Origin of the sequence: Amycolatopsis sp. A133 (assembly GCF_031082405.1) — a bacterium.
Lineage (GTDB): Bacteria > Actinomycetota > Actinomycetes > Mycobacteriales > Pseudonocardiaceae > Amycolatopsis.
On sequence record NZ_JAVHJU010000009.1, the window covers coordinates 1 to 115343 of the forward strand.

Annotated in this window: 96 protein-coding genes (1 of these 96 running past the window's edge); 35 read left to right on the top strand and 61 right to left on the bottom strand. The window is 72.7% G+C overall.

What is annotated here, in order from left to right; all coding sequences use genetic code 11:
* Positions 1-194 precede the first annotated feature (194 nt).
* Positions 195-1232 (bottom strand): NADPH:quinone reductase, encoded by a 1038-nt coding sequence (locus Q5425_RS11875; RefSeq protein WP_308672223.1) that lies wholly within the window; start codon positions 1230-1232, stop codon positions 195-197.
* A gap of 177 nt (positions 1233-1409) precedes the next feature.
* Between Q5425_RS11875 and Q5425_RS11880 the strand changes: the two genes are divergently transcribed.
* Together Q5425_RS11880 and Q5425_RS11885 are read left to right on the top strand one after the other, a co-directional pair.
* Entirely contained in the window at positions 1410-1559 is a 150-nt protein-coding gene (locus Q5425_RS11880) for a hypothetical protein (RefSeq protein ID WP_308672224.1), read from the top strand.
* Between the two features lie 95 nt (positions 1560-1654).
* The gene (locus tag Q5425_RS11885) at positions 1655-1786 is read left to right on the top strand and encodes a hypothetical protein (RefSeq protein WP_308672225.1); all 132 of its coding nucleotides are present in this window, start codon (positions 1655-1657) and stop codon (positions 1784-1786) included.
* A 7-nt stretch (positions 1787-1793) separates the two neighbouring features.
* On the opposite strand, the gene glgC is transcribed toward Q5425_RS11885, so the two are convergent.
* The 4 genes from glgC to Q5425_RS11905 all read right to left on the bottom strand — a co-directional run bounded on the left by glgC (position 1794) and on the right by Q5425_RS11905 (position 6341).
* Positions 1794-3011, bottom strand: a complete 1218-nt coding sequence (gene glgC, locus Q5425_RS11890; RefSeq protein WP_308672226.1) for a glucose-1-phosphate adenylyltransferase — start codon at positions 3009-3011, stop codon at positions 1794-1796.
* Positions 3008-4162, bottom strand: a complete 1155-nt coding sequence (gene glgA / locus Q5425_RS11895) for a glycogen synthase (RefSeq protein ID WP_308672227.1) — start codon at positions 4160-4162, stop codon at positions 3008-3010. Before glgA ends, glgC begins: the two co-directional genes overlap by 4 nt.
* A 94-nt stretch (positions 4163-4256) precedes the next feature.
* Positions 4257-5786, bottom strand: a complete 1530-nt coding sequence (locus tag Q5425_RS11900) for a hypothetical protein (protein ID WP_308672228.1) — start codon at positions 5784-5786, stop codon at positions 4257-4259.
* A gap of 174 nt (positions 5787-5960) precedes the next feature.
* Entirely contained in the window at positions 5961-6341 is a 381-nt protein-coding gene (locus Q5425_RS11905; protein ID WP_308672229.1) for an STAS domain-containing protein, read from the bottom strand.
* A gap of 375 nt (positions 6342-6716) precedes the next feature.
* Between Q5425_RS11905 and Q5425_RS11910 the strand changes: the two genes are divergently transcribed.
* The 4 genes from Q5425_RS11910 to fusA all read left to right on the top strand — a co-directional run bounded on the left by Q5425_RS11910 (position 6717) and on the right by fusA (position 15563).
* A complete protein-coding gene (locus Q5425_RS11910) occupies positions 6717-7592 on the top strand; it encodes a MerR family transcriptional regulator (protein ID WP_308672230.1) in 876 nt (291 codons plus the stop codon).
* A 286-nt stretch (positions 7593-7878) separates the two neighbouring features.
* Positions 7879-11463 (top strand): discoidin domain-containing protein, encoded by a 3585-nt coding sequence (locus Q5425_RS11915; protein WP_308672232.1) that lies wholly within the window; start codon positions 7879-7881, stop codon positions 11461-11463.
* Between the two features lie 89 nt (positions 11464-11552).
* Positions 11553-13199 carry a helix-turn-helix domain-containing protein gene (locus tag Q5425_RS11920; RefSeq protein WP_308672233.1) on the top strand — a complete coding sequence of 549 codons (1647 nt, stop codon included), beginning with the start codon at positions 11553-11555 and terminating at the stop codon, positions 13197-13199.
* A gap of 417 nt (positions 13200-13616) precedes the next feature.
* Positions 13617-15563 (top strand): elongation factor G, encoded by a 1947-nt coding sequence (gene fusA, locus Q5425_RS11925; RefSeq protein WP_308672234.1) that lies wholly within the window; start codon positions 13617-13619, stop codon positions 15561-15563.
* A gap of 176 nt (positions 15564-15739) precedes the next feature.
* Here the strand turns inward: fusA and Q5425_RS11930 are convergent, their stop codons facing one another.
* Genes Q5425_RS11930 through Q5425_RS11940 form a run of 3 tightly spaced genes read right to left on the bottom strand, consistent with a single transcriptional unit; the run spans position 15740 to position 18385 of the window.
* Positions 15740-16939: a cysteine desulfurase-like protein gene (locus Q5425_RS11930; protein ID WP_308672235.1), complete on the bottom strand. Its 1200-nt coding sequence runs from the start codon at positions 16937-16939 to the stop codon at positions 15740-15742.
* A gap of 32 nt (positions 16940-16971) precedes the next feature.
* Complete coding sequence (locus Q5425_RS11935) at positions 16972-18105, bottom strand: acyltransferase (protein WP_308672236.1); 1134 nt, start codon at positions 18103-18105, stop codon at positions 16972-16974.
* 55 nt (positions 18106-18160) lie between these two features.
* Entirely contained in the window at positions 18161-18385 is a 225-nt protein-coding gene (locus tag Q5425_RS11940; RefSeq protein ID WP_308672237.1) for a hypothetical protein, read from the bottom strand.
* Between the two features lie 96 nt (positions 18386-18481).
* Here Q5425_RS11940 and Q5425_RS11945 point away from each other — a divergent pair, with 96 nt between their 5' ends.
* Entirely contained in the window at positions 18482-19732 is a 1251-nt protein-coding gene (locus Q5425_RS11945) for a glycosyltransferase 87 family protein (protein ID WP_308672238.1), read from the top strand.
* Here the strand turns inward: Q5425_RS11945 and Q5425_RS11950 are convergent.
* A complete protein-coding gene (locus Q5425_RS11950) occupies positions 19683-20117 on the bottom strand; it encodes a DUF4383 domain-containing protein (RefSeq protein WP_308672239.1) in 435 nt (144 codons plus the stop codon). The two genes, Q5425_RS11945 and Q5425_RS11950, sit on opposite strands and share 50 nt — an antisense overlap.
* 91 nt (positions 20118-20208) lie before the next feature.
* Here Q5425_RS11950 and Q5425_RS11955 point away from each other — a divergent pair, with 91 nt between their 5' ends.
* Complete coding sequence (locus Q5425_RS11955) at positions 20209-20670, top strand: SRPBCC family protein (protein ID WP_308672240.1); 462 nt, start codon at positions 20209-20211, stop codon at positions 20668-20670.
* On the opposite strand, the gene Q5425_RS11960 is transcribed toward Q5425_RS11955, so the two are convergent.
* Both Q5425_RS11960 and Q5425_RS11965 read right to left on the bottom strand, forming a co-directional pair.
* Complete coding sequence (locus tag Q5425_RS11960; protein ID WP_308672241.1) at positions 20640-21839, bottom strand: FAD-dependent oxidoreductase; 1200 nt, start codon at positions 21837-21839, stop codon at positions 20640-20642. The two genes, Q5425_RS11955 and Q5425_RS11960, sit on opposite strands and share 31 nt — an antisense overlap.
* On the bottom strand, positions 21836-22252 hold the full coding sequence (locus Q5425_RS11965) for a nitroreductase family deazaflavin-dependent oxidoreductase (protein ID WP_308672242.1): 417 nt from the start codon (positions 22250-22252) through the stop codon (positions 21836-21838). The genes Q5425_RS11960 and Q5425_RS11965 overlap by 4 nt, the downstream gene beginning before the upstream one ends.
* 81 nt (positions 22253-22333) lie before the next feature.
* Between Q5425_RS11965 and Q5425_RS11970 the strand changes: the two genes are divergently transcribed.
* Complete coding sequence (locus Q5425_RS11970; protein WP_308672243.1) at positions 22334-22798, top strand: MarR family winged helix-turn-helix transcriptional regulator; 465 nt, start codon at positions 22334-22336, stop codon at positions 22796-22798.
* Between the two features lie 110 nt (positions 22799-22908).
* Here the strand turns inward: Q5425_RS11970 and Q5425_RS11975 are convergent, their stop codons facing one another.
* The 4 genes from Q5425_RS11975 to Q5425_RS11990 are packed head-to-tail and all read right to left on the bottom strand — an operon-like array spanning position 22909 to position 31222.
* Positions 22909-24378: an MFS transporter gene (locus Q5425_RS11975; RefSeq protein WP_396135152.1), complete on the bottom strand. Its 1470-nt coding sequence runs from the start codon at positions 24376-24378 to the stop codon at positions 22909-22911.
* Positions 24369-28823: a beta-ketoacyl synthase N-terminal-like domain-containing protein gene (locus Q5425_RS11980; RefSeq protein ID WP_308672245.1), complete on the bottom strand. Its 4455-nt coding sequence runs from the start codon at positions 28821-28823 to the stop codon at positions 24369-24371. The genes Q5425_RS11975 and Q5425_RS11980 overlap by 10 nt, the downstream gene beginning before the upstream one ends.
* Complete coding sequence (locus tag Q5425_RS11985) at positions 28820-30529, bottom strand: fatty acyl-AMP ligase (RefSeq protein ID WP_308672246.1); 1710 nt, start codon at positions 30527-30529, stop codon at positions 28820-28822. The genes Q5425_RS11980 and Q5425_RS11985 overlap by 4 nt, the downstream gene beginning before the upstream one ends.
* Before the next feature lie 15 nt (positions 30530-30544).
* Positions 30545-31222, bottom strand: a complete 678-nt coding sequence (locus Q5425_RS11990; RefSeq protein ID WP_308672247.1) for a hypothetical protein — start codon at positions 31220-31222, stop codon at positions 30545-30547.
* Between the two features lie 389 nt (positions 31223-31611).
* Here Q5425_RS11990 and Q5425_RS11995 point away from each other — a divergent pair, with 389 nt between their 5' ends.
* From Q5425_RS11995 to Q5425_RS12005, 3 genes are all read left to right on the top strand, one after another.
* A complete protein-coding gene (locus tag Q5425_RS11995; RefSeq protein ID WP_396135153.1) occupies positions 31612-32616 on the top strand; it encodes an alpha/beta hydrolase in 1005 nt (334 codons plus the stop codon).
* Positions 32613-33443: an SDR family NAD(P)-dependent oxidoreductase gene (locus Q5425_RS12000; protein ID WP_308672248.1), complete on the top strand. Its 831-nt coding sequence runs from the start codon at positions 32613-32615 to the stop codon at positions 33441-33443. The genes Q5425_RS11995 and Q5425_RS12000 overlap by 4 nt, the downstream gene beginning before the upstream one ends.
* A gap of 67 nt (positions 33444-33510) precedes the next feature.
* Complete coding sequence (locus Q5425_RS12005) at positions 33511-34743, top strand: glycosyltransferase (protein ID WP_308672249.1); 1233 nt, start codon at positions 33511-33513, stop codon at positions 34741-34743.
* A gap of 7 nt (positions 34744-34750) precedes the next feature.
* Here the strand turns inward: Q5425_RS12005 and Q5425_RS12010 are convergent, their stop codons facing one another.
* A complete protein-coding gene (locus tag Q5425_RS12010; protein ID WP_308672250.1) occupies positions 34751-35740 on the bottom strand; it encodes a YdcF family protein in 990 nt (329 codons plus the stop codon).
* Positions 35741-35819: 79 nt separating this feature from the next.
* Here Q5425_RS12010 and Q5425_RS12015 point away from each other — a divergent pair, with 79 nt between their 5' ends.
* Positions 35820-36185: a DNA polymerase ligase N-terminal domain-containing protein gene (locus Q5425_RS12015; protein WP_308672251.1), complete on the top strand. Its 366-nt coding sequence runs from the start codon at positions 35820-35822 to the stop codon at positions 36183-36185.
* A gap of 10 nt (positions 36186-36195) precedes the next feature.
* Here the strand turns inward: Q5425_RS12015 and Q5425_RS12020 are convergent, their stop codons facing one another.
* The 6 genes from Q5425_RS12020 to Q5425_RS12045 form a co-directional block, all read right to left on the bottom strand.
* Positions 36196-36891 (bottom strand): DUF998 domain-containing protein, encoded by a 696-nt coding sequence (locus tag Q5425_RS12020; protein WP_308672252.1) that lies wholly within the window; start codon positions 36889-36891, stop codon positions 36196-36198.
* 109 nt (positions 36892-37000) lie between these two features.
* Positions 37001-37867, bottom strand: coding sequence for an NAD(+)/NADH kinase (locus Q5425_RS12025; RefSeq protein ID WP_308672253.1), 867 nt, complete (start codon positions 37865-37867; stop codon positions 37001-37003).
* Between the two features lie 33 nt (positions 37868-37900).
* Complete coding sequence (locus tag Q5425_RS12030; protein ID WP_308672254.1) at positions 37901-39376, bottom strand: NAD(P)/FAD-dependent oxidoreductase; 1476 nt, start codon at positions 39374-39376, stop codon at positions 37901-37903.
* Positions 39373-40221 carry an SDR family NAD(P)-dependent oxidoreductase gene (locus Q5425_RS12035; protein ID WP_308672255.1) on the bottom strand — a complete coding sequence of 283 codons (849 nt, stop codon included), beginning with the start codon at positions 40219-40221 and terminating at the stop codon, positions 39373-39375. The genes Q5425_RS12030 and Q5425_RS12035 overlap by 4 nt, the downstream gene beginning before the upstream one ends.
* Positions 40205-41095 (bottom strand): alpha/beta hydrolase, encoded by an 891-nt coding sequence (locus Q5425_RS12040; RefSeq protein ID WP_308672256.1) that lies wholly within the window; start codon positions 41093-41095, stop codon positions 40205-40207. Before Q5425_RS12040 ends, Q5425_RS12035 begins: the two co-directional genes overlap by 17 nt.
* Positions 41092-42372, bottom strand: a complete 1281-nt coding sequence (locus tag Q5425_RS12045) for a cytochrome P450 (protein ID WP_308672257.1) — start codon at positions 42370-42372, stop codon at positions 41092-41094. The genes Q5425_RS12040 and Q5425_RS12045 overlap by 4 nt, the downstream gene beginning before the upstream one ends.
* 108 nt (positions 42373-42480) lie before the next feature.
* On the opposite strand from Q5425_RS12045, the gene Q5425_RS12050 reads away from it, so the two are divergent.
* Complete coding sequence (locus Q5425_RS12050; protein WP_308672258.1) at positions 42481-43068, top strand: helix-turn-helix domain-containing protein; 588 nt, start codon at positions 42481-42483, stop codon at positions 43066-43068.
* A gap of 332 nt (positions 43069-43400) precedes the next feature.
* Here the strand turns inward: Q5425_RS12050 and Q5425_RS12055 are convergent, their stop codons facing one another.
* Complete coding sequence (locus Q5425_RS12055) at positions 43401-44372, bottom strand: SEFIR domain-containing protein (protein WP_308672260.1); 972 nt, start codon at positions 44370-44372, stop codon at positions 43401-43403.
* A 257-nt stretch (positions 44373-44629) separates the two neighbouring features.
* Between Q5425_RS12055 and Q5425_RS12060 the strand changes: the two genes are divergently transcribed.
* The 5 genes from Q5425_RS12060 (at position 44630) to Q5425_RS12080 (ending at position 51177) form a co-directional block, all read left to right on the top strand.
* Positions 44630-45214 (top strand): TIR domain-containing protein, encoded by a 585-nt coding sequence (locus tag Q5425_RS12060; RefSeq protein WP_308672261.1) that lies wholly within the window; start codon positions 44630-44632, stop codon positions 45212-45214.
* 2 nt (positions 45215-45216) lie between these two features.
* Complete coding sequence (locus Q5425_RS12065; RefSeq protein WP_308672262.1) at positions 45217-46851, top strand: KGGVGR-motif variant AAA ATPase; 1635 nt, start codon at positions 45217-45219, stop codon at positions 46849-46851.
* Positions 46848-47492, top strand: coding sequence for a hypothetical protein (locus tag Q5425_RS12070; protein ID WP_308672263.1), 645 nt, complete (start codon positions 46848-46850; stop codon positions 47490-47492). The genes Q5425_RS12065 and Q5425_RS12070 overlap by 4 nt, the downstream gene beginning before the upstream one ends.
* Complete coding sequence (locus tag Q5425_RS12075) at positions 47492-50560, top strand: helicase HerA domain-containing protein (protein ID WP_308672264.1); 3069 nt, start codon at positions 47492-47494, stop codon at positions 50558-50560. Before Q5425_RS12070 ends, Q5425_RS12075 begins: the two co-directional genes overlap by 1 nt.
* A 68-nt stretch (positions 50561-50628) precedes the next feature.
* A complete protein-coding gene (locus tag Q5425_RS12080; RefSeq protein WP_308672265.1) occupies positions 50629-51177 on the top strand; it encodes a dihydrofolate reductase family protein in 549 nt (182 codons plus the stop codon).
* Between the two features lie 400 nt (positions 51178-51577).
* Here Q5425_RS12080 and Q5425_RS12085 read toward each other — a convergent pair whose 3' ends face one another.
* The 4 genes from Q5425_RS12085 to Q5425_RS12100 form a co-directional block, all read right to left on the bottom strand.
* Positions 51578-52282 carry an Asp23/Gls24 family envelope stress response protein gene (locus tag Q5425_RS12085; protein ID WP_308672266.1) on the bottom strand — a complete coding sequence of 235 codons (705 nt, stop codon included), beginning with the start codon at positions 52280-52282 and terminating at the stop codon, positions 51578-51580.
* A gap of 231 nt (positions 52283-52513) precedes the next feature.
* On the bottom strand, positions 52514-53743 hold the full coding sequence (locus tag Q5425_RS12090; protein ID WP_308672267.1) for an SGNH/GDSL hydrolase family protein: 1230 nt from the start codon (positions 53741-53743) through the stop codon (positions 52514-52516).
* On the bottom strand, positions 53740-56040 hold the full coding sequence (locus Q5425_RS12095) for a glycoside hydrolase family 3 N-terminal domain-containing protein (protein WP_308672268.1): 2301 nt from the start codon (positions 56038-56040) through the stop codon (positions 53740-53742). Before Q5425_RS12095 ends, Q5425_RS12090 begins: the two co-directional genes overlap by 4 nt.
* A gap of 48 nt (positions 56041-56088) precedes the next feature.
* Positions 56089-57099, bottom strand: coding sequence for a LacI family DNA-binding transcriptional regulator (locus Q5425_RS12100; RefSeq protein ID WP_308672269.1), 1011 nt, complete (start codon positions 57097-57099; stop codon positions 56089-56091).
* Positions 57100-57232: 133 nt separating this feature from the next.
* Here Q5425_RS12100 and Q5425_RS12105 point away from each other — a divergent pair, with 133 nt between their 5' ends.
* From Q5425_RS12105 to Q5425_RS12120, 4 genes are read left to right on the top strand one after another with little or no spacing between them, the layout of a single operon-like run.
* Positions 57233-58537, top strand: a complete 1305-nt coding sequence (locus tag Q5425_RS12105) for an extracellular solute-binding protein (RefSeq protein WP_308672270.1) — start codon at positions 57233-57235, stop codon at positions 58535-58537.
* Complete coding sequence (locus Q5425_RS12110) at positions 58534-59505, top strand: sugar ABC transporter permease (RefSeq protein WP_308672271.1); 972 nt, start codon at positions 58534-58536, stop codon at positions 59503-59505. Before Q5425_RS12105 ends, Q5425_RS12110 begins: the two co-directional genes overlap by 4 nt.
* On the top strand, positions 59505-60329 hold the full coding sequence (locus tag Q5425_RS12115; protein WP_308672272.1) for a carbohydrate ABC transporter permease: 825 nt from the start codon (positions 59505-59507) through the stop codon (positions 60327-60329). The genes Q5425_RS12110 and Q5425_RS12115 overlap by 1 nt, the downstream gene beginning before the upstream one ends.
* Positions 60330-60344: 15 nt before the next feature.
* Entirely contained in the window at positions 60345-63407 is a 3063-nt protein-coding gene (locus tag Q5425_RS12120; protein WP_308672273.1) for a glycosyl hydrolase 115 family protein, read from the top strand.
* Positions 63408-63583: 176 nt separating this feature from the next.
* Here the strand turns inward: Q5425_RS12120 and Q5425_RS12125 are convergent, their stop codons facing one another.
* Positions 63584-64654, bottom strand: a complete 1071-nt coding sequence (locus Q5425_RS12125) for a LacI family DNA-binding transcriptional regulator (protein ID WP_308672274.1) — start codon at positions 64652-64654, stop codon at positions 63584-63586.
* A gap of 173 nt (positions 64655-64827) precedes the next feature.
* Here Q5425_RS12125 and Q5425_RS12130 point away from each other — a divergent pair, with 173 nt between their 5' ends.
* Positions 64828-65751 (top strand): endo-1,4-beta-xylanase, encoded by a 924-nt coding sequence (locus Q5425_RS12130; RefSeq protein WP_308672275.1) that lies wholly within the window; start codon positions 64828-64830, stop codon positions 65749-65751.
* Here the strand turns inward: Q5425_RS12130 and Q5425_RS12135 are convergent.
* The 7 genes from Q5425_RS12135 to Q5425_RS12165 form a co-directional block, all read right to left on the bottom strand.
* Entirely contained in the window at positions 65741-66283 is a 543-nt protein-coding gene (locus Q5425_RS12135) for a polysaccharide deacetylase family protein (RefSeq protein ID WP_308672276.1), read from the bottom strand. The genes Q5425_RS12130 and Q5425_RS12135 overlap by 11 nt on opposite strands.
* Positions 66284-66344: 61 nt before the next feature.
* Positions 66345-67277 (bottom strand): acyl-CoA desaturase, encoded by a 933-nt coding sequence (locus Q5425_RS12140; RefSeq protein WP_308672277.1) that lies wholly within the window; start codon positions 67275-67277, stop codon positions 66345-66347.
* A 321-nt stretch (positions 67278-67598) separates the two neighbouring features.
* Positions 67599-67802, bottom strand: a complete 204-nt coding sequence (locus Q5425_RS12145) for a cold-shock protein (protein ID WP_004558414.1) — start codon at positions 67800-67802, stop codon at positions 67599-67601.
* 100 nt (positions 67803-67902) lie between these two features.
* Entirely contained in the window at positions 67903-69198 is a 1296-nt protein-coding gene (locus Q5425_RS12150) for a class I SAM-dependent methyltransferase (protein WP_396135154.1), read from the bottom strand.
* The gene (locus tag Q5425_RS12155; protein WP_308672279.1) at positions 69180-70571 is read right to left on the bottom strand and encodes an FAD-binding oxidoreductase; all 1392 of its coding nucleotides are present in this window, start codon (positions 70569-70571) and stop codon (positions 69180-69182) included. The genes Q5425_RS12150 and Q5425_RS12155 overlap by 19 nt, the downstream gene beginning before the upstream one ends.
* Before the next feature lie 89 nt (positions 70572-70660).
* Entirely contained in the window at positions 70661-71209 is a 549-nt protein-coding gene (locus Q5425_RS12160; protein ID WP_308672280.1) for a hypothetical protein, read from the bottom strand.
* Positions 71206-71643: a DUF6292 family protein gene (locus tag Q5425_RS12165; protein WP_308672281.1), complete on the bottom strand. Its 438-nt coding sequence runs from the start codon at positions 71641-71643 to the stop codon at positions 71206-71208. Before Q5425_RS12165 ends, Q5425_RS12160 begins: the two co-directional genes overlap by 4 nt.
* A 190-nt stretch (positions 71644-71833) precedes the next feature.
* Between Q5425_RS12165 and Q5425_RS12170 the strand changes: the two genes are divergently transcribed.
* Complete coding sequence (locus tag Q5425_RS12170) at positions 71834-72262, top strand: DUF6292 family protein (protein WP_308672282.1); 429 nt, start codon at positions 71834-71836, stop codon at positions 72260-72262.
* Between the two features lie 24 nt (positions 72263-72286).
* Entirely contained in the window at positions 72287-74140 is a 1854-nt protein-coding gene (locus Q5425_RS12175; protein WP_308672283.1) for a prolyl oligopeptidase family serine peptidase, read from the top strand.
* Here the strand turns inward: Q5425_RS12175 and hpaD are convergent.
* The 6 genes from hpaD to Q5425_RS12205 all read right to left on the bottom strand — a co-directional run bounded on the left by hpaD (position 74123) and on the right by Q5425_RS12205 (position 81211).
* Complete coding sequence (gene hpaD, locus Q5425_RS12180) at positions 74123-75163, bottom strand: 3,4-dihydroxyphenylacetate 2,3-dioxygenase (RefSeq protein ID WP_308672284.1); 1041 nt, start codon at positions 75161-75163, stop codon at positions 74123-74125. The genes Q5425_RS12175 and hpaD overlap by 18 nt on opposite strands.
* Positions 75160-76668: a 5-carboxymethyl-2-hydroxymuconate semialdehyde dehydrogenase gene (gene hpaE / locus Q5425_RS12185; RefSeq protein ID WP_308672285.1), complete on the bottom strand. Its 1509-nt coding sequence runs from the start codon at positions 76666-76668 to the stop codon at positions 75160-75162. The genes hpaD and hpaE overlap by 4 nt, the downstream gene beginning before the upstream one ends.
* The gene (gene dapA / locus Q5425_RS12190) at positions 76665-77612 is read right to left on the bottom strand and encodes a 4-hydroxy-tetrahydrodipicolinate synthase (RefSeq protein WP_308672286.1); all 948 of its coding nucleotides are present in this window, start codon (positions 77610-77612) and stop codon (positions 76665-76667) included. Before dapA ends, hpaE begins: the two co-directional genes overlap by 4 nt.
* Before the next feature lie 16 nt (positions 77613-77628).
* Entirely contained in the window at positions 77629-78297 is a 669-nt protein-coding gene (locus tag Q5425_RS12195; protein WP_308672287.1) for a GntR family transcriptional regulator, read from the bottom strand.
* Positions 78279-79700: a fumarylacetoacetate hydrolase family protein gene (locus Q5425_RS12200; RefSeq protein ID WP_308672288.1), complete on the bottom strand. Its 1422-nt coding sequence runs from the start codon at positions 79698-79700 to the stop codon at positions 78279-78281. Before Q5425_RS12200 ends, Q5425_RS12195 begins: the two co-directional genes overlap by 19 nt.
* Positions 79701-79774: 74 nt before the next feature.
* Positions 79775-81211 (bottom strand): aldehyde dehydrogenase family protein, encoded by a 1437-nt coding sequence (locus tag Q5425_RS12205; protein WP_308672289.1) that lies wholly within the window; start codon positions 81209-81211, stop codon positions 79775-79777.
* Between the two features lie 138 nt (positions 81212-81349).
* Between Q5425_RS12205 and Q5425_RS12210 the strand changes: the two genes are divergently transcribed.
* Positions 81350-82783, top strand: coding sequence for a GMC family oxidoreductase (locus Q5425_RS12210; RefSeq protein WP_308672290.1), 1434 nt, complete (start codon positions 81350-81352; stop codon positions 82781-82783).
* Here Q5425_RS12210 and Q5425_RS12215 read toward each other — a convergent pair.
* Genes Q5425_RS12215 through Q5425_RS12225 form a run of 3 tightly spaced genes read right to left on the bottom strand, consistent with a single transcriptional unit; the run spans position 82770 to position 85693 of the window.
* A complete protein-coding gene (locus Q5425_RS12215) occupies positions 82770-83636 on the bottom strand; it encodes an alpha/beta hydrolase fold domain-containing protein (RefSeq protein WP_396135155.1) in 867 nt (288 codons plus the stop codon). The genes Q5425_RS12210 and Q5425_RS12215 overlap by 14 nt on opposite strands.
* A complete protein-coding gene (locus tag Q5425_RS12220; RefSeq protein ID WP_308672291.1) occupies positions 83633-84580 on the bottom strand; it encodes an aldo/keto reductase in 948 nt (315 codons plus the stop codon). The genes Q5425_RS12215 and Q5425_RS12220 overlap by 4 nt, the downstream gene beginning before the upstream one ends.
* Positions 84581-84589: 9 nt before the next feature.
* Positions 84590-85693, bottom strand: a complete 1104-nt coding sequence (locus Q5425_RS12225; protein WP_308672487.1) for a zinc-binding dehydrogenase — start codon at positions 85691-85693, stop codon at positions 84590-84592.
* Between the two features lie 55 nt (positions 85694-85748).
* Between Q5425_RS12225 and Q5425_RS12230 the strand changes: the two genes are divergently transcribed.
* On the top strand, positions 85749-87041 hold the full coding sequence (locus Q5425_RS12230) for an amidohydrolase family protein (RefSeq protein WP_308672292.1): 1293 nt from the start codon (positions 85749-85751) through the stop codon (positions 87039-87041).
* Here Q5425_RS12230 and Q5425_RS12235 read toward each other — a convergent pair whose 3' ends face one another.
* Positions 87042-87776, bottom strand: a complete 735-nt coding sequence (locus Q5425_RS12235) for an SDR family NAD(P)-dependent oxidoreductase (RefSeq protein ID WP_308672293.1) — start codon at positions 87774-87776, stop codon at positions 87042-87044. It abuts the gene before it with no gap.
* A gap of 45 nt (positions 87777-87821) precedes the next feature.
* On the opposite strand from Q5425_RS12235, the gene Q5425_RS12240 reads away from it, so the two are divergent.
* Positions 87822-88742, top strand: coding sequence for an aldo/keto reductase (locus Q5425_RS12240; protein WP_308672294.1), 921 nt, complete (start codon positions 87822-87824; stop codon positions 88740-88742).
* 72 nt (positions 88743-88814) lie between these two features.
* On the opposite strand, the gene Q5425_RS12245 is transcribed toward Q5425_RS12240, so the two are convergent.
* Genes Q5425_RS12245 through Q5425_RS12265 form a run of 5 tightly spaced genes read right to left on the bottom strand, consistent with a single transcriptional unit; the run spans position 88815 to position 94703 of the window.
* Positions 88815-89537: an alpha/beta fold hydrolase gene (locus Q5425_RS12245; RefSeq protein ID WP_308672295.1), complete on the bottom strand. Its 723-nt coding sequence runs from the start codon at positions 89535-89537 to the stop codon at positions 88815-88817.
* Positions 89538-89549: 12 nt separating this feature from the next.
* Positions 89550-90455, bottom strand: coding sequence for an ABC transporter permease (locus tag Q5425_RS12250; protein WP_308672296.1), 906 nt, complete (start codon positions 90453-90455; stop codon positions 89550-89552).
* A complete protein-coding gene (locus Q5425_RS12255) occupies positions 90452-91396 on the bottom strand; it encodes an ABC transporter permease (protein ID WP_308672297.1) in 945 nt (314 codons plus the stop codon). The genes Q5425_RS12250 and Q5425_RS12255 overlap by 4 nt, the downstream gene beginning before the upstream one ends.
* A complete protein-coding gene (locus Q5425_RS12260) occupies positions 91393-92970 on the bottom strand; it encodes an ABC transporter substrate-binding protein (protein ID WP_308672298.1) in 1578 nt (525 codons plus the stop codon). The genes Q5425_RS12255 and Q5425_RS12260 overlap by 4 nt, the downstream gene beginning before the upstream one ends.
* Entirely contained in the window at positions 92967-94703 is a 1737-nt protein-coding gene (locus tag Q5425_RS12265; RefSeq protein ID WP_308672299.1) for an ABC transporter ATP-binding protein, read from the bottom strand. The genes Q5425_RS12260 and Q5425_RS12265 overlap by 4 nt, the downstream gene beginning before the upstream one ends.
* A 229-nt stretch (positions 94704-94932) precedes the next feature.
* On the opposite strand from Q5425_RS12265, the gene Q5425_RS12270 reads away from it, so the two are divergent.
* The gene (locus Q5425_RS12270; RefSeq protein ID WP_308672300.1) at positions 94933-95907 is read left to right on the top strand and encodes a methyltransferase dimerization domain-containing protein; all 975 of its coding nucleotides are present in this window, start codon (positions 94933-94935) and stop codon (positions 95905-95907) included.
* Entirely contained in the window at positions 95904-96833 is a 930-nt protein-coding gene (locus Q5425_RS12275; RefSeq protein ID WP_308672301.1) for an alpha/beta hydrolase, read from the top strand. Before Q5425_RS12270 ends, Q5425_RS12275 begins: the two co-directional genes overlap by 4 nt.
* Positions 96834-97035: 202 nt before the next feature.
* Here the strand turns inward: Q5425_RS12275 and Q5425_RS12280 are convergent, their stop codons facing one another.
* The 4 genes from Q5425_RS12280 to Q5425_RS12295 all read right to left on the bottom strand — a co-directional run bounded on the left by Q5425_RS12280 (position 97036) and on the right by Q5425_RS12295 (position 101973).
* A complete protein-coding gene (locus tag Q5425_RS12280) occupies positions 97036-97623 on the bottom strand; it encodes a TetR/AcrR family transcriptional regulator (protein WP_308672302.1) in 588 nt (195 codons plus the stop codon).
* Positions 97624-97689: 66 nt separating this feature from the next.
* Positions 97690-99300 carry an amidohydrolase gene (locus Q5425_RS12285; RefSeq protein ID WP_308672303.1) on the bottom strand — a complete coding sequence of 537 codons (1611 nt, stop codon included), beginning with the start codon at positions 99298-99300 and terminating at the stop codon, positions 97690-97692.
* A gap of 3 nt (positions 99301-99303) precedes the next feature.
* A complete protein-coding gene (locus Q5425_RS12290) occupies positions 99304-100056 on the bottom strand; it encodes a MoaF C-terminal domain-containing protein (RefSeq protein ID WP_308672304.1) in 753 nt (250 codons plus the stop codon).
* A gap of 54 nt (positions 100057-100110) precedes the next feature.
* Positions 100111-101973 (bottom strand): primary-amine oxidase, encoded by a 1863-nt coding sequence (locus Q5425_RS12295; protein WP_308672305.1) that lies wholly within the window; start codon positions 101971-101973, stop codon positions 100111-100113.
* A gap of 113 nt (positions 101974-102086) precedes the next feature.
* On the opposite strand from Q5425_RS12295, the gene Q5425_RS12300 reads away from it, so the two are divergent.
* Together Q5425_RS12300 and Q5425_RS12305 are read left to right on the top strand one after the other, a co-directional pair.
* Positions 102087-102785, top strand: a complete 699-nt coding sequence (locus tag Q5425_RS12300) for an SDR family oxidoreductase (RefSeq protein WP_308672306.1) — start codon at positions 102087-102089, stop codon at positions 102783-102785.
* 21 nt (positions 102786-102806) lie between these two features.
* Positions 102807-103598, top strand: coding sequence for an SDR family oxidoreductase (locus tag Q5425_RS12305; RefSeq protein WP_308672488.1), 792 nt, complete (start codon positions 102807-102809; stop codon positions 103596-103598).
* Positions 103599-103616: 18 nt separating this feature from the next.
* Here the strand turns inward: Q5425_RS12305 and Q5425_RS12310 are convergent, their stop codons facing one another.
* From Q5425_RS12310 to Q5425_RS12340, 7 genes are all read right to left on the bottom strand, one after another.
* Complete coding sequence (locus Q5425_RS12310; RefSeq protein ID WP_308672307.1) at positions 103617-104309, bottom strand: ATP-binding cassette domain-containing protein; 693 nt, start codon at positions 104307-104309, stop codon at positions 103617-103619.
* Entirely contained in the window at positions 104306-106024 is a 1719-nt protein-coding gene (locus Q5425_RS12315; RefSeq protein WP_308672308.1) for an ABC transporter permease subunit, read from the bottom strand. The genes Q5425_RS12310 and Q5425_RS12315 overlap by 4 nt, the downstream gene beginning before the upstream one ends.
* Before the next feature lie 374 nt (positions 106025-106398).
* A complete protein-coding gene (locus Q5425_RS12320) occupies positions 106399-107259 on the bottom strand; it encodes a branched-chain amino acid ABC transporter permease (protein ID WP_308672309.1) in 861 nt (286 codons plus the stop codon).
* A 10-nt stretch (positions 107260-107269) separates the two neighbouring features.
* The gene (locus Q5425_RS12325) at positions 107270-108442 is read right to left on the bottom strand and encodes an ABC transporter substrate-binding protein (RefSeq protein WP_308672310.1); all 1173 of its coding nucleotides are present in this window, start codon (positions 108440-108442) and stop codon (positions 107270-107272) included.
* On the bottom strand, positions 108439-108834 hold the full coding sequence (locus Q5425_RS12330; protein ID WP_308672311.1) for a nuclear transport factor 2 family protein: 396 nt from the start codon (positions 108832-108834) through the stop codon (positions 108439-108441). Before Q5425_RS12330 ends, Q5425_RS12325 begins: the two co-directional genes overlap by 4 nt.
* An 11-nt stretch (positions 108835-108845) precedes the next feature.
* On the bottom strand, positions 108846-109613 hold the full coding sequence (locus Q5425_RS12335; RefSeq protein ID WP_308672312.1) for a MoaF C-terminal domain-containing protein: 768 nt from the start codon (positions 109611-109613) through the stop codon (positions 108846-108848).
* Positions 109614-109671: 58 nt separating this feature from the next.
* Positions 109672-110616: a helix-turn-helix domain-containing protein gene (locus tag Q5425_RS12340; RefSeq protein WP_308672313.1), complete on the bottom strand. Its 945-nt coding sequence runs from the start codon at positions 110614-110616 to the stop codon at positions 109672-109674.
* A 124-nt stretch (positions 110617-110740) separates the two neighbouring features.
* Between Q5425_RS12340 and Q5425_RS12345 the strand changes: the two genes are divergently transcribed.
* Both Q5425_RS12345 and Q5425_RS12350 read left to right on the top strand, forming a co-directional pair.
* Positions 110741-111712, top strand: coding sequence for a magnesium transporter CorA family protein (locus tag Q5425_RS12345; protein ID WP_308672314.1), 972 nt, complete (start codon positions 110741-110743; stop codon positions 111710-111712).
* A gap of 331 nt (positions 111713-112043) precedes the next feature.
* Positions 112044-115343 carry the 5' portion of a HAMP domain-containing protein gene (locus tag Q5425_RS12350; protein WP_308672489.1) on the top strand. The gene runs 1260 nt beyond the window's last position, so the window shows 3300 of its 4560 coding nt (coding positions 1-3300); its start codon is at positions 112044-112046; the stop codon falls past the right edge of the window.

Sequence of the window (115343 nt, forward strand, 5' to 3'; positions counted from 1 at the left end):
CTGGATCAGCCCTGCAAAGAAGCTCACAATGTTACTGTCCTAAATAGAGCATGTTGCGACGACCGCATGAATCCGCCTGGCGTTCGGTGCGTTCAACGCACCCAATGTGGCGTTCGGTGCTCCATCCTCAACGGAGGCGCTTCGCGCCGCAGCGCCGATTCAACGCACCGAACGCCACATGGGGGCGCCCCCCGTCAGTCCGCCGGGGTGACGTCGATCAGCACCTTCCCCGTGATCCCGTCCTCCGACGCAGCGTGCGCCTTCGCCGTCTCCTCCAGCGGGAACCGGTGGACCGGCACCCCGCGGCCCTCGCCGAGCCGCAGTGCGCCGTCGGCCAGTGCCGCCGTGATGTCTTCGGCGCCGGCGCGCAGCTTGTCCGCGCCCACCGTGTACAGCACCAGGAACTGGTAGCGGGCGTTGAGCATCAGGGCCGGCCCGAACTCCAGGGCGACCGTCCCCGTCCCCCGGTCGTCGCCGTAGGCCGCGACCGTGCCGCGGGGGCGCAGGACCTCCGTGTGCAGCTTGGCGTTGACCCCGGCCGCGACCTCGACGACCACGTCGACGCCGTCGGGTGCGACCTCGCGGATCCGGGCGCCGAGGTCCGGGTCGGGGTAGCGCAGCACGTGGTGGGCGCCCGCCGCGCGGGCGAGGGCCGCCTTCTCGTCGCTGCTGACCGTGGTGAGCACCGTCGCGCCGGCCCAGCGGCCGAGCTGGATCGCCGCGTTGCCGACCGCGCCCGCGCCGCCGCTGACCAGCACCGTGCGGCCGTCGAGCGCGCCGGGGGAGAGCCGGGACGGCCCGTCCTCGGCGACGGTGAGGGCCCGGTGCGCGGTCAGCGCCGGGATGCCGAGCCCGGCGCCTTCGTCGAAGCCGACGCCGTCGGGCAGCCGGACCAGCTTTTCGACGGGGAGCACCGTGTACTCCTGCGCGGTACCGGACGCGGGCCCGTACGCGCCGGCGATCACCAGCCACACGCGGTCGCCGGGGGCGAATCCGGTGACGTCCGGGCCGACCGCGTCGACGACGCCGGCCCCGTCCTGGTTGGGCACCGTCTCGGGGATCTCGGCCCCGGGTTCGGCGCGGAGGCCGCTGCGGGCCTTCCAGTCGGTCGGGTTGACCGCGGACACCACGATCCGGACGCGGACCTCGCCGGGTCCCGGATCCGCGACGGCCCGCTCCGACAGCGACAGCACCTCGGGTCCGCCGTGGCGGCGGTAGACGACAGCTTTCATGTCCGGTGCAATCCGCGGCCGGTCCGGGTTATTCCCGGCCCACGCGGAAATGCGTGCCGGGAAATCGCTTTTCCGACTTCGGAAAAGCAGAGAAATGCGCGTGCGGGTGATCCCCCGGGCGGGCGATTTTCCGGACCGGCGCCAGCGGAATCGCCGTCCGTCGCAGAAACTGGGCGCGTGGGAGAGGAAAAGCGCACGCCGGGGGACGAGCCGCCGAAGAGCGAAGACGGCGAGCCGACGCCGATCTTCGACGCCGTCTTCAGCGCGACGCGTGCGCAGGAGAATGCGCCGGAGCCGCGGCCCGAGCCCGGCAACACCGGGCAGTGAGCGGACGGCACGCCGACGTGTGGCACGTTGTTCGACTTCCGCGGCGAACATGTAGCATCCCGGGTGCACGTGCATCCGCGCAGGAGGAGTCGGCTTTGGCAGGGGTTGTCGACAGCATGATCGCCGCCGAGTACGCGGCGGGAGCGACGATCTCGGAGCTCGCCGAACGCTGGGGGATCGACCCGCGCCAGGTGGTCGAGCGGATCTCGGCGGCCGCCCGCTCCTGAACCGGGCTCAGATCGCGCGTTCCCCCTTGCCCAGCACGACGATGCCCCCCTCGCTGACGTGGTAGTGCCCGCGGTCGCGGGCCAGGTCGACGCCGATGTGCGCGCCGGGCGGGACCACGACGTTCTTGTCCAGGATCGCCCGCCGCACCACGGCGCCGCGGCCGACGCGGGCGCCGTCGAGCAGGACCGACCCCTGCACCACCGCGCCCTGTTCGACGATGACGCCGGGGGAGAGCACCGAGTCGACCACCTGGGCGCCGGAGATGATGCAGCCGTTGCTGACGATCGACTGGTTCGCCGAGCCGCCTTCGACGAACTTCGCCGCCGGGCGCTGGCCGGGGTGGGCGAGGATCGGCCACCGGCGGTTGTAGAGGTTGAAGATCGGGTGCGTCGAGATCAGGTCGGTGTGCGCGTCGTAGTAGCTGTCGATGGTCCCGACGTCGCGCCAGTAGCCGTGGTCGCGTTCGGTTTCGCCGGGCACGACGTTGGTGTTGAAATCGTAGACGGCCGCTTCACCCGAGTTGACCAGCGCGGGGATGATGTCGCGGCCCATGTCGTGGTGCGAGGCGGCGTTTTCGGCGTCGGCGTAAAGCGCTTCCAGCATCACCTTCGTGGTGAAGATGTAGTTCCCCATCGACACGTAGGCCTCTTCGGGGGAGTCCGGCAGGCCGGGCGGGTCCGCGGGCTTCTCCATGAAGGCGTCGATCATCAGCCCGTCGGTGGTCCGGATGACCCCGAACTCGGTCGCCTCCTTCCGCGGGACCCGGATGCCGGCGACGGTGACGCCCGCGCCGGAGGAGACGTGCGCCTCCAGCATCTGCCGCGGGTCCATCCGGTAGATGTTGTCCGCGCCGAACACCGCGATGTACTCGGGGTTTTCGTCGTGGACGAGGTTGAGGCTCTGATGGATCGCGTCCGCGCTGCCCTGGTACCAGCGCGGGCCCAGGCGCTGCTGCGCCGGCACCGGCGTGACGTACTCGCCGGTGAGCGCGGACAGGCGCCAGGTCGTCGAGATGTGCCGGTCGAGCGAGTGCGACTTGTACTGCGTCAGCACGCACAGCCGCCGGAACCCGCCGTGCACCAGGTTGGAAAGCACGAAGTCGATCAGCCGGTGCGTGCCGCCGAACGGCACCGCCGGTTTCGCCCGGTCCGCCGTGAGCGGCATCAGGCGCTTGCCCTCCCCGCCCGCGAGCACGATGCCCAGCACGTCGGCTCCAGTGTTCACAGCGACCTCCCGCACGCTTCGTAGAGCGCGACCGTCCGCTCGGCGATCGCCTTCCAGCCGAACTCGCCGACCGCGCGCTCGCGGCCGGCGGTGCCCATCGCGGCGGCCCGGTCTCCGGCGCCGACCACTTCGTTCAGCGAGGCGGCCAGGCCCGCCTCGAACCCCTGCGGGTCCTGTTCGTCGTAGTGCACCAGCAGGCCGGTGCGGCCGTCGTCGACGACTTCCGGGATGCCGCCGACGTCGCTGGCCACCACCGGGGTGCCGCACGCCATCGCCTCGAGGTTCACGATGCCGAGCGGCTCGTAGACCGAGGGGCAGGCGAACACCGCGGCGTGGGTGAGCAGCTGCACGACCTCGTTCCGCGGCAGCATCTCCGGGATCCACCGGACGCCGGTGCGGGTCTTCTCCAGCTCGGCGACCAGGCCGCGGAACTCCGCGTCCAGCTCCGGGGTGTCCGCGCCGCCCGCGCACAGCACGAGCTGCGTGCCGGGCTCGAGCGAAGCGGCCGCGCGGACGAGGTGCGGGACGCCCTTCTGGCGGGTGATCCGGCCGACGAACAGCACGTACGGCCGGTCCGGGTCGATGCCGTGCTTCGCCAGCACTTCGGTGCCCGGGTCGGGGCGGTAGAGCGAGGTGTCGATGCCGTTGTGGATCACGTGCACGCGCTCGGGCGGCACCGCCGGGTAGGCGGCGAGGACGTCCCGGCGCATCCCGCCGCTGACCGCGACGATCGCGTCCGCGGCTTCGTAGGCTTCACGCTCGATCCACGACGAGACGCGGTAGCCGCCGCCGAGCTGCTCGGCCTTCCACGGCCGCAGCGGCTCCAGCGAGTGCGCGGTGACGACGTGCGGGATGCCGTGGGTCATCTTCGCGAGGTGCCCGGCCAGGTTCGCGTACCAGGTGTGGCTGTGCGCGAGGTCGTGGCCTTCGAGGGCGTTCGCCATGGACACGGCGATGTCCATCGTGGTGAACGCGGGCTGGCGGTAACCGTGCGGATCGGTGTGCCCGGTGGCGTCCGGGCGGTCCGCGCCCCAGCAGTGCACGTCGAGATCGACCAGCGGTCGCAACTCCCGGGCGAGGAACTCCACGTGGACCCCGGCCCCGCCGTAGACCTCCGGCGGGTATTCGCGGGTGAGCAGACCGACCTTCATGGTCCGAACCCTATGGCCTTTCCCGGCCGCGGTGCAGCCTGGCGTGCAGGGGAATCTCGCGAGTTTTCCGTCACTGCCCCGGCGGGCGGGGCGATCACGGCCCGGGGGTGAGGGTGAAGTGCCCGTCGCCCTTCGCCGCGGACCGGACCGGCCAGCTGTCCGGTCCGGTCGCCGGGCCCGCGCCGTACTGCAGCCGGTAGTCCGCCCGGCGCGGCGCGATCGAGGTGTCCAGCCAGTGGTAGTTGACCCGCAGCGCCAGGCTCATCAGCGGGTTCGCCGTCGCGATCCGCTTCTCGATCAGCGCCACCGCCTGGCCGCGGTCGGAGAATTCGTCGAGGATCGCGCACTCGCAGAAGTAGGCGAGGGTGCCGATCTCGCCGGGGCTGGCGACGCTCGCCCCCCGCACCCGCTCGCCGAGTGCCGTCCCGACCCGCGCGTAGTCCCGGGCGCTCGCCCAGTTGCCGAAGACCACCGGCGACGGCCACGGCAGCCCCTGCGCGGCGTCGACCGCGGCGGCGCCCAGCGCGAGCACGCCGGTGAGCACGAGCGCCAGGACCGGCGGGCCGGTCCGCCACGCCGTCCGCGTGCGCGCCTGGGCGTACCAGACGCCGAACGCGGCGACGGCGAACGTGCTCGTCGCGGTCACCGGGGCCACGTAGTACCAGTGGAACGGGCCGACGCCGAGGAACGAATAAGCGACGTAGTAGAGGATCCCGCCGCCGGCGAGCGCGGCGACCGGGCCGAGAGCCGGGAACTCCGGCCACCGGACCGCGAACCGCGCCGCGGCCCAGCCGGCCAGCGCGAGCGCGCCGAGCAGGGCAGGCAGGAACGACACGAGCACGGTGACCGGCCAGCCGAGGTAGTACATCATCGGCCCGGTGCTGTAGCTCCACGGCGCGAACAGCCCCGCCTGGAGCTGCTTGATGACCAGCGTGTCGGGCACGAACGACCCGAAGGCGAGCCAGCTCACGAGGAACCACGGCGCGGCCGTCAGGGCGGTGAAGCCGGCGGCCGGCCGCCACCGGCGCCGGATCGCGGGCGTGCTCACCGCGATCAGCACCACGAACACGAGCAGGTCGAGCCGGGTGAGGACGGCGAGCCCGCCCGCGACGCCGAACCAGGCGGCCCGGCCTTCGAGCGCGCAGACGGTGAGCACCAGCAGCACGGCCGGGATCAGCAGCACCTCCAGCCCGATCGCCGACAGCACGAAGGGGTTGAGCAGCACCAGCGCGGCACCCAGCAGGCCGGCGGCGGCCGGGAGGGCCAGCACGCGGCCGATGCGCTGCCAGGCCCAGCCGAGCGCGGCCCCGCACAGGACGGCCTGGACGCCGAGCGCCACGACCGGGTGGGGGTCGCCGGCCACCCGCGTCACCAGGGTCAGCGCGGCGAGCAGCAGGACGTTCAGCGGGGACGTCGCGGAGTTGGCGGGCGAGCCGGGGATGATGCCCCATTCGCCGTGCACGGCGAGGTTCCTCGCGTACGCCAGGGTGATGTAACCGTCGTCGGTGAGACTGCCGCGGACCACGAGGAAGACGGCGGCGGCCAGCACCGCCCCGAAGGCGGCCGGCAACCACCGGTCCCGCACGATCGTCCGTTCCGGGTTCGCGTTCGTTACTGCCAGCAACCTGCCTACCTCGTCATACGGGACTTCACCCGATCGTGTCACGGCCCGGGTGGGTTCGCAGCACGGCGCGCTCCACTGTGGACGAGGAGGGGTGATCGGAGCCGGTGCGCGCGGGGTGTGCGGACGACCACAGTGGACGGAGCGGCACGACCGGACGGGGCTCGCTGCCGGCTGTCACACCTCGGCGGGCGCGACCGGGGGGCCCGCGACGGCCGCCTGTGCGGCGGCGAGACCGTCGTGGAGCGGCAGCAGCCGGTCCAGGCCGAGCAGCTGCAACGGCCGGGTCACCGCGGTCTCGCTCGCGGCGATGGCGTAGGGGACGTTCCGCGCGCCGGCGTCGAGGAAGACCTCGGCCAGCACGCTGAAGACGGTCGAGTCGCAGAACGTCGTCTCGGTGAGGTCCACGACGAGCCCGCGGGCGCCGGCACGAAGGGGACCCAGCAGCGCCTCCCGCAGCCAGGGCGTGCCGGACAGGTCGAGCTCGCCCGTGCAGCGGACGATCACGATGCCGGCGTCGGTGGTGGTCGTAAGGTCGGGCGCGGTGGGGTCGGTCATCGGTTCCCTCCTCCTGGGACGCCTTGAGGGTGATACCCACCGCGGCGCGAGATCACTCGTCCCGCGGCGGCGGGACCGCTGCGACATCCGAGGGAAGCCGATGCGCAAGCGTTGCGTGGCGGTATAGCTTGGTCCTGAAGGAACGGATTCCCGGTACTCACCGGCCGCGGCGGATGCCACACCACGCGGCCGGCCGGATCCGGCTGACGCGGGCCGGATCGACGGCGCCGGGCGGCGCCGGAGGGGACGCGGTCCGCCATCGCCCCGCGGCCGCGTCCCCCGCCGCCCGCCCTCCTCCGCCGTGTCGCCGCCGGTCGGCCGCCCTTCGCATCGCTAAGCTCCGGCCGTTCGAGGTCCGCGAGGTGAAGGGGCACGGTGGAACCCGAGAACGTCGACGCGCGACGCGGCGCAGGAGCGTGGGCGCCCGGCAAGGTGGCCGGGCTGCTCGGCGTGTCGCCGGTGACGCTGCGCAGCTGGAGCACGCGGTACGGGATCGGCCCGCCCGCCGGCGCCGGACGGCACCGCCGCTACACCGACGCGGACGTCCGCCGCCTGCAGCACATGCAGCGCCTGGTCGCGCGGGGGATGCCGGTGCGGGAGGCGGCCGCGGCGGCGTTCGGCGGCGCGGCCGCCGAGGTCGAGGTGCCGGCGTCCCGCCGCGTCCGCGAGCTCGAGGACGCCGCGGAGGAGCTCCGGTACGCCTCGGTCGCCGGGCTGCTGGACGAAACGCTGGGCACGCTGGGCCCGGCGGCGGCCTGGACCGACGTCTTCGCGCCGGTGCTGCGCGGCCTCGGCGACCGCTGGCAGCGCGGCGACGTGTGCTTCGCGGCGGAGTGGGCGCTGACGTCGGAGATTTCCCTGGCGTTCGAGCGGTTCAGCCGCCGCTTCCCGGCGGCGGTGCCGGGCCGCCCGGTGCTGCTGGCCTGCTGCCCCGCGGAACGGCACTCGCTGCCGATGGAGGCGCTGCGGGCGACGCTGGCCGAGGCGGCGGTCCCGGTGGCCTACCTGGGGCAGCTGGTGCCGGCGGAGACGGTGGCGGACTTGGCCGCCCGCCTCGACCCGGTCCTGGTCGTGCTGTGGTCCCTGGCCCCGCCGACGGCCGACGACCTGCTGGCGGCCCGCATCCGCGACCTCGGGTGCGCGGTGGGCACGGCGGGCCCGGGCTGGGCACACCTGCGCGACCGCGGCTTCCGCTGGGTGAACGATCTGACCTCGGCGGTGGACCTGGCGGTCGAGCACGCCCAGGCTTAGCGCCGGCGTGCGGTGCTGCGGGGAGCCCGGGGTCGGCGGCTGCCCGCCCGCGGCCCGCGGAATCGTTGCGCCGTCGCTGCGCGTCCGCCCCAGTACCGCTCAGCGGAGCGCCCTGAGCGCGCCGCAGACATCGATGTCATTAATCCTAATTCTTGTCCTCCTTGTCTTCTTGACGGTGTCGACGGCCGCGGCGGAAGCTTCCTGGCAACGTTGTCAGCCCGCGGCGCGACACCCCGCCAGGTCGCGCGCCGGACCCCGGGCTGCCGCTTCGAGAAACGGAGTTCACATGGCGGAGGAGAACGAGCGCGCGCAGGTGGCCGCGATGTCGCGACGGCACGTGCTGGCCGCCGGGAGCGGGCTGCTGGCCGGGTTCGGCCTCGCGGCCGTGCTCCCCGGGACCGCGTCGGCCGCGCCCGCCGCGCCGGAAAGCCGCCGGACCGACCTGGCCCTGTTCCGGCCGGTGCAGGTGTCCTCGACCGACTACGCCGCCACCCCGGCCGAATTCGCCGTCGACGGCCTGGCGCAGGTCGGCGTCCGCGGCTCCGGCTGGCGCGCCGCCCAGGGCGACGGCCAGTGGATCGTCGTCGACCTGCAGGCCCCGTGCGCCATCGACTCGGTCGTGCTCACCTTCGAAGCGCAGCCCGGCGACCCGGCCTTCGACGACGGTGCTTCCCGCAGCCACACCAGCGGCTTCGAGGTCCAGTCCAGCTACGCGACGGCGTTCGACCTCGACGTCTCCGGCGACGGCCGGGCCTGGCGCACCGTCCACCACACCGACGGCGGCGCCGGCGGCGTCGTCACCATCCCGCTCGCCGTCACCGCGCGCTGGGTCCGCTTCACCGCGAGCCGCCGCTCGACGACCAGCCCGCTGGGCCTCAATGGCTTCCAGGTGTTCGGCACCAGCCGCGAAACCCGGCCCGCGGTCCGCGGCTGGACGAGCTTCCCGGTGCGCCCGGACGACCACCCGCCCGCACTCGCCGTGGCGGCCGACGGCACCGTGCCGCTCGAATCCGGCTGGGTGCTGACCATGGACGACTGGGCGCCCGCCGGCGACGGCAAGGCGCTCTCCGCCGGCGCGGTGGACACCCGGGGCTGGCTGCCGGCGACCGTGCCGGGCACCGTGCTGGCCTCGCTCGTCGAGCAGGGGCAATTGCCCGATCCCGTGTCCGGGATGAACAACCTGCACGTCCCGGAAGCGCTCTCCCGCCACGCGTGGTGGTACCGCCGCCGCTTTGCCCTCCCTCGCGGCCTGGACACCTCGCCCGGCCGGCACGTCTGGCTGGAGTTCGACGGCGTCAACCACGAAGCGCAGATCTGGCTCAACGGCGCGGAAATCGGCACCCAGAGTCACCCGTTCGGCCGCGGCGTCCACGACGTCACTGCCGCGCTCCGCCGCACCGGCGAGCAGGTACTCGCCGTGAAGGTCTCGCCGATGCCGCGGCCCGGCAGCCCCGGCGACAAGGGGGCCGACGGCAGTTCCTGGGTCGACGCGGGCAGCACGATGTTCGACAACTCGCCGACCTACCTCGCGGTGTCGGGCTGGGACTGGATGCCCGCCGTGCGCGACCGCGCGTCCGGGCTGTGGGACCACATCCGCCTACGCTCGACCGGCGACGCCGTGCTCGGCGACGTCCGCGTCGACACGAAGGTGCCCGACGCGCACACCGCCGAAGTGACGCTGACCGTCCCCGTGCGCAACGCGGCCGCGACCGCCCAGCGCGTGAAGGTCACCGCCGCCTTCGGTCCGGTGACCGTGTCGAGCACGGTCACCGTCCCCGCCGGGCAGACCACCGACGTCGTGTTCCCGAAGCAGCGGGTCGAGAACGCGAAGCTGTGGTGGCCCAACGGCTACGGCGACCCGCACCTCTACGACCTCACGCTGACCGCGGCGATCGGGGCCGCCACGAGCGACCGCCGGACCGTCAAGATCGGGCTCCGCGAAATCGGCTACCGGTACGACCTGCCCGTGGTGATCTCCGGCGGCCGGGCGACCCAGACGGTCGACCTCGCCCCGCAGCACGCCCGGTTCGTCCGCATGCTGGGGCTCACGCGGGCCACCAGCTGGGGCTTCTCGCTCTGGACGATGGCGGTGGCCGACAGCGGGAACCCGGACACCGACCTGGCGCAGGGCAAACCCGCGGCGGCGCTGTCGGTGGCCGACGGCAACCCGCCCGAGCGGGCCTTCGACGGCGACCCGGACACGCGCTGGACCTCGGCCTACAGCGACAACCAGTGGCTGCAGGTCGACCTCGGCGCCGCGACCGCGTTCGACCGCGTCGTGCTGACCTGGGAAACCGCCTACGCGGCGACCTTCGCGATCCAGGTGTCGCAGGACGGCGACACCTGGACCGACGCCGCGTCCGTCGACAACCGCCCGAAGCCGCTGACCTTCCTCGTCAACGGGATCAAGATCTTCGCCCGCGGCGGCAGCTGGGGCTGGGACGAGCTGCTGCGCCGGATGCCCGCCGAGCGGACCGACGCCGTCGTCGCGATGCACCGCGACATGAACTTCACCCTGATCCGCAACTGGGTCGGCTCGTCGTACCGGCAAGAGCTGTTCGACGCCTGCGACAAGTACGGCATCCTGCTGTGGAACGAGTTCTGGGACGGCTGGTCGACCGACCCGGCCAACCACGACATCTTCCTCGCGCAGGCGCGGGACACCGTGCTGCGCTACCGCCACCACGCCTGCGCGACCGTCTGGTTCGGCTGCAACGAGGGCACCCCGCCCGCGGTGATCGACAACGCGCTGCGCGACATCGTGCACACGAACACCGACCTGCTCTACCAGGGCAACTCCGCGGGTGGGGTGATCACCGGCGACGGTCCCTACTCCTGGCAGGATCCGAAGCGGTACTTCACGGGTGAGGCGACCGGCGGCAAGGCCGGGTTCTGGAGCGAGATCGGGCTGCCGACGGTGCCGGTCGTGGAAAGCATGCGGAACCTGGTCGGCCCGGACGACCCGGGCTGGCCGATCGGCGCGCCCTGGTTCCTGCACGACTGGTCGACCAACGGGAACCAGTCGCCGCAGAGCTACCTGGCGGCGATCGACGCGCGGCTGGCGCCGTCGACGAGCCTGGCCGAGTTCTGCCGCAAGGCGCAGTTCGTCAACTACGAGAGCATGCGCGCGATCTTCGAGGCGTGGAACGCGAAGCTGTGGAACGACGCCACCGGCGTGCTGCTCTGGATGTCGCACCCCGCCTGGCACAGCACGGTCTGGCAGACCTACGACTACGACCTCGACGTCAACGGCAGCTACTACGGCGCGCGCAAGGGCTGCGAGGCCCGGCACGTCCAGGCCGACCTCACGACGTGGCAGGTCCGGGTGGTCAACCACACGCCGGGCGCGCTGACCGGGGTCACCGCCACCGCCCGGCTGTACGGCCTCGACGGCGCGGCGCTCGGGCCGGCTCAGCAGCAGAAGCTCGACGTGGCCCCGGTTTCGGCCGCGGCCGCCTTCGCGGTCCCGTTCGACGGCGGTCAGCCGGACCTGCACCTGCTCCGGCTGACCCTGACCGACGACCGCGGTGCCGTGCTGTCGGAGAACACGTACTGGCGCTACCGGACGGACACGGCGATGCGCGCGCTCAACCAGCTCCCGGGCGCGCGCCTCACCACGTCCCTGCGAGCGGACGGCGACGCGTACACCGCGACCGTTCGCAACGACGGCCGGACGGTCGCGGCGATGATCCGCCTGTCGCTGCGGGAACGCAACGGCACCGACCGCGTGCTGCCGACCCGCTACGGCGACAACTACTTCTGGCTGCTGCCGGGGGAGAGCCGCACGGTCCGCGTCGAGCCGCGGCGGCGGGTCCCGGGCGCGAGACTGCAGGTGGAGGCGTACAACGTGGCCGCGAAGCTGACGTCGTAGCGGACGGTTGGTGGCCGCGGACGAAGTCGGACGTCGATTTCGTCCGCGGCGACGAACTAGGCTGAGCGTGTCCCGCCTAGCTTCGGGAGGTGCTCGTTTCGGTGAACCTGCGCCCGCACGCCAGCCTCGGCCGCGTCCTCGACGACCTGGGCGGCACCCTCCTGGACCTGGTGCTCGGCGACGGCGAGCGCCCGGGCGGCATCGGCGGCGTCGCCATCCACGATCCGCTGGACGAGCCCGCGCTGCCGCAGCACGCCTTGGTGCTCGGCGTCGGCCTGGCCGACGACGGCGAGGTGGTGCAGCAGCTGCACAGCCTCGCCCGCCACGACGCGGCGGGCCTCGTGCTGCGCGCCCCGGTCACGGTGACCGCGGCGATCACCGCCGCCGTCGAGGAGACCGGCGTCGCCCTGCTGAGCCTCGCCCGGGGCGCGTCCTGGGCCCAGCTCGCCGCCATGCTGCGGTCCCTGCTGGCCGAGGGCGACGTCGGCGACGCCCAGCCGGAGACCTTGGCCGGGCTGCCCTCGGGCGACCTGTTCGCCGTGGCCAACGCGATCGCCGCGCTGATCGACGCACCGGTGACCATCGAGGACCGGCGGTCCCGCGTGCTGGCGTTCTCGGGACGGCAGGACGAAGCCGACCCCTCGCGCGTCGAGACGATCCTCGGGCGGCAGGTGCCCGAGCGGTTTTCCCGGATGCTCGCCGACCGCGGCGTGTTCCGGGAGCTCTACCGCAGCGAGCAGCCGGTCTACGTCGACCGGCCGGCGGAAAGCCCGGACGGGTTCATGATCCCCCGCGTCGCCGTCGCGGTGCGGGCGGGCGACGAGGTCCTCGGCTCGATCTGGGCCGCGGTGAGCGAGCCGCTGACGCCCGACCGCACGCAGGCCCTGTGTGACGCGGCCCGCCTGGTGGCGCTGCACCTGCTTCGCGTGCGGGCTGGCGCCGACGTCGAACGGCGGTTGCGTGCGGACCTGCTGAGCACGGCGCTGGAAGGCGGGGCCGCCGCGCGCGAGGCGCTGAGCCGGCTCGGCCTGGCCGACCAGCCGGTCGTGGTGCTGGCGCTGGCGGTGCTCGGCACCGGCACCGCCGACGCCGAGCTCGCCGCCGACCGGCAGCGGCTCAGCGACGGGCTGGCGATGCACCTGAGCGCGGTCCACCCGCGTTGCGCGGCGGCGCTGGTCGGCGACACCGCGTACGGACTGGTGCCGGTGACCCGCGACGCCGACGCCGACGGCGAGCGGCGGGCGCTGCGGATCGCCAAGGACTTCCTGGACCGGGTGGGCGAGCGCGTCCGGGCGGTGGTCGGCATCGGCCCGGTGGCGCGCAGCGCGGCCGAGCTGCCGGAAGCCCGCGGCAGCGCGGACCGGGCGTTGCGGGTACTGCGGTCGGGCAACGGAGCCGGCCGCCGCGTCGCGCTGCTGGCCGACGTGCACGTCGAGGCGCTGCTGCTGGAGCTGCAGGACCTGGTCGCCGCCCGCGGCGACCGCCCCACCGGCCCGGTCGCCCGGCTGCTCGACTACGACGCGCGTCACCACGCCCACCTCGTCGAGACGCTGCGGGCCTGGCTCGACGCCTTCGGCGACGTCATCGCGGCCTCCGCCGCGGTCCACGTCCACCCGAACACGTTCCGGTACCGCCTGCGCCGCCTCGCCGAAGTCGGCGGCTTCGACATGACCGACCCGGAAGCGAGGTTCGCGGCCATGCTCCAGCTCCGCGTGGTGGCCCCACCCACCACCTGACGTCACCCGTGTCCAAAGGGACACACGCGTGTCTGGAGGGGACACACGCGTGATTGGAAGGGCATCACGAGTGATGCCCCGCCAATCACGAATGATGCCCGCTCAATCACGGGTGATGCCCCGCCAATCACGCATGATGCCTTTCCGGACCCGGGTGGTTCCCCGCGAAATTGCGTTGGCGGTGGGGCGGGGCGTCGTTAGTCTTCCCCGGAACCTGTCCACCGCGTCGAACGAAGGGAGCCGGCCGTGCGTCACCGCATCGCTGTCGCTCCCCGGTCGCGGTTCGAGGTGATCCTGGTGTCTCCGCGTCCCCGGTGCCTGCCGCGCGGCTCGCACCGGACCCCGTGACGCGTTCGTGAACCCGGCGTCGCGGGAAATCGCGCCGTCCTGATCACTTCGTCCGCAAAGGACAATCTCGTGCGCACCCGCCAGCTCCGCAACCTGGGCATCCTCGCTCACGTCGACGCGGGCAAGACCACCGTCACCGAACGGATCCTGCACCGCACCGGCGCCACCCACAAGCAGGGCGAGGTCCACGACGGCACCACCGTCACCGACTTCGACCCGCAGGAACGCGACCGCGGCATCACCATCTTCGCCGCGGCCGTCAGCTGCACCTGGGACGGCCACCGGCTCACCCTCATCGACACCCCCGGCCACGTCGACTTCACCGACGAGGTCGAGCGGTCGCTGCGGGTGCTCGACGGCGCCGTCGCCGTGTTCGACGCCGTCGCCGGGGTCGAGCCGCAGAGCGAAACCGTGTGGCGTCAGGCCGACCGGCACGGCGTGCCGCGGATCGCGTTCGTCAACAAGCTCGACCGCGCGGGCGCCGACCTCGACGCCGCCGTCGCCTCGATCCGGGCGCGGCTGCACCCGGCACCGCTGGTCGTGCAGCTGCCGATCGGGCGCGAGGACGGCTTCACCGGCGTCGTCGACCTGCTGCGCCTGCGCGAGCAGGACGTGCCGGACGACCTCCGCGCCGAAGCCCGGCGGCGGCGCCGGACGCTGGAAGAGGCCGTCGCCGAGCTGCACCCGGTGGCCCTCGACGAGTTCTGCGCCACCGGCACGGTCTCGGCGGAGACGCTGGAGAAAGCCCTGCGGGAGCTGACCCTCAGCGGCGACGGGCTCGTTGTGCTGTGCGGCGCGGCCTACCGGGATCGCGGGATCGAGCCGCTGCTCGACGCCGTCGTGGCGTACCTGCCGTCGCCGGCGGACGTCCCGCCGGTGCGGGCCGGCCGGCCCGCGGACCCGGCCGCGCCGCTGGCCGCGCTGGTGTTCAAGGTCGTCTCGACGGCCACCGGACGGCTCACGTACCTGCGGGTGTACTCGGGAACGCTGCGGAAGGGGGACCAGGTGACGGCGGCGGGACGCACCGAGCGCATCGCGCGCGTGCTGCGCGTGCAGGCCGACCGTCAGTCCGAAGTGGACTGTGCGGTGGCCGGTGACATCGTCGCGGTGGCCGGGCCGAAGGCGGCGCGCGTCGGCGCGACCGTGTGCGCACCCGGCGACCCGGTGCTGCTGGAGCCGCCGGTGACGGCGGACCCGGTGGTGTCGGTGGCCGTCGAAACCCGGCGGGCCGGCGAGGGCGAGCGGCTGACGTCGGCGCTGGCGCGGCTGGCCGAGGAGGACCCGTCGCTGGTCGTACGGATCGATCCGGAGACCGGGCAGACGGTGCTGTCTGGGCTGGGCGAGCTGCACCTGGAGGTGGCGGTGGAGAAGCTGAGACGCGGCCGCGGCCTGGAAGTCGCCGTGGGCCGTCCCCAGGTGGCGCACCGCGAGACGGTCGTCAGCGGCGTGACGGGGCTGGTGTACCGCCACGTCAAGCAGGACGGCGGGGCGGGCCAGTTCGCCCACGTGGTCCTGGACGTCTCGCCGGCCGCGGAGGGCTTCGAGTTCACCTCCGCGGTCGTCGGCGGCCGGGTGCCGCGCGAGTACGTCCGCGCGGTCGAGGCCGGTTGCCGGGACGCGCTGGCCGAGGGGCCGCTGGGCGGGCACCCGGTGACGGGCCTGCGCGTGACGCTGACCGACGGGGCGACGCACCCGAAGGACTCGTCGGACCTGGCGTTCCGGACGGCGGGCCGGCTCGGGCTGCGGGAGGCGTTGCGCGCGTCGGTCCTGCGCCTGCTGGAGCCGGTGGCCGAGGTGGTGGTGACGGTCCCGGCCGACGCGGTCGGCGGTGTGCTCGGCGACCTCGCGGCCCGCCGGGGCCGGGTGGCCGGATCGGCGGTCCGCGCGGGCTCGGCGGTGGTGACGGCCACGGTGCCGGTGGCGGAGCTGTTCGGCTACGCGAACCGGCTGCGGAGCCGGACGCAGGGCCGGGGCACGTTCACGGCACGCCCGGCCGGGTTCGCGCCGGCGCCGTAGGGTCCCGGTCCACCTCAAGCGCCCCAATGTGGCGTTGGTTGCGTCCAACGCACCGAACGCCACATTGGGTGCGTTGAATCGGCACTGCGGCGCGGAGCGCCTCCGTTGAGGGTGGTGGCGGGGGCATGGGTGGAGCACCGAACGCCACATTGGGGCGTTTCGAGCCGGTCAGGCACTCAGGCGCGCGGCAGCGACTCGACCCCGGCCAGCAGCCGGTCCACGTCGTCCTCCGTCGTGTACGGCGCGATGCCCGCCCGCACCGCCCCGGTATCACCCAGGCCCAGGTGCCGCGAGCACTCGATCGCGTAGAAACTCCCCGCCGGGGCGTTGACCCCCTGCGCGCCGAGGTGTTCGTACACCGCCTGCGAGGCGATCCCGTCCACCGAAAACAGCACCGTCGGGGTCCGCCGGCGCTCCGGCGAGCCGTACCGCGTGACGCCCGGAACGACCGCCAGACCGGCGTCGAGCCGGGCCAGCAGGGCGTTCTCGTGCGACTCCAGCGCCGCCATCGACCCCAGCAGCCGCGTCCGGCGGGCGCCCGTCCCGGGCACCAGCCCCGCCAGGAAGCCGATCGCCGCGGTCGTGCCCGCGAGCAGTTCGTACGGCAGCGTGCCGAGCTCGAAACGTTCCGGGACCGCGTCGGTCGACGGCAGGAGCTTGTCCGGGTGCAGTGTCTCGAGCAGCGACGGTGCCGCCACCACCACCCCGAGGTGCGGACCGAGGAACTTGTACGGCGAGCACGCGTAGAAGTCCGCTCCGAGCGCCGTGACGTCGACCGCCGCGTGCGGGGTCAGGTGGACGCCGTCGACGTACAGCAGTGCTCCCGCGTCGTGCACCGCCGACGCGATCGCCGGGAGGTCGGGGCGGGTCCCCAGCAGGTTCGACGCCGCCGTGACCGCGACCAGGCGCGTCCGGCCCGAGAGCAGCGGGGCGACGGGCTCGAGTTCGCCCGTCTCCGGGGAGAACTCCGCCCAGCGGACGGTCGCACCGGCCGCCGCCGCGGCCTGGACCCACGGGCGGATGTTGGCGTCGTGGTCGAGCCGGGTGACGACGACTTCGTCCCCCGGACCCCACTTCTGGGCCAGCGTGCGGGAGAAGTCGTACGTCAGCTGGGTCATGCTGCGGCCGAAGACGACCCCGGCCGGGTCGGCGGCGAGCAGGTCGGCGACGGCTTGGCGGGCTTCGGTGACGACCGTGGCCGCCCGGCGCTCGGCGGCCGTGACAACGCCGCGGTTGGCGATCGCCGCGCAGAGCGTGGCGGCCACCGCCTGCCCGACGACGTCGGGGACCTGAGAGCCGCCGGGTCCGTCGAAGTGGGCGGCGCCGCCGTCGAGGGCGGGGAAGTGCTCGCGGATCTTCCGCACGTCGTAGGTCACCGCGCCAGCATGCCGAACGGGGTGCGCCGGTCTCAAGATCTCCGCAGCGGTGCGGCCGCGGTCGCGGGCAGCTGCGGCGGCGCGGCGACCGGCCGCCGGACCGGCGCCGGGGCACGCAGGTGCCGGCGGAGCCGCTGCGTCGGCTTTTCGACGTAGTTCCAGGACAGCTGCCCGACGACGTAGGAGGCGGGCACGGCCAGCAGGATCAGCAGCCACACCTGCCGGACCCCGCCGAGGATGAGCAGCTGCTGGATCGGGAAACCCCAGATGTAGGTGCCGTAGCTGCCGTAGACGTACGGGGCGGCGGCCTCCAGCCGCCGCGGCCAGTGCGTCGCGAGCGTGATCGCCCCGTACGCCGCGCTGAGCGCCAGCGCGTACCGGCTGACCGGCGTCTGGCTCAGCCCCAGGTACGCGGCGAAGAGCACGAGCGCCACCCACGGCTTCAGCGGGATCCGGTCGCGGTAGGCGTGCAGCACCACCCCGATGACGAAGGGCACCAGGAACGACACCGTCGACCCGATCGGGACGACCAGCAGCGAGCCGCCCGCGCCGTGGTACTCGAAGGTCGCCCGCAGCACGCTGTCGGTGTAGACCATGCCGCCGAGGACGAGGACCAGGAACCAGCGGGGGACGCCGATCAGCACGACCACGCCGGCCACCAGGACCAGGCCGTAGCCGAGCAGCTCCATCGGCAGCGTCCAGATCGCGCCGTTCACCGAGAACGGGTACGGGTTCGCGGCGAACACCCCGGGCAGGTCGTGCTGCATGTAGAACAGCACGGTCGTACCGACCAGGTAGCGCCACGTCTGGAGGTGCGTCCAGTAGTCGTGGGCCGGCCACGTCGTCACCAGCGGGCCGATGGCGAACACCGTCACCAGCAGCACCACGACCAGCGGCGGCATGATCCGCAGCAGCCGCCGGGCGGAGAACCGCCACCACGACGGGTCGCGCGCCCAGCTGTCCTGGATCTGGTAGCCGCTCATCGCGAAGAAGCCCATCAACGCGATGTACCCCGGCGACATGTGCCAGGACGCGGGGAAGATCGTCAGCCGCTGCGGGTGCAGCAGCGGCATGCTGTGGTCGACGATGACCGTGATCGCGCCGATCATCCTCAGCCACGCGAAACCGGTGTTGGGATTGGCGTGAATCTTCGGCGAGATCGACACGGGGGCAGATGGTAACCCATCCGGTCGCCGCGCTTGACCCGAACGGCCCAGAAGTTCAGCGTCCGCGGTTGCGCGGGTGTTCCCGCGCCCGGCGTTCGTTGCCGTGCTTGTAGTTGCCGGTCACGCGGGCCATCAGCAGCTGCTGGTCGTCACCCCGCGCCACCGCGGCGAGGAACCGCGCGGCGGCGGCCCCGCGCAGCGTCCCGGCGGGACGGCCGTGGTGGGTGATCGTCACGGTGCCCTGCTCGTCGTGGTAGGCGAAGCCCGCCGGAGTCCCCATGCGCCCAGGGTGGCACGGTCGGCAACCGGTTTTCCCGGGGTCGCTTCGGGGGTTTCCCGGATGGTGCCCGGGCGCGGACCCGACAGAATGCGGGAGGTGACCGAAGGGGGAGCAGGGGTGCGGGGGAAGCTGGGGAACAAGTACGTGCTGCTCGGGGCGCAGCTGCTCGTGCTGGTGGCGGTGCTGGTGTCCTACAACGGCGGCCGGTGGCGCTTCCCCGCTTACCGCGTCGACCTCGACGTCTACCGGCTCGGGTCGGCGGCGCTGCTGCACGGCCAAGCGCTGTACGGCACCCTGCCGCCCACCGGCGACGGCCAGTTCCTGCTCTTCACCTACCCGCCGTTCGCGGCGATCGTGCTGGCCCCGCTGGCGCTGCTGCCGTACTGGGCGGCCTGTCTCGCGCTCACCCTGCTCACCCTCGGGCTGCTGGCGGTGGTCCTGGTGACGGTGCTGCGCGCGCTCGGGGCGCGGTGCGACTGGCAGCGGGTGGCGGCCCTGCTGCTCGCGGCGGAGGTGCTGGAGCCGGTGCTGCGCACGCTGTACGCGGGCCAGATCGACCTGCTGCTGCTCGCGCTCGTCGTGCTGGACGTCCTGGTGGACACCCCGCGGTGGCCGCGCGGCCTGCTGATCGGCCTCGCGGCCGCGATCAAGCTGACCCCGGCGGTGTTCCTGCTGTACTTCCTGCTGCGCCGCGACACCCGGGCGGCGGTGACCGCGGTCGTGACGTTCCTGGCCGCGACGGCGCTGGGCTTCCTGCTCGCCGGCGCGGACTCGATGCGGTACTGGACGGGAGCGCTGTGGGACACCGGCCGCGTCGGCGAGCCGACCTACGCCGGCGACCAGTCGCTGCTCGGGCTGCTCGCCAGGGCCGGGGTGCCGCCGGAGGCGCGGACGGCGTGGTGGCTGCCGCTGGTGGCGGTCGTGCTCGTGCTGACGGCGCTGGGCGTGCGGCGCGCGCTGGCGGCGGGGGAGACGACCGTCGCGCTCGGCCTGAACGCGCTCGGAGGGCTGCTGGTCTCGCCGATCTCGTGGACCCACCACTGGGTCTGGGCCGTGGTCGTCCTGCTCGGCTGGGCGGAGCTGGCCCGCCGCACGCGGCGGCGCGGGCTCGCGGTACTGGCCGGCGCCGGTGCGCTGCTGTTCGTCGCGGGCCCGCAGTGGTGGTGGCCGCGCGGCGGCGAAGTGGAGCGGCAGTGGAACCTCGTCCAGCAGCTCACCGGCAACGGCTATGTCCTTTTCGGACTGGCGGTGCTGGTGACGGCCGTGCTGGTGCGGTTCCCGCGGCGGGACGACGTCGTCAGCGGCGGCGTTCCGGCCCACGCCGGAGCCAGCCCACGCCCAGGATGAGCATCGCCGTGCCGAGCGCGAGGTCGAGGCAGACCCCCGTGGTGTTCACCGGCAGTGCCTCGGTGACGACCCGGGGCAGCGGGAGCAGCCCGGCGAGGCCCACCACGGCGTAGCAGGCACCGGCGACGACCAGGAACCGGGCGGCCCAGCGCGAGGACCGCGTGCAGAACACCGCGGCGACGCCGGTCAGCAGGTGCACCAGCGTCCACAGCCCGGACACGGCGAGCGCGCCGAACAGCATCTGCGGGCCGCCGCTGCTCGGGACCCCCGCCATCAGCTCCAGCGCGGCGAGGACGAGGAACAGCAAGCCGATCAGCATGCCCATGCCCTGCACGGGGGCGGGGCCCCGCCGGGGCGCCCGGGTCTCGGGTTCGGTGGCCGTCATGCCTTCTGAGTTCCCCGTTCGGCCTCTTTTAATGCACCGCTTCAGGGGTATCCGGGGCCGAATCGGACCGCCGACCAGGAGTGAGACGACGATGACCGAGTACCGCCACACCGTGACCGCCGACATCCCCGCCGACGAGCTGTTCGCGTTCCTGAGCCACCCCGAGAACCTGCCGCGGTACTTCCCCGAGATGAAGGTCGCCGAGCCGAAGGGCGGGGACAGCGTCCACGTCGAGGCCGAGGTGCACGGCGAGCGCGTCGCCGGCGAGGCGTGGCTGCACACCGACCCGGCGACGCGGTCGCTGAAGTGGGGCGCGGAGGGACCCGACGACTACCACGGCGAGCTGAGCATCCGCGAGGACGGCCCGGCGTCCTCGGAGATCACCGTGACGCTGCACAGCGTCCGCCAAGCCGACGGCGGCGAGGTCCAGCAGGGACTCGAGCGCACGATCGCCGCGATGACGCACACCGCGTCCGCCGACGCCGACGTCGAGGCGGCCGAAGAGCAGGGCGGCTGGACCTCCTACGACGACAAGAAGGACTCGTCGAGCTGAGGCGGGAACGGCCCGTAGGCGTTGCCGCGGGCACCGCGGGTGCGCACCGCCGGAACGGCGAACAGGTACTTGAGCAGCTTCGGGGGTGCGGCGCCGCGGCCGCGGGCCCGTGCGGCCGCGGCCCGCCGCTCGACCCGCACCTGGTCCGCCTGCACCCGCTCGATCGCGCGGATCCGGTCGGCCTGGACCCCGGCGAGGTCGGCGGGGGTGACGCCGCCGCGGCGGAAGGCCGGGACCAGCCGGTTCGCCGCGGCGACGGCGTCCTGGACCGCCATCAGGATGCCGTTGCCGCCGACCGGGGAGATCACGTGCGCGGCGTCGCCGAGCAGCAGCAGGCCTGGGCGGTGCCAGCGGTCCACGCGCGAGATGTCCACCGAGAGCAGTGTGGTCTGCGAGAAGTCCGTGAGCAGGTGGGCCCGGCCGGCCAGCCACGGCACGTGCTCGCGCACGAACGCGCGGATCGGCTCGACCCCGCGCTCGCGCAACGCCGGGTAGGAGCCCTTGTCGATGCTGTAGCCGACCTGCCAGTCGCGGACGCCGCCGAGGACCCCGACGTAGGCGTCGCGCCCGAAGTAGAGGTCGAGGTCGGCGTCGGGTGGGTCGCCGGGACGGCGGGGGAGGCGGAACCAGAGCAGGTCGGTGGTGGCGCCGAGCGACCGCGCTTCGAGGCCGGCCAGGCGCCGCACGGTGGAGAACCGGCCGTCGGCGCCGACGACGACGGACGCGGTGAGCTCGCCGCCGCGGTGGCGGACGCCGGTGACCGTGCCGTCGTCGTCTTCGAGCAGCCCGGTGACCTTGGCGCCGGTCCGCAGTGTGAACGACGGGAGCGCGCTCGCCCGCTCGGCGAGGAAGTCGAGGAACCGCACCTGGGGCATCAGGGCGACGTAGCCGAACGGCGTGCGGAGGCGGTCGTAGTCGGCGGCGCGGTAGACGCCGTCCGGGGTGTGGAAGCGGAACGAGCGCGCCTTGAAGTGGTCGAGTTCGAGCAGGCCGGCGGCCAGGCCCAGCCGGTCGAGCAGTTCGAGGGTGTAGGGGTGCAGCGAGTCGCCGCGGAAGTCGCGGTCGAAGTCCGAGCGGGCCTCGAGCACGGTCACCTCGATCCCGGCGCGGGCCAGCAGGTAACCGAGCAGCAGCCCGCCGGGTCCGCCGCCCGCGATCGCGACGCTCATGATGCGTCCACAGTGGACAGGCGGAACACCGCCATGCCCGCCAGGTGCTCCAGGATCTCGTCGAGGCCGGCGTCCTGGGCGACCGGGAACGCGCGGATCGCCCACGGCACCGACATCGCGGCCAGGTAGGCGGCGACGACCGCGGCCGCCTCCTCGCCGCCGGCCGGCTCGGCCCGGCGTTCTTCGCGGCGGCCGCCGGACAGCAGCGCGCACTCCGGCGTGGTCAGGAGGTTTTCCACCCAGTCGCGGTCGCGGACGGGGGAGACGAGGTAGTGCCCGCCGTCGCGCGCGACCACGGCCAGCGGCACCCGCCGCGGTGCGCCGGTGCGGCGGCCGCGCGTCTCGACGACGCGCAGGGCGTACCCGCCGTCCGGTGGCACCTCGGCGGGGGCATCGATCAGCTTCGCGGTCATTTCGGCATTCATCGCTCGGACGTCCACCCGGACCACGGTAGCAAAACTAGCTAGATTGTCTAGCTAACTTAGAATGAGCCGGTGGAAGACAGTCCCGTCGCGCTCCGGGTGAACCTCGCCCTGCGGGAGCTGCTCGCGCTCGCCCACGACGTCCAGATCGCCTTGGCCCGCCGCCTCGGCCTCGGGGCGACCGACGTGCAGGCGCTGCAGCACCTGGCGGGCGGCGTGCCGATGGGCACCGTCGACCTCGCGCACGCGCTCAAGATCCGGTCCGCATCCGCCACCGTCCTGGTCGACCGCCTGGAGGCCGCGGGGCACGTCCGCCGCGACCCGCACCTCCGCGACGGGCGGCGCGTCACCCTCGTCGTCAGCGAAGCGGCGCGCACCGAGGTCCGGGCCGCGCTGGCCCCCCTGGTCGACGCCATCACCCGGTTGACGGACGGCTTGGCGCCGGAGCAGGCGGAGGTGGTGGCACAGTTCCTCGGCGACACCACAGAAATCCTCCGGACGTACGCTGCGCAGCCCCCGGAAGCAAGTCAGCGCTAGTCGTATAACACCCTATGCAGCGGCTGTTCCTTTCAGTCGCCTCCCGAGCTTTCACGTGAAAGCTATCCGGAGGCGGTAACTCCGGATCACTTTCACGTGAAAGTGCGGGGTTAGCCGGGGACTTTCCGACGGGTGAGCGTGGAGAGCAGCGCCGCGAGCGCGAACAGTCCGCAAGCGGCCGCCGCCGACACCTGGACGCCCGTGGTGCACGCCGCCCGGGTCGCCGCGAGCAGTTCGGGGGCCGCCGGCAGGCCTTGGGCAGCCGCTTCCGCCTGCGCCGGGCCGGCCGATGCCAGCCGCCTCGCCGTGTCCGGCACGCCGGGCGGTACCACCAGGTGGGCCGAGTAGACGGCGGCCGCCAGTGAGCCGAACGCCGTTGTCCCCAAGCCCGCGCCCAGTTCGTAGCCGGTCTTCTCGACCGCGGCCGCGCCGCCCGCGCGGTCGGCGGGCGCGGCCGACAGCAGCGTGTCCGTGCTCGACGTCAGTGCCAGCGCCATGCCCAGGCCCGAACCCGCCAGCGCGCCGCCGAGCCACCACGGCGACGGCAGCCCGCCCGCGGCCGGGATGGCGAGGGAAGCCGCCGCCACGGCGAACCCCGCCGTGCGGACCCGGGCGTTGCCGAAGCGCTCCAGCAGCGCCGGGGCCACCACGCTGCCCGCCGCCGACGCGCCGAGCACGAGCAGCAGCCGCGCCGCTGCGGCCGTCGGGGAGAGGCCGAGCACCACCTGGAGGTACTGGGCGAGCAGCAGGCCGAGCCCCACCAGCACGCTCATCACCAGCAGCACCCCGCCGGCCGCGCCCGGCACGCCCGGCCGCCGGAACAGGGCCAGGTCCAGCAGGGGAGCGGCCGCCCGCCGCTGGCGGCGCCCGAACAGCCCGAGGAGGGCGCACCCGGCCGCCCCCGACGCGAAGCCGCCCCCCGACGGCCCGATGGCGAAGGCGATCCCGAGCACACCCCCGGCCGCGAGCAGCGCGCTGAGCGCGTCCCACGGCTCCCGCGCGGGCGTGGTCCGCGGCAGCCACCGCAAAGCCGCCGCCACCGCGGCCAGGATCACCGGCGGGTTGACCAGGAACGTCGACCGCCAGCCCCACACCTCGACGAGCAGCCCGCCGAGGACCGGCCCGAACACCGAACCGGCCCCGGCGATGCCGCTGCACACCGCGATCGCCGTGCGCCGCCGCCGCTGGTCCGGGAACAGCTCCCGCAGCAGCGACATCGTCACCGGCATGATCATCGCGCCGCCGCAGCCGAGCGCCGCGCGGGCGGCGAGCAGGGCCGGGACGCCGGGAGCGAGCGCGCAGCCGAGCGACGCCAGCCCGAACACCGCGTAGCCGGCGACCAGCACCCGCCGCCGCCCGAAGCGGTCGCCGAGCGTGCCGCACGGCAGCAGCAGCGGCGCCGCGGTGAGCGGGTAGATCGCCACGATCCACACCTGGGCGGCCGCACCGGGCCGCAGCTGCCGGACGAGGTCGGGCAGCGCAACGTGCAGCACGGTGGCGTCGACCGCGACCAGGAACAGCCCGGCGCCGAGCACGGCCAGCAGCGGCCACGCCCGGACGCCCGCGTGCGTCACGGCCACAGCAGGCCGGCCAGGTGCCGCGCGACGACGTCGACGTGCGGCGGGTCGACCACCGACAGGTGGTGCGCGGCCACCGGCACGACCTCCAGCCGCGGGCACAGCCCGGACCAGCCGGCCGCGCGGTCGGTGCGGGAGTAGCGCGGTTCCATCGCGAGCCCGGCGGCGTACGGCTCGGTCGCCCGGTACAGCACCACGCGGCCGTCGTAGGGCCGCGGTGTCCCGCGTTCCGCGGCCAGCGTGTCCAGAAAGGACTGGTGCTGGTGCCGCAGCACGCCGGGGCTCAGCAACCCGGCTTCGGCGACCCGCCGCATGGTGAGCTCGATCTGCTCCTCTTCGGGGAGCGGGGCGAGCTCGTCGTGCCCGAGCCGGACGGCCCGGCCGTAGGTGCCTTCGACGTAGCCGGTGAAGCGCAGGAACCGCCGGGCCGACGACGCGCGCGCGTCGAGGTCCGGTTCCGGCAGGGGCAGCATGGTGTCGATCAGCGCGACGAGTTCGACCGGTTCGCCCTCGTCCGCGAGCCGGGTGGCGACGCCGTAGGCGAGGGCGCCGCCGAACGACCAGCCGGCGAGGCGGTAGGGCCCGTGGGGCCGGCGCGCCCGGACCAGCGGCAGCAGCCGTTCGACGCGTTCTTCGATGCCGGCGCCCGGCACGCGTTCGAAGCCGACGCACGGCACTCCGGCGGGCAGCCGGTCCAGCAGCGGGCGGTAGACGGTGCAGGTGCTGCCGCCGGGGTGGAACAGCAGCAGCGGCGCGGTCCCGGCGTCGCCCGCCTTGAGGAGGTGCACGGGCCCGCGTTCCTCACGCGTGTCGAGGAGGGCTCTCGCCACGTCGGCGACGGCGGCGAGGGAGTCGTGCCGCAGCAGCTCCGCCGGGTCGACGGGGCTCCCGAGCTCGGTGGTGAGCCCGTCGGCGAGCAGGCGGGCCAGGTGTTCCGGCCGTCCGGTGCCGGTCAGGCGGACGTGCGTGCCGCCCGCGTCGGTGCCGGTGTGCTGCCGCCAGAGCCGCAGGACGAGGCGGTCGGCTGCGTCCCACGCGCGGCCGCGGGCCGCCGGTTCGTCCCCGCGGGGCGCGAGGTCCCGGTTGAGGTCGGCGAGGGTCGCGCCCCGGAGGACGGCGGCCGCGTCGGGTTCGGTGCCGAGCTCCCGCCGGACGGCCTCGCGGATCCGGTTCGCCATGAGGGAGTCGAGGCCGAGGTCGACGAGGGGGACGTCGGGATCGAGACGATCGGGGGAGAGGCCCATGATCGCGGCGACGATCTCGGTGAGCCGATCGGCCCCGCCGGGTGCCGCGGTGGCTCGGGCCGGTGGTGCGGCGGTGGCGTCACCCGGGGCTGTCTCCGGTGCGGCGGTGCGCGTGGTTTCCCCGTCGCGAGCGGCGTCGGTGTACCAGTGCCGTTCGTGGCGCCAGGGCATCGGCGGGACGTCGGTGAGCCGCGCGCCGTCGTCCGGGGCGGACAGGGTGATCCGGGTTCCCGCGCAGTACAGCGCCGCCGCGGCCGCGCCGAACGCGCGGACCTCGTCCTGGCCGCGGCGCAGGGTGCCGGTCACCACCGCGTCGGTGATCCCGGCGGCTTCGAGCGTCCGGGCGAGCGAGCCCCGCAGGATCGGGTGCGGCGACACCTCGACGAACACGCGGTGCCCGTCCGCGGCCGCCGCGGCGACGGCCTGCCGGAACCGCACCGGGCGGCGCAGGTGCGCGGCCCAGTAACCGGCGTCGAAGTCCGGCAGTTCGCGCGGGTCGGTGAGCACGGTGTCGTACCAGGGCACCAGCGGCCGCCGTCCGCCCAGCTCGGCCAGCGCGTCGCGCAGGGCGCCGAGGACGGGCTCGACCCCGGCCGAATGCCCGGCGACCCCGACCGGCAGCCGCCGCGCGCCGCGCCCGGTGGCCGACAGCTGCGCGACGAGCCGGTCGAGCACGAGAGCGTCCCCGGCCACGGTGATCTGTCCCTGTGCCGCATCGACGGCGAGCTCGACCCCGGGGTGGGCGGCGAGTTCGTCCGGGGTCAGCTCCACCGCGGCCATCGCCCCGCCCGAGCGGAGGGTGCCGAGCAGCCGCGCCCGGGTGGCGACCAGGTGGACGGCCTCGTCGGCGGTCAGCACCCCGGCCACGACAGCGGCGGCCGCGGACCCGAGAGAGTGCCCGAGCACGGCGGCGGGCCGGACACCGAAAGCCTCCCACCGCGCGGCCAGCGCGACCTGCGTGCCGAAGATCGCCAGCTGCGTTTCCGCCAGCGTGGGCGCGGTGGCGCCGGTGAGGAGGGACCGCAGCGACCGTCCGGCGTGTTCGGTGAAGGGATCGCCGAGCTTGTCCACCTGAGCGGCGAACGCGGGTTCGGCGGCCAGCAGCCGCCGGCCCATCCCGGTCCACTGGGACCCGTGGCCGGAGAACACGAAGACGGGCCCGTCCCCGTTCCCGTCACCGGCACCGCCGTCTCTGGCGACGGCGGTGCCGGTGACGGCCCCGGCGGGCAGGAGGTCGACGCCGTCGCCCACGGCCCGCAGCAACGCGGCGAGCTCACCGTGGGTCGCGGCGACGAGGGCGGCCCGGTGCTTGCCGGCGTTGTCGCGCCGGAAGAGGGTGTGGGTGACGTCGGCGAGGGAACTCCGCTGCCCGGCGGGGGAGTCCAGCCAGTCCGCGAGCTGCGCGGCCCGTTCGGCGAGGCGGTCACGGGTCCGGGCGGAGAGCAGCCCGATCCGGATGCCGGGTGCCGGGAGTGCGGCCTGGCCACCACTGTGCTGCGGGGCACGGGTTCCGGCCGTGGTCGGCAGCGCGTGGCCGGGCTGCGCCGGGTCCCCGGTGGTCGCCCGGGGGCCGACGTGCGCCGGTGCCGTGGCACGACTTCCCGCCGGGGCCTGGGTCCCCCGGCGGCCGTGCTGCGCCGGAATCCGGCCATCAGTCCCCGCGCCCACCCGCCCGCCGTCGTCCGGTGCCGGGGCCGCCGCCTCCTCCTCCACCACCACGTGCGCGTTGGTCCCGCCGAACCCGAAGGCCGACACTCCCGCCACGGCCCGGCCGGTGTGCCGCGGCCACGGCGTCGGCTCCGTCACCACCCTCAGCCCCAGCGAGCCGAACGCGATGTGCGGGTTCGGTGCCGTGAAGTGCAGCTGCGGGGGCAGGGACCCGTGCTTCATGGCCAGGACCACCTTGATGAGCCCGGCAATCCCCGCCGCGGCCTCCGCGTGGGCGATGTTCGTCTTCACCGAGCCGATCAGCAGCGGCGCGCCCGCCTCGCGGCCCGCGCCCAGCACCGCGCCCAGCGCGCGGGCCTCGATCGGGTCGCCCAGCAGCGTGCCGGTTCCGTGCGCCTCCACGTAATCCACAGTGGACGGATCGAGCCCGCGGTAGGCGTCCCGCAGCATCGCCTGCTGTGCCGCCGGGTTCGGCGCCGCCAGGCCGTTCGACCGGCCGTCGGAGTTGACCACCGACGAGCGGATCACCGCGAGCACCCGGTCGCCGTCGCACTCGGCGTCCGCCAGCCGCTTCAGCACCACGACGCCGCAGCCCTCGGCGCGCGCGATGCCGTCGGCGCCCGCCGAGAACGTCTTGCACCGGCCGTCGCCGGCGAGCAGGCCCGCCGCCGCGAACGCCGCCGTCGGCCCCGGCAGCAGCATGAGGTTGACGCCCGCCGCCAGCGCCAGGTCCGCGTCGCCGTCGCGCAGCGCGCGCACCGCGTGGTGCACCGCGACCAGCGAAGACGAGCACGCCGTGTCCACCGCCATGCTCGGCCCGCGCAGGTCGTAGACGTACGACAGCCGGTTGGCCGCGATGCTGCCCGCCGCGCCCGTGGCCGTCCACAGGTCCGGCTCGCCGCCGATCATCGTGAGGTGGCCGTAGTCGTGGGTGGCGATCCCGGTGAACACGCCGGTCCGGCTGCCGCGCAGCGACGCCGGCGCGATCCCGGCGTCCTCCAGCGCCGCCCAGGTGACCTCCAGCAGCATCCGCTGCTGCGGGTCCATCGTGGCCGCCTCGCGCGGGGTGATGCCGAAGTGCTCGGCGTCGAACCCGGCGACGTCGTCGAGGAATCCGCCGAGCACCGGGGCGGCCTCGGGGCTCCAGCGGCCCGGCGGCGCGGTCCGGACGGCGTCGCGTCCTTCGCACAGCAGGTCCCAGAACTCGGCGGGACCGTCCGCGCCGGGGAGGCGGCAGCCGAGCCCGACCACGGCGACCGGGTCGGTCCGGCGGCGGTTCGTGGCCGGGCGCGCTTCGGGTTCGTCCGCACCGGTCAGGCTGCGGGCGAGGTGGTCGATGGTGGGGCTTTCCCACAGCAGCGTCGCGGGCAGCCGGCGGCCGAGCCGCTCCTCGAGGTCGGCGGTGATGCCGACGGCCTGGCGGGACGACAGGCCGTAGTCGCCGAGCGGGCGGTCGGGCTCGGCCGGGGCGCCGGTGTGTTCGGCGACGGTGTCCAGGAGCCAGCGGCGCAGGGTGTCGGTCGTCGGGTCGCTCATCGCGCCAGTGCCTTTCCGTAGTCGCCCGCGAGGTAGCGGTCGCGGCAGGCGCCGCGCGCGATCTTGCCGCTGGACGTGCGCGGGACCCGCCCGGGCGGCACGAGCAGCACGTCCCGCAGCGCGAGCCCGTGCGCGGCGGAGACCAGCCGCCGGATCGCCGCGGCCAGCGCGCGTTCGGCGGCTTCGGTCAGGTCCGCGTGGGCGCGGTGTTCGGCGACCACGACGACGGCCTCGGTGTCGTTGCCCGCGACGGCGAACGCGGCGACGCTGCCGGGGCGGATCGCCGGGTCGGCCGACGCGGCCGTCGCCTCGACGTCCTGCGGGTAGTGGTTGCGGCCGTCGACGATGATCAGGTCCTTGATCCGGCCCGCGATGTAGAGCTCGCCGTCGAGGCGGACCCCGAGGTCGCCGGTCCGCAGCCACGGCCCCTCGGGCAGCCCGCCCGCCAGCCGAGCGCCGAAGGTTTCGGTGCTGTCCAGGGGTTTCTGCCAGTACCCCTCGCCGACGTTCGGTCCGTGGACCCAGATTTCGCCGACCGAGCCGTCGGGCAGCACCACGGCGGTGTCCGGGTCGACGAGGGCGACGAGCTGCCCGGCCGGGGCACCGCAGGCGACGAGCCGGACGCCGTCCCCGGCCGGCCGCGCGGTGCCCGTGGCGAGGGCGGCGCGGTCGAACGTGGTGACGCGCGGGACGGCGGCCGGGCCGGTGGTGACGAAGACGGTGGCCTCGGCCAGGCCGTACGCCGGGCGGGTCATCTCCGGCCGGTACCCGGCGGCGGCGAAGGCGGTGTGGAAGCGGTCGAGGACGTCCGGGTTGATCGGCTCGGCACCGTTGACGATCGCGGCGACGCGGCCGAGCCGCAGCCGCGCGCGGTCGGCCTCGCGGATCCGGCTCGCGCAGTAGTGGAAGGCGAAGTTCGGGGCGGCGCTCCAGCTGCCCGCGTGGTCGCCGAGTAGTTCCAGCCAGCGGACCGGCCGCTCGACGAAGGCGAGCGGGTCCATCAGCACCGAGCGCAGGCCCAGCGCCAGGGGGGTGATCAGACCGAGGACGAGGCCCATGTCGTGGAAGAGCGGCAGCCACGAGACCGTGGTGGCCGCGGCCGGGTCGAGCCCGAGGCCGCGCACGACCTGGCCGACGTTGGCGAGCACGTTGGCGTGGGTCAGCACCACTCCGGCCGGGCTGCGGGTCGAACCGGACGTGTACTGCAGGTACGCGACGTCGTCCGTGGCCGCGGCGGGCGCCGGCCACGACCGCGCCGGCCCCGGGCGGTCCACCGCGACGACCGTGACGTCACCGCCGAGGAACTCCTCGACCCCCGGCCGGGCGGCGGTGGTGGTCACGACGGCCGTGGGCGCGCAGTCGGCGAGGACCGCGGCGAGCCGTCCCGCGTGACCCGGCAGGCCGGGGTCGAACAGCGGCACCGCGATCGCGCCCGCGGCGATCGCGGCGAGGAACCCGATCACGTAGTCCGGGCCCTGCGGGCAGAGCACGGCGACCCGGTCGCCCGGCGTCACCGGCAGCGCGCCCGCGGCAGCGTCGACGCGCTCGGCCAGCTGCCGCCAGGTGAGGGTGCGCCGCCGCCCGGCGGGGTCGGTGGCGAAGTCGGCGAAGGTCAGGGCGGGGGCGTCGGGGGTGGTCGCCGCCCAGTGGCGCAGGCACGCGGTCAGGGTGTCGCCGCCCACCGCCGGCAGGTTCTCCTGGGACATGGGTTCTCCTTGGTGCTAGCGGCCCAGCCGCGGGGCGGCGTGCTGCCACGCGGCGACGGCCAGGGTGTCGAGGTCGAGGTCGGTCGCTCCGGCGTCGCGGAGCAGGACCAGCACGCCGCCGGCGGCGATGGCGACGGTGCGCAGGCGCAGGCCGGGCAGCCCGGCCGGTTGGCCGGGCAGGGTCAGGACCTGCCGGTAGGAGAGGGTCTGCGCGCCGGGAACGGCCGGAGCGGTCTCGACGGTCGTGGTCGAGACCGTCGGGAGGCCTTGGTCGTCGACGGTGACGCGGGCGCAGCGGCGCGCTTGCCCGGCCCAGGCGGTGAGATCGGGCGGGTGCGGGGTGCGGGCGACAAGCTCGGACAGCTGCCCGCCGGGGACCGCCGTCTGGAAGCCCTGGCCGGTCACCGCCCCGGGGCGCAGCAGCCTGCCGTGCACGACGTCGGTGCACCCTTCGTCGTCCTTGCTGTCCGAAGTGGACAGTGCGGTGGCGACGTCGAACACGTCGCGGGCCGCGGGACGCCCGGGAATCGACTCGGCCGGCAGCAGCGCGGCCGGCGGCACCGCGGGGGGCGCGGAAACCGGGGCCACCGCCGCGCCGGTGGCCGGTTTTGCGGGCGAAATGGTGGCCGCGGCGGCCACCGCGATCAGGAGGACGGCCACGCGGGACGGCGGAAAGCGAATTCGGGCAGCCATGTACGGCCCTTCGGGGAGCATTTTCGGTACGGGTGCGGCTCCTGCGCTGGAACCCTTCGCCGGGGACGCGTCGACGGACGTGGCGATCCTGGCGGCACGGCGAAGGCTACGCGCGGAAATCGGTTACCGGAAGCACCTCAAGACGGCGTAAACATCTACGGGCACAGCGGGTGAGCTGCAGAATTGCAGGTTACCGACGAGTTCTGCCGACCGTTGTGGCACGGCCGTCCGAGACTGGTCACTCTGCGCGACAGGCGCCTCACCCGCGCGGGGGAGTTTGTTTTCCTCCCATTCACATTGTCCGCTCACATCGTGGACAGGACAATTGCGCTCGCCGACGCCATTCCTCTAGCTTGGCCGCACCTGCGAACGACCGGGAAAGGAATCGCATGCGCCATTTTGTGAGGTGGTTCACGGCGCTGACGGCCGTGGTGTGCGCGCTGCCCGGGACACCGGCGCCGGCCGCGGCGAGCGTGCCGGACGCCCGGGCCGACGACGGGTCGCACGTCGTCGCCGAGACCACTGTGGACGGTGATGCGCGGGTGCTCGACCTGACCGTGCGCTCGGCGGGCGTCGGCGCGTACGCCATGGTCCGGCTGATCCTCCCGCGGGCCTGGGCTGCGGAGCCGGACCGGCGGTGGGCGGCGCTCTACCTGCTTGCGGGCGAGACCCGGCTGCAGGACTACCGCGGCTGGAGCGCGAACACCGACGTGCGGCAGCTGGCCGACGACGCCGGCGTCCTGGTCGTCATGCCCGGCTCGGGATCCGCGGGCTTCTTCAGCGACTGGTGGAACTACGGCAAGGACGTCGCGCTCAACCAGTGGGAGACCTTCACCGCCGTCGAGCTGCCGCAGCTGATCGACCGCGGTTACCGCGGGAACGGCAGGCGCGCGGCCGCCGGGCTGTCCCTCGGCGGGTACGGCGCGATCGAGCTCGCCGCGCGGCGCCCGGGCGTGTTCCGCTACGCCGCCTCCTTCAGCGGCAACCTCAACCCGGCCGGCCCCACCGGGGAACTGCTGACCGGCGCCATCGTCGCGTCCGCCCACCTCGACCCCGAGGCCCTGTGGGGCGACCGGCGCCGGGAGGCCGCGCGCTGGGAGGCGCACGACCCGCTGGTGAACGCGGACCGCCTGCGCGGCACGGAGATCTACCTGTCGGCGGGCAACGGGCTGCCGGGCCCGCTCGACGCGAAGCTCCCGATCGACGTCCTGCCCGGCGCGATGCTCCTGGAGTTCCTCTGCGGTGCGCAGACCACCGCGATGGCCGGCCGGTTGCGCGGCCTCGGCGTCCCGGTGACGGCGGATCTGTACGGCCCCGGCACCCACCAGTGGGCGTACTGGCAGGAGCAGCTGCACAAGACGTGGCCGCGGATGCTGCAGGTGCTCGCGTCGTGAAGCCGTCCTATGTGGTCACCGGCGCGGCGGGCGGGATCGGCCGGGCCTGCGTGGCGGAGCTGGTCCGGCGGGGCGCCCACGTGTGGGCGAGCGTCCGCACGGACGGCGACGAAGCGGACCTCGAACGAGCGTACGGCGACGCGGTCACGGTGCTGCGCATGGACCTGCGCGACGCGGAGTCGATCGCCCGCTGCGGGGAGCGCGTCGCGGCGGCGGGACCGTTGCGGGGCCTGGTGAACAACGCCGGGCTGGCGCGGCCGGGGCCACTCGAGCACGTGCCGCTGGCGGCGTTCCGGGAGCAGCTGGAGGTGAACGTCACCGGCCAGCTGGCGGTCACGCGAGCGATGCTGCCGTCGTTGCGGCGCGCGGAATCCGCCCGGGTGGTGACGATCGGCTCGATCGGCGGCCGGATCGCGGGCCCGATGGTCGGGCCGTACCACACGTCGAAGTTCGCACTGGCCGGCTTGACCGACAGCCTGCGCGCGGAGCTGGCCCCGGAGGGCATCCACGTGGTGCTGGTCGAGCCGGGCGCGGTGGCCACGGCGATCTGGCCCCGCGCCCGCGCGGCGGCCGAGGAGGTCCGCGCGGCCCTCCCACCGGCGGCACTGGAGAGGTACGGAGAGCAACTGGCGGCAGCAGAGCGCAGCGCGGCCCGCTCGGCCCGGACCGGAGTGCCACCGAGGCGCGCGGCCGAGGTGGTGGTCCGGGCACTGACGGCCCGTCGCCCGGCGCCGAGGTATCTGGTCGGAAGGGACGCCCGGATGGCTGCGGTGCTGGCGAACCTGCCGTTCCGGCTGCGGTACCGGCTGACGGCGGCGAAGCGATGACCAGGTTGATCAGGAGGCCAGGTACGTCGGTCGTTCCGCTCTGCCCGGCCCATGCCGGGGCGAAGCGATGAGCCGCCAGGTGGTGATCATCGCGCCGGGCTCGCGCGGCGATGTCCAGCCCTGCGTCGCCCTCGGGCGGGGCCTCGCCGCCGGTGGTGACCGCGTGCGGGTGCTGGCCGCGCCCGGGTTCCGGGCGCTGATCGAAACCCACGGTCTCGGCTTCGCGCCCCTTTCGGCGGATCCCTCCGCCATCCTCGGCTCGGCGGCCGGGCAGGCGTGGACCGGCGGCCGCCGCCTCACCTTCCTCTCCGGGCTGCGCGAAGTCCTCCGCCCGGTGCTCGACCGGCTCCTCGCCGACGTCCACACCGGCGCCGCCGGCGCCGATCTCGTCCTCGCGCCGTCGCTCGGCTTCCTCGGCTCGCACCTGGGCTCGCACCTCGGCGTCCCCGACGCCGAGCTGCACTACCAGCCCAGCGTGCCGACGCGGGCCTTCGCGCACCCGCTCCTGCCCGGGGCCGCGCGGCTCGGACCCTGGGGACGGCACCTCAGCTTCGGCGCCGTCGACACCCTCGCCTGGCAGATGTTGCGCCCGGAGGTCGACCGCTGGCGCGTCGACACCCTCGGCCTGCCCCGGGCCGGGCGGCGCGGGCCGCGGCGCCGGTCGCCGGTGCTGTGCGGGTTCTCCGGTGCCGTTGTGCCGCGGCCACCCGACTGGCCCGCCCGCGTGCACGTCACCGGGTACTGGTTCCTCGACGCCGCCGCGCGCCCGGATCCGCGGCTGCGCGACTTCCTCGCCGCCGGACCGCCGCCGGTGTACGTCGGCTTCGGCAGCATGCAGCCCGCGGACGCCGAGCGGACCTTCGGTGTCGTCCGGGCGGCGTTGCGCCGGGCCGGGCTGCGGGGCGTCCTGAACTCCGGGGCCACCGGCGGCAGCTCCGGGGCCACCGGCGACGACCTGCTGATCGCCGGGGACGTCCCGCACGAGTGGCTGTTCCCGCGGACCGCCGCCGTGGTCCACCACGGCGGCGCCGGGACCACCGCGGCGGCCTTGCGCGCCGGCGTTCCGTCGCTCGTCTGCCCGGTGTTCTCCGACCAGCCCTACTGGGGCGAGCGGGTGGCCCGGCTCAGCGCGGGCCCGAAGCCGCTGCCGCTGCGGGAACTCACGGCCGGCGCGCTGACCGCCCGGCTCCGGGAACTGACGGAGAACCCGCTGTTCCGCCGCGGCGCGCAGTACGTCGGTGCGCGCCTGCGCGCCGAAGACGGCGTCGCCCGGGCCTGCTCGATCCTGCGTTCGGGCTAGGTGGCGGTCAGGCGAAGAGCGTCAGGACCAGGCCCGCGCCGGCGACCAGTACGCACGCGGCGATCGTCGTGCGGCGGTAGTGCAGGATCAGCGCCGCGAACTCGCGCAGCAGCGCGCTCGGCAGGAAGTACCGAGCCGTCGGCGAACCCGTCGCCTGGAACGGCAGGCCCAGCCGGCGGCACTCCACCGCCGCCCGGAACACGTGGTAGTTGCTGGTCACCGCGACCACGCGCCGGGCGTCGCCGGGGAGCAGCGCGGCCGAGAACCGGAGGTTCTCCTCGGTCGTGCGGGCCCGGTCTTCGCGCAGGATCCGATCGTCGGGCACGCCGCGGTCGCGGAGGTAGGCGTGCATCGCTTCGGCTTCGGTCACCGCTTCGCCGGGCCCCCGCCCGCCGGAGACGACCAGCAGCGGCGGCGTCGCCTCCCGGTCGTGGAGCCGGATCGCGCGCTCGAGTCGCCCGGCGAGCAGCGGCGGCACCCGTTCGCCGTTCAGTCCGCAGCCGAGCACGATGATCGCGTCGAATCCGCCGTGGCGGTCGAGCCTGCCGTACACGACGGAGTAGATCAGCAGCGACAGGAACAGGAACCCGAAGTAGCAGGCCAGCACGGCCGCGACGGCCACCAGCGCCGAACCCCACCGCCCGAGCGGCGCGAACGACAACGCCTCCAGCGCGATCAGCCCGGTGCCGAGGCCGAGCGACAGCAGGTTGCCGGCACTGCGCCCTTCCCGCCGCCACATCCCGACGCCGTTGACGATCAGCGCCGCCGGCAGCACCAGAGCCACGAGCACCACGACGACGCCGAGCAGCCCCAGCAGCACCGGGGTCAGCCACTCCAGGTGCAGCGCGGCACGCAGCAGCCACAACGCGGTCAGCAGCAGCGCGACACCGAGCCAGACGGCGTTGCCCAGCCGCCGCGGTTCGCGCGCCAGCCGCACGGCGAACACGACGAGGGCCGCCCCGGCGGCAACCGGCAGCACCCCACCGGCGACGTTCACCCGGCCTCCTTGGATTCCCCGTTCGGGGCTCCAACCTAGCCGGGCGGACACGAACGGGTGATCTGGCATGGTGAAGGACGTGACCGATCGGCGACCGGCGTTCGTGCTGCACGAGCACTGGCGCCCGCGGCACCACTTCGACCTGCGGCTCGAGGAGAACGGCGTGCTGCGGTCCTGGGCCGTGCCCCGGGGCCTCCCACCCGACGCGAGCGGCAACCGGCTAGCGGTCGCCGTGCCCGACCACGCGCTGGACCACCTCGCCTATGAGGACGAGACGAAGAAGATCGCCGACACGGGCTGGTGGGAGGAACACGACCGCACGGCCAAGCGGATCCTGTTCACCCTGCACGGCCGCACGGGCGCGGTGCGGTACGCGCTGATCCGCACGGCGCGCGACTGGCTGCTGCACCGCACCCGCGACCAGCCGGGCGACGAGGCCGGCTAGGCAGAGCCGGTCAGGCCGGAGCGACCCTCGCGCGGAACCGGACCCCGGTCGGCATCGCCCGGTGCGCCCAGTGGCCGAGTACACCCAGCAACGCGATCTCCAGGACCATCATCAGCCGTTCCACCAGCCCGGTCGCCACGGTCGGCAGGTGGCCGCCGAGGACCACGTTGACCGCGAACGGGACGATGAACGGCAGGTAGAACGGGATCGCCGCCAGCGCCAGCCGTCGTGACCACGTCGCGAACCGGCGCCAGCGCGGGTCGTCGCGGTGGCGGCGGCCCAGCGCCCAGCCGACGACCGGCAGGCTGAGGCACGTCACCGCCGACGCGTACAGGTGGATCTTCCCCGTCGCGGTGATCGCGCCGCCCTGCGGGTCCTTCGCGAAGATCGCGACCGCCAGCAGGCTGACGCACCACAGCGCCTTCGCCGCCACCAGTGCCGGGTTGGCCAGCAGGCCGCGGCGGTACAGCGCGACCAGCAGCAACGCCGACCCCGTGCTGGTGAGCAGCAGCGCGCCGTCCCACAGCAGGCGGCCCGGGCTCAGCGCGTAGTCGCTGAGCATCGTGCTCACCGGGTCGAGCGGCGCCAGCCGGCGGTCGAGGTGCAGGACCGCGAGCAGGGTGACGGCGCCGCCGAAGGCGACGAGGGCGCCGGGCACGAGCAGGCGGGCGCGCAGGCGGGGACGGACGGGTGCGGGACACAGCATGCAGGGGAACACTCCGGGACGGTTCGGCTGGTTCAGGGCCGCCGCGGACGCTACCCGTGACCTTTCCGTGACCATTGCCGATGCGCCGGTGCTGTGACGCACACCACCGTCAGTGGTCGCCGTCCTGGGGGATTTCCGCCGAATCGGTGAGCCGCAGCTTGCGCCGCGCCCGCTGGTAGAACGTCGTCATGCCGAGCCGGACCACCCGCGCCGCGCTCGGCCGGCCGCGCAGGTCCAGCCGGTCGCCGGGGGAGACGTACCCCTCGACCTGGCCGTCGACCTCCACCGCCAGCCTGCCGCTGGTGGGCAGCAGCTCCAAGGTGACTTCGTCGTGCACCGAGAGCACCACGCCCCGGCTGTACGCCGAGTGCGGCGCCGCCGGCGTCACCAGCAGGGCCTCCACCGCCGGGCTGGTGATCGGCCCGCCCGCCGAGAAGCTGTACGCCGTCGAGCCGGTCGGGGTCGCCACGACCACCGCGTCGGCCGAATAGCTCACGAACGGCTGGCCGCCGACGCGCACGGCGACCACCGCGCTGCCGTTGCCGGGCACGCGCACGACCGCGATGTCGTTGAACGCCGTGATCCGCCGTCCCTGCAGCACCGCGTCCACGGCCAGCCGCGGCTCCACCGTGAACTCGTGTTCGTCGATGGCCGAAAGGGCGCGCGGCAGGTCGGGGACGTCGACCTCGGCCAGGAAGCCGAGCTTGCCGAGGTTCACCCCGAGCACCGGCGCGCGCTGCCCGTCGGCCAGCCGCATGGCCCGCAGCATCGTGCCGTCGCCGCCCAGGCTGACCACCAGGTCGGACCGGCGCCCGAGCTCCTCGGGCGTCACCCCCACCGCGGCGCAGTTCAGCCGGACGATCTCGTCGGCGATGCCGAGGATCTCGATGTTCCGGTTGTCCGCCCAGCCGAGCACGGCTTCGACGGCGGCCGCGGAGTCGCGGCGGGGGTGCAGCACGAGTCCCGCGGAGTGCATGTCAGCGGCCCCGGACGGGGGAGGTACCGAGCGTCATGCGCTCAGTCTGCCCCCTCCCGCCGGGCGCCGCGAGAAGCGCAGGGCCCCGTCGTCGATCCGGCCGTGCCGGAGCTTGACGACGTCGTGCGCGTAGCTCATGCCCAGCTGCCACGGCGCCCGCGAACCGGCCTTCGGGAACTCGCCGATCGCCCGCTGGACGTACCCGGCGTCGAAGTCCAGCAGCGGCCGCTCGGTGACGGCCGGGTCGTCGTTGACCGGCACGCACTGGTCGTAGCCGTGCCGGTCGAGGTGGCGCAGCAGCCGGACGACGTACTCGCCGACCAGGTCGGCCTTGAGCGTCCACGACGCGTTCGTGTAGCCGATCGTGAACGCGAAGTTCGGCACGCCGCTGAGCATCATGCCCTTGTAGGCCATGGTTTCCGGCAGCTTCACCGGGTTGCCGTCCACGACGAGGTCGATGCCGCCGAAGGCCAGCAGCCGCAGCCCGGTGGCGGTGACGACGACGTCCGCCTCCAGCTCGGCACCGGACTCCAGGGCCAGCCCGTGCTCGGTGAAGGAGGCGATCCGGTCGGTGACGATGGAGGCGTCGCCGCGGCGGATCGACCGGAACAGGTCGCCGTCCGGGACCAGGCAGAGCCGCTGGTCCCACGGGTCGTACCGCGGCTTGAAGTGGGTGTCCACGGCGTACCCGGGCGGCAGCTGCTTCGCCGTGGCCTTGCGGATCAGCGCCTTCACGACACCCGGGCGGCGCCGGCTGAGCTGGTAGATCAGCGTGCTCACCGCGACGTTCTTCCAGCGCGCGATCGGGTAGGCCAGCCGCGCGCCGAGCAGCCCGCGCAGCCGGTTGGCCAGCGCGTCCTCCGACGGCAGCGAAAGGATGTAGGTGGGGGAGCGCTGCAGCATCGTCACGTGCGCGGCGCGGTCGGTCATCGCGGGCACGAGCGTCACCGCGGTGGCGCCGCTGCCGATCACGACGACCTTCTTGCCGGTGTAGTCGAGGTCTTCCGGCCACTGCTGCGGGTGGACGACGGTGCCGCCGAACCGCTCCAGGCCGGGGAACTCCGGCGTGTGCCCGCCCGCGTAGTCGTAGTAGCCGCTGCACAGGTACAGGAACTTCGCGGTGAACTGCACCGGCTTGCCGTCGTGCGTGGCTTCGACCGTCCACAGGGCGTCCTCTGTGGACCATGCGGCCCGGATCACCCGGTGCCCGAACCGGATGTGGCGGTCGATGCCGGCGTCGGCCGCGGTGTCCCGGACGTACTGCAGGATCGACGGGCCGTCCGCGATGGCCTTCGCGTCGGTCCAGGGCCGGAACCGGTACCCGAGGGTCTGCATGTCCGAGTCCGACCGCACGCCGGGGTAGCGGAACAGGTCCCACGTGCCGCCGATCGTGTCACGGGCTTCGAGGATCGTGTACTTCTTGCGCGGGAACGCCGTCCGCAGGTGGTGGGCCGCGCCGACGCCGGACAGCCCGGCGCCGACGATCAGCACGTCGAGGTGTTCGGTCATGGCAGTGCGGCCTCCGTCCGCCGTGAGCGCTGGATCACGCGCGTCAGCACGGCGTTGTAGTGGGTGGGGGTGATGCGGGCGAGCGCGTCGAACAGGTAGGCGTCCGGGCCGACCAGGATGCGGGCCTTCCCGCGGTCCACGCCGGCGTGGATGACCGCCGCCGCCTTCTCCGGCGACGTCATCGTCATCGCCTCGAACTGCGCGGCCAGCTGCTCGTGGGTGCGGCCCCGGCCCTCGGGGTCCCGGCGCACCCGGGCGTTGCGGGCGATGTTCGTGGTGATCCCGCCCGGGTGGACGGTCACCGCGCGCAGGCCGGTGCCGCGCAGTTCCTGCCGCAGCGACTCGGTGAAACCGCGGACGGCGAACTTCGCCGCGCAGTACGCGCTCTGGTACGGCATCCCGAGCAGGCCGAACACGCTGGAGGTGTTCACGATCGCGCCTTCGCCCTGCTCGGCGAGGATCGGCAGGAACGCCCGCGTCCCGTGCACCACCCCGCGGAAGTTGATGTCGTGCAGCCAATCGTCGTCTTCGGGCACCGCGTCGAGCACGGTCGAGGTCACCGCGACGCCGGCGTTGTTGAACACCGCGGCCAGGGGCGCCGGGAGCCACTCCCGGACCTCGGCGGCGAACCGCAGCTGGTCCTCCGCGTCCCGGACGTCGAGGACGCGGGTCAACACCGGGCCGGGCAGGGCGGCCGCGGTGGCCTTCAGGCCGTCTTCGTCGACGTCCGCGAGGGCGACCGGCGAGCCGAGCCGCGAGAGCCGGGTGGCCAGCGCGCGGCCGATGCCGGACGCCGCGCCGGTGATCACCACCGGGCGGCCGGTGAGACTAGGGGGCCGGGACATCGCTGCTCCTCGCGTGCTGGTCGATGAGGTCGAGGACGGTGGGCCACGCGCCTTCGGGCAGGTCGTGCCCCATGCCGCGGACGGTTTCCAGGCGGGCGCCCCGGATGGCCCGCGCGGTGGCGGCCCCGCCGGTCGGGTGCACCATCCGGTCGCGGTCGCCGTGGATCACCAGCGTCGGCGCGGTGATCTTCCGCAGCAGCGGGGTCCGGTTGCCGGACTTCATGATCGCGGCGAGCTGACGGCCCACGCCCCCGGCCGTCGGGTCGCGGTCCCAGCCCGTTCCGGCCAGCTCGCGCACGAAAGCCTCGTCGAACGGGAAGCCGTGCGAGCCGATGTGGCGGAACATCCGGACCGCGCTTTCGACCGCCTCTTCGCGGGATTTCGGCGGCTTCGCGCCCATCATGCGCAACGTCGAGAGCGCGGGGCGGCCGAGCAGGCGCGACCCGGTCGTCGACATGATCGACGTCAGGGTGCGGATCCGGTCCGGGTGGAGCGCGGCGGTGGTCTGGGAGATCATGCCGCCCATGGAGACGCCCGCGATGTGGGCGGTCTCCAGGTCCAGCGCGTCGAACAGGCCGATGGTGTCGGCGGCCATGTCCGTCAGGTCGTACTGCTGGGGCGGGAACCGGCCCGCGAGCATGCCGAGCAGGCTCGGCGGCCGGAAACGCGGGTGCGTCGAGCGCCCGGTGTCGCGGTTGTCGAACCGGATGACTTCGTACCCGCGCTCGGCGAGCTTCGTGCAGAAGGCGTCCGGCCAGCTGTGCAGCTGCTGGCCCAGCCCGGCGACGAAGACCAGCGGCTCGGCGCCGGCGTCCCCGATCCGTTCGTAGGCCAGGGAAATCCCCCGGCCGGCGTCGGCGATCTGTTCGGTCACGAATCTCCTCCGGTGTTCCGGCGGCGCACGATGGCGCGGCCGCCCTTGGCGGGGGCGTAGGCGACCCCCCGCGAATGCCAGCGTTCGCCGGGCTCGTCGGTCGGTACCAGCGTGAAGTCCCGCAGCAGGGTCCGCAGCACGACGGTCATCTCCATGGTCGCGAACGCGGCGCCGAGGCAGCGGCGGGTGCCGCCGCCGAACGGGATCCACTGGTAGAGGTCCGGGCGCGCGCCTTCGAAGCGGTGCGGGTCGAAGGTCGCCGCGCGCGGGAACACGGCGTCGTCGTCGTGGATCAGCGCGATGCTGACGAGCACCGCGTACCCCTTCGGCAGCGTCCACCGGCCCAGCCGGAAGCCGTCCTGCTTGACCTGCCGCGCGGTGAGGTCGATGACCGGGCGGGTGCGCTGGACCTCGAGGATGGTGGCGTCGAGGAGCTTGGGGTCGCCCTCTTCCAGTTCCGCCAGCAGCGCGGGGTGCCGGCGGAGGCGTTCGACGGCCCAGGCCAGGGTGGTCGCCGTGGTTTCGTGCCCGGCGGTGAGCAGGGTGAGCAGCTGGTCGGAGATCTCTTCGCGGCTCAGCCCGGTCCCGTCGTCGTACCGGGTCTGCAGCATCATCGAGAGGACGTCGTCGCGGTCCTCCTCGCCGGCGCGGGCCTTCGCGATCAGCCGGTCGACGATCGCGTCGTACTCGCGGCGCATCCGTTCGAAGCGGCGCCACGGGTTGAAGCGGCCGCGTTTCGGGATCGGCAGCACGGCCAGCCGGGAGCCCAGGGTGACGAACGGCGGGAGCAGCTCGCGCAGCTCGGCGAACTCGGCCCCTTCGGCGCCGAAGACCGCGCGCAGGATGGCGTTGAGCGTGATCCGCATCATCGACGGCAGCGTGGCGAACGCCCGGCCTTCGGGCCAGCTCGCCAGCTCGCGGGCGGTTTCTTCTTCGACGATCTTTTCGTACGCCGCCAGCCGCCGTCCGTGGAACGGCGGCACCAGGAGCTTGCGCTGCCTTTTGTGCTCCTCGCCGGACAACGCGAACATCGAGCGGGACCCGAGTACCCGCCCGAGGTTGACCTCGAGGTTGTCGGCGAATTCGGGTCCGGAGGTGAACAGCTGCTTGATCTCGGCGGCGCCGCTGATCACCACGGCGTTGCCGAAGATCGGCACGTTGACCGTGAAGGCGTCGCCGTAGCGCTCTTTGAGCCGCCGCATCCCGCGCAGGGGCTGGGTGAGGGCGTAGGCGCCCTGCACGGCGCGGGGCGCGGTGGGCCCCGGCGGCAACGTCACGGATGGTCCTGTCACGGTCGTCATCGACCCTCCCGGAAGGTGGTACGCGAGCGTACCGTCGGTACGGTACGCCGGTGTACCATCTCGTTTCAAGAGGAGGGGTATAGCGTGACTTCTGTGGACGTCGACACCCGCCCGCACCGGCAGCGCCTCCTGGACGGGCTGGCCGCGTCGATCACCGAGGACGGCTTCCGCGACACGACGGTGGCCGGCATCGTCCGCCGCGCCCGCACTTCGCGCCGGACGTTCTACGAGCACTTCTCCAGCCGCGAAGAGTGCTTGATCGCCTTGCTGGCCGAGGCGAACCGGTCGATGATCCGGCAGATTTCGGACGCGGTGGACCCGCGCGCGCCCTGGGCGCGGCAGGTCCGCCAGGCGATCGAAGCGTGGATCGCCTGCGCGGAGTCCGAGCCGGCTATCACGCTGAGCTGGATCCGCGACGTGCCGGCCCTCGGCGCCCCGGCCCGCGACCTCCAGCGCGACGCGATGGAGGGGTTCATCGCGATGACCCAGCGGCTGACGGACACCGCCGAGATGCGCGCGGAGGGGATCAACCCGCCGTCCCGCCAGCTGTCGATCATGCTCCTCGGCGGATTGCGCGAACTGATCGCGACGACCGTCGAGGACGGCGGCCGGGCCGGTGACGTCACCGAGCTCGCGGTGCGGGCGTCGATCGCGCTGCTCGGCCCGGCCTGAGATCCGGCCCGGTCAGGGTGCGGGCTCGAGCACCTCGCGGAAGCAGGTCCGGAAGCCGGTCGCCGGCTGATCGCCGCGCGTTCGGGGCCGGGTACGCGTCGAGGTCCTGGGCGATCAGCTCGGCCAGGGCGTCGACGCACTCCCGGGCCGCGGCTGCGGGCGGCGCGGAAGCGCACCTGTTCGAGCGCGATCACCGAACCCGCCGCGACCGCGGTGCCGGCGACCAGCGCCACCAGGAACAGCGGCGGGTTGCCGATCAGGGAGAGCACGAAGATCCCGCCGTGCGGGGCACGCAGGGTCGCGGCGGACCCGTCGCCGGCCCCGGGGTCTACCTAGGTCACGGCCGGGTCGCCGAGGGCGAGCTCGGGCGGTCGTCCCCGCCGGGTGACGATGACGGCCGCGGACCCGAAGGGTGACGCCGTGCCGGCCGGCCGCGACATCTCGAGCCGCAGCAGGCGGGCGCCCGTGACGTCGAGGTCGATCTTCGCCGGCTTCCCGGCCGCGACCTCGTGTTCGGACCGCGGCGTCCCGTCGAGCACCACGCGGAAGTGCCCGACCTGGAAGGGATCCCGGGCGTCGTCGAGCACCCCGGCGACGGTGGTGAACCGCTGGTAGTGGCCGCCCAGGTCCAGTTCGATGAACCCCGGCCCGGTGGCGGACGGCGTGCGCGGCCGCAGGACGATGCTGTTCTCGTAGTGCAGGCCGTCGATCCACGCCGTCCCCCGTCGCACGCCCGGGCTGGTGCACGCCCACGGCAGTTCGCCGGCGAGCACCCGCTGCGGTTCCCGTGCGCCGCCGCGCCAGACCCCGCGGCGGGGCTTGGGGTGCTGTCCCCGACCCGTGATCGCGGCCAGCAGATCGGCGACCCCGGCGTCGGTGAAGTCGGGGATTTCGTAGCGCGTCATGGAGTAGGGGTTGAGGAACTCGGGGATGTCGTCGATCGACCGGCCGGGCAAGACGACCGGGAGGACCCGGCGGGTCCCGTCTTCGAGGTCCTTGGTCAGCTTGTTGCGGATGATGGCGGTTTCGAACTGGGCGCCGCGGCCCTCGTCCGGCGGCGCCTCGCCGTCGGCCCGAGCCCGGTACAGCGGAGACGCCACGACGATGATGAAGTCGGCCGCCTTGAGGTTGCGGGTGGCCCACAACGACCAGTCGATGCGGACGTTGTCGTGCCACTGGTCGAGGATGACCTCGAGGCCGATGCGGCTGTGCAGGAGGGTCGCGAACCGGCGGACCTGCGCCTTGTGCTCCTCGCTGTCGTGCGAGTAGCTGATGAACACCCACGGTGCCTCGTGCTCGGGCATCGGCTTCCCCTCGGGATCGGTCGGTGATTCACCGATCCGGGAGATCGGTATTCCGGAAACGAATCGTGTTTTCGTTCCTGTGTTCGCCTGTCATATATCCACAGCCGGACGAGTTGTCAAGAGCGCGTTTTTCGGACGATTTCCGGCTTGGCCAGTTATTGTCCTGGATCTGTCCGGTTTCCCGTCTTCTTCGCCGGCGCGCAACGGATCTAGGATCGGATCCGCCTGGTGGAAGCGGCGAAGGGGCGGCGGCACGCGTGTACGAGTACGACGTGTTCATCAGCTACCTGCGCACCGCGAACGACATATCGGCGTGGATTCGCCACCATTTTCACCCCCGTCTGCTCGAAGTGCTCGACAACAACCGGTACGAGGACGTCCGGATTTTCTTCGACGACCAGGTCCGCGTCGGAGCCGCCTGGCCCGCGGAACTGAACTCGGCGTTGCAGCGTTCCCGGGTGCTGGTCCCGGTCTGTTCCCCGAAGTACTTCCGGGACGAGTGGTGCCTGGCCGAGTGGGCCTCGATGGAGGAGCGGGAGGCGCTGACCGCCGCCGCGCCGGGGGAGCGCCGGCGGCCCCTGATCTACCCGGTGATCTTCTGCGACTCCCGGCACTTCCCCGACTGGGCCCACGCGCGGCGTCCCCGTGACCTGCAGCAGTGGAACCACCCCTTCGAGCACTTCCAGACCGCGCCGGCCTACCTCGACTTCAACCAGCAGATCAAGCAGATCGCCGCGGAGCTGGAGGAGCTCATCGAACGGGCGCCGGAGTGGCGGGGCGACTGGCCGGTGCGCACGCCGCCCCCGGAACCGCCGAAACCGGCGCGGATGCCGAGGTTCTGACGATGCCGGGGTCGGTGTTCACCTTCTACTCCTACAAGGGCGGCGTCGGCCGCAGCTTCACGCTGGCCAACATCGCCGTGCTGCTCGCCCGGTGGGGACACCGGGTGCTCTGCCTGGACTGGGACCTCGAGGCACCCGGCCTCGGCGACTACTTCCGGCCGCAGCTGCCCGCGGCGCCGAGCGGGGGTGTGGTCGACATGGTCGACGACTTCCGGCGCGGCCGGTTCGCGCCGGAGACGTACGTCCAGCGGCTGACGGACGCCGGAGTGCTCGACTTCGTCGCGGCCGGCCGCGACGAGCCCGGCTACATCACGCAGGTCCAGGGGATCGACTGGGACGGCTTGTACGACGACGGGTTCGGCGAATACCTCGAGAAGTGCCGCGAACAGTGGGTCGCGCGCTACGACTTCGTCCTCATCGACAGCCGCACCGGGATCTCCGACATCGGCGGGATCTGCACGGCGCACCTGCCCGACCACCTCGTCCTGCTGTTCACCGCGAACCGGCAGAGCATCCTCGGCGCGGTGGAGGCGGCCCGGCGCGCCGACGCGGCACGCAACCTCCTGCCGTTCGACCGCTCGCGGCTGACCGTCCTGCCGGTGCTGTCGCGGTTCGACAACCGGGAGGAGTACGACCGGTCGGAGACCTGGCGCCGCATCGTCGTCGACGAGACGGCCGAGCTGTACCGGACCTGGCTCGACCAGACGGTCGAGCCGGCGACGATGGCCCGTCACCTGACCCTGCCGTACGTGTCCTACTGGAGTTTCGGCGAGCAGCTGCCGGTGCTGTCGGAACAGACGCCGAGCGCCGACCAGATCGGCTTCGCGCTCGAGACGGTCGCGGCCGTGATCGCCTGCCGCCTCGACCGGACCGATCTGCTGGCCGAGAACCGTGACGCCTACGTCGCCGGGGTGCGCGCGAGCCGACGCGAGTTCAAGCACGACTTGCGGGTCAGCAGCCCTCGCACGACCGTCGGCACAGCGAACGAGCTGGTCGAAGAGCTCGGGAAGCGGGACATCCGCGCGGTGAGGTCGTTCTCGGGCGACCGTTCGCTGCTGGCACGAGCAGAGGACGACGCCCGGCACCTGTGCCTGATCGTCGACGGCAAGGTGAGCCGCTGGCAGTCGGCGGAGGTCGAGCTGTTCCTGCACCGCACCCTCGGCCAGGACCGCCGGGTGATCCCGATCCTGACCGCGGGCACCGACGCCTCGTCGCTGCCGGGTTACGTCGGCAATCTCCGCTATCTGCGCCTGAGCGGCTCGCGCGGCCCCGCCGAGGTGGCCCGCGACCTGGTCGGCCAGCTGAAGGGCTTCACCCCGCTGGTCGACGCCGACGACGACCTCGACCTCCCCGCACTGCTCGGCCAAGCCCGCGGATCCCGGCTGCGCCCGTCCCGGTGGGACCTCGTCGACGAGCTGGTCACGGCCCTCCAGGCAGCCGTCGGCGCGGGCGACAGCGGACGGACCCGCGATCTCGCGACGGACCTCGCAGTGACGGTGAAGCCCCGCTCCCCGAACGGCGACGACCACCACGCGGCACCGCCGAGGGTCCGCCGGTCGATCGACTGGCTCCTGCTGACCCTCGAAACCCGCGCCCGCACCACGACGAAGCCGAACGACCGGAAGGATCTCGGATGACCGACCGCTTGGGACACAAGCAGACCGCGGCGATGTTCACGCTGATGGTGCTGGGCCGGGAGGTGCCCAACCCGGAACTGAAGGAGCTGGTCGGGTTCACGCTCACCGGCAAGGAACGCACGCAGCTGAAGGACGCCGGGTACATCACCAGCGAGAAGGTGGGCCGAGCGTTCGCCCACCAGCTGACCGACGGCGGATGGGCCTGGTGCGAGGGCGAAATCGCGGCGAAGACGCCTCCGCCGCCTCGGCCGCAGAGCATCCTGTGCTCCTCGCTCTACGTCGTGCTCGGCGGGTTCGACGAGTTTCTCCGCCGGAAGAAGCTGCGGTTGGCTGATGTCTTCAATCCGACGACCGGCGCCGTGGTCGAAGCCGAACCGGAGGGCGACCTCGAAACCCGCATCCGCGTCGCCTACCGCGAGCTGGTGAAGGAACCCCGCGGCTGGGTCGGGCTGGTGGACCTGCGCCCCAAGCTCGGCGCGCCCGCGGCGGAGGTCGATGCCGTGCTCAAGAGGCTGAGCAGTGCGGGCCAGGTCCACCTCGTCCCGGAGGACAACCGGAAGGCGCTCACGCCCGCCGACCACGAGGCGGCGATCCGCATCGGCGGTGAGGACAACCACCTGCTCTCGATCGAGGCCCTGTGATGGACGAGCTCAAGGCACTGGCGACCCTGAGCTTCGACTGGGCCGACACGCCGAATCACGTCTGGCGGGACTCGCCCTACCACGTCGACGGCTTGCACGCCGACGCGCTCGCCGCAATCGACACGGGCATCCGGGACGCCGTGACCAGCGACGGACCCAGCCCGATCGGGCTCGTGCTGCGCGGGCTGAAGGGCGTCGGCAAGACCCACCTGCTGGGCCTCGTCCGGCGGCAGGTCCACCGCGCGCGGGGGTACTTCTTCCTCGATGACGTCACCGCAGCGGAGGCGTTCTGGGAGAACACGGCCGAGGCACTGCGCCGGGGGCTGACCCGGCCGGACGATTCGGGCGAGTCGCAGCTCAAGCGGTTCTTGCTGCGCGTGTGCCTGCGAGCTCAAGTCGATGCCGGCGTCGAGGCGAGGATCCGGCGCGGACGGGGCCTCACACTGGACGATGTCGAAGCGTTCATCGAGGGTGTGGAGTCCCTCGACGAGACGGTCGCGGACGAATGCGGGGACACCGCGCGAGCTCTCGTGCTCATCGCCAGCAAGGACCGCGGTGCCAAGTACATCGGCGAAGACTTCCTCGACGGGGACGAGCAGCTCACGCCGGAAGCCCGGGAGTGGAACATCTACTCCCGGCCGAAGCCCGCCCGTGTTCTCGTGCAGGAGATCACCCGGTTGCTGGCGCTCACGGGGCCGGTCGTGATCGCCGTGGACCAGCTCGACACCCTTGTCGCCCGGTCTGCCCAGCGCACACAGGATATCGGGGACAGCGCCGAGGAAAACTTGCTCGTGGCCCAGATCGCCGATGGGCTCATGGGGCTGCGCGAAGTCACGCACAAGACCCTCACCGTGCTGACCTGCCTGCCCAGCACCTGGGACCAGATCAAGAACAAGGCGGCCGGGACCGTGCCCGACCGGTTCCGCGAATCGGTCACCCTCGGCCGGATCCTCGACGCGGAGGTCGGCCGCGCTCTGGTGGCGAAGCGGCTGGGAGTGGCCTATGAGGCCATGGAGTTCACCCCGCCGCACCCGACCTGGCCCGTCGCGTCCGTGGCGTTCGCGGATCCCTGGGAGCAGTGGACTCCGCGGCAGTTGCTGAAGCGCATCGGCGCGCACATCGAACTGTGCCTGCGCGCCGGTCAGGTCCAGGAGCTCACCTCCTTCGACGAAAAGGCCGCGGTGCCGGTCGCCCCGGTGCGCACCGCGGTCGAGCAAGACCGGTTCGCCGAGCTCGACGCCGAGTTCGAGAAGCTGCAGGCCGAGGCGGACCCGGGCTCGCTGCTCGCCGAGAAGACCGTGGACAAGGCCATGCCGGACCTCCTCTCCGCGGCGCTGCGCTGCTGGGTCACCGAAGTCGGGGACGACGAACTGGAGTGGTCGTGCGAGCGCCAGAACGGGCGCAGCGAAGTGCACGCCTGGCTGTCCCGGACCCTCGACGAGGCCGCGGACCTGCAGGAGCACTGGGCGTTCCGGGCCATCGCGGCCCGTGATCCGCGTGCCGCGCTGAGCCGGTTCCGCAAGGCGCGGTCCGCGGCGGGCCAGTTGCACGGGGCGGACAACCGGCACCTCGTCATCCTCCGGGACACCTGGGGGCGCGGGGCCAAGACCCGGGAGGAAGTGGAAAAGTTCACCGCCGCGGGCGGCAGGACGATCCCGCCGAGCGTGGCCGACGTGAAGACCTTCTGGGCGTTGCAGAAGATGCTCGGCAACGGCGGCCGCGAGCTGCACGAGTGGCTGATCGACCGCCGGCCCGCGAGCCGGTCCGAACTGTTGTCCGCCGTCCTTCCCGACAAACCCTCGGGGCAGCCCGCCAATGGGACCCATCCGCCGCCCGGCGACGGGGAAATCACGCTCGGGACCGTTGTCGGGTCGGGGGAGCCCGTGCGGGTCGAGCTCTCCGCTCTGCGCAAGCACGCCGCCGTTTTTGCCGGGTCCGGGTCGGGGAAGACCGTGCTGCTGCGGCGGATCGTCGAAGAGTGTGCCCTGCTGGGGGTCTCCGCGATCGTCCTGGATCCGAACAACGACCTCGCGCGGCTCGGGGATGCCTGGCCCGAGCCACCCGAGGGCTGGGGGCCCGACGACGCCCAGCTGGCCAAGCGGTACCTCGCCGAAACCGACGTTGTCGTCTGGACACCCGGGCGGGCGACCGGGCGGCCGCTGGCCTTCCAGCCCTTGCCCGACTTCGCCGGCGTCCGGGACGACTCCGACGAGTTCGCCGCGGCCGTCGAGGTGGCCGTGGCGACGCTGGCGCCGCAGGCGCGGCTGACCGGCAGCACCGCGAAGGCGAACATCGGGCTCGCGGTGCTCCGGCAGGCGGTGATCCACCACGCGCGCACGGGGTCGCGGAGCCTGCCGGGCCTGATCGAGCTGCTTACCGAGCTGCCGGAAGACGTCAGCAACCTCAACGACGCCCAGCGCATCGCGGCCGGCTTGGCCGAAATCCTGAAGGCGGCGATGGTCAACGATCCGCTCTTCGCCGGCGGTGGCGAACCGGTGGACCCCGGCGCGTTGCTGACCCCGGCGCCCGGCAAGCGGGCGCGGGTGTCGGTGATCAGCTTCGTCGGCCTGCAGGCGGAGGGGCAGCGGCAGAACTTCGTCAACCAGCTGCAGATGGAGCTGTTTGCGTGGATCAAACGCCACCCGGCGGGCGATCGGCCGCTGGGTGCGCTGTTCGTGATGGACGAGGCTCAGACGCTGGCGTCCTCGGGGAGCCTGACGGCGAGCACGCGCAGCACGATCGTCCTCGCTTCCCAGGCCCGCAAGTACGGCCTCGGGCTGCTGTTCGCCACGCAGGCCCCGAAGGGACTGCACAACCAGGTGGTCGGCAACGCGATGACGCAGTTCTTCGGCCGCCTCAACAGCCCGGCCCAGATCGCGGCGGCCAACGAACTGGCCCGCGCGAAAGGGAGCCCGGTCGCGGACATCTCACGGCTGGAAAGAGCGCAGTTCTACGTGGCAGGGGAGGCTTTCGGGTTCCGGCAGGTGGCCACGCCGCTGTGCCTGTCCCACCACCCGGCCAGCCCGCTTCGGCTGGAAGAGGTGATCGCGCGGGCGAAGGAAAACTGAGCGCTGTCGATCCGGGCGGGGTTCGTTCGACGCGGTGGTGAAGCGAACCCGGCCCGAGGAGTACCCCGATGATCCGCCTCTACATGACGATGTCCCTCGACGGCTTCGTGGCCGGGCCCGACGACCGCCCCGGTCAGGAACTGGGCCGCGGTGGGGGCCGGCTCTTCGACTGGCTGGACCACCGCCACGGGGACGGCCCCAGCGGGCAGGTCTTCCGCGAGGCGCTGGCGACCGGCGCGGTGATCGCGGGCCGCCGCACGTTCGAGCTGGCGGGACGGTGGGGCGGCGACCACCACGACGGCGTGCCGATCCACGTGCTCACCCACCACGTCGATCCCGCCGACACCCCGCCCGGGAGCGCGCGGTTCTTCACCGAAGTCGCGGCGGCCGCGCAAGAAGCCCGCGCCGCAGCCGGCGATCGCGCGGTCATGGTGCACGGCGCCGGGGCCGCGCAGGCGCTGCTGGCCGCCGGTTTGCTGGACGAGCTCGAAGTCCACGTCGTCCCGGTCCTCCTCGGCGAAGGGCGGCGCCTGTTCGGTGGTGTGAAGGCGGAACTCGAGCTCGTCCGGCGGCTGGAGGACCACGACGTGCTTCACCTGCGCTACCGGGTGCGGTGAGCGGAGGTCGCACGGCAGGCCGAGCAGGATGCGGCGGGCCGCTTCCGCGCACAGCGCGCCGCCGGGGGTGCCGCCGGAAGCCGCCGGCTCCGCGCCGGCTCGGCGAACAGCGACCGCTCGACGCGCCGGTGCGGACCAGCCGGAACTCCTCGGGAGGCAACACGTGAGGAAGTCCCGGAACCGCCACCGCGGGCCGGAGTCCGGTGTGGACAGCCGGGTGTAGGCCAGCGGCGGGCCGCCGGGACTGCGGCGGGCGATGAAGTGCCAGGCACGGGCGTCGAGCGCCGGGTGGCGGTCTTCGCCGGGCCGGGGTGGTCCAGGGAGGTCGAGAGGCGCCTTTTCTCCGGGCGGGAACAGAACGATGCCCGGCCCCGGAAACCGGGACCGGGCATCGAAAGGGTCAGTCCGCTTCGGGGAAGTGGATGTCGGTGACGTGGACGTCGACGACCTCGACGTCGAGGCCCAGGTACTGCTCGACGGCCTCGATCACCGCGGTGCGGATCTGCTCGCCCAGCGCCTTGACCGGGTGGCCGAAGCCGATCACCACGGGGATGGTGATCCAGGCGACCTCGTCGGCGAGCTCGACCGTGATGCCGTCCTCGGCGACGCTGTGCACGCCCTCGGTCTGCGCGGCGATCCGCACGACGATCTTCCCGACCACCCCGTCGGCGATCGTGGTGCTGCCGCGGCTGCCCGCTGCGGGGCGGGCCGCGGGCGTAGCGGTTTCGACGACCGGCGCGGTCTCCGTGACCGGTGCCGCTTCGGCGACGACCGGCGCGGTCTCCGCGATGGGCTCGGCAACCGGCGAGTCCGCGTCTTCGACGGCGTTCGGGTCCGTGTCATCTTCGGAAACTTCGGAGACTTCGGCGTCGTCGGTGTCCTCGGTGACCGCCTCCTCGTCGGTCCCGGTGACGTCCTCGTCGCTCGTCTCGGGGGCTTCGGCGGTTTCCGCGGCGCTCTCCGCCTCGGGTGCGGATTCCGCCTCGGCGGTTTCGGGAGCCGGGGCCTCGGGGACCGCGGGCTCGACCGCGCCGTAGGCGTATCCGCCGGCGTCGGGGTTTTCGTTCCTGGGGCGGCCGAAGATGCTGTTCATGACGTCGGACATGGTTTCCCTTTCCGGGAGCGACGACTACCTGTGGGGAGAGCAGACGGCGACATGTTAGGGGACGGCCCGTGACGTGCGTCACGGGCCCCCGCCTTCGAGACTCGCTTGTGTCCCAACAGATATCCGGCGCTCACCGGGCTGATCACCGTCCGTCAGATCGGGTTCGGCGATCAGTGACTACCGGCGGAAATCACGTCCGGGAATTGTCATCTTTTCGGCTCGTGGCCATTTCTAACCGCCGTTCCGGAAAAGCCCGGCCGGAACGCTCGAACCGAGCGCCTGGTATCCCGCCGGGTTGAGGTGCAGGTGGTCGCCCACGTCGTACGCCGGCAGCAGCCGGGACGGCGCCGCCGGGTCCCGGGCCACCTTGTCGAAGTCCAGCAGCGCGTCGAAGTGGCCCGGCTGGCGGATCCAAGCGTTGACCCGCTGGCGCGCGTCCTCGCGCTCCGGGGCGTCGTAGCCGGTGTTGCCGCCGAACGGCGTGATCGTCGCGCCGTACACGCGGATGTCCTGGGCGTGCGCGCGGACCAGGATCTGGTCGTACGCGTCGATCAGCTGCGCCGCCACGTTCGCCGCGTCGGCCGGGGCGGCCGTGCCGATGTCGTTCACACCCTCGAACACGATGGCCCACGAAACCCCGCTCGTGGACAGCAGATCGCGGTCCAGGCGGGCCAGCACGTTGGGGCCGAGGCCGTCCTGCAGCACGCGGTTGCCGCCCGCCGCCTGGTTCACCACGGACACGCCGTGCAAGCGTGCAGCCAGCACGTTCGGCCAGCGGTCGTTCCCGTTCGTCGTCGAGCCGCGGCCGTCGGAGATGGAGTCGCCGATCACCGCCACCGCGTTCGCCGGCGAAAGCACCTCGACGCCGCTGAGGAAGTACCAGTGGTCCACCGGGGTCGCGCCTGGCAGTTCGGCGTCGGAAACGTGGTTGCCCGCCAGCAGGTACGACGTCGTGCGCGAACCCGGGTGCGAGGTGATCGACGTGGAAGCCTGACCATGGGCCAGGTACGCCGTCACCGCGATGTTCTCCATGGCCCGCACCGGGAACGGCAGCGGGTCCGACACCACCTGCGCGCCCTGCGGGACCGTCGTCGACGGCTTGCCGTGGAACGTCACCGGCACGACACTGCCCGGCACCACGGAGGAGACCCCGGCCGCGCCGGAAACCGGACGGGCGACCGACACCGCGGTCAGCGGCAGCGGCGCACCGCCGAAGGCGTTGGAAAACCGCAGCCGGATCCGCGGGCCGCCCACCGTCACCTGCGCCGTCTCGCGCAGGGACGCGTTGTCGAGCACCCGGTCGGCGCCGGTGAAGGGCGCCGGCGGCAGGTTGCCCGGTTCCGTCAGCTGGGGCATCGACGTCCACGTCGCCACCCAGTGCGAAGGCGCCGGGCGGGCGGACGCCCCCACGAAGAGAACGGTCAGCACGGCCAGGACGAAGAGCACCAGAGGACGTTTCACGACGAAAACTCCGGGGTCAGGACCCGGTCGAAGCCGACGAGGCGGCGCGGCCCGGTCAGGGTGCAGTGCAGTGTCGCGAAGATCTGCTCGCTCGACGTCCCCACCCGCAGCTCGACGTCGCCGGGATCGACCTGGCGGTGGCCCGCGCGGCCGGTGTAGGAGGTCAGGTCCGCGTGCAGGCCGATCTCCAGGACGCGGGTTTCGCCGGGGGCCAGTGTCACCCGGCGGGCCCCGATGAGCTGGCGCTCCGGCCGCGCCACCTCGGCCACCGGGTCGTGCAGGTAGACCTGGACGACTTCGGACGCCTCACGCCGGTGGTCGTTGCGCAGGGTCACCCGGACGCGGCACACGCCGTCGGTCGGCCAGAGCGAGCCCGTCGCGCTGACGTCCAGCCAGGTCGCCGGGGCGTAGGAGAGCCCGTGCCCGAAGGGGAACAGGGGCGAAGGATCCACTGTGGACACCTCGCTGCGCCGGCCGAGCGGCGCGGCCAGATACGTCGAGGGCTGGCTTGCCCCGGCCGCCGGGAAGCTCACCGGCAGCCGGCCGGCCGGGTTGATCCGGCCGCTGAGGACGTCCGCCAGCGCACCGGCCCCTTCTTCGCCGGGGTAGAACCCGCAGACCACCGCGGCCAGCCGGGGCAGCTGCCGGGACAGCTCGTACGGCCGCCCCGAGAGCAGGACGAGCACCACCGGCTTGCCCGTGTCCAGCAGGGCGTCGAGCAGTTCCTCCTGACGGCCCGGCAGGCGCAGGTCGGCCGCGTCGCAGCCTTCGCCGGACGTCCCGCCGCCGAACAGCCCGGCCCGGTCGCCCAGCACGGCCACGCACACCGACGACTCCGCGCACGCGGCCACCGCTTGCGCGATCCCTTCGTCGTCCCCGCCCGTGACCGGGCAGCCCAGCGCGTAGAAGACGTCGTCGTAGGAGGCACGCAGCGCCTCGAGCAGGGTCGGCACCGAGACGCCGAACGGGACGTCGGGGTGGTGGACGCCGACGTGCAGCGGGAACGAGTAGCAGCCGAGCATCGCGCCGGGCGTGTCCGCGCGCGGCCCCACCACGGCCACCCGGGCGGCGGGGGCGAGGGGCAGCGTGCCGTCGTTGTGCAGCAGCACGATCGAGCGCTCGGCCACCTCGCGGGCCAGCGCCCGCGATTCGGCGTCGTCGAGGTCGATCTCCTCGGGGACCTCCGGGGCCCAGCCGGCGTCGAGCAGGCCCAGCTCGCACTTCTGCCGCAGCACGCGCTCGAGAGCGCGGTCGACGACGGCGGCGTCGACCGCACCCTCTTCCACCGCGGCGAGCAGCGGCTCGCCGTAGCAGTCCATGGTCGGCAGTTCGACGTCGATGCCGGCGGTGATCGCCTGCCGGGCCGCGTCGGCCCGGTCGGCCGCGACGCCGTGCAGGCGGTGCAGGAACGCCACCGAGAAGTAGTCGGCGACCACCGTGCCGTCGAAACCGTAGGTGTCGCGCAGCAGGTCCGTCAGCAGGGCCGGGTCGGCGGCCCCCGGAACGCCGTCGACGTCGGTGTAGGTGTTCATCACCGACCGGGCGCCGGCGCGCAGCGCGTGCTCGAACGGCGGGAGCAGGACGTCGGCGATTTCGCGCGGTCCCGCCGAAACCGGCGCCAGGTTCCGCCCGGCGCGCGAGGCGGAGTAGCCGACGAAGTGCTTGAGCGTGGCGACCACACCGGCCGACTCCAGGCCGGCGACGTACGCGCTGCCGATCGTCCCGACGAGGTGGGGGTCTTCGCCGATGGTTTCCTCGACCCGGCCCCACCGCAGGTCGCGCGCCACGTCGAGAACCGGCGCGAGGCCCTGGTGCACGCCGAGCTCGCGCATGGTCCGCCCGATCCGCTCGGCCATCCGGCGCACCAGGTCCGGGTCGAAGGTCGCGCCCCACGACAGCGGTGCCGGGTAGATCGTCGCCTGCCACGCGGCCAGGCCGGTCAGGCACTCTTCGTGCACCACCGCGGGAATGCCGAAGCGGCTGCTGGCGACGATCTGCCGCTGGGTGCGCGCGAGGCTGTGCGCCCCGACGACCGGGTCGACGGGCCGGGTGCCGAAGGCGCGGGTCAGCTGCCCGATGCCGTGGCGGACCAGGTCGTCGAGGTCGACCGCCGCGTCGACGAAGTCGTGCTGGTGCGGCGCCATCTCGCCGCCGGAGTCGATCCCGACCCAGACCCCGTAGAGCTGGGCGATCTTCTCGCGCAGGGTCATCCGGGCCATCAGGGCCCGGACGCGTTCGCCCGGGTCGGCCGCGGGGTCGCGCCACGGCTCTCCGGCCGTGGTGGGCTGCGTGGTCAAGGCTTTCCGCCCTTCGTCTGGGGGGAGGAGTGCTGAGGAGGGGACGGCTCAGGGGATGGCGCGGGTCGAGTGCCGCACCACCAGGCCGGTGTCGAGCGTGACGTGGGTCCGCCCGACTTCGTCGCCGTTGATGAGCGCGATGAGCATCCGGATCGCCCGGTGCCCCATTTCGCGGATCGGCTGGTCCACAGTGGTCAGTGGCGGGCGGCAGAGCGCGGATTCGGGCACGTTGTCGAAGCCCACCACGGAAAGGTCGTCCGGTACGGACAGGCCGAGCTCGCGGGCCGCGCCGACGGTCGCGATGGCCGAGATGTCGTTCGCGGCGAACACCGCGGTCGGCCGGTCCGGGCCCGTCAGCAGGGCGCGGGCCGAGGCCGCGGAGATCTCCGGGTCGTAGGCACCGATCCGGATCAGCTCTTCGTCGGGTTCGATGCCCGCGGCCGTCAACGCCCGCAGGTACCCGGTTTTGCGCAGCTCGGCCGACTGCAGGTCGGGCCGGCCGGAGAGGAACGCGATCCGCCGGTGCCCCAGCTCCAGCAGGTGCTCGGTGGCCAGCTGCGCACCGCGCAGGTTGTCGGAATCGATCGTCGGCAGGTGCGACGGCCCGGTGTGCGGGTCGACCGCGACGACCGGCGTGCCGGGCACCGCCTCCAGCGAGACGGCCGGCGTGACCAGCACGGCGCCGTCGACGAGGGTGCCGCTCAGCCGGGAGAGGTAGCGCTTCTCCCAGCCCACCGGGTCGCCGGTGCGCCCGCCGGCGGAGTAGACGACGAGTTCGAAACCGCTGCCGCGGATGGCGTCCGCGGCTCCCTTGAGCAGCTCGGTCGAGAACGGTTCGAGGTCGGCGACCAGGATGCCGATGACGTTCGTCCGGTGGTTTCTCAGGCTCTGCGCCACCAGGCTCGCTTCGTAACCGAGCTCTTCGATCACGGCGCGGACTCGCGCGAGCGTTGTGGCGGAGACGCCGTAGCGCTCGTTGATCACCTTCGAAACCGTGGCCACCGAGACGCCGGCCCGGGCGGCGACGTCACGGATGGTCACCCTGGAACTGGGCTGCATCGGCTCAGACTAGCCATAGAAAACGTTATCGACAACGATTGACACGGCATTTGTCCGGGAGCAGACTCTTCGCCAACCCGGGCGCCGAGCCGCCCCGTCCTACTCGGCCGAAGTCGTCAGGAGTGGACCCACGATGTTTGTGAAACGCCGGATCACCGTTCTCGCCGCCTTGGCGGCCGTAGTCCCGCTCGCGCTCGCCGCGTGCAGCGGGGGCGGCGATACCCCCGCGCAGCAGCAACAGCCGAGCGGCCCGGTCACCTTGACCTGGTGGCACAACGGCACCACCGATCCGATCAAGTCGGTCTGGGCGCAGGTCGTCGCCGACTACCAGAAGGCGCACCCCGAAGTCACGATCAAGGCGCAGCCGCTGCAGAACGAGGACTTCAACACGAAGGTCCCGCTCGCCCTGCAGTCGGCCGAGCCGCCGGACATCTACCAGTCCTGGGGCGCGGGCGACCTGTCCGGGCAGATCACCTCGGGCAAGGTCGCCGACATCACCGACGACACCAAGTCGTGGATCGAACCGGCCACCGGCAAGTTCGGCGAGAAGTGGCAGGTCGACGGCAAGCAGTACGGCGTGCCGTTCACGCAGCACTTCGTCGGCTTCTGGTACCGCAAGGACCTGTTCCAGCAAGCGGGCATCACCACCCCGCCGAAGACCATGGACGAGCTGAACGCCGCCGTCACGGCGCTGAAGGCCAAGAACGTCGCGCCGATCTCGGTCGGCGGCAAGGACCGCTGGCCGGATGCCTTCTACTTCAACTACTTCGCCATCCGGGAATGCTCGACCGCGGTGCTCCAGCAGTCGGTGAAGGCGGTCAAGCTTGAGGACCCGTGCTGGATGAAGGCCGGGCAGGACCTCAAGAACTTCCTGGCCACCGAACCGTTCCAGACCGGGTTCGCCGGCACGCCCGCCCAGCAGGGCGCGGGCAGCTCCGCCGGTCTCGTCGCCAACGGCAAGGCCGCGATGGAGCTGCAAGGCGACTGGGAGCCCGGCACGATGTCGTCGCTGACCGAGGACAAGGACCTGGACTCGAAGATCGGCTGGTTCCCGTTCCCGACCGTGGCGGGCGGGCAGGGCGACCCGGCGGCCGCGCTCGGCGGCGGTGACGGTTTCGCCTGCACCACCCGGGCCTCCAAGGCCTGCACGGCCTTCCTGCAGTACCTGGTCAGCGAGCCGGTGCAGACCGAGCTCGCCGCGAAGGGGACCGGCCTGCCCGTGAACGCCGCGGCCGCGAAGTCGCTGAAGACCGACACGCTCCGGCAGGTCAACGACTACGGCACGAAGGCGCCGTACGTGCAGATGTACTTCGACCGGGCGTTCCCGACGGCGGTCGGTGCCGCGCTGAACGACGCGGTGGCCAACATGTTCGCCGGCCAGGGCACCCCCGAAGGCATCGTCACGGCCGTCAACCAGGCCGCGGCGGGCAACAAGTGACCACGGCGACGACCCCGGTGCGGACGGCGGCGCGGCCGTCCGCACCGGCGGTCACCGCCCGGAAGCACCGGCCCGGCCTGCGCAAGCGGCTCGAGCTGACGCTGCTGCTCGGGCCCGCCCTGCTGCTGTTCACCGGGTTCGTCCTGGTGCCGATCGGGATCGCGGCTTTCTACAGCCTGTTCAAGTGGAACGGCTTCGGTCCGCTGGACGAGTTCATCGGCTTCGACAACTACGCCGATGCCTTCGCCGGCAAGGTGTTCCAGGGCGCCATCGGGCACAACCTGATCATCGCCGTCCTGTCGATCGTGGTGCAGCTGCCGCTGTCGATCGGCCTGGCGCTGCTGCTCAACCGGAAGCTGCGGGGGCGCGCGGTGCTGCGCGCCCTGGTGTTCGCTCCGTACGTGCTCTCCGAGGCGATCACCGCGGTGATCTGGGCGCTCATGCTGCAGCCCAGCGGGTTCGCCGACCAGGTGCTCCGGGGCGCCGGGCTCGGGGGGCTGGTCCACAACTGGCTGGCCGACCCGGGCATCGTGCTCTACACGCTGTTCGCGGTGATCACCTGGAAGTACATCGGCTTCGGCATCATCCTGCTGCTCGCCGGCCTGCAGGGCGTGCCCGCCGAGCTGCGCGAAGCCGCGGCGCTCGACGGCGCTTCGGCGTGGCAGACCACGCGCCACGTGGTGCTGCCGCTGCTCGGGCCGACCATCCGGATCTGGATCTTCCTCTCGGTGATCGGCTCGCTCCAGCTGTTCGACGTCGTCTGGATCATGACACAGGGCGGCCCGGCGAACGCGTCGACGACGATGGCGACCTACCTGATCGACCACGGCTTCAAGCGCTACGAGTTCGGGTTCGGCTCCGCGGTCGCGGTGATCCTGTTCGTCATCTGCTTCGCGTTCGCCCTGCTGTACCAGCGGTTCGCGCTCCGCCGTGACACGCAGGGGGCCCTGACGAGGATGGTGGGCTGATGCGCTCGGGCAAGTTCGGGCTGTCGATGGGTTACCTCGCGGCCATCGTGGTGGTCGGCGTGACCGTCGTCCCGCTGCTGTTCGTGGCGCTCGGCGGGTTTCGCACCAACGCGCAGCTCAACACCGACCCGGCCGGGCTGCCGGGGCCGTGGGTGTTCGACAACTACGCCTCGGTGCTCGGCTCGGGCGCGTTCTGGACGTTCCTCGGCAACAGCGCGCTGATCGCCGTGATCGCGACCGTGCTCGCCGTCGGGCTCGGCTCGATGGCCGGGTACGCGCTTTCGCGTTACCAGTTCAAGGGCCGGGAGGCGTTCTACACGCTGTTCACGCTCGGCCTGCTGTTCCCGATCGGCGTCGCGACGCTGCCGCTGTACCTGTGGCTGCGGCAGCTGGGCCTGCTCGAGAGCTTCTGGGGCGTGGCGATCCCGGAGGCGGCGTTCTCGCTGCCGGTGACGATCGTGATCCTGCGCCCGTTCATGCACGCGATCCCCGGCGAGATCGAGGACGCGGCCGTGCTCGACGGCACCACCAGGCTCGGGTTCTTCTGGCGGATCCTGCTGCCGCTCTCGACGCCGGCGCTGACCACGGTCGCCGTGCTGGCCTTCGTCACCAGCTGGAACGCCTACCTGCTGCCACTGCTGGTGTTCAACGACTCCGGGAACTTCACGCTCCCGCTCGGCGTCGCGATGTTCCAGTCCCAGTTCTCCCAGGACACCGCCCGGGTGCTCGCGTTCACCGCCTTGTCGGCGATCCCGGCGCTCGCGTTCTTCGTGCTCGCCGAACGGCGCATCGTCGGCGGGCTGACCGGATCCGTGAAGGGCTGACTCAGGAGGTCTCCCGTGCCGTCCGAGGTACACCGCCGTGCCTTCCTGCAACTACTCGCCCTGGCCGGGGCGGCGGGATCCGTCGCCGTGCCGGGCCTCGCCGAAGCCGGGACCGGCTTCCCGTTGGCGTCGCGGGGGAAGGCCGCGACGATCGTGGTCGGCTCGGGCGACTTCCCCGGGGTGCGGCGGGTCGCCGCCGACCTGGCCGCCGACGTCGAACGGGTCACGGGCGTGCGGCCCGCGGTGTCGTTCGACGTGGTCCCCGCGCACGGCCCGGTCGTCGTGGTCGGCACGCTCGGCCACAGCCCGCTGGTCGACGGCCTGGTCGCGGCCGGCAAGCTCGACGTCACCGGCATCGCCGGGAAGTGGGAGACGTCGCTGAGCCAGGTCGTCGACGGACGGCTCGTCCTCACCGGCAGTGACCAGCGCGGTGTGATCTACGGCGTCTACGAGGTTTCCCGGCGCATCGGCGTCTCGCCCTGGTACTGGTGGGCGGACGTGCCGCCGCGACAGCAGGCCGAGCTGCACCTGCCGCGCGAGCGGTTCAGCCTCGGCACCCCGCACGTGAAGTACCGCGGCTTCTTCATCAACGACGAGAACCCGGCGCTCGGCACCTGGGCCCCGGCCTACTTCGGGCCGGGCAAGGCGCCCGGGTTCCCCAACGGCTTCAACCACCTCTTCTTCGCCAAGGTCTTCGAGACCATGCTCCGGCTGCGGGCGAACTACCTGTGGCCGGCGGTGTGGGGGCGGGCGTTCGCCGAGGACGACCCGCTCAACCACGCCACCGCCAAGGAGTACGGCATCGTGATGGGCACCTCCCACGAGGCGCCGATGATGCGCGGGATCGAGGAGTGGAACCGGCACGCGGTGCCCGCGGTCCGCGACGCGGCCGGGAACATCACCACCCCCGGGCACGACCCGTACGGCGGCACGGGGGAGTGGAGCTTCCGCCGCAACGGCGAGGCGATCAAGGCCTATTGGACCGACGGGATCCGCCGGATGGTCCGCGAGGACTTCGAAGGCGTCGTCACGCTCGGCATGCGCGGCAACGGCGACGTCGGCCTCCCCGACGGCGACGGCATCGAGCTGATGCGCGAGATCATCGCGACCGAACGGGAGATCCTCGCCCGCGAAACCGGCCGTGACCTGACCACCGTGCCGCAGGTCTGGACGCTCTACAAGGAAGTGCAGCGGTACTGGGCGAAGGGCCTGCGCCCGCCGGACGACGTCATCGTGGTGTTCACCGACGACAACTGGGGCAACATCCGCAAGATGCCCGACCTGTCCCTGCCGCCGCACCCCGGCGGCTACGGGCTCTACTACCACTTCGACTACGTCGGCGGCGGCCGCAACTACAAATGGGTCGACACCGCGCTGCTCGCCAACACGTGGGAGCAGCTGCACCAGGCGTACGCCTACGGCAACGACCGCCTGTGGGTGGCCAACGTCGGGGACATGAAGGGCAACGAGCTGCCGCTGCAGTTCTTCCTCGACTACGCCTGGGCTCCCGCGGCCCTGCCGGTCGAGCGGCTGTCCACGTGGGAGCGTTCGTTCGCCTCGGAGAACTTCGGCGCGTCGCTGGCTTCCGGCATCGCCGGAGTGCTGCACGACTACGGGCGGCTGCAGTCCCGCCGCAAGCCGGAGCTGCTCAACCGGCGGATCACCGTCGACCCGGCGAAGGACCCGGCCACCGCCGCGGCGATCTCCTACGACGACCGGATGACGCCGTTCAGCCTGGTCAACTACCGCGAGCTGGACACGGTCACCCAGGAGTGGCAGGACCTGGCGGCGCGCACCGCGAAGATCGCGGCGCGGATCCCGGCGGCGTACCGGGACGCCTTCTACGAACTCGTGCAGTACGAAGTCCAGGCGACGGCGAACCTGTACGCGCTGCGGCGCGCCGAGTTCACCAACCTGCTCCACGCGGCCCAGGGCCGGGCTTCGGCCAACACGCTGGCCGCCGTTACCGAGGCCCGGTTCGCCGACGACCTGGCGCTGGCGGAGAAGTACAACACCGGCATCGCGGGCGGGAAGTGGAAGGGCTTCCAGACCCAGCCGCACATCGACTACGGCGACGTCGAGCGCTACGGCCCGAACGCGCCCTGGCAGCAGCCGGAGAAGGACAACGTCGCCCTGCCGGACGTCATCTTCCCGGCGGTGAAACGGATCGAGCTGCCCGCCGCGGCTTCGCTGGGTGTCGCCGTCGACGGGTCGGAACAGTGGTGGCCGGCGGCGCCGGGACGTCCGGTGCTGCCGGAGTTCAGTCCCCACCAGAGTGCGCCGCCGCAGTACATCGACGTCTTCAACCGCGGGCGGGCCCCGTTCCGCTGCACCGTCTCGACGGGTGCGCCGTGGGTGCTGGTCGAGCCGCGCGGCGGCCGGGTCACCGAGGAGCTGCGGATGACCGTGCGGATCGACTGGGCCAGGGCGCCGAAGGGCACCACGACGGTCCCGATCACGGTGTCGGGCGCGGGCGGTTCGGTGGTGGTGGACGCCGTCGTCCGCCAACCGGACCTGCCCCCGTCGTGGCGGCGCGGGTTCGTCGAGGCCGGCGGGTACGTGTCGATGGAGGCCGAGCACTGCTCCGCCAACGTCGGCGCGGGCGAGGTGGCGTGGCGCCGGATCCCGGACATCGGCCGGACCGGGGCGGGCATGACCCCGTTCCCGGTGACGGCGGCGAGCAGGCAGCCGGGCGCGGGACCCCGCCTGGAGTACCGGATGACGCTGTTCACAACGGGTCCGGTGACGGTGTGGGCGTTCTTGTCCCCGCGCAGCAACGTGCTGACGGGTGAGGGACTGCGCTACGCGGTGTCGTTCGACGACGCGGAGCCGCAGGTCGTGAACATCACGACGGCGACGGGCGCGGACGACACGTCCATGAACCGCCAGTGGGAGCGGACCACTTCGGACAACGTGAACCTGACGTCGACGCGGCACGTGATCGCCGGCGCGGGCCCGCACGTGCTGAAGTTCTGGATGGTCGACCCGGCGGTGATCGTGCAGAAGCTGGTGGTCGACACCGGGGGACTGCGGGCGAGTTACCTGGGCCCGCCGGAGAGCATGCGGTGGCCGTGGTGAGCGGCGGTCCGGGCTGCCTGCCGGTCGGGAATCGACAACGGCGGTCTACAGCCGAACCATCGAGGGCCACCGGAGCGGACACAGTGGTCGTGGTCGAACGTCAGGGGCTTTCCGCGGGGCGAGCCCGCTGGCCGGCGCCGCGCCCGCCGGCCGGGGTTCGGCCCCGATCTTCGGCCTTACCTCGCTCCGCCGGTGAGGACCCGGTAGCCCTGGTGGGCCGGGGCCGCCGTGCTGTGGCGGACCACCAAGCTCGTGGCCAGCTCGAGGCGGTGGCTCTCCGGGTCCACGCCGCGGGCCAGGGAAATCGCCAGCCGGGCGCCGGCCGCCGCCATCTCCTGCAGGGGCTGGCGGACCGTGGTCAGCTCCGGGGTGAGCCAGCGGGCGATCGGCAGGTCGTCGAAGCCCACCACGCTCAGGTCGTCCGGGATGCGCAGACCCGCGTCGCGCGCCGCCTCGTAAACGCCGAGCGCCTGCAGGTCGCTGCCGGCGAACACCGCCGTCGGCCGGTCCGGGAGGGTGAGCAGTGAAGCCAGTTCACGGTAGCCGGCCCGGACGTGGAAGTCGCCGCGGCGCACCAGTGCCGGATCGAAGGCCAGCCCGGCCGTCTCCAGCGCCGTGCGGTAACCGTCGATCCGGGCCCGGCTGCACAGCACCCCCTCCGGCCCGCCGATCATCGCGATCCGGCGGTGGCCCAGCTCCACGAGGTGCCGGGTGGCCGTCAGCCCGCCCTGCCAGTTCGTGGCCCCGATCGAGGGCGTCTCCGGCCCGGGCGCACCGGCCGGGTCGACCACGACCAGCGGGATGTCGCGGGCCCGGAGCTTCGCCAGCTGCCCGCCGGTGAAGTCCGAGCACACCGAAACGATGCCGACCGGCCGCCGGGCGAGCACACTCTCCAGCCAGCTCTGCCCGGGCGTGTGCCGGCCGGAAGATTCCGCGAGCACGACAGCCATTCCGTTTTCGCGGGCGACGTACTCGACGCCGCGGATGATTTCAAGGGCCCAGGTGCTTTCGAGTTCGTGGAACATCAGCTCCAGCAGCCGGGAACGGCGGGAACGTTCGTCGGCACGTCGTCTGTACCCATATTTCCCGATGACCGCTTCGACGCGGGCTCGGGTGGTTTCGGCGACGTCGGGACGACCGTTCAGCACTTTCGAAACTGTCGGGACGGAGACACCGGTCTCGGCGGCGATCCGGGCGATGGTCACCCGGGACTCGGACGGCTCGAGCTCGTCAGACTTCGTTGTCATGACGGAGATTCTAGGTCATCGAAACCTGATTTGAAACGGTTGGAAACTTTCGGAGCACCATTGTCTCGCGGAGGGTGAACATGTCGGGAAGAATTCCTAAGAAACGCGCCCTGATGGCGGTTGCGGCCGTCATGGGGATTGCCGTGTGGCAGGCGCCTGCGGCTTCTGCGTCGGTGCCGCTGCAATACACCACGAACCGTTACGTCGGCAGCGCGGTCGCTGCGCAGTACCTGGCTTCGGAAACCGATTACCGGGCGGTGCTCACCCGGGAATTCGACAACGTGACGCCCGAAAACGAGATGAAGTGGGCCACGGTCGAAGCCGTGCGCGGCCAGTACGACTGGTCGGGCGCGGACGCGATCGTCCGGTACGCGCAGACGCACCACAAGACCGTCCGCGGCCACACGCTGGTCTGGCACTCGCAGCTGCCGGACTGGGTCGCCGCGCTGCCCGCCGACGAGCTCCGGCGGGTCCTGCGTGACCACATCATGACGGAAGTGAAGCGGTACAAGGGGAAGATCCGCGCCTGGGACGTCGTCAACGAGATCTTCAACGAGGACGGCACCCGGCGTGACACGGTCTTCCACCAGAAGCTCGGGGACGGCTTCGTGGCCGACGTCTTCCGCTGGGCGCACGCGGCCGACCCGGCGGCGAAGCTGTACATCAACGACTACAACATCGAAGGGATCAACCCGAAGAGCGACGCGGTGTACGACCTGGTGAAGACGCTGCGGCGGCAGGGCGTGCCGATCAGCGGCGTCGGCATCCAGGGGCACCTGTCGATCCAATACGGCTTCCCCGGCCAGTACCGCGAAAACCTGGCCCGCTTCGCCAGGCTCGGTGTGGAGACCGCGGTCACCGAGGCCGACGTCCGGATCCCGACCCCGCCGGACGCGGCCAAGCTCGCCACCCAGGCCGACTACTTCGGCCGGCTGTGGGACGGCTGCCACGCCGTCCGCAAGTGCGTCGAGTTCACGACCTGGGGCTTCACGGACCGGCACTCGTGGGTCCCGGACGTCTTCCCGGGCGAAGGGGCAGCCTGCCTCTTCGACGAGAACCTGCGGCCGAAGCCGGCCTACTTCCGCCTCAACCCCTGACCGGACCGGGACGCAGCCCGCGGGCGGTGAGCGCGGCGAGGATGCGGGGGACCGCGTCGAGCGTGGCCGGGCGGCCTTCGTGCATCAGCACGGTGCCGCCCGGCTGTGCCTGCCCGGCCGCGGCGACGATCTCGTCCGCGGAACAGCCCGCCCAGTCGCGCGTGTCGACGCTCCACAGCACCTCGGTGAGCCCGTGCGCCGCCAGCGTCCGGGCGACCGAGGGGTCCGTGTCCCCGTAGGGCGGCCGGAACAGGGCCGGCCGGATGCCGGTCAGCCGGGTCAGGAGGTCCTGCGTGCGCCGGACCTCCTGGTCGATGCCGGCCACCGTCAGCGTGGTCAGCTGCGGGTGGGTCCACGTGTGGTTCCCGATCGTGTGGCCCGCCGCGGCGATCGCCCGGACCAGGTCCGGGTGCGCCGCGGCGTGCTCGCCCCACAGGAAGAACGTCGCCCGCGTGGTACCGAGCGCGGCCAGCAGCGCCGGGGTCGTCTCGGGGTACGGGCCGTCGTCGAACGTCAGTGCGACCGTGTCCATCGGTCCAAGATCACCCGGCGCTACCGCGAGGGCAAGGACTTTCGGGCTCTTTCGCCAGCGGTCAGCGCGCCAGCGCGGCCAGCCGCTTCGCCGTCGGCCAGCGCACGTTCCACGCCCAGCCCAGCTTCTCGAACACCCAGATCACCCGGGCGGAGATGTCGAGCTGGCCGCGCAGCACGCCGTGGCGGGCCGACGTCGGGTCCGCGTGGTGGGTGTTGTGCCAGGACTCGCCCATCGACAGGATGGCCAGCGGCCAGAAGTTGGCCGAGCGGTCGCGGCTGGCGAACGGGCGCTCGCCGATCATGTGGCAGATCGAGTTCACCGACCACGTCACGTGGTGCTGGAAGGAGATCCGGGCCAGGCCCGCCCACAGGAACGCGGTCAGCGCACCCCACCACGACATGGTGATCAAGCCGCCGAGCAGCGGCGGGAGCAGCAGGCTCACCACCACCCACAGCGGGAAGAGCCGGTCGACGACGCGCAGGTCGCGGTCGGCGGCCAGGTCGGGGGCGAACCGGTCGACGTTGGTCTTGTCGCGGCCGAAGAGCCAGCCCATGTGGGCGTGCCAGAAGCCACGGGCCAGTGCCACCGGGGAGGTGCCGAACAGCCACGGCGAGTGCGGGTCGCCGTCCCGGTCGGAGAAGGCGTGGTGCCGGCGGTGGTCGGCGACCCAGCCGATCACCGGCCCCTGCGCCGCGAGGCCGCCGGCGATGGCCAGCGCGATCCGCAGGGCCCGCTTCGCGCGGAACGCGCCGTGGGTGAAGTAGCGGTGGTACCCCACGGTGACCCCGAGCGTCGACACCACGAAGAACGCGCCGCCGATCGCGAGGTCGAGCCAGCTGACGCCCCACCCCCAGAACACCGGGACGGCGGCGGCGAGGGCGAGGAAGGGGAGGAGCAGGAACGTGCGGATGGTGATGAGCTCGGGGATCGTCTGCTTGCCCGAGAGCACGGGCTTCGGAGCCGGAGGGGCTGCCTTCACGGAGGCGGTCATGCACTTCTCGATTCGAGGTCTACGCCGCGCCGGGCCGAGCCGGGCGCGGGAGGCCGGGGGCGGGAACACCCGGCGAGTCTGCGGTCTGGAGGTGGCCGGGCGGGTCGCCGCTCCTGCCGGCGATCGGCCTCGGGGCCACGGTGCGAGAGTGAGACCGGCCGGACGCCGGCATACGGGGGGGTGCTCTCGCTCCTGTCCGGTTCCACGTTACCGGACTGTTGTGAATCCGCAGTGTGGATGTGAAGCGGGGTGACGTGAAGCGGCGAACGAGTAAGGCCCCCGCCCCCCGGGAGGGGCGAGGGCCTTAGGGTGCCTCGTGGCTCAGATGACGCTGACGCGCTGGGCCTGCGGGCCCTTCTGGCCCTGGCCGATTTCGAACTCCACACGCTGACCCTCGTCGAGCGACTTGAAGCCGCTGCCCTGGATCTCGGAGTAGTGGACGAACACGTCCGGGCCCCCGCCGTCCTGCGCGATGAAGCCGAAGCCCTTTTCGCCGTTGAACCACTTGACACTGCCCTGAGCCATGCTAATACCTACTCTTTGTTAGTGAGCCTGGATGCCCCGTTCGGACGTCCGGTCTCAAGACCATTATCCCATCACCGGGCCGAAGAGGCCACCCCGGCGGTCAAACTCCCCAATCGGGCCGCAGCGGCATGCCCATCCCGCCCTCGCTGTCGGTCCGGACGCCCAGGATGTGGTGCAGTTCGATCTCGCGCCGTTCGAAGGCGAGCCGGCAGGCCGCCAGGTAGAGGGCCCACACCCGGCTGCGCCCGGCACCGGCCTCGGCGACCGCCTCGTCCCAGTGTTCGTCCAGGTTGGCGCACCACCCGGCCAGCGTCTTCGCGTAGTGCTCGCGGAAGTTCTCCGAGTGACGCACCTCCAGCCCGGCGTCGTGCATGGCGGTCATCAGCTCACCGGGTGCCTCGAGTTCGCCGTCCGGGAAGACGTAGCGGTCGATGAACCCGCGCGAGCGGTGCGCGACGCTCGTGTCCGGGTTGGTGATGCAGTGGTTGAGCAGCCGTCCGTGCGCCTTGAGCTTGCCGGCCAGGAAGCGGAAGTAGCCGGGGACGTTGCGGGCCCCGATGTGCTCGGTCAGGCCGATCGAGGAGATCGCGTCGAACCCGGTCTCGGTGACGTCCCGGTAGTCTTGGTGGCGGATTTCGGCGCGGTCGGCGATCCCCAGCGCGACGATGTTCTTCTGCCCCCACTGGGCCTGCTCGCGGGAGAGGGTGACACCGATGGCCTCGACGCCGTAGTGCCGGACGGCGTGGGCGACCATCCCGCCCCAGCCGCAGCCGACGTCGAGCAGCCGCATGCCCGGCTTGAGGCCGAGCTTCTTGCAGACCAGGTCGAACTTGTGCGCCTGCGCCTCCTCCAGCGTGGCCCCCTCGTGCGGGAACACCGCGCAGGTGTAGGCCATCGACGGGCCGAGGACCAGCTCGTAGAACCGGTTGGACACGTCGTAGTGGCTGGCGATGGCCTCGCTGTCCCGCGCCTTCGAATGCCGCAGCGCGGTCATCCCGCGCCGGAACCGGCTCGGGTGCTCCTCGGCCGGCGGCTTGACCACCCGCAGGTGGCGCGGGCCGAGCTTGCGCAGCAGCCACAGCCGGTCGGCCGGGGTGAGCTGGTCGACCTGGGTCGACAGGGCGTGCAACGCCGTGTAGAGGTCGCCGGTGACGTCGAGTGCGCCGGCGACGTACGCGCGGGCGAGGCCGAGGTCGCCGGGGGAGGACATCAGGTAGTCCAGCGCCAGCGGTGAGCGCACTTCGATGGCCACCGGCGCGTCGGCCGGGCCGCTGCGGCTGCCGTCGTAGGCGGTGATGGACACCTCGGCACGGGGGCCGAGCAACCGCTCGAAGACGGTGCCGACGGTGATGCTTTCCTGGGTCACGTTCGTTCCTTTCACCGGCGGCGGACGCATTTTTCGTAGAGGCCGAGCAGCCGCTCGCGCGGGTCGTAGGTCCGCTTGAGCTCCTGGTAGGCGTCGCCGTTGTAGAGCCGCCAGAACTCTTCCTCGGTGTAGAAGCTGTCGGAGTAGAGCGACTTGTGGCCGCCGAGCCGGGTGACCTCCGCCTCGATCATCCGGTTGTGCACGCCGTCGCGCTCGCCGGGGTCGAGTGGGACGGACGACCAGAACCCGAAGTTGACGTACAGCTCTTCGGGGTCCAGCTCGTAGAGCGGCCAGCGGACGCCACCGGGCCGCTGCCGCAGCGGGCAGATCCAGACCGGGCTGATCGGGATCTCCCGCTCGAAGAACTCGAGGAACTCCGCCGCCCGGGCGAGCGGGACCTCGATGTCCTGCACGATCGTCTCCTCCGGCGGCAGGCGCCGGAGCTTCAGCAGCCGCTCGGCGATCCGGAACCGGCGGTCGAGCGCGACGGCCTTCCAGTAGACCGAGGACCGCAGGAACCGGCGGCCGAGCAGCAGCCGGGGCAGCCGGTGCTGGACGCCGAACGCGCGGGAGCACCAGAACCAGTCGGTGTCCCAGCGCCAGAGGTAGTCGCGGACGGTCAGGTGGTCGGTTTCGCGCCGCTGGATGGAGCGGTAGTAGATGTCCAGCCAGGTGTAGTCGCTCGTCGCCGGCGCGGTGTCGGTGAACGCCGCGAGCGTCAGGTACAGCTCGTCCGGGCCGAAGACCGTGCCGTCGACGAAGTCGTGTTCGCCGCTCTCGCAGGCTTCGCGCAGGGCGCCGAAGTAGGTGTCCCGGTCGTGGAAGCGGACGTGCCGGAGCTCGACGAACGGTTTGACCGGTTCCAGCAGGATCTTCAGCCGCAGTGCGTAGCCGAGGGTCCCGTAGGAGTTGGGGAAGCCGTGGAACAGGTCGCGGTGCTCGTTGTCCGGTGTCGCGACGACGATCCGGCCGTCCCCGGTGAGCACCTCGAGCTCCAGCACCGACTCGTGCGGCATTCCGTTGCGGAAGGACGAGGACTCGATGCCGAGCCCGGTCACCGCGCCGCCGAGCGTGATGGTCTTCAGCTGCGGCACGACCAGCGGCATCAGCCCGTGCGGCAGCGTGGCGTCGACGAGCTGCTCGTAGGTCACCATCCCTTCGACGTCGGCGGTGCGGGCCCCGGGGTCGACGTGCAGCACGTGGGTGAAGCCGGAGACGTCCAGCCCGGGGTGCTTCGCGGCGGCCCGGGACCGGAAGAGGTTGGAGGTGCGCTTCGCGAGCCGGACGGTCGCTTCGCCGGCGATCGCGGTGAGCTGCCGCCTCAGGGCGTCGACGCGGGTTTCGTGCTCGGGGAAAGCCGGGCCCGGACGGGCTTCGGGCACCCCGGCCTGATCGATGGTCACGCCCTGATCCTGCCTCACCGGAGCCGCTCGTGGCTCGCCGGACGTCGTGAAATGACTCATTCACGTAAGTGTTCCGGCGCCGTGGCGGCTCAGGCGACCGCGCGCAGCGGGGTTTGCCCGTCCAGGAGCCCTTCGGCGTCGGCGAGGAAGGCGTCGATCCGCCGCAGCCGGTCGGCGGTGCGCCGCTCGATCGCGGCCAGCCGGTCCGCGCGGCGCCGGGCGTCGTCCACGATCCGGTGGGCCTGCGCGCGGGCGTCGGCGGTGCGCCGGTCCGCGGCCTCTGCGGCCTCCTGGGCGTCCCGGACGATCGCGGCGGCGCGTTCCCGGGCGGTCGTGACGATGTCGTCCGCTTGGGCGTGCGCCAGTTCGAGCAGGTGGCGGACCCGGTCGCTCACGGCGGCCGGGTCGGCGGGGGTGCGGCACAGCCGGTCGAGGCGGGCGGTCAGCCCGGCCTGGCCGGCGCGGGCCCGTTCGAGCTGCCGCGCGAGGTGCTCGGCCTCGTCGACGGCCGCGTCGCGGTCGGCCGTGAGCAGGCGGATCTCGTCGAGCAGCTCGTCGATCCGCTGGTCGACCTGCTCCCGGTCGTAACCGCGCAACGTGAGCGCGAAGCTTTCCGGCAGGGGCAGCGGAGCCGTCATCGGGCCACGGCCGTCCGGCGCAGCAGCGCGGCGAGCGCGGCGGCGTCGCCGGCGGTGCGGAGTTCGACGGGATCGGGCCGTCCCACGGTGTGGTCGTCTTCGTGCAGGGCGGTGACGAACCGCCCGACCCGGCGCGGCGACGGCGCGACGGTGGGGCCGCCGAGGTAGCGCAGGACGATCAGGTCCTCGCCGGAGTGCGTCTCGATGGCCGCGGCCCAGCCGCGGACTTCGTCCCACAGCAGGGCCACGTCGCGGTCGGGGTAGTGCGGCAGCCGGGTGTCGAGGGCGACGTAGGCCGATACCGGGGTGTCGTGGTCGACGGTGCACGACTCGAGGCCGATCCCGAGTTCGGCGGTGACGTCGCGGAGGTAGCCGAGGAGCGCGGGGACGGCGGGATGCTGGTAACCGGTCGGGAGTTCGATCGATGCGGTCACGGGGTCCGGGAGCCTTTCTCTCTTTCGGGTGGTTCCGTTCTAACATGTCATCGAAATGATGACAAGCGGGATGTCGCCGGATCGACGACGCCCGGCGTCCGGTTCGCCGGGATTGAGCAGCGTGCCACCGGGGTACCCGTTCGGGGGACCGCGGAGGATCCCGCGGCAGGACGCGGAAAGCGAGGCGGCGTTGAGCATTCTGATCGACTTCGGGCGCGACACGGAGTTCTCGTTCGAGCGGCGGTTGCGCGGCTACCTGGGGGCGGTGGCGAGGGCCGTGGGAGTGGGACTGGAGTCCTGCACGCTCGACGCGGGCACGCCCGCAGCCGCCTACATCGCACTGGACTGGCGCTTGTCCCGCTTCCCCGGCCACGACCTGGCCCTGGTCTGGGACGAAGTCCACGGCTGGGCGGCGGCGATCGAAGACGTCACCGGCGAGGCGGCCACGGCACTGGCCTACGTCGGCGGCGAGGTCCTCCCCGACCCCCGCGCGGTGGTCCGCTTCCTGGCGGCGGTCCGCGCGGACGACCCGGACGCGGGCGTGCTGGAAGCCCCGGTCCTGCGCCAGGCGGGGGACCACGAGCAGCTGCTGGCGATGGTTCCTGCGAGCCGGAGCTGATCCACTTGCGGCACACTCGGGTCCATGGGGAAGCTGACGGCGGAGGCCGTGGTCGACCGGAACGTGCCGCGGACACCGCGCTTGTCACCGGACGGCCGGTGGGTGGTGTTCGTCAGCTCACCGGTGGGGCGGGCCGGGGAACACCCGGTGAGCGGGCTGTGGATCGGTCCTTCGGACGGGAGTGAGCCGCCCCGGGAACTCGCGGCCGGTGCCGCCGAGGACCGGGAGCCGCGGTGGTCGGCGGATTCCGCATGGGTCTACTACCTGTCCGACCGGGCTGATCGCGGGACGGCGCAGCTGTACCGCGTCGGCCGGGACGGCGGCGAGCCGGAGCAGCTGACGGACCGGGACCCCGGGGTCGGTGACTACGTGCTGATGCCGGACAGCGGTGCGGTGGTTCTCGTCGCCCCGGAGGAAAAGGACGCGCCGGCCGACCCCCGGGTGCGGGTGGTGCGGCCCGGTGCTGCCGAAGCACCCACTTGGGACACCGTCGCCCGGCCGGATCGGCTCTGGCTGCTCGACCCGCCGACCGGCGCCGTCCGCCCGCTCGGCGACTTCGGCCCGCGGCACGTCGTCGAAGCCGCCGCGCGGCCGGATGGCCGCACCCTCGCCGTGCTCACCTGGTCCGTCGCCGACCGGGAGCCGGGGCGCTTCGACCCCGGCCTGCACCTCGTCGACCCCGCCACCGGTGCCCGGCAGGACCTCGGCGTCCCGGCGCACGAGGCCGAGTCGCTCACCTGGTGGCGCGACGAAGCCGGCTGGCACCTGGCCTACCTCGGAATCACCCCGCCCGGCCTGATCGGCGGCAAGGCGATCTTCGAGGCCGGCGACCACCGGAACCTCACCGCCGGGATGAGTGCCTGCCCCATCGACCTGGCCGAGTCCGGCGACGGCCGGCTGCTGGCGCTCGTCGCCGAAGGCCTCGACACCACGATCCGGTGCCTCGATCCCGCCGGCGGCACCTTCACCGAGCTCCGCCGCGCGACCGGCAGCCTGCAGGACCTGAGCGCGGGCGGAGGCCGGATCGCCGTCGTCGGGAGCACCGCCACCGAGCCGGACGCCGTCCACTGCGGACCACCCGGCGGCCCGCTCTCCCGGCTCGGCGAACCGCAGTTGCGCGGGATCCACTGGGGCACTCAGGAACGCCTGTCCTACCGGGCCGAAGACGGCCTGGAACTCGACGGCCTCCTGATCCTCCCACCCGGCCGCACCCGCGCCGACGGCCCGTTCCCGCTCGTCACCCTCGTCCACGGCGGCCCGTACGACCGCTGGGCCGACCGGTTGCAGCTCGGCTGGTTCCGCTGCGGCCAGTGGCTGGCCGCGGCCGGGTTCGCGGTGTTCCTGCCGAACATGCGCGGCGGCCTGGGCCACGGCCACGCCTTCGCGGCGAGTGTCGCGGGCGACGTCGGGGGCGCGGAGTTCACGGACCTGCTCACCGGAATCGACCTCCTCGTCGAGGCCGGTGTCGCCGACGAAGAACGGCTCGGCATCGGCGGCGGCAGCCACGGCGGGTTCGTGGCCGCCTGGGCCGTCACACAGACGGATCGCTTCAAGGCGGCCCTCGTCAACGCGGGCGTCATCGACTGGCCGCTGCTCGCGGCGACCGGCGAGCACGGCCGGTTCGACCTCGCCCTCGGTGGCCGGGAAAACAGCCCGATCATCCACGCGGACCGGATCGCCACCCCCGTCCTCATCGTGCACGGCGAGGACGACACGAACGTCCCGCTCTCGCAGGCCGAACTCCTGCACCACGCCCTCGGCGACCGCGAGCACGAGTTCGTGATCTACCCGCGGGAGGGCCACTCGCTCCGCGAACGCGGCCACCAGCTCGACTTCCTGCACCGGACCCGCGCCTGGTTCTCAGACCTGCTCGCCTAGCTTGTACTCCGCCCCGCCGGTGAACGAGAAGCCGTCCGCGCCGACGGTGACGTCGGCTTCGCGCGGTTCGGCCCGTTCGGCGACCGGCTGGACCGCGCCGTCGAGGTCGAGCACGACCGACGCGTCGGTGTACCAGCTCGGCACCACCGGGTTGCCCCACCAGTCGCGGCGCTGGTTGTCGTGGACGTCCCAGGTGAGCACCGGGTTGTCCGGGTCGCCGGTGTAGTAGTCGTGCGTGTAGATCTCGATGCGGTGCCCGTCGGGGTCGCGGACGTAGAGGTAGAACGCGTTCGACACGCCGTGGCGGCCCGGCCCGCGCTCGATCGCCCCGGGCTTCCGCAGCGCGCCCAGGTGGTCGCAGATGTGCAGGATCTGGTGCCGCTCGTGCGAGGCGAACGCGATGTGGTGCAGCCGCGGCCCGTCGCCGCCGGTGAGCGCGACGTCGTGGACGGTCGGCTTGCGGAACATCCACGCCGCGTACACCGTGCCTTCGGCGTCCTGGATGTCCTCCGAGACGCGGAAGCCCAGATCCTCGTAGTACTTCCGGGCCGCCGGGACGTCCGGGGTGTCCAGGTTGAAGTGGTCCAGCCGCGACAGCGCCCCGGCGCCGTGGACGTCGTAGCGCTGGGTGAACCGCTCGACGTGCTCGGCCTCGTGGAAGAACTCCACCGGGAAGCCCAGCGGGTCGAGGACCCGCACCGCCTCGCCGATCCCGCGCGTGGCGCCCGCCGCCCGCCGCTCGATCCGGCAGCCGAGCGCGCGGTAGTACGCCTCGGCCAGGTCGAGGTCGGCGGCGCCGCGCACCCGGTAGGCCAGCACACCCAGGGCGGCCGTCGGCCCCTTCCGGAGCACGAGCGAATGGTGCAGGTACTCCTCGAACGCCCGCAGGTACAGCGCCGAGGAGTCTTCGTGGGTGACGACGAGCCCGAGCACGTCGACGTAGAACGCCCGCGACGCGGCCAGGTCGGTGACGACGAGCTCGGCGTACGCGCAGCGGAGGACGTCCGGCGGGGCGGCGGTCATGACTGTCCTTTCCGGACGCTGCCGAACCGGGTCGCGTGCACCGGCCCGAGGGAGACGTGGATGGCCTGCTCGTCGGTGTAGAAGCCGAGGGAGCGGTAGCCGCCTTCGTGGCCGAGGCCGGACGCCTTGACCCCGCCGAACGGTGTGCGCAGGTCCCGGACGTTGTGCGAGTTGAGCCAGACCATCCCGGCCTCGACCGACTGCGCGAAGGTGTGCGCCCGCTGCAGGTCCGACGTCCACAGGTAGGCGGCCAGGCCGTACTTGACGCCGTTGGCCAGTGACCGGGCTTCGGCTTCGGTGTCGAACGGCGTCAGCGCGACGACCGGCCCGAAGATCTCCTCCTGGAAGATCCGGGCGGTCGGCGGGACGTCGGCGAACACCGTCGGCGCCACGTAGTTGCCGCTGTCCAGCCCGGCCGGACGGCCGCCGCCGGCGAGCAGGCGGCCTTCGGTCTTGCCCAGCTCGACGTACCGCATGACCTTGTCGTGGTGCTCGGGGTGCACCAGCGCGCCGACCTCGGTGGCGGGGTCGTGCGGGTCTCCGACGACGATGTTCGCCGCGCGCGCGGCGAACCGCGCGCAGAACTCGTCGTAGATCGGGCGCTCGACGAGGATCCGGCTGCCCGCCGTGCAGCGTTCGCCGTTGAGGGAGAACACGCCGAAGAGCGTCGAATCGATCGCGGCGTCGAGGTCGGCGTCGGCGAAGACGATCGCCGGGGACTTGCCGCCCAGTTCCATCGACATGCCCTTGAGGTGGGTCGCGCAGTTGCGGTAGATCGTCTGCCCGGTCGTGGTCTCGCCGGTGAAGGAGATCAGCGGGACGTCCGGGTGCTTGACCAGCGCGTCGCCCGCTTCCTCACCGAAGCCGTTGACCAGGTTGAAGACCCCCGGCGGCAGCCCGGCTTCGGCGAAGATGCCCGCCCACAGGCTCGCCGACAGCGGCGTGAACTCGGCCGGCTTGAGCACCACCGTGCACCCCGAAGCCAGCGCGGGGGCGAGCTTCCAGCTTTCCAGCATGAACGGCGTGTTCCACGGCGTGATCAGCCCGGCGACCCCGACCGGCTTGCGGTGCACGTAGTTCACCTGCCGCCCCGGCACCTGGTACGTGTCGTCGGCCTGCGCGACGACGAGGTCGGCGAAGAACCGGAAGTTCTCGGCCGCGCGCTGGGCCTGCCCGAGCGCCTGGGTGATCGGCAGCCCGGTGTCGAACGTCTCCAGCTCGGCCAGCCGCTCGTCCTGGGCCTCGACGGCGTCGGCGATCTTGTTCAGCACGCGCGCCCGTGCCCGCGGCAGCATCCGCGGCCACGGCCCTTCGGTGAACGCCGTGCGCGCCGCGGCGACGGCCCGGTCGACGTCTTCGGCCTGACCCGCGGCCGCCGTGACGTACGGGGTGTTCGAGACCGGGTCGAGGACGTCGAACGTCCGGCCCGAGACGCTGCCGGCGAACTCGCCGCCGATGTAGTGCTCGAGCTCGCCCGGCAGCCCTTCCGGGACGTGGTGGGTCATCGCTTTCCTCCCACGGTGAAGCCGTCGGCCGGCGACAGGTACTCCGCGCCTTCGGCCATCAGTTCGGTGATCCGGGCGACGCCGGACCCGGTCGGCGGGATCAGCGGCGGCCGCACGTGCCCGGACGCGATCAGGCCGCGCTGCTGCAGCACCCACTTCCCGGGCGCCGGATTGGTCTCGACGAACAGCAGATCGACGAGGGGGTGCAGGCCGTAGTGGATCTCCCGCGCCCGTTCGTGGTCGCCGGCCTGCCACGCGGTGTACATCTCCGCGCAGGCGGCCGGGGCGATGTTGGCCGTCGCGCTGACGAACCCGGCGCCGCCGAGGGCGAGCAGCGGCAGGCAGAGCAGCTCGATCCCGGACCACACCAGCAGTTCCCGGCCGCACAGGTGCAGTACGCGGGAGAAGTGCTCGAAGTCCTTCGTCGTCTCCTTGATGCCGACGAAGTTCTCGCACGAGCGGTACAGCCGCGCGACGGTCTCCGGGGCGAGGTCGACCGCGGTCCGGCTCGGCACGTTGTAGGCGACGATCGGCAGGTCCGGGAACTCGCGGCAGACGGTGCGGTACCAGACGAACAGCGCGTCCTGCGTGGGCCGCGCGTAGTACGGCGTGATGACCAGGGCCGCGTCGATTCCGGCGTCCTGGGCGAGCGCCGTCAGCTCCAGGGTCTCGTCGAGCTTCGCCGAGCCGGTGCCCGGGACGAAGGGGACGCGGTCGCCGACCGCCGCGGCCACCGTCCGGATCGCCTCGGCGCGCTCGGCGACCGTCTGCGAACCGGGTTCGCCGGTGGAACCGCCGATCGAGATGCCGTGCGTGCCGGAGGCGAGCTGCCAGCGCACGAGGTTCTGCAATCCCTCGTGGTCGACGGCGCCTTCGGCGGTGAACGGCGTCATCAGCGGCGCGATCGACCCGCGGATGGTCCGGGGGTCGGAGCGGAAGCGCATGGTTTCCCTTCCTGCGTCAGTGGTGGCGGTGGGCGAGGAACGCGTCCAGGGTGGCCAGCCGGTGGGCGCGGACGGCCTGTTCGACCTCGGCGGCGGGGGCGCCGCGCTCGAGCAGGCCCAGGATGGTTTTGTGCTCGGCCACCGACTGGCGCGCGCGGCCGGGCACGAAGCTGAACGTCGAGGTGCGCAGGCCGCTGAGCCGGTCCCAGCCGCGCCGGACCAGGTCGAGGACCTGGGGGTTGGGGCAGGCTTCGAACAGCACGGCGTGGAAGTCGCGGTTGAGCGCGGTGAACCGGGCCGGCTCGAAGTGCCCGAGGCAGCCGGCCAGCTCGGTGTTCAGCGCCCGGGCCCGGGCGAGGGCACCGGGCGGGAGGACGGGGCCGGCGAGCGCGGCGGCGTACCCCTCGACCAGGGCGAGGGTCTGCATCGTGTGCTGGTACTCGCGTTCGTCGACCATCGCGACCTGCGCACCGACGTTGCGCTCGAAGGTCACCAGGCCTTCGGCTTCCAGCAGCCGGATCGCTTCGCGGACCGGGACGACGCTGACGCCGAGCTCCTGGGCGAGCTGGCCGAGGACGAGGCGGTAACCGGGGGAGAAGGTGCCGTCGGCGATCCGGGCCTTGATCCACGCGTAGGCGGTCCGCGACTTGCTCATCGCGGTGCCGGTCACCGTTTCGCGCGCCATGCGGCGTACCTCCCGCGCCAGTGCTCGTCCATCGGGTACAGGCCTTCGACGCGTTCGCCCGCGGCGACCTGCTCGGCGATGAACGTTTCCTGCCGCTCCTGCTCGATGGCCGCGTCGACGACCTCCTCGACCAGGTCCGGCGGGATGACCAGGACGCCGTCCCCGTCGCCGACGATGACGTCGCCGGGACACACCGCCGCCCCGCCGCAGGCGATCGCGACGTCGACGTCCCACGGCACGTGCCGTCGGCCGAGCACCGCGGGGTGCGGCCCGGCGTGGTAGGCCGGGATGGCCAGCGCGGACACCGCGGCCAGGTCGCGGACCCCGCCGTCGGTGACGATCCCGGCGGCACCGCGCACCTGCGCCCGCAGGGCGAGGATGTCCCCGACCGTGCCGGTGCCCCGTTCGCCGCGGGCCTCCATGACGAGGACGTCACCGGGGCCGAGGCTGTCGATCGCGCGCTTCTGCGCGTTGTAGCCGCCGCCGTGTTCCCGGAACAGGTCTTCGCGGTACGGCAGGTACCGCAGGGTCCGGGCGCGGCCGGTCAGCCGGGTGCCCGGCCGGGTCGAGGTGAGCCCGTCGATCGACACCGCGTTGCAGCCGCGCTTGCGCAGCTGGGCGGACAGCGTCGCGGTGCCGACGGATTCGAGCTTCTCCCGCAGCTCGGGCGTCAGCTCGAACCCCGCCTCGGTGGTCCCGTACGCGTCCGCGCGCTGCTTTTCGTCCGCGCGGGGGAGCGCGCCGAACGGCCCGAACGGGACGGTCCCTTCGGCGATCGGGGTGACCAGCTTCCCGGTCGTGCGCCCGGGGGTGTCGACCTCGACCTCGACGACGTCGCCGGGGACGGCGACCGACGCGCCCGCGGGCGTGCCGGTCAGGACGACGTCGCCGGGTTCGAGGGTGATCAGCTGCGAGAGGTCGGCGACCAGCCGCCCGAAGCCGAAGAGCAGGCCGGCGGTGGTGTCCTCCTGGACCAGCTCGCCGTTGAGCCACGTCCGCAGCCGCAGCGCGCTCGGGTCGACGTCCGCGGCGGGCAGGACCGCCGGGCCGAGCGGCGTGAAGCCGTCCCCGCCCTTGGACCGCAGGTTGCTGCCCTTGTCGGCGTACCGGAGGTCGTAGACGCCGAAGTCGTTGGCCGCGGTGACGCCGGAGACGTACGACCAGGCTTCTTCGGGCGTGACGCGGCGGGCGGTGCGGCCGATGACCAGCGCGATCTCGCCTTCGAAGCCCAGCAGCTCGGTGCCCGCTGGGCGTTCGAGGACGGCTCCGCTCGCCGCCACGGACGTCGGCGGCTTGAGGAAGTACGACGGCTGCTCCGGCAGCCGGCCGCGCTGGGCGGCGCGGGAGCGGTAGCCGATGTGCAGCGCGATGATCTTGCCGGGCCGTTGCGGAAGAGACGTCATCCGTGGTCCTGCCTGCCGGTTCCGAAGAAGGTATCTCAAAAAATATACGATTTGCCGGTCGGGGAAACCCCCGTTCAGGTCCCGTAGTGCAGCCAGACGGACTTGGTTTCGGTGTACGCGTCCAGGGCCCAGGGGCCCATTTCGCGACCCCAGCCGGAAGCCTTGTAGCCGCCCCACGGCGCCGCCATGTCCGGGATCGGCGGCATGTTGACGAAGACCGCGCCGGCCCGGATGCCGTTCGCGTAGCGCTGGGCCGTGCGCAGGTCGCGGGTCCACACCGTGGCGGCCAGGCCGTATTCGGTGTTGTTGGCCCGGTCGAGGGGTTCGTCGCCGTCGTCGTAGGCGGTGACCGCCAGGACCGGGCCGAAGATCTCTTCGCGCATGATCGCCATGTCGTCGCGGACGCCGGCGAACAGCGTCGGGGCGTAGAAGTAGCCGTCGCCGTCGGCCGGGGCGCCGCCGGTCACCAGATCGGCGCCCTGGTCGCAGCCGGTGCTGACGAGGAAGTCGACGTGTTCGCGGTGCTTTTCCGAGACCAGCGGTCCGAGCTGCGTGGTCTCTTCGGTGCCGGGCCCGAGGCGCAGCCCCTCGAGGCCGCGCGCCAGCTTGTCCACGAACTCCTGCTCGCGCCGGCGGTCGACGTAGAAGCGCGTGTAGGCCGCGCAGACCTGGCCGGTGTTGAGCGTCGCCCCGGCGAGGTTGCCGGCGACGGCGGCGTCGATGTCGGCGTCGGCCGCGATGATGCTCGGGGCCTTCCCGCCCAGTTCGAGGGTGAGCCGCTTGAGGTTGGACGCCGCGCTGGCCGCGGTGATCAGCTTCCCGACCGCCGTGGATCCGGTGTAGGAGACGTGGTCCACGTCCGGGTGCCCGGTCAGCAGGGCGCCGACCGCGCCGTCGCCGGTGACGAGGTTGACCACGCCGGCCGGGATCCCGGCCTCGTGGACCAGCTCGACCAGCCGGATGCTGGTCAGCGGCGTCACCTCGCTCGGCTTGATCACCACCGTGTTGCCGGTGGCCAGCGCCGGGGCGAGCTTCCAGGCGAGGATCATCAGCGGGAAGTTCCACGGCGTGATCAGTGCGTTCACCCCGACCGGCTCGCGGCGGGTGTAGTGCAGGGTGTCCGGGAAGGACACCGGGTTCGTGGTGCCCTGCAGCTTCGTCACCCAGCCCGCGAAGTAGCGGAAGTGCTCCGCCGCGCCGGTCACGCTCACCTGCCGGGACACGCCGATCGGCTGCCCCTGGTCGAGGGTCTCCAGCCGGGCGAGCTCCTCGTGGTGCTGCTCGACGAGGCCGGCCAGGCGGAACAGCAGCGCGGCGCGCCGGACCGGCAGCAGCCCGGCCCACTCCGGCGCGGACAGCGCGCGCCGGGCGGCCGCGACAGCGGCGTCGACGTCGGCCCGTGACGCCGTGCCGACCTCTTCGAGGACGCGCCCGGTGGCGGGGTCGCGAGTCGGGAGCGTGCCGCCGCCGGCCTCGGTCCACTGTCCGTCGATGCAGAGGCGTGTCGCCATCCCGGTGTCCTCCTCGGCCTGGGGTGAGCCGAGTATCGGGCGGCGGGCCGCCGCGGGTCTTGTCCGCTCCCGCACGCCCGTTGACCGACCGCGAAGGAATGCCGTGCGGCTTCCGGGGCGCACGTCAGGCTGGGGCGCATGGACGTGATCGTGGTGGGGGCCGGCTCGGCCGGTTCGGTGGTCGCGCGGCGGCTGGTGGACGCGGGCGCGGCGGTGACGCTGCTCGAAGCGGGTGGTCCCGACGGGAACCCCGCCATCCACGACCCTTCGCGGGCCGGGGAACTGTGGCACGGTCCCGAGGACTGGGACCTCTACACGGTCCCGCAGCTCCATGCGGCCGGCCGGCGGCTCCACCTGCCCCGCGGCAAGGTCCTCGGCGGGTCGCACGCGCTCAACGCGATGATCTGGGTCCGCGGCGCCCCGGCCGACTACGACGGCTGGGGCCTGCCCGGCTGGTCCTGGGCCGACGTCGAGCCGGTGTTCGCGCGGATCGAGCAGGACCTCCTGGAGGTCGTCCCGAACGAGCCGCTGCACCCGGTCCAGCGGTCCATAGTGGACGCGTGTCTCGAGACCGGGCTGCCGCTCAACCCCGACTACAACAGCGGGACCCTGGACGGCGTCTCCGTCGAGCGGATCACCGTGCGCGGCGGACGGCGGCTGACCACCTGGCACGCCTACGGCCTTCCGGTGGCCTCCCGGCTGACCGTCCACACGGGAGCGTTGGTGCACCGGCTGGTCTTCGCGGGCGCCCGGGTGACCGGCGTGGTGGTTTCGATCGGGGGTGCGGTGCGGGAGCTGCGGGCGGACCTGGTGGTGCTCGCCGCGGGTGCGCTGGCTTCGCCCGCGATCCTGCTCCGCAGCGGCGTCGGCCCGGCGGACGAGCTGCGCGCGCTCGGCATCGACGTCGTCGCGGATCTGCCCGGCGTGGGGCGCAACCTGCACGATCACCTGCTCTCGCCGGTGATCTTCGCGACGGACCGCGAGGTCGCGCCGCCGGTGCCGGGTCGTTCGGTGACGCAGGTGCACTGGTTCTGGCGCAGCCGGGACGGGCTCGCGGTGCCGGACACGCAGCCGATCTGCTTCAGCGTGCCGATGTACGAGCCGTGGATGTCCGGGCCGCCGACGGGGTTCTCCCTGATGGCGGGCATGGTGTCCCCGGAAAGCCGGGGGAGCCTGCGGCTGGCGCCGGACGGCTCGCCGCTGATCGACCTCGCCGCCCTGTCGGCGCCGGCGGACTTCGAAAGCCTGGTGGCGTCGGTGGAGCAGTGCCTCGCGGTCGGCCGGGCCCCGGCGCTGGCGCAGGAGTGGGGCGCGCGGCCGCGGTACCCGGCCCCGGGCGACGACCTGCGCGAGTACGTCCGCCGTACGGCCATCACCTACCACCACCAGGTGGGGACCTGCCGGATGGGCACCGGCGACGACGCGGTGGTGAGCCCGGAACTGGCGGTGCACGGCCTCGACGGGCTGGTCGTCGCGGACGCGTCGGTGCTGCCCCGGGTGCCGACGGGCAACACCAACGCGCCGGCGGTGCTGGTGGGCGAGCAGGCCGCGCGGTACCTCATCGGGGGCTGAGCAGGCGGCGCAGCCACGAGGACCGGGCGGCGAGGGCGGCGCGGGTCACCTCCGCCTCCGGGGCGAAGCGGTCGAAGCCGTGGTGAGCACCCGCCCAGACGTGCAGTTCCGTCGGGACGCCCGCCTGCGCCAGCCGCTGCGCGTACGTCACGTCCTCGTCGCGGAACAGCTCCGCCCCGCCGACTTCCACGAAGGCCGGGGGCAAGCCGCTCAAGTCCGCCATCCGCGCCGGCGCCGCGTACGGCGAAGTCTGCCCGGCCAGGAGGCTGCGCCAGCCGAAGTCGTTGGCCTCGCGGGTCCACACCAGGTCCTCCAGGTCCGCCAAGTCCTCCAAGTCCTCCGGAAACGCCGACGTCCGGTCGTCGAGCATCGGGCACAGCAACAGCTGCCCGGCCAGCGCGGGGCCACCGCGATCGCGCGCCAGCAGCGCCACTCCCGCGCTCAGCCCGCCGCCCGCACTGCCGCCGCCCACGACCAGCTGCGCGAAGCCGAAGGTCTCCGCGAACCACCCGAGACCCGCGTAGCAGTCTTCGAGCGGTATCGGGTGCGGGTGCTCGGGCGCCAGCCGGTACTCGACCGTCGCGCAGACGAACCCGAACTCCTCGATGAGCGCCACCAGCCGCGGCAGGTCGGCGAACCGGTCGTCCATCACCATCCCGCCACCGTGGATGCTGTACAGCCCGGGTGCGTCCGGCCGCGCGAGCCGGGGCCGCAGGACGGTGACGGCCACGCCTCCGTCGAGGACGTGCTCCGACCGGACGATGTCCCGGCCGCCGATCACCTCCTCCGGAGCCGGGTTGCGCAGCGACGCGCGGATCGCGGGCAGCGTTTCGGCGGACAGTTCCGGAGTCACGGCCCCTCCGGATCCACGACATCACGATCGGCCCAGAACGGTTCCACGAGCGAGCGCAGTTCGGCCGCCCCGACCCGCTCGACGAGCGCGACCGCAGCCAGGTTGTCCTCGAGCTGCCGGACACCGGTGGCGCCGAACAACGTCGTCGTGTTCGCCGGGTGCGTGAGGGTGAACGCCAGGCAGAGCTGGGCCGGCGTCGCCCCGACGCTTTCGGCCGCCTTCGCGAGGTCCGCGGCGGAGCCGGCGATCCGCTGCCGGACGTCACCGGGATCGCGGCCGACCGGGCGCCCGCCCTTGCCGAGCAGCACGCCGCCTTCGAAGACATCGGACGCCTGGAGCGAGACACCCAGGGAGAACACGGAGGCGAACGGAGCACCGTCCGGAATGGACCGCCGGGCGACGCTGTACTTCAGCTGGGCGATGGCCGGACCGGGCACGCCGTCGGCGGTGGCGAAGCCGTGGACCGCCTTGATCGCCGAAGCCGGCCAGTTGTTGACGCCCCACTGCCCGATCAGCCCCGCCGAACGCAGCCCGGCGAGGTCGGTGACGAGGGCGCGCAGGTCGGTGTCGTCGCGGCGCAGGTCGCCGAGGATCACCAGGTCGGCATGCGAGACGCCGGCGCGGAACAACGCGTTCTCCAGCTGCGCGCGCAGGCTGTGCTCCGGATAGCCCTCCAGCCACAGCTTCGCCGACAGCAGGTAGTCCTCCCGGCGCAGGCCCGCGGCCCGGACCATCGCCGAGAACAGCACGTCGGTGCCGGCCGGCGGACTGCCGGGCAGGCCGTACACACCGACGTCGAAGAGGCTGATCCCGGCGTCGACGGCCGTCTGCAGCAGGGCCACGGCTTCGCGGAAGTCCATCCGGTCGTAGGTGTGCCACGAGCCGAGGGACAGGACGCCGGTGAGCGGGCCGTCGCGGCCGATGCGGCGTTGGGGGATGGGCACGGGAACCTCCTAGGGCAGCCGGGGGTCGATGACGGCTTTGAGTTCGCCGAGCCGGGCCATCGACTCGACGGCGGCGGACGCGCCGGCCAGCCCGACCGGTGGGCTGAACAGCTCGTTCCAGGGCATCCGGCCGGCGAAGGCCCGGAAGAACCCGATCGCGCGGTGGTAGTCGGCGATGTCGCCGTTGAGCGAGCCGACGATGGTGAGCTCCTTGCCCATCACCGTGCCCAGCGGCACCGGGGCGGGCACCGGCCCGGTGGAGCCGACGACGGCGATCGTCCCGCGCTGGGCGGCGAAGGCGACGGCCTCCTCGCCGATCGTCGGGCCGCCCGCGAAGTCGAAGACGTGGTCGGCGCCGCGGCCGCCGGTCAGCTCGCGCACCCGCTCGATGCGTTCCTCCGGCGTGGAGCCGACCGGAACGGTCGCGGTCGCACCGAACCGCCCGGCCACCTCGAGGCGGCCGGCCGGGCCGCCGACGGTGATCACCACCCCGGCACCGCAGAGCCGCGCGACCGCCGTGGCGAACACCCCGAGCGCGCCGGCGCCCTGCACCAGGACCGTCGCATTCGGACGGATGCCCCCGGACCGGGCGACCGCGCGCAGCACGGTCTTGCCCGCGCAGCCGGACATCGACGCCCAGGTGTCCTCGACGTCGTCCGGCAGCAGCAGCTTCGCCGCACCGGGTGTGACGTAGCAGTGGCGGGCCAGGCCGCCGGTGGCGTACGGGAAGCGGTCGGCGCGCTGGAGGAAGCCGTAGCCGCGGCGTTCGCAGGCGACGGGTTCGCGCAGGATGGTGCAGCCGTGGCACTTCCCGCACGTCGACTCGGACCAGCCGATGCGGTCGCCGGCGCGGATTTCGCGGCCGAGCGCGTCGGTGGTGCCGGAGCCGGTGGCGACGACTTCGCCGACCATTTCGTGACCCAGCACCATCGGGAGCATGCCGGGCAGGCTCATGTGCCCGGTCCAGAGGTGGACGTCGGTGCCGCACAAGGTGGTGCAGGTGAGCCGGACGAGGGCGGCGCCGGGTTCCGGGTCGGCCGGCAGGGGGAGTTCGCGCAGTTCGAGCGGGGCGCCGTGGCCGGTGAGGACGGCGGCCTCCGTGTGGGTGGGCAGAGCCATCGTTTTAGTCTACAGTCGTGGAAGAAAAAGTCCAGGCCGGGAGGAAACCATGACGGCGCAACGGATCCAGCCGGCGGACCTGGTGGTGCACGGCGGTGCGGTGCACACCCTCGGACCCGCGGGCACGGTGCCCGGCGGCCTCGCCGTCCGGAACGGCCGGATCGCGGCGGTGGGCGAGTACCTCACCGCCCACATCGGACCGGACACCGAAGTGCTGGACCTCGCCGGGCGCGTGGTCCTGCCCGGCATCAACGACACGCACCTGCACGCGACCTGGCTCGGCGCCCGCTGGCCGCACCCCCTGCTCGGCGCGCCCCACGAGGAAGCCCCGGTGGTCACCGCCGAAGACCGCCGGGCGGCGATCCTGCGCGCCGGGGACGTCTGCGCGGCGCTCGGCATCACCAGCTACACCGAACCCGGGCTCGGCCCCGGCGAAACCGGCTGCTTCTCGGCGGAAGTCCTCGGCGAATACGCGGCCCTGCAGCGCGAAGGCCGCCTGCGCGCCCGGGTCACCGTGCTGCGCTTGTTCGGCCTCCTGGACGGCCCCAGCGCGCTGCCGGACTTCGCCCGCGGCCTCGCGACCCCGGTCCCGGCGGCGGATCCGGCGTGGCTGGCCGTCACCGGCGTCAAGATCTTCGCCGACGGGATCCCCCCGATGCGCACGGCCTGGACCCACCACTGCTACGCCGACGGCACGCACGGCACCCTGCTCGTCGACGGCCCCGACGACGACGCACGCGCGGCCAACCTGGCGGCGATGATCTCCCTGGCGCACGAAGCCGGTCTCGTCGTCGGCGTCCACGCGACCGGCGAGCGCAGCATCGAAGCGGCCCTCGCGCACCTGCGCGAGGGTGACCACCTGGTGCACGGCGACCTCGTCACCCCGGCCCAGCTGCGGCGCATGGCCGAGCACGGTGTCGGGCTGACCACGCAACCCGCCATCGCCACCGCGATGCGGCCGATGGTCGCCGGCGCGCTCGGCGCCGACGTCGCCGCGAAGGCGTGGCCCCTGCGGGAGGTCCTGGACCTCGGAGTGCGGCTGACGCTGAGCAGTGACGCGCCGGTCGTGACGCCCGACTGGCGGGTCCACCTCGCGGCCGCGGGGGAGCTGCTGGGTGCGCGGGGCGTGACGCCGGACCTGACCGCGCGGCTGCTCCGCTGCTACACGACCGCTGCCGCCGCGCAGGACGGGTCCGCGGCCTGGAAGGGGTCCCTGGAGCCGGGCATGGCCGCGGACTTCTGCGTGCTCGCGGCCGATCCCCTGGCGGTGGCGCCGGCCGACCTGCCGTCGGTCGCCGTCGAGCTGACCGTGACCGGCGGCCGGATCGTCCACAAGGGATAGTCAGGTGAGCAGCTGCCCGCCGTCCACCGCCAGGCTGACCCCGGTGATGTGCCCGGCGCCGGGCGAGGCCAGGAACACCACCGACGGAACGACGTCTTCGACGGCGGCGATGCGGCCCAGCGGGATCCGGGATTCCCAGGCCGCGCGGGCGGCGGCGTCCCCGGCGAACCCCGCCGTCATCGGTGTCAGGACGGGGCCGGGCGCGACAGCGTTGACCCGGATCCCGTGCGGTGCCAGCTCCAAAGCGGCGGACCGGGTCAGCGCGTCGACCGCCGCCTTCGTCGCTTCGTAGTGCCCGAGCCCGGGCGTCGGCTGCCGCGCGCCGATCGACGAAACGTTCACGATCGATCCGCGGACCCCCGCCGCGACCATCTGCGCCCCCACCGCGCGGGTCATCAGGAACGTGCCGCGGAAGTTGACCCGTACGCACCGGTCGAACACTTCGGCGTCGAGGCCGGTCAACGGCCCGCCCCCACCGGCCAGCCCGGCGTTGTTGACCAGCACGTCCACCGGCCCGAACCGCTCCGCGACCAGGGCAACCGCCGCGTCGACCGACGCCGGGTCCGCGATGTCCAGCTCGACGGCCTCGGCACCGATTTCGCGGCCGGCGGTTTGCGCCGCCGCCGCGTCCACGTCGGCGACGACCACCCGGTCGCCGGCGGCCAGAAACGCTGCGGCGATACCCCGGCCGATTCCGCTCGCGCCGCCGGTGACCACCACGATCCGGGTTTTCATTCTACAATCGTAGACGAAACATGGGCTGCGACGAAAGGGAAACCCGTGCTCGGAAGATCGGCCTTCGGCCTCGGCTCGTGGAACACCTGGGACCGGATGGCGTTCGGTGACGCCGTCCGGCTGCTCAGGACGGCCGTCGACGCCGGCGTCACGTTGTTCGACGTCGCCCACTACGACTTCGGCCCGCACGCGGAGAACTCGCGCACCGACCTGATCTTCGGCGAGGCCGTCCGGACGGCCGGGATCGCGCGCGAGGAGTACGTGCTGTGCGGCAAACTGTGGCTCTGGGACTACCCGCGCCGCGGCTTCGCCGAACAGCTCGAGACGTCGCTGGGCCGGATCGGCACGGAGCACGCCGACCTCGTCGTCGTGGGGGACTACCGGGACCGCCCGGACATCCCGCGGGTCGTCACCGAGGTCGCCGAGCAGGTCCGGGCCGGGCGGATCGGCGGCTGGGGCGTCAACAACTGGCTCGCCGCCGACCTGGACCTCGCGCTGGACTTCGCCGGCCGGGAAGGTCTGCCGGGTCCGGAGTTCGCGCAGCTGAAGTACTCGATCGCCCGCCGGGCGATGGCCGAAGGCGAGCCCTACCGGAAGCACTTCGCGAGCGGACGCCTGGCGTTGCAGGCTTCGGACGTGTTCGAAGGCGGGGTCCTGCTCGGCAACCCGGCGCCGTCGCGGAAGATCGGGGCGGACGTCGGCGGCATCCGGGAGTCCATCGTGGCCGCTTCCCCCGAACTCGCCTCGATCGCGGCGGACTTCGGCGCCACTCGCGCCCAGCTGGCGCTGGCGTTCTGCCTGGCGTACGAACCGGTGGCGAACGTCCTGTTCGGAGTGAGCCGCCTGGAACAGCTGACCGACAACCTGGGCGCGCTCCTCCTGGTCCGCCAGCACGGCAAGGAGATCCGCGCAGCCCTCGCCCACCTGTGCCTCGACTGCAACACCACCCCCACCAGCCCCCGCTAGACGTCACTTTCCCTACGAAAGCTCCGCCTCGGGCGGCGCACTTTCCCTACGAAAGTGACGCCTGGTGGGGGTTCAGGGGGTGGTGAGGAACGTGAGGGTGGTGGTGCGGAACGGGGTGCCGCGCAGGGTGGCGCCGTGGTCGCCTGGCACGCGGAGCAGGTCGCTGCCGGGTACCAGGGGCACCAGGGTCTCGATGCCCTGGCTGATCGGGTCGTCCTGGCCCGCGATGAACCGCGTCGGCACGGTGATCGTGCCGGCGTGCGGGGTGAACGGTTCGCGGCGCAGGCCCTCGATGCAGTGGGCGAGGGCGCTCGGGTTGCGGCCGGGTGCGGTGATCATCCGGGCGATCACCGCCGTCAGCGGGTCCGCGGGCAGCCGGCCGCCGCGGGCGAAGGCGAGTGCGGCCTCGACGTCGACCGCGCCGAACGGCTCGTGCGGGCTGAGCCCGCCCAGCACCAGTCGCCGGACCGGCAGCAACGGGGGCAGCTCCCACGCCAGCCGGGCGCCGAGCGAATAGCCGACGACGTCCACTTCGGACAGTTCGCCGACCGCGCGGGCGAGTTCCGCCACCACCGCCTTCGGGGCGGAGTCCGCGAGCGGGGGGCTGGAACCGTGGCCGGGCAGGTCGGGCACCACCACCGCGCGGCCCGCCGCGGTCAGCGCCGACGGCCAGCCGGTGCTGACCCAGTCGGTGGGCCCGTCGGAGGCGAAGCCGTGCAGGAGCAGCACCGGCGGGCCGGACGCCGGACCGTCGGGAGCGAACCGGCGCACGGCCGGGGAAGCGAGGAGCGTCAAGGAGATCCTTTCTCAGGACGAACGGCGCAGGCGCTGCAGCTCGCCGAGCGTGCGGGCCCGGGCGTCGACGGCGATCCGCAGCGCCGAGCCGATGAGGTTGAGCAGGAGCACGCAGACCATGATCGTCACGCCGGGCACCACGACCAGCCACGGCGCGACGACCAGGTACGACCGGCCCTCGGCGATCATGTTGCCCCAGGTCGGGGTGGGCGGGGCGATGCCGAGGCCGAGGAAGCTCATGGCCCCGTCGACCAGCATCGCGGCCGCGGCGAGGATGACGACCTGGACCAGGGCCAGCGGCAGCACGTTGGGGAACACGTGCACCAGCAGGATCTTGGCGCGGCTCATCCCGGACACACGCGCGGCGCCGATGTACTGGCGCCCGGCGATGCCGAGCACCCGGCTGCGGATCACGCGGGCGGTGAACGGCGTGAAGATCACCGTCAGCGCGATCAGCTCGGTCCAGATGCTGGCGCCGAGCGCGATGGCCAGCGCCATCGCGAGGATGATCGCCGGGAAGGACATCCACGCGTCCATCAACCGCATCAGCACCGCGTCTGCGACCCGGTAGAAGCCGCTGACCAGGCCGATCACCATGCCGGAGAACGCCGCGCACAGCGTGATCAGCGCCGAGAGCCCGAGTGACGCGCGGCCGCCGGACACCAGCCGGGCGAAGACGTCCCGGCCGAAGGAGTCGGTGCCGAGCGGGTGCGCGGCCGACGGCGGGAGCAGCCGGTGCACCGGGTCGGTTGCGCTGACGCTGGGCAGGAAGAACGGCAGCACGACCACGGCGACCACGAGGAGGCCGAGGACGGCCGAACCCACCACGAGGGTCCGGTTGCGGCGGAACAGCCGGGCCGCCCGCCGGGGCGGGGGCGCGTCCACCGCGGGAGCCGGCTCGGCGACGGCGAGGCTCATGCGACACGCACCTTCGGGTCGAGCAGCGCGTAGGAGAGGTCGACCAGCAGGTTGACCACGACGAACAGCACCGCGACGAACAACGTCACGCCCTGGATGAGGGGGAAGTCCCGGGTGGACACCGCGCCCATCAGCAGGTGACCCAGCCCGGGCACGACGAAGATCGATTCGATGATCACGATCCCGCCGACGAGCATGGCGAAGTTGCTGCCCAACTGCGTCACCAGCGGCATCAGCGCGTTCGGCAGGACGTGCGCCAGCACGACCCGCCGTTCGGGCAGCCCCTTGACCCGCGCGGTCCGCAGGTAGGCCTGCGGCAGTTCGCCGAGCACGCTCTCGCGCAGGGTGAGCACGAACAGCGCCGTCTGCCCGATGACGAGCACGGTCACCGGCAGCACCAGGGCCGGCACCGCGGCCACCGGGTCGGTGACCAGGTCGTGGTAGCCGCCGGAGGGGAACCAGCGCAGCGTCACCGAGAACACCAGGACCAGGACCAGCGAGATCCAGAAATCCGGCATCGCCATGCCGAGCGAGGACAGCCGGTCGAGCGTGCGGGCCACCGGGTTGCGCGGCGACACCGCCTGCCACGACGTGATCGCCACCGACAGGACGAAGCTGATCACCGTGGACAGCACGGCCAGGGTCAGCGTCGGCACGATGTGCGCGGCCACCACGCCCAGGACCGGCCGGTGGTAGGTGATCGACGTCCCGAAGTCGCCGCGGACCACGTGCCCGGCCCAGCTCAGGTACTGCCGCCAGAGCGAGCCGTCGAGGCCCATGCTCGTCCGCAGCGCGGCGACGTCGGCCGGACGCGCGGTGGGACCGAGGATGGCCTGGGCCGGGTCGCCGGGGATCAGCCGGATGACGAAGAACATCATCGTGCCGACGATGACCAGGATGATCAGCAGGTCGCGCAGCCGGCGCAGCAGCACCCCGGTCATGCGGCCGGCCAGGAGTTCCAGAAGATCCGGTAGAAGTCGCCGTAGCCCTTGAGCCGCGGGCTGTAGGCCGCGTAGAGCCTCGATTGGCTGAGCGTGATCACCGAGAGCTGCTTCCAGGTGAACGCCTGGAGCTTGTCGATGACGGTTTTCGCCTGCTCGGGCGTGGTCGAGGCGGTGAACTCGGCCATCAGCGCGTCGAGTTCCGGCGAAGACGAGCCGTTGAGCGTGCCGAGGGTGAGCGCGGGCATCTGGGCGGGTGAGGTCAGGGACGAGTCGAAGAACAGCGTCGTGATGTCCCAGCCGCCCGGGTCCTTGGTCAGGGTGCCGAGCATGGTGGCGAAGTCGAAGGTGTTGATCTCGGCGCGCAGGCCGATCTTCCCGAGCGCGTCCTGGATGAGCACGGCCCACTTGCCGAATTCGGGGTAGGAGTTCGTGGTGACGATGCGGATCGTCGTCCCGGCGGTGACGCCGGCTTCGGCGAGCAGCTGCTTCGCGCGCGCCGGGTCGTGCTGCCGGTAGACGGACTCGCCGGCGGTCGAATAGGACGCCTTGTTGTCCGGCGAGGCGAACGCGCCGGTGTCGATGGTGAGGTCCGTGCTGCCGCCGGTGGCCGCGTTGATGGCGGGCTTGTCCAGCAGCAGGTTCAGCGCCTGGCGCGCCCGCGGGTCGGCGAACTTCGAGCCCGGGTGGAAGTTGGGGATGACGACGTTTTCGTTGCCCCCGGGCAGGTTGTGCACCACGAGGTTCGGGTTGGCCTTGAGCTGCTCGTACTGGTCGTTGGCCGGCATCGCGTGGTCCCACTGGCCGGTCTGCAGGCCGTTGATCAGCGCATCCTGGTCGCCGACGACCTGGTAGGTGACGGTGTCGAGGTAGGCGTGCTTGGCGCCGGCCTGGCCGCCCCAGTCCTCTTCGGAGCGCGACTGGTAGCCGTCGTGGCGTTCGAGCACCAGCTGCCGGCCGATGTCCCAGCTCTTCAGCTTGTACGGGCCGGTGCCGATCGCCTTGTCCTGGCCGAACCCGGTGGCGGGCAGGCCGGCGAGGTTCTTCGCTTCGTAGATTTCGGTGCCGGCGCCGGCCAGCTCGTCGATCAGCGGGTAGCGCGGCCGCTTGAGCTTGACGGTCACCGTCGCCGGGTCCGCCGCGGTGATCGCGTCGATGTCCGGGGTGACGAGCTGACCGGTGCGGTGGTTCTGCTGCCAGCGCCGGAGGCTCGCGACGACGTCCTCCGCGGTCAGCGGGTTGCCGTCCTGGAAGGTGACGCCCTGGCGCAGCTTGAAGGTGTAGGCGAGCCGGTCCGGGCTGGTGGTGTAGCTGTCGACGAGCATCGGCCGGGCGACGAAGTGCCGGTCGACCTCGAACAGCTTCTCGTACATCATGTTGCCGATCTGGGCGGTCACCTGGCCGGGGTTGGCGACCATGTCGAGCGACTGCGGATCGGTGGGGACGGCGACGGTCAGGTTGCCGCCGCGGACCGGGGGCCCGCCGGCGGCGGTCGTGGTGCCGGCGCTGCCCGTGCAGCCGGCCAGCAGTGTGGCCACGGCGGCGAGGGCGGCGAGCAATGGAGTTCTCTTCATGGGCGCGTCGATCCTGTGTGGGGGAGGGCGGGCAGGTCGGGGTTGGCGGCGAGCAGGCGCCGGGTGTAGCCGTGCCGCGGCGCGAGGCGGATCTCGTCGGGCGTTCCGGTTTCGATCAGCTCGCCGCGGTACATCACGCCGACGCGGTCGGCCACCGACAGCACCAGGCTGAGGTTGTGGGTGATGAACAGCAGGCTCACCGTGCGGGTGCGGCGCAGGTCCAGCAGCAGGTTCAGCACCTGGCCCTGCACCGAGACGTCGAGCGCCGACGTCGGCTCGTCGGCGACGATCAGCTCGGGTTCGGCGGCGATCGCGCGGGCGATGGAGACGCGCTGGCGCTGCCCGCCGGACAGCTGCGACGGCAGCTTGCCCGCGGTGTCCGCCGGCAAGCCCACCTCGCCGATGAGGCCGGCCACCCGGCGGTCCAGTTCGGCGCCGCGCAGCGGGGTCAGTTCCTTCAGGGGCTCGGCGATGATCCGCGCCGCGGTGTGGCGGGGGTCGAGGGAACTCTGCGGGTCCTGGAAGATGAGCTGGACGCGGCGGCGGAACGCGCGCTCGGCACCGGTCAGCCCGGCGGGGGTGATCCCGTGCGGGCCGAAGACGATCGTGCCCGAAGTCGGTGGTTCCAGCGCGCTCACCAGCCGGCCGAGGGTGGACTTGCCGGAGCCGGATTCCCCGACCAGGCCGAAGAACTCGCCCGGCGCGAGTTCGAGGGAGACGTCGCGGACGGCGGCCACCCGACGTCCTCTCCGGCCGTACACTTTGGACACCGCGGTGATGGTGAGCGGAGTGCCGTCGTGGTTCGCGGGCGGCCGCGGCTTCAGCGGCGGGGTTTCGACGGCTTCGGTCGCCTCGCCCGCCATGGCCGATTCGAGCAGGGCGGGGGAGATGGTCGGGAAGCCGTCGCGGCGGTCGACGCCGAGCTGCGGCACGCAGCCGAGCAGCGCCCGGGTGTACGGGTGCTTCGGCCGGGTCAGCACCTCGTCGCGCGAGCCCACCTCGACCAGCCGGCCGCGGTACATCACCGCGATCCGGTCGGCGACCTGCGCGGCGACGCCCATGTCGTGGGTGATGAACACGCAGGCCGTGCCGTGGTCGCGGCGGACGCGGTCGAAGAGCGTGAGGATCTCCGCCTGGGTGGTGACGTCCAGCGCGGTGGTCGGCTCGTCGGCGATCAGCAGGTCGGGGTCGGCCATCAAGGCGAGCGCGATCATCACGCGCTGCTGCATGCCGCCGGACATCTGGTGCGGGTACAGCCGCAGGATCCGGTCGGTGTCGGTGAGCCCGACCTCGGTCAGCAGCCGCCGCGCCTTGGCTTCGGCCCGCTTGCGCAGCGGGCTGCCACGGCGGGCCGCCTGCCCGGGCCGCGACCCGGGTTCGCGGTGGGCCTCGGCGAGCTGGGCACCGACGCGGCGGCTCGGGTTGAGGGAGTCGAGGGCTTCCTGGAAGATCATGCCGATCCGCGGGCCGCGGTAGGCGCGCATCGCGTCGGCGGGCAGCTTCGTCACGTCCACGCCGTCGACCGCGATCTCGCCGCGGGTGCGGACGGGGGCGACGAACTCGAGCAGGCGGATGATCGACAGGGCGGTCACGGTCTTGCCGCTGCCGGACTCGCCGACCACGCAGAGCGTCCGCCCCCGCCCGAGATCGAGGGAGAGCTCCCGCACGAGTTCGCGCTCGCTGTCGTCGGTGACGACGCCGACGGTGAGCTCCCGGATTTCGAGCAGCGTCATGGATTCCCCTTCCTCGCGCCCGCCGCGAAGGGGCGGGCCGGACTGCCGGGCTCCGGCAGGGGTAGTTCTACGCATGTTGACACCGGCGCCATGCGGTGTCAATGGTTTTATTCTACGAACGTAGGAAGTTGAAACCTCACGGCTTTTTGTTGCTGTGCGAGGGAAATTCGTCCCTGGACTCTTTTATCTACGCATGTAGAGTGTCCGCGTCGAACAGAAGGAGGACGACGTGACACCCACCCCTGCCACGCCCGAGCCGATCGTGGAGACCGCCGTCGGCTACATGCGGTCCCAGCAGCTCTTCGCCGCCAACCGGATCGGCCTGTTCCCTGCTCTGGCGGCCGGCCCGCTCGGCGCGGGCGAACTGGCCGATCGCACGGGCAAACCGGAGCAGACCGTCCGCATCCTCGCGGACACCCTCGCCGCGCTCGGCCTGCTGTCCCGTGTGGACGGTCGATACGCGCTCACCCCCGACATCGCGGAGTACCTCGGCGGGGGAGGTCTGGACCTGGCGCCGTTCCTGACCTTCCTCGAGACCATCAGCTACCCGCACTGGCTGCAGTTCGCGCACACCACCGACACCGGCGAACCCGGCGACCTCGACCTCGACGGCGACCGCTGGGACCGGTTCCTCGGCGGCGTCATGGTGTATAACGCCCTACACGCCCGGATGCTGGCGCGAATTTTCGACTTCGGCGGCTTCAAAAACCTCTTGGACCTGGGTGGTCTTTCGGCCGAGTTCGCGGTGCAGGCCCTGCACGCCAACGACGTCCTGCGGGCGACGTTCGTCTACGACCCGCGGTCGGTGGAGCCGGTGACGGCGGCGGTCGCGGAGTTCGCGGACCGGGCGACCGTGGTCGGTGCGCCGACCCCGGACGCCGAGCCGGCGGGCGAGTTCGACCTGGTCATGGTCAACCACGTCGTGCACCGGTTCTCCGTCGACGAGAACCGTGCGATCCTGCGGCACGCGCGGGCCGCGGCGGCCCCGGGCGCGCGGCTGCTGCTGCTCGACTTCTTCCTGGACGACGACGCTTCGCCGCGGGCGCTCGACGCGCTGCACGCAGGGGAGTACCTGGTCATCGACGGCACGGTCGTGCACCCAGAACGGGACGTCCGCGGCTGGCTGGCCGACGCCGGGTGGCGCCCGGTGGACCGGCTGACGCTGCCTGGCTCGCCGCGGGTCCTCGTCGCGGAGGCGGTGTGAGCATGGGTCTCGACCCCGCGGTGCGCGCATTGCTGGCCCGCAGCCCTGACGCACCGGCCCGGCCGTTGACGGCCGCCGAGTTGCGGGCCGAGTTCGCGCGGTCGCGCCCGGAACCGGGCCCCGCGGCGCCGGTGGCGTCGGTGACCGACCACCGGGTGCCCGGCCCGGGCGGCGACCTGCGCGTCCGGCTGTACCTCCCGGACGCGCCGGGTCCGGTCCCGGTGTTCGGGTGGATCCACGGCGGTGGCTGGACGATCGGCTCGATCGAGGAGAACGAGGTCTCTTCGCGGGCGGTGTGCGCGGCGGCGTCGGTCGCGGTCGCGGCCGTCGAGTACCGCCTGGCGCCCGAGGACCCCTACCCGGCGGCACCCGCGGACTGCTACGCGGTGCTGGAGTGGCTGGCCGGCGGCGGCGCCGGGGCGGCGGTGGACCCGGCGCGCATCGCGGTGGGCGGGGAAAGCGCCGGCGGCAACCTGTCCACCGTGGTCTCGCTGATGTCCCGCGACCGCGGTGGCCCGGCGATCGCGGCGCAGGTGCTGATCTGCCCGGTGTCCGGCCACCCGGACGACGGCCACGCGTCCTATGTGGACTTCGCGACCGGCTACGGCATGACGGCCGGCGCGATGCGGTTCTTCTTCGCCCAGTACGTCCCGGACCGGGAGGCCCTCGACGACCCGTACCTGCTGCCGTCCCGGGCGCGCGACCTGTCGGGCCTGCCGCCGGCGTTGGTGCTGACGGCGGAGTACGACGTCCTGCGCGACGAAGGGGAGGCCTTCGCGCGGCGGCTGTCGGACGCCGGCGTGGCCGTGGACCTGCACCGGTACGCGGGGCAGATCCACGGGTTCTACGGGCTGTACACGGACCTGCCCGCGTCCGCGCGGTCGCACGCCGAGGTGGCCGCCTACCTGCGGGGGATCTTCGCCTGAGAGCCGTGTGTCAAGCGGTCTGTTGGTGGAGGGTGTCGGCAACCGCGGTGGCCGGCTGATGAGTGCGGCGCGGAGTTGCTTGTCGCAGCCGCGGCGGTAGGCGACGGTGAGGTGTTTGCCGGATTGGCGGGTCGAGGGGGCGACGCCGGCGGGTGCAGACAAGGCGCATCCGCCTGTCTCCACCCCACGTCCACCAGTGAGGTCAGGGGCGGGTGAGGCGGTCCAGCAGGGACTCCAGGTGCCGGTGCTGGAGGTCGACCGTGGAGAACTCGCCCGCCACCAGGCTCATCACGTTGGCGCCGGCGTTGAGCAGCACGATCTCGTCGACGATCTGCTCGTCCGGGGTGCCGGTGACGATGTCGCCGTCTTCGCGGCCCTCGGTCAGGAAGCGGTGCAGGAGGCCGCGCCACTCGCGGACGTGCTCGAGGTACTTGTCGTGCATCCGGCGGTTCGACAGCGACATCTGCCAGAAGATCAGCAGCACCCGCCCGGCGGTGATGCGCTCTTCGTCGATCGGCATGGACGACACGCACATCTCGCGCAGTGCGGGGAGCCCGCGCAGGCCGTCGAGCTCGATGTACCGGCGCATCATGGCCAGCGCCCGCTCGTAGGTGGCCGCGATGATGTCTTCCTTACCGGGGAAGTACAGCTTGAGCGCGCCGTTGGCGAACCCGGCGGCGGCGGCGATTTCCCGCATCGTGGCGGCTTCGATCCCGCCCCGCACGATCAGGTCCCACGTCACGTCGACGATGTCGCTGCGCCGCTGGTCGTGGTCGATGATCTTGGGCACCCGGCCACCTCCCGCACTGGTTTCTCTACCAGTGTAGGAGAAACTGCCCGCCAGGTCAGCGCCGGGTCAGCGCGCGAAGACCCGCCGCCCCGCGAACCACGTCTCGACGACCCGGGTCGCCGCCACCTCGGCCGTCCGGAAGGGATCGCGGTCCAGGACCACGAAGTCCGCCGACCGGCCCGGCGTCAACGCGCCCGTCACGTCGTCCAGCCCGCACGCGCGCGCCCCGCCGAGGGTGAACGCCTCGATCGCCTCGGCCAGGGTGATCGCCTGCTCCGGCCAGAGCGCTCCCGGGCGGCGGCCGGCCGGGTCTTCACGGGTGACCAGGCCCGCGATGCCTTCCCAGGCGTTCGGGGACTCGCTCACCGGCCAGTCCGATCCGCCCGCGACCAGCGCGCCCAGATCGAGCAGCGTCCGGTTCGGCTGCATCCGGGAAGCGCGCGAAGCCGGCAGCACCTGGGCGATCGCCGACGGGATGACCCCCGGCACCCACAGGAACGGCGAGATGTCCGCGGCCACCCCCAACGCGGCGAAGCGCGGCAGGTCGTCGGGGTGCACGAACTGCCCGTGGGCCACCTGGAACCGGGTGCCGGTGAACCCCGCGGCGCGCACCTGCTCGACCGCGTCCAGGAACTGCCGCACCGAGGCGTCGCCCGTGCAGTGGACCTTCGCCGAAAGGCCCGCCCCGGCCGCGGTCAGCAGCCACTCGGTCAGCTCGGCCGGGGACATCGTCGTCGCGCCGTGGAAGCAGGCGCCGTGGGTTTCGTCGGGCAGGTACGGCTCCAGGAACGCCGCCGTGCGGGTCGGGGGGACGCCGTCGAGGAAGATCTTCACGAAGTCCGGGCGGTGGTGCGGGCTGCGGTAGGACTCCGCGACCGCCAGCAGCGGCGCCCCGACCGGGTCGAACCCGAAGATCGGGTCGTTGACCAGCAGCGACGACACCACCCACGCGTCGAGCTTGCCCGCGAGGTCCAGCGACCGGAGCGCGCCCAGGATGTCGGTCGAGACCCCGGCGTCCTGGAACGCCGTGACGCCGAAGCCGTGCAGGATCTCGATCGCCCGCTGGGACGCGCGACGGTGCTGCTCCGGGGTCAGGCCGCCGGCCACCCGCTCGACGAGCACCCCGGCCGCCTCCAGCAGGAGCCCGCTGGGCGAACCGCCGTCCCGGACGATCACCCCGCCGGGCGGGTCCGGGGTCGCCGCCGCGATGCCCGCCAGCTCCAGGGCACGGCTGCTCACCCAGCGGTTGTGCCTGCTGTCGTCCGACAGCGACACGGGCCGTCCGCCGGCGGCCTCGTCCAGCGCGCGCCGGGCCGTCGACGACGACAGCTCCGCGACCATAGTGGACGCCCAGGCGCCCCCGGTCAGCCATTCGTCCGGGCTCAGCGACGCGGCCCGCGCGCGGACGGCGGCGAGGATGTCCTCGACGCCCGCGTCCGCGCCGAAGGTGAGCTCGAACAGCTCGGCGCGGCCGGCCATCGCGTGGTGGTTGTGCACGTCGACGAGCCCCGGCATGACGAACGCGCCGCCGAGGTCGAGCACCTCGGTCTTCGGGCCGCGCTCGACGTCTTCGAGCGCGAGGATCTTCCCGTCGGCGACGGCCAGCGACGACGCCCACGGCCGCGCGGCGTCCACTGAGTACACGACGGCGTTGGTCAGCACCAGGTCGGCGGGCACGGCTCAGCCTTCCGCGGGGTCGAACCCGGCCGGGTGGACGGTGGTGCCCAGCAGCCGTCCGTACGCGCCGAAGGTGAAGTGCGCCGGGTGCTCCCCGGTGGCGTCGAGTCCGAAGAGGACACCGTGGGAGCGCAGGTGGCGGGCGTCGCGGTGATCGGCGACCGTCACCGACGCGCACGGGATGACCTTCTCCCGCCAGGTGAAGACGTGGATGCCCGGCCGGATCCGGTAGACGGTGTTCTCGTCGGTGTCGGCCAGGCCGCGCTCGGGCCCGGCGAGGCACTGCCAGGTGTACCAGTGCGGGCTGAGGTAGACGTGCTCGTAGGCGTGTTCGGGGCTGTACACCCACAGCACGCGGCGGCCGATGAGCGCGGTGCTCGGCGCCATCGGCTCACCGCGGACGGCGTGGCCGTCGATGGTCGCGGGCCGGAACTCCTGGGTGACGCGCGGGGTGCCGTGCTCGCCGATCGTCGTGGTGACGACCAGCGCGCGCCCGGCCCGCAGGTCCAGGAAGAGCGACACCGCTTCCCGCGAGTCCGCCGACGGGTGGCGCTGGACGTAGTAGAGGTCGTCGTCGACGAGGAACGTCTCGCCGGCCGCGACGTCGGTGCCGGTGACCCGGTCGGGGCCGCCCTCGTCGTCGTGCAGCACGAAGGACCGGCCCTGCAGGTCGTCGACCGTCGGCGCCTTGTTGGCGTCGAAGCCGGGGGCCAGGCCGTCGAGCGGCAGCCACGTGGAAGTGTCGGAGAGAGTCATCGCGTCCTCAAAACGTCGTCCGGGGGTCCGGGTGGCGGATCCCCGGCGGATGTTTCAGTGGTCACAGTGGTCGCCGGACGGGAGGTCGAGCGCGGGGTTGCGGTCGAGGAACCCGGACGGCCGGAACAGGAACCCCGAGCGGTCGACCGGCATCACCGGCCAGTCCTCGGGGCGGGGGACGTGGGTGGGGCCGAAGACGTGCCACAGCACGAGGTCGGTGTCGACGAGGCCGCGGTCGGCCGCGGTCCAGGCGGGCAGGCCGGCGCCGCCGGGGTGGGCGTTGGGCCGGTCGCCGGCCGGGAACCGCTCGTCCTCGTGGTACGGCGTCGCCCACAGGTGTTTCGTCGCGAAGGTGGCGCGGGCGTGCACTGTCGCCTCCGGCTGCGCCATCAGCGTCGCCGAGGGGCGCGGCACCAGCTGGTAGGCGGTCGGCTTGCCGAGCCGGTTCACCCGCGCCGCGCTGCGGACCTCCCAGACGCGGGCGCGGGCCGGGTCGGCCGGGCGCATCGCCTCGCGTTCGGTCCGCAGCAGCGTGCTCTTCCAGGTGAACGCGTTGCCGTACGGGTTGCCCGGCCCGGTCGGGACGCGTTCGACGTCCACCTCGTGCAGGCTGGTGCGCTCACCGTCGACCTCGACGTCGAGCCGGGCGCAGAACAGGTGCTGGTGCACCGGCGCGAACAGGCCGGGCGCCAGCTCGGTCGCGTGCGGCTGGTCCTGCCCCGGCGTCCCGGCGCCGCAGAAGACGATGCCGGTGGCCTTCGCCTCGAACTCGATCGAGCCGTCGACGTGGAAGTACCAGTAGTGGCCGTAGTCGTAGTTGCCGATGGTCGAGATCGAGGAGACGACCAGCCGCCGCGAGCGGCGCACTTCCGGCCGCCCGGCGAGGTCGGTGTGCTTCCAGAGGATCCCGTCGTCCTCCTCGTGCAGGCAGATCGCGCGCGGGATCTCCACCGGCTCGCCGTGGTCGTCGGCCACCCAGGCCGGGAAGTAGTGGATGACCCCGACGCAGTCGCAGCCGAGGCGCAGATCGTTCACGTTCTTGCCGAACTGGTACTCGCCGGCGTCGAAGTAGCTGATCCAGAACCGGCCGGGCGCGACATCGCCGTAGGGGACCACCATCTCGGGGACGGAAGCCCGGTACAGGACCGGCCGGCCCTGGAAGCTCACCTGGTGCAGTGTCAGGCCCTCGCGGGCGTTGAAGCCGACGCGCAGGCGCCAGCCTTCCCAGGTCACCTCGGAGCCGTCGACGGTGAAGCTCGGACCGCCGGGCTGGGTGATCTCGATCGGCTTCTGCGAGGTCCGCGCCGGGACGCCGGTGTACCGCCCGCTCTCCGCGGGCACCGGCACGTCGCCTTCGTCTTCGACGCGCAGCACGCGTCGCTCGGTCAGGTTCAGGTGCACCACCAGGCCTTCGACCGGGTGCGCCCAGGGGCTGTCGCCGTCGTCTTCGCGCAGGAACGTCAGCGAGCGCATGACGCGGCCGGTCTCGTCCTCGCGCCCGAAGTACCCGGGCGCCAGCGGCGCGCAGAAGGCGTGGCCGATCCGGTCGGCGAGGCCGCGCCGCGCCATCGCGGCCTGCCAGCCCGCCGACGCCTTCGTCAGCTGCTCGGCCAGCGCGTACTCCTCGAACAGGTACGACGGCTGCCCGTCGGCTTCGGCCCAGTCGTCCCAGGAGACCAGCTCGTGCTTCGTCACCGAGACGACGGCTTCGCCGGCGCGGCCGGTGGCGGTGTCGAGGAGCGTGTAGCGGAGGCGGCGGTCGCCCCCGCCGGCGCGCACGTCCTCCTTGGCGGGTTCGACCGGCAGGACCTGCGGGACCCGGATCGTGCCGCCGGCCAGTCCGGCCGAGGCGAGGACCGCACGGCCGGCGGACAGTTCGGCGGCGCTCAGCGGGTCGAGGGGGTGCGGCGTGCTCACCCTGGCCAGTCTCGGCCCCGATCGGCCCGCGCGGAACCGCCCGTGCGGTGGCGGACAACAACGCTGCGCTCGCCGCCAATCGCCCGGCGGCCCCCGCGGCGAGGATGGGGGCCATGCGAACCGATCTCGCCGGGAAGGCGGTCCTGGTGACCGGCGGGGCGTCCGGCATCGGGCTGGCCTGCGTGCGGGCGTTCCGCGCCGAGGGCGCCCGCGTCGGCGTCGTCGACCGCGCGCCCGGCCCCGGCGTCGTCCGGGCGGACGTCACCGACGAGGCCGGGCTGGCTGCGGCGGTGGACACCGTGGCCCGGGAGTTCGGCGGCCTCGACGCCGTCGTCGGCTGCGCCGGCATCTCCGGCCCGGTCGGCACGCCGCTCGCCGCGACCACGGCCGCGGACGTGGCCCGGGTCCTCGCCGTCAACGTCACCGGCCAGTTCCTGCTGGTCAAGCACGCACTGCGGTGGCTCGCCGACGACGGCGCCGTGGTGCTGCTCGGCAGCGATTCGGCGTTCACGGCCGCGCCGGGCATGGTGCCCTACTGCGCGTCCAAGGGCGCGGTGGTGGCGATGACCCGCGCGCTGGCCGTCGAGGTGCCGGGGATCCGGGTCAACTGCGTCTGCCCGTCGGTGGTGGACACGCCGATGGCGCGCGCCGACCTCGGCGCCGTCCTGGACGACCCCGCGTTCCCGGTGCAGGCGGCCGGGGACGTCGCCCGGCAGGTGCTGTTCCTCGCGTCCCCGGCTTCGCGGCCGGTCAACGGCCAGGCCCTGCTGGCCGACTTCGGGATGTCGGCCCGCTCGGCGTTCCCCGCGTAGAAAGGATCCACAGTGGACTCGATAGGCAAGGTCGTGGCGATCACCGGCGGCGGCACCGGCATCGGGGCGGCCGTCGCCCGCCGCTACGCCGGCGAAGGCGCGCACGTGGTCGTGCTGGGACGGCGGCGCGAGCCGCTCGAGGAGGTGGCCGCCGAAACCGGCGCGCACGTCATCGCCTGCGACGCGAGCGTCCGCGACGACGCCGAAACCGCGATCGCGGAGATCGTCGGCAAGCACGGGCGGCTGGACGTGGTGGTCGCCAACGCCGGCGGCCACGGCCTGTCGTCGGTGGTCGACACGGGTGACGAGGAGTGGGAGCTGGCCTTGCGGTCGAACCTGTCGAGCGCGTTCGTGCTCTGCCGGGCCGCGCTGCCGTCGCTGGTCGAGACGGGCGGGCAGGTCGTCGTGGTGTCGTCGCTGGCCGGGCTGTTCGCCGGGCCGAACGTGGCCGGCTACACCGTCGCGAAGCACGCGCTGATCGGCCTGACCCGCTCGATCGCCCGTGACTTCGGGCCACGCGGGGTGCGGGCGAACGCGGTCTGCCCCGGCTGGGTCCGCACGCCGATGGCGGACGGCGAAATGGCCCAGTTCGCCGCGGCGGCGGGCTTCACCGGCGGTCACGACGAGGGCTACCGCCGGGTGACGGCCGAGGTCCCGCTGCGCCGCCCGGCCGAGCCCGAAGAGATCGCGGCGATCGTGCGGTTCCTGGGCTCGGCGGAGTCGTCCTACATCACCGGCGCGGTCATCGTCGCCGACGGCGGCGCCCACGCCGTGGACCTGCCGACCCTGGCCTTCGAGCGCGCGGGGATGTGAACCCCTGGGGGCGTGGGTTCACGCCCCCAGGTACGCGCGGTGCAGGGTGGCGGGGGAGTCCAGCAACGTCTGCGCGTCGCCGGTGTAGGTGACGCGGCCCGAGGAGACGACCACGGCTTCCTCCGCGACCCCGAGCGCCAGGTGCGTGAACTGCTCCACCAGCAGGATCGCCGCGCCCTCGGCCGCGAACCGCGTCACCACCGGCAGCAGGCGGGTGAAGACCACCGGGGCCAGGCCCAGCGACATCTCGTCGATCAGCAGGAACGCCGGGCGCGCGGCGAACGCCCGCGCCAGCACCACCATCTGCTGTTCGCCGCCGGAAAGCAGGGCCGTGGGGGAGTCGCGCCGCTTGTCGAGCTCGGGGAACAGCGCGAGCACCTCGTCGACGCCCGCGGGCGTGCGGGCGGTCAGGCGGAGGTTCTCCAGCACCGTGAGCCCGGGGAACACCGCCCGGCCCTGCTCGATGTGCGCCAGCCCGAGCCGCGCCCGCGCCACCCGCGAGTGCCGGGTGACGTTCACGCCGCCGAGGTGGACGCTGCCCGCCGACGGCGGCACCACGCCCGACACGGCCTCCAGCAGGCTCGTCTTCCCGGCGCCGTTCGGCCCGACCAGCGCCGTGATCCGGCCCGGCTCGAGGACGAGGCCGACGTCGCGGATGACCGGGCCGGCTCCGCGGTCGACGGTCAGCCCGTGGATTCGCAATGCGGTCACAGCAGCTCCGTTTCGCCCATGTACGCCTTCAGCACGGCCGGGTCGGCCAGCACTTCCGCCTGCGGCCCGCTCGCCAGGACCTGCCCGAAGTCGAGCACCGTGAGCGTGTCGCAAACCGACCGGACGAGGTCGAGGTCGTGCTCGATGAGCAGCACCGACACCCCGAACCGCGCGGGCACCTGCCGCAGCCGCCGCCCGAAGGCCACGTGTTCCTCGTGCGGCAGGCCGGCCGCCGGCTCGTCGAGCAGCAGCACCCGCGGCCTCGCGAGGAGGTGGCCGACGACCTCGACGAGCCGCCGCGCGCCGGCGTCCACCCGGGACAGCGGCGTCCGCTCCGGCGGGCAGCCGAAGAACTCCAGCGCGCCGGCGGCTTCGCGGCCGGTGAGCCGCCGCCGGGCGACGAACCGGACGTAGGCGCCGACGGTGAGGCCGGGCGGGACCCGGTCCTGCTGGAACGTCCGCCGCAGCCCGGTCCGCGCCCGGCGGGCCGGCGAGCCGGTCAGCGGACGTCCGTCGAGGGTGACGGTCCCGGTCGCGCGGGGGAGGAAGCCGCTGACCGCGTCGACCAAAGTGGACTTCCCGGCGCCGTTGGGGCCGATCACGCCGAGGATCCCGTGTTCCGGCACCGTGATGTCCACTTGCGCCAAGGCGGTGACGTGCCCGAACGAAACGCTCAACCCGCGGACCTCGAGCACCGGGTCGCCGGGCGGCAGCGGCTCGACGTCGGGTGCGGCCGCGGCCGGCCCGGCACCGGCGGTCCGGCCGGCCCGGCGGCGGTACTGGAGGGCCCGCACGGCGGTGCCGAGGTTGCCGCGGCTGGTGAGCGCCTGGATGCCCAGCACGCCGAAGACGACGAAGCCCCAGTCCTGCGGCACGCCCCAGCGTTTGAGCAGCTCGGGCACCGCGACCCAGAGCAGCGCGCCGAACACCGCCATGTCGATCAGGTGCGCGCCGGACATGATCGCCAGCACGTAGAGGGCGAGCGACTGGATCGCGGTGAAGCTGGCGGGGAAGGCCAGCCCGACCTGGCCGGTGAGCAGCCCGCCGCTGACGCCGCCGAGAGCCGCGCTGACCGCGAAGGCCGTCAGTTTGGAGGTCCGCACACCGGCGCCGACCGCGGCGGTGCCGCGTTCGGAGAAGGCGACGAGGTGCCAGCTGCTGCCCCAGCGGCCGCGGCGCAGGAAGTGCACAAGCAGTCCGCAGGCGACGAGGACGAGCACGGAGAACAGGAAGTAGGACCGGTCATCGGAGAAGGACTCCGGCCGCTCGACGGGGAGGCCTTCGGTGGCGCCGGGGAACTGGATCTGCACGAGCGTGAGGTCGGCGGCCGCGGCGAGCCCGAGGGTGACGACGGCGAGGGTGATGCCGCGCAGCCGCAGCGCGGGCAGCCCGACGAGCACCCCGGCCACCCCGGCGGCGAGGCCACCGAGCAGCAGCCAGGTGACGAACCCGCCGGGGACCCGCGCGACGTTGCAGGCGCAGACGACGAACGCCCCGACGGCGGCGAAGGTGAGCTGGCAGAGCGAGATCATCCCGGCGGTCCCGGTGACGACGCCGAGCCCGAGCAGCGCAATGGCGGCGACGACGGCGGAGACCCCGAGGTAGACGAAGTACCCGGCCAGCCCGACGCTGAACGCATAACCGACGGCGACGGCCGCGGCCGCGACGAGCAGGGGGAGGCCGGCGCGGGCGAGGGGGCTTTCAGCGAGCCGCACGGTGAACCTCCGCGGCGAGGCTCGGGAGTTGCGCCCGGCTGAGCGGGCTCCCGGCGAGCCGCGGCAGCAGTGCCCGGCCCGGCGGGTTTCCTGCGGGCCGTGAGGCAAGCCCTGCCACAGCGGTGTCAACGAGCGGCAGGCCGCCGCTCCTCGGCGGCTGGACGACCCGTATCCCGCCGCTCCTCGGCGGCCAGGCGAGCCGCGGCAGTCGTGCCCGGCCCGGCAAGCTTCCCGCGGGCGGTGAGGCAAGCCCCGCCACAGTGGGGTCAGCGAGCGGCATCCCGCCGCCCCTCGGCGGCCAGGCGAGCCGCGGCAGCCGTGCCCGGCCCGGCGGGTTTCCTGCGGGCCGTGAGGCAAGCCCTGCCACAGCGGAATCAGCGAGCCGCATCCCACACCTCCTTGCGCTGCGTCCACAGCAGCAGCGCCACGATGACCAGGAACGGGAGGAAGTACCGCAGCACCGACAGCCCGTCGGACTGGGCGACCGCGCCCTGCGCCATTCCCAGCACGAGGCCGCCCGCCACCGCCAGGTCCAGCCGCCGGAAGCCGCCCAAGAGCGCCGCCGCGGCTGCCGGGACCACCAGCATCGACAGGGACGTCGGGTCGTTCGACTGCGACGGTGCCACGATCGACACCGCGAGCGTGGCGATCACGCCCGTCGCCGTCCACACGCCGATCGACAGCGGCCGGGCCGGGATGCCCAGCAGCTCCGCCGTCGTCGGGCGCTCCGACAGCGCCCGCAGCCGCACGCCGAGGGCCGTGCGGGCCAGTACCACCCGGCAGCCCAGCGCCACCAGCACCGCCAGCGCCACCGTCACGACCGTGACCTGGCTGACCACCACGCCGCCGGCTGTGAACGCCGGGCCGGCCAGCACCGGGTGGAACGGCTGGGGCTTGGTGCCGAACAGGATGAACGCCAGCGAGATCAGCAGCAGGAGCGCGGCGACGGTCACCGCCGATCGGGTCCCGGTGTCCGCCTCGGCGAGCCACGTCGAGACGATCCAGCCGAGCACCGCGCTCAGCGCGCCGCCGAGCAGGATGCCGGCGAGCGTCGCCAGCCACTCCGGGAAGCCGAGGTGGACGGCGAGGAAGACGGCGACGTAGCAGCCGGACATCCCGGTCGCGGCCTGGGCGAAGTTGACCACCCGCACCAGCCGCGACATCAGGGTCAGGCAGACCGCGAGCACCGCGTAGAGCCCGCCGGCGGCGAGACCGGCCAAAGCGCCCTGCAGCATCGACGTCCTCCTAGGAGCGTGGGATCCGGAGCCAGTCCTGCGCGGCCAGCTCCCACCGGTTCGACCCGGTGGTGAGCTTGATCGGCCAGCCCGCCGTGTTGTCGTGGTGGGTCTGCGCGGGGCCGAACACGTACGGCGTGCCCACCATCGGGTCGCTGATCGGCTTCATCTCGCGAAGCGCCGTCGTCACCGACTCGCGCGTGATGTCGCCGGTCATCCCGCGAAGGACGGCGAGGAAGTACTTCGCCGCCAGGTAGCCGCCCTGGCTGAACGACGTCAGCGGGATCCCGTTCTTCGTCATCAGGTCGCGCCACTCCCGGTTGGCCGGGGCGGCGGCGTCGGTGAACGGGGAGAACTCGGCCGGCACGTACACGCCGGCGCCCGCGTGCGAAATCGCCTTGGCGTAGTTCTCGCTGTAGACGCTGGTCAGCAGCAGCCACGTGACGTCGGTCCAGCCTTGCGCCTGCGCGGCCTTGAGCTGGCCGATCGAGTCCGGCTCCACCGGGTTGACGGTGATGGCCTTGCACCCCGCCGCACGCGCCTTGACGATGTAGGGCGTGTAGTCCGACCCGCCGTAGGGCACCGTCGAGTCGACGTACTTCAGGTTCTTGCCGGTGATCTTCGTCCACTCGGCGATGGCGCCCCGGTACGCCGGCAGCGTGTTGCCGGCGATCTCCAGCAGCGCGCAGATGTCGTCCAGCTTCAGCACTTCCGAGCCGTAGAGCAGGGTCAGGGTCATGTCGTGGAACGGGCCGACGTTCACCGGCGCGATGTTCGGGCCGGTGAAGCACGCCGGGTCGACGCCGATGCCCGGCATCGACAGGATCTTCTGCTGCTCGTAGTACTTCTCGTTGATCTCGCACTCGATGAGGCTCGACGACCCGACGAGCGCGACGGCCCGGTCGCCGCCGACCACCTCGCGGGCGGCGGCCGCGGCCGCCGCCGGATCACCCTTGTCGTCGATCGCCTTGTACTCGATCTTGCGGCCGCCAACGCCGCCGGCGGCGTTGGCCGCGTCGAACACGGCCCTCGCCGCCTGGGAGGACTCCGGGAAGGTGGCGGCGCCGCTGAGCGCGTTGACCGAGCCGACGACGATCGGGCCGTTCGCGCCGGCTTCCGAACCGGCGCAGCCCGCGGTGGCCAGCAGAACGGCGACCGCCAGGGTGGGCAGGACTTTTCTCATAACTGCTCCCGGGATGCGGCCACGACCGGCGCGGAGTCGACGATCTGCTCGAAGGAGACGACCTCGCCGCCGTCGAACCGCCACACGTGCGCGACGCGGGCGGTGAACGGCCGGCCGGTCCGGCGGTGCGTGCCGGTGTAGGTGCCGACACCGATCACCGCGTCCCCGGCGTCGAACAGGTCGCCGAGGGTGAAGCGGTAGCCGTCCCAGTCCCGGCCGATCGCCGCGAAGACGTGCTCCCGCACCTCGTCCGGACCGGTGTACGTGCCGGCGTAGGGGAACCCGGCCGCTTCGGTCCACGTCGTTTTCGGGCCGAGCGGGGCGAGCATGCCGGGCAGGTCACCCCGGTCGCTGGCGGCGTAGTGCGCGCGGATGACGTCCACAGGGGACACGGGCAGCTCCTTCAGACGGGCTGGGCGTCGGGGTAGGCCACCGCGCCCAGCGGGTAGACGTGGCCGCCGGCGCGGGAGTGCTCGGAGCGGCCGTCGCCGGTCAGGCCGAGGAAGACGCCGGTGGTGCGCAGGGCGTAGCCGAGGTCGTGCAGCCACACGCTCGCCACGGCGATCCGGAACTCGCGGAAGCAGAACAGGTAGAGCCCGTCGGCGAACTTCCACACCGTCGAGAGGTCCATGTCGCCGTGGCCGCGCTGGACGCCTTCGAGGCATTGCCAGGCGTAGCGCTGCGACGACACGTAGACGTGCTCGTAGAGGTGATCGGGGCTGTAGCGGTAGAGGTTCCGCTTGCCGATCAGGTCGCGCGACGGCCCGGGTGCGGCCCCGGCGGGCTCGCCGCCGCCGGTGACGCCCGCCCGGAAGTCCTGCGAGACGCGGGGAACACCCTCGACGTCCCCGGTGCCGATCACCGAGCGGACGGCGAGCGCCCGGTGGGTCGCCGTCGAGTACACGACGGTCAGCGCTTCGCCGTCGACGCTGGTGCGCGGCAGGTTCACGAAGAAGACGTCGTCGCGCACGGCGACCGCGTCGTACGGGTCTTCGACGCCGTTGCACACGACACGCCCGGCGTCTTGGTAGCTCAGCTCGACGGCTTCGCCGTCGTCGAGGGTGATCGTGACGTCCCGGCCGGTGAGGTCGGCGTTCGGCAGGCGGTAGGTGGCGATCCCGGCGGCGAACTCGTCGTAGGTGCGCCAGCCGTCGGTGGGGGCTTCGGGCATGGCCTCATCGTCGGGCGGGCACCGGCGCCCGGGCGAGCGGTCACGCGCTGGCGGGCAACTACCGGACGCTGACGGTCAACTGCCGGCGCACCTCGCTCGGCGCCCGTCCGAACGCGGTCTTGAACACCCGGCTGAAGTGCGCGGCGTCGACGAACCCCCACCGGGCGGCGATGGCCGCGACCGGGCGGCCCGCGTGCACCGGGTCGAGCAGGTCGCGGCGGCAGTGCTCGAGCCGCCGCGTCCGGATCCAGCCGGAGACGGTGGTGCCCTGCTCCTGGAACAGCCCGTGCAGGTGCCGGGTGGAGATGAAGTGCTCGGCCGCGATCCGCGCCGGGGTCAGGTCGGCCGACTGCAGGTGGGCGTCGATGTGGGCGCGGATCCGGCGCATCAGCTCGTGGTGCGGGTCGGCGTTCGCGCGCGCGAGGTCCAGTTCGGTGGCGACCAGGGTGGACAGCAGGTCGACCGCGCTGTGCGCCAGCCGGGCGCCCGCCGGGCCCGCCAGCTGCTCGAGGTTGCCGCCGAGCTGGGCGAGGAACGGCACGACGACGTTGCCGACCCCCTCCTTGCCCGACATCCGCACCGCGGTCAGCCGCCCGACGAGCTCGGCCGGGAGGTCGATCAGCCGCTGCGGGAACATCACCACCAGCGTGCGGAAGTCCTCCTCGAACACCAGCGAGTACGGCCGGTGCGTGTCGTAGAGGGCGACGTCGCCGGGCCGCAGCACGGCCTGGCGGTCGTCCTGCACGAGCAGCCCGGTGCCGGCCAGGATCAGGCTCAGCTTGTAGTAGCGGCGCTCGCCGCGCGCGATGAGCTCCGGCGTGCGCTCCACGACGTGGGGCGAGGCGGTGACCTCGGAAACCTGCACTTCATCGGCCGCGGACGAGCGGATCCGGCCGCGGAAGCCGTCACCGCCCGCGGTCACGTGCAGCGGCACGAAGGACTGCGAAACGGCGGTGCGGAATTCGGTGAAGTCACGGGCGATGAGCGTCGTCGGAGCAGGCACGGGGTCACCTCGCGGCGTTGGGAGGGTGCGGCTTCGTATACGATAAGCGATACGATCTTCGGCGACAACGGCCGCGGCGACCGGTGCCACGGGTGAACCGCGGCCGCGCCGGGTAGTCACCTGCATGACCAGGACCCGGGTGTACCGCGACGGTGAGCTGCAGAAGGAAGACTTTCCCGTCGAGGACGTCTCCGGGTTCCTGGCCGAACCGGGGACCGCGGTGTGGGTGGACCTGTGCGCGCCGACCGAGGCGGATCTGACCCAGCTCGCCGGGGAACTCGGGCTGCACCGGCTCGCCGTGGAGGACGCCGTCTCCGAACACCAGCGGCCCAAGCTGGACCGCTACGACGGCCACGCCTTCCTGGCCGCCTACGCCGTGCGGTTCGACGCCGGGACCGGCCGGGTGAGCACCGCCGAGTTCGGCGCCTTCGTCACACCGCGGGCGCTGGTGACCGTGCGCAAGGACGACGGCTTCGCCATCGAGCCGGTCGTGCGCCGCTGGGACCAGGCGACCGAACTGGCCGGGGCGGGCGTGTCCTTCCTGCTGCACGGCCTGCTCGACTACGTCGTCGACGGGCACTTCGAAGCCGTGCAGGCGCTCGACGACGAGGTCGAAGCCCTCGAGGACCTGGTCTTCGAGGAGCGCCCGGACTCTTCGGAGCTGCAGCGCCGCTCGTTCCGGCTGCGCAAGAGCCTCACCGCGTTGCGCCGCGTGGTGCTGCCGATGCGGGAGGTGATCGGCTCGCTGATGCGGCCGGACCTGAAGCTGGCCGACGAGCTGACCCGGCCGTACTTCGAGGACGTCCACGACCACGCCCGGCAGGCCGCGGAGCAGACCGAGGCGCTGCGGGAGCTGATCGCCACGGTCCGGGAGACGCAGCTGAACCTGCAGGGCAACCGGCTCAACCTGATCATGAAGAAGGTCACCGGCTGGGCCGCGGTGATCGCGGTGCCCACCGCGGTGACCGGGTTCTACGGCCAGAACGTGCCGTACCCGGGCAACGGCGCGCCGAGCGGGTTCTGGACGTCGACGGCCGTGGTGCTGGTGCTGTCGTTCGGGCTGTACGGGGTGTTCAAGAAGAAGGACTGGCTCTGAACCGAAGCTCCACAGTGGAGTGTCACCGTGGAGTGTCCACACCGGACGCCGAATCCGGGCGCGGCGAAGCGCGGCGACGGCGCCGGAGCGCGGGCCACCGAACCCCGGAGCGGCGTTCAGCCGAACGGGTCAATGCGGCCGGATGGCCTGGGGGAGAAGGAAAGGCTTCGAGCACCGCCGGGGAGCGCGCGCGGACACGGGCGCGGCTGGTTGCTCAACCGTTGCCGCCCATCTTAGTGCAGCTGCACTATGCTGAGCCATCCGGTGTGCACACAGCGGGACGGCGCCGCGGTGCCGGCGAACGAAGGAACGGTGGCGGATGGGTGGGGCAATGGTCGACGGTGTGCGCCCGGGTGCGGGGGCGGACACCTCGGGCGTGGGCGAGGCCGGGGAGCAGGAGCTGCGCCGGTTGCTGGCCGGCCTGACCGCCGTGCGCGACGGCGACTTCGGCATCCGGCTGCCCGGCGGGGCGGACGGCCTGCTCGGCGAGATCGCCACGGTCTTCAACGGCATGGCCGACCAGCTGTCGCTGTTCACCTCCGAGGTCACCCGCGTCGCGCGGGAGGTCGGCAGCGAGGGGCAGCTCGGCGGGCAGGCGAAGGTCCCCGGCGTGTCCGGCACGTGGAAGGACCTCACCGACTCGGTCAACGCCATGGCGGGAAATCTCACCACCCAGGTTCGGGACATCGCCCAGGTGGCGACCGCGGTGGCGAAGGGCGACCTGTCGCAGAAGATCGACGTCGACGCCCGCGGCGAGATCCTCGAGCTGAAGGACACCGTCAACACGATGGTGGACCAGCTGTCGTCCTTCGCGGACGAGGTCACCCGGGTGGCGCGCGAGGTGGGCAGCGAAGGCCGCCTCGGCGGCCAGGCCCAGGTCCCCGGCGTCGGCGGCGTGTGGCGCGACCTCACCGACTCGGTGAACTTCATGGCCGGGAACCTGACCGACCAGGTCCGCAACATCGCCCAGGTGACCACGGCGGTCGCGAAGGGCGATCTCTCGCAGAAGATCACCGTCGACGCCCGCGGCGAAATCCTCGAACTCAAGAACACGATCAACACGATGGTCGACCAGCTGTCGTCGTTCGCCGACGAAGTCACCCGCGTGGCCCGCGAAGTGGGCACCGAGGGCCGGCTGGGCGGTCAAGCCGACGTCAAGGGCGTCTCGGGCACCTGGCGCGACCTCACCGACTCGGTGAACTTCATGGCGGGCAACCTGACCGACCAGGTCCGCAACATCGCCCAGGTCGCCACCGCGGTGGCCAGCGGGGACCTTTCGCAGAAGATCAACGTCACCGCCCGCGGCGAGGTCCTGGAGCTCAAGGACACGCTGAACACGATGGTCGATCAGCTGTCCGCGTTCGCGGACGAGGTCACCCGGGTGGCGCGCGAGGTGGGCACCGAGGGCCGGCTGGGCGGCCAGGCCGACGTCAAGGGCGTCTCCGGTACCTGGAAGGACCTCACCGAGTCGGTCAACGTCATGGCCGACAACCTCACCGCGCAGGTCCGCTCGATCGCCCAGGTCACCACCGCGGTCGCCCGCGGTGACCTGTCCCAGAAGATCCGGGTCGACGCCCGCGGCGAGATCCTCGAGCTGAAGGACACCATCAACACGATGGTGGATCAGCTGTCCGCGTTCGCGGACGAGGTCACCCGGGTGGCCCGCGAGGTCGGCACCGAGGGCAACCTCGGCGGGCAGGCAACCGTCCGCGGCGTGTCCGGGACCTGGAAGAACCTCACCGACAACGTCAACGTCATGGCGTCCAACCTGACCGGCCAGGTGCGCTCGATCGCCCAGGTCGCCACCGCGGTCGCGCGCGGCGACCTGTCGGGCAAGATCACCGTCGAGGCCAAGGGCGAGGTCGCGGCGCTGGCCGACGTCATCAACACGATGGTCGACACGCTGTCGGCGTTCGCGGACGAGGTCACCCGCGTGGCCCGCGAGGTCGGCACCGAGGGCATGCTCGGCGGCCAGGCGCGCGTGCCGAACGTGGCCGGCACCTGGAAGGACCTCACCGACAACGTCAACTCGATGGCGAACAACCTCACCGGGCAGGTCCGCAACATCGCCCAGGTGACCACCGCCGTCGCGCAGGGTGACCTGACCCGCAAGATCGACGTCGACGCCCGCGGCGAGATCCTCGAGCTCAAGACCACGATCAACACGATGGTCGACCAGCTCTCGGCGTTCGCCGCGGAGGTCACGCGCGTGGCGCGCGAGGTCGGCAGCGAGGGCCGGCTCGGCGGCCAGGCCGAGGTCGAAGGCGTGTCCGGCACGTGGAAGCGGCTGACGGAGAACGTCAACGAGCTGGCCGGCAACCTCACCCGGCAGGTCCGCGCGATCGCCGAGGTGACCAGCGCGGTCGCCGAGGGCGACCTGACCCGCTCGATCACCGTCGACGCCTCCGGTGAGGTCGCCGAGCTGAAGGACAACATCAACTCGATGGTGGAGTCGCTGCGCGAGACGACGCGGGCGAACCAGGAGCAGGACTGGCTGAAGTCCAACCTGGCCACGATCACCGGGCTGATGCAGGGCCGCCGCGACCTCGCCGTGGTCGCGGCCGCGGTGATGGACGAGCTCGTCCCGCTGGTCAACGCCCAGTTCGGTGCGTTCTACCTGGCCGACGACACCGCCGAGGTGCCGGAGCTGCGGCTGGTCGGCGCCTACGGCCACCCCGAGTCCGGCGCGGCCGGCAACGTCCCCACCGTGCGGTTCCGGATCGGCCAGTCGCTGGTCGGGCAGGCCGCCCGCAGCCGCCGCCCGATCGCGGTGGACGACGTGCCGCCCGGCTACGCCACGATTTCCTCCGGTCTGGGCAGCACCGCGCCCGCCGGGCTGATCGTGCTGCCGATCGTGGTCGAGGACCAGGTGCTCGGCGTCATCGAACTGGCGTCGGTGCACGGCTTCACCGCGGTGCACCGCGCGTTCCTGGAACTGCTGATGGAGCAGATCGGCGTCAACGTCAACAGCATCGTCGCCAACGCCCGCACCGACGAGCTGCTCGGCGAGTCGCAGCGGCTGACCGCGGAACTGCAGGCCCGGTCGGAGGAACTGCAGGCCCGGCAGGAAGAACTCCAGTCCTCCAACGCCGAGCTCGAGGAGAAGGCGGCGCTGCTGGTCACGCAGAACCGCGACATCGAGACGAAGAACCTCGAGATCGAGCAGGCCCGGCAGGAGCTGGAGGCCCGCGCCCAGCAGCTGACGCTGGCGTCGAAGTACAAGTCGGAGTTCCTGGCCAACATGAGCCACGAGCTGCGCACCCCGCTCAACAGCCTGCTGATCCTCGCGCAGCTGCTCGCGCAGAACCCCACCCGCAACCTCACCTCGAAGCAGGTCGAGTACGCCGGCATCATCCACTCCGCGGGCTCGGACCTGCTGCAGCTGATCAACGACATCCTCGACCTGTCGAAGGTCGAGGCCGGGAAGATGGACGTCACCCCGGAGCAGGTGTCGCTGCGCCAGCTCATCGACTACGTCGAGGCGACGTTCCGGCCGATGACCTCCCAGCGCAACCTGGACTTCCGGATCACCGTCGCGCCCGGCTCGTCCCCCGAGCTGCTCACCGACGACTCCCGGCTGCGGCAGGTGCTGCGCAACCTGCTGTCCAACGCGGTCAAGTTCACCGAGGTC

Coding starts and splice junctions, on each gene's coding strand:
- Q5425_RS11965 (WP_308672242.1), bottom strand. CDS start 22,252: ATGACCGCGAAGCTGATCGATGCCCCCGCCGAGGTGCCACCGGACGGC.
- Q5425_RS11905 (WP_308672229.1), bottom strand. CDS start 6,341: ATGACCGACCCCACCGCGCCCGACCTTACGACCACCACCGACGCCGGC.
- Q5425_RS12115 (WP_308672272.1), top strand. CDS start 59,505: ATGCGCTCGGGCAAGTTCGGGCTGTCGATGGGTTACCTCGCGGCCATC.
- Q5425_RS12290 (WP_308672304.1), bottom strand. CDS start 100,056: ATGACTCTCTCCGACACTTCCACGTGGCTGCCGCTCGACGGCCTGGCC.
- Q5425_RS12055 (WP_308672260.1), bottom strand. CDS start 44,372: ATGCCCGAGCACGAGGCACCGTGGGTGTTCATCAGCTACTCGCACGAC.
- Q5425_RS12345 (WP_308672314.1), top strand. CDS start 110,741: ATGACCAGGACCCGGGTGTACCGCGACGGTGAGCTGCAGAAGGAAGAC.
- Q5425_RS12250 (WP_308672296.1), bottom strand. CDS start 90,455: ATGAGCCTCGCCGTCGCCGAGCCGGCTCCCGCGGTGGACGCGCCCCCG.
- Q5425_RS12085 (WP_308672266.1), bottom strand. CDS start 52,282: ATGTCCGACGTCATGAACAGCATCTTCGGCCGCCCCAGGAACGAAAAC.
- Q5425_RS12175 (WP_308672283.1), top strand. CDS start 72,287: ATGGGGAAGCTGACGGCGGAGGCCGTGGTCGACCGGAACGTGCCGCGG.
- Q5425_RS11995 (WP_396135153.1), top strand. CDS start 31,612: ATGCGCCATTTTGTGAGGTGGTTCACGGCGCTGACGGCCGTGGTGTGC.
- Q5425_RS12320 (WP_308672309.1), bottom strand. CDS start 107,259: ATGCTGCAGGGCGCTTTGGCCGGTCTCGCCGCCGGCGGGCTCTACGCG.
- Q5425_RS12105 (WP_308672270.1), top strand. CDS start 57,233: ATGTTTGTGAAACGCCGGATCACCGTTCTCGCCGCCTTGGCGGCCGTA.
- Q5425_RS12200 (WP_308672288.1), bottom strand. CDS start 79,700: ATGACGTCTCTTCCGCAACGGCCCGGCAAGATCATCGCGCTGCACATC.
- Q5425_RS12160 (WP_308672280.1), bottom strand. CDS start 71,209: ATGACGGCTCCGCTGCCCCTGCCGGAAAGCTTCGCGCTCACGTTGCGC.
- Q5425_RS12265 (WP_308672299.1), bottom strand. CDS start 94,703: ATGACGCTGCTCGAAATCCGGGAGCTCACCGTCGGCGTCGTCACCGAC.
- Q5425_RS12230 (WP_308672292.1), top strand. CDS start 85,749: ATGACGGCGCAACGGATCCAGCCGGCGGACCTGGTGGTGCACGGCGGT.
- Q5425_RS12205 (WP_308672289.1), bottom strand. CDS start 81,211: ATGGCGACACGCCTCTGCATCGACGGACAGTGGACCGAGGCCGGCGGC.
- Q5425_RS12025 (WP_308672253.1), bottom strand. CDS start 37,867: ATGCACTCCGCGGGACTCGTGCTGCACCCCCGCCGCGACTCCGCGGCC.
- Q5425_RS12260 (WP_308672298.1), bottom strand. CDS start 92,970: ATGAAGAGAACTCCATTGCTCGCCGCCCTCGCCGCCGTGGCCACACTG.
- Q5425_RS12035 (WP_308672255.1), bottom strand. CDS start 40,221: ATGTCCCGGCCCCCTAGTCTCACCGGCCGCCCGGTGGTGATCACCGGC.
- Q5425_RS12005 (WP_308672249.1), top strand. CDS start 33,511: ATGAGCCGCCAGGTGGTGATCATCGCGCCGGGCTCGCGCGGCGATGTC.
- Q5425_RS12070 (WP_308672263.1), top strand. CDS start 46,848: ATGACCGACCGCTTGGGACACAAGCAGACCGCGGCGATGTTCACGCTG.
- Q5425_RS12235 (WP_308672293.1), bottom strand. CDS start 87,776: ATGAAAACCCGGATCGTGGTGGTCACCGGCGGCGCGAGCGGAATCGGC.
- Q5425_RS11980 (WP_308672245.1), bottom strand. CDS start 28,823: ATGAGCGACCCGACGACCGACACCCTGCGCCGCTGGCTCCTGGACACC.
- Q5425_RS12100 (WP_308672269.1), bottom strand. CDS start 57,099: ATGCAGCCCAGTTCCAGGGTGACCATCCGTGACGTCGCCGCCCGGGCC.
- Q5425_RS12255 (WP_308672297.1), bottom strand. CDS start 91,396: ATGACCGGGGTGCTGCTGCGCCGGCTGCGCGACCTGCTGATCATCCTG.
- Q5425_RS11915 (WP_308672232.1), top strand. CDS start 7,879: ATGGCGGAGGAGAACGAGCGCGCGCAGGTGGCCGCGATGTCGCGACGG.
- Q5425_RS12030 (WP_308672254.1), bottom strand. CDS start 39,376: ATGACCGAACACCTCGACGTGCTGATCGTCGGCGCCGGGCTGTCCGGC.
- Q5425_RS12300 (WP_308672306.1), top strand. CDS start 102,087: ATGCGAACCGATCTCGCCGGGAAGGCGGTCCTGGTGACCGGCGGGGCG.
- Q5425_RS11940 (WP_308672237.1), bottom strand. CDS start 18,385: ATGGGGACTCCGGCGGGCTTCGCCTACCACGACGAGCAGGGCACCGTG.
- Q5425_RS12325 (WP_308672310.1), bottom strand. CDS start 108,442: ATGAGAAAAGTCCTGCCCACCCTGGCGGTCGCCGTTCTGCTGGCCACC.
- Q5425_RS12140 (WP_308672277.1), bottom strand. CDS start 67,277: ATGACCGCCTCCGTGAAGGCAGCCCCTCCGGCTCCGAAGCCCGTGCTC.
- Q5425_RS12210 (WP_308672290.1), top strand. CDS start 81,350: ATGGACGTGATCGTGGTGGGGGCCGGCTCGGCCGGTTCGGTGGTCGCG.
- Q5425_RS12150 (WP_396135154.1), bottom strand. CDS start 69,198: ATGCGTCCGCCGCCGGTGAAAGGAACGAACGTGACCCAGGAAAGCATC.
- glgA (WP_308672227.1), bottom strand. CDS start 4,162: ATGAAGGTCGGTCTGCTCACCCGCGAATACCCGCCGGAGGTCTACGGC.
- Q5425_RS11990 (WP_308672247.1), bottom strand. CDS start 31,222: ATGGCTGCCCGAATTCGCTTTCCGCCGTCCCGCGTGGCCGTCCTCCTG.
- Q5425_RS11875 (WP_308672223.1), bottom strand. CDS start 1,232: ATGAAAGCTGTCGTCTACCGCCGCCACGGCGGACCCGAGGTGCTGTCG.
- Q5425_RS12125 (WP_308672274.1), bottom strand. CDS start 64,654: ATGACAACGAAGTCTGACGAGCTCGAGCCGTCCGAGTCCCGGGTGACC.
- dapA (WP_308672286.1), bottom strand. CDS start 77,612: ATGCGCTTCCGCTCCGACCCCCGGACCATCCGCGGGTCGATCGCGCCG.
- hpaE (WP_308672285.1), bottom strand. CDS start 76,668: ATGACCCACCACGTCCCGGAAGGGCTGCCGGGCGAGCTCGAGCACTAC.
- Q5425_RS11960 (WP_308672241.1), bottom strand. CDS start 21,839: ATGAGCGTCGCGATCGCGGGCGGCGGACCCGGCGGGCTGCTGCTCGGT.
- Q5425_RS11985 (WP_308672246.1), bottom strand. CDS start 30,529: ATGTCCCAGGAGAACCTGCCGGCGGTGGGCGGCGACACCCTGACCGCG.
- Q5425_RS11955 (WP_308672240.1), top strand. CDS start 20,209: ATGACCGAGTACCGCCACACCGTGACCGCCGACATCCCCGCCGACGAG.
- Q5425_RS12195 (WP_308672287.1), bottom strand. CDS start 78,297: ATGGCGCGCGAAACGGTGACCGGCACCGCGATGAGCAAGTCGCGGACC.
- hpaD (WP_308672284.1), bottom strand. CDS start 75,163: ATGACCGCCGCCCCGCCGGACGTCCTCCGCTGCGCGTACGCCGAGCTC.
- Q5425_RS12065 (WP_308672262.1), top strand. CDS start 45,217: ATGCCGGGGTCGGTGTTCACCTTCTACTCCTACAAGGGCGGCGTCGGC.
- Q5425_RS11950 (WP_308672239.1), bottom strand. CDS start 20,117: ATGACGGCCACCGAACCCGAGACCCGGGCGCCCCGGCGGGGCCCCGCC.
- Q5425_RS12020 (WP_308672252.1), bottom strand. CDS start 36,891: ATGCTGTGTCCCGCACCCGTCCGTCCCCGCCTGCGCGCCCGCCTGCTC.
- Q5425_RS12145 (WP_004558414.1), bottom strand. CDS start 67,802: ATGGCTCAGGGCAGTGTCAAGTGGTTCAACGGCGAAAAGGGCTTCGGC.
- Q5425_RS12335 (WP_308672312.1), bottom strand. CDS start 109,613: ATGCCCGAAGCCCCCACCGACGGCTGGCGCACCTACGACGAGTTCGCC.
- Q5425_RS12135 (WP_308672276.1), bottom strand. CDS start 66,283: ATGGACACGGTCGCACTGACGTTCGACGACGGCCCGTACCCCGAGACG.
- Q5425_RS12075 (WP_308672264.1), top strand. CDS start 47,492: ATGGACGAGCTCAAGGCACTGGCGACCCTGAGCTTCGACTGGGCCGAC.
- Q5425_RS12080 (WP_308672265.1), top strand. CDS start 50,629: ATGATCCGCCTCTACATGACGATGTCCCTCGACGGCTTCGTGGCCGGG.